This is a genomic window from Isoptericola sp. GX10416, from assembly GCF_056590155.1.
In genome coordinates, this window is sequence record NZ_JBWPVO010000005.1 from 1 (window position 1) to 113,531 (window position 113,531).

At 73.3% G+C, this 113,531-nt stretch carries 106 protein-coding genes and 1 pseudogene (1 of these 107 running past the window's edge); 74 read left to right on the forward strand and 33 right to left on the reverse strand.

The genetic code is table 11. The features are described from left to right. Positions 1 to 95: 95 nt before the first annotated feature. Together ACWAT2_RS09310 and ACWAT2_RS09315 are read right to left on the reverse strand one after the other, a co-directional pair. Positions 96 to 1,148 carry a zinc-binding dehydrogenase gene (locus ACWAT2_RS09310; protein WP_402375539.1) on the reverse strand — a complete coding sequence of 351 codons (1,053 nt, stop codon included), beginning with the start codon at positions 1,146 to 1,148 and terminating at the stop codon, positions 96 to 98. A 2-nt stretch (positions 1,149 to 1,150) separates the two neighbouring features. Beyond that, the gene (locus ACWAT2_RS09315; protein ID WP_402375537.1) at positions 1,151 to 1,642 is read right to left on the reverse strand and encodes an SRPBCC family protein; all 492 of its coding nucleotides are present in this window, start codon (positions 1,640 to 1,642) and stop codon (positions 1,151 to 1,153) included. 121 nt (positions 1,643 to 1,763) lie between these two features. Between ACWAT2_RS09315 and ACWAT2_RS09320 the strand changes: the two genes are divergently transcribed. Next, positions 1,764 to 2,978, forward strand: a complete 1,215-nt coding sequence (locus tag ACWAT2_RS09320; protein ID WP_402375535.1) for an FAD-dependent oxidoreductase — start codon at positions 1,764 to 1,766, stop codon at positions 2,976 to 2,978. Here the strand turns inward: ACWAT2_RS09320 and ACWAT2_RS09325 are convergent. Beyond that, complete coding sequence (locus ACWAT2_RS09325; protein ID WP_402375533.1) at positions 2,965 to 5,364, reverse strand: LamG-like jellyroll fold domain-containing protein; 2,400 nt, start codon at positions 5,362 to 5,364, stop codon at positions 2,965 to 2,967. The genes ACWAT2_RS09320 and ACWAT2_RS09325 overlap by 14 nt on opposite strands. Positions 5,365 to 5,632: 268 nt before the next feature. Here ACWAT2_RS09325 and ACWAT2_RS09330 point away from each other — a divergent pair, with 268 nt between their 5' ends. Then, entirely contained in the window at positions 5,633 to 7,399 is a 1,767-nt protein-coding gene (locus tag ACWAT2_RS09330) for a calcineurin-like phosphoesterase C-terminal domain-containing protein (protein ID WP_402375532.1), read from the forward strand. On the opposite strand, the gene ACWAT2_RS09335 is transcribed toward ACWAT2_RS09330, so the two are convergent. Beyond that, positions 7,365 to 8,066, reverse strand: coding sequence for a DedA family protein (locus ACWAT2_RS09335; RefSeq protein ID WP_402375530.1), 702 nt, complete (start codon positions 8,064 to 8,066; stop codon positions 7,365 to 7,367). The genes ACWAT2_RS09330 and ACWAT2_RS09335 overlap by 35 nt on opposite strands. 175 nt (positions 8,067 to 8,241) lie before the next feature. Between ACWAT2_RS09335 and ACWAT2_RS09340 the strand changes: the two genes are divergently transcribed. From ACWAT2_RS09340 to cutA, 3 genes are all read left to right on the forward strand, one after another. Then, positions 8,242 to 9,936, forward strand: a complete 1,695-nt coding sequence (locus ACWAT2_RS09340; RefSeq protein WP_402375528.1) for an alpha/beta fold hydrolase — start codon at positions 8,242 to 8,244, stop codon at positions 9,934 to 9,936. A 193-nt stretch (positions 9,937 to 10,129) separates the two neighbouring features. Continuing rightward, positions 10,130 to 11,413: an MFS transporter gene (locus ACWAT2_RS09345; RefSeq protein ID WP_402375526.1), complete on the forward strand. Its 1,284-nt coding sequence runs from the start codon at positions 10,130 to 10,132 to the stop codon at positions 11,411 to 11,413. A 39-nt stretch (positions 11,414 to 11,452) separates the two neighbouring features. After that, a complete protein-coding gene (cutA, locus tag ACWAT2_RS09350; RefSeq protein ID WP_402375524.1) occupies positions 11,453 to 11,770 on the forward strand; it encodes a divalent-cation tolerance protein CutA in 318 nt (105 codons plus the stop codon). On the opposite strand, the gene ACWAT2_RS09355 is transcribed toward cutA, so the two are convergent. Continuing rightward, complete coding sequence (locus tag ACWAT2_RS09355; RefSeq protein ID WP_402375522.1) at positions 11,737 to 12,708, reverse strand: AraC family transcriptional regulator; 972 nt, start codon at positions 12,706 to 12,708, stop codon at positions 11,737 to 11,739. The genes cutA and ACWAT2_RS09355 overlap by 34 nt on opposite strands. A 109-nt stretch (positions 12,709 to 12,817) precedes the next feature. Between ACWAT2_RS09355 and ACWAT2_RS09360 the strand changes: the two genes are divergently transcribed. Next, positions 12,818 to 13,708, forward strand: coding sequence for an SDR family oxidoreductase (locus ACWAT2_RS09360; protein WP_402375521.1), 891 nt, complete (start codon positions 12,818 to 12,820; stop codon positions 13,706 to 13,708). After that, a complete protein-coding gene (locus ACWAT2_RS09365; protein ID WP_402375519.1) occupies positions 13,705 to 14,160 on the forward strand; it encodes an anthrone oxygenase family protein in 456 nt (151 codons plus the stop codon). The genes ACWAT2_RS09360 and ACWAT2_RS09365 overlap by 4 nt, the downstream gene beginning before the upstream one ends. A gap of 3 nt (positions 14,161 to 14,163) precedes the next feature. Here the strand turns inward: ACWAT2_RS09365 and ACWAT2_RS09370 are convergent, their stop codons facing one another. Together ACWAT2_RS09370 and ACWAT2_RS09375 are read right to left on the reverse strand one after the other, a co-directional pair. Continuing rightward, positions 14,164 to 14,832, reverse strand: coding sequence for a PKD domain-containing protein (locus ACWAT2_RS09370; protein ID WP_402375517.1), 669 nt, complete (start codon positions 14,830 to 14,832; stop codon positions 14,164 to 14,166). 182 nt (positions 14,833 to 15,014) lie between these two features. Next, positions 15,015 to 15,602 (reverse strand): DUF6318 family protein, encoded by a 588-nt coding sequence (locus tag ACWAT2_RS09375; protein ID WP_402375515.1) that lies wholly within the window; start codon positions 15,600 to 15,602, stop codon positions 15,015 to 15,017. Positions 15,603 to 15,905: 303 nt separating this feature from the next. On the opposite strand from ACWAT2_RS09375, the gene ACWAT2_RS09380 reads away from it, so the two are divergent. The 7 genes from ACWAT2_RS09380 to ACWAT2_RS09410 all read left to right on the forward strand — a co-directional run bounded on the left by ACWAT2_RS09380 (position 15,906) and on the right by ACWAT2_RS09410 (position 23,890). After that, the gene (locus tag ACWAT2_RS09380) at positions 15,906 to 17,453 is read left to right on the forward strand and encodes a phage tail sheath subtilisin-like domain-containing protein (protein WP_402375513.1); all 1,548 of its coding nucleotides are present in this window, start codon (positions 15,906 to 15,908) and stop codon (positions 17,451 to 17,453) included. 10 nt (positions 17,454 to 17,463) lie between these two features. Continuing rightward, complete coding sequence (locus ACWAT2_RS09385) at positions 17,464 to 17,982, forward strand: phage tail protein (RefSeq protein WP_402375511.1); 519 nt, start codon at positions 17,464 to 17,466, stop codon at positions 17,980 to 17,982. After that, entirely contained in the window at positions 17,979 to 18,710 is a 732-nt protein-coding gene (locus ACWAT2_RS09390; RefSeq protein ID WP_402375509.1) for a hypothetical protein, read from the forward strand. Before ACWAT2_RS09385 ends, ACWAT2_RS09390 begins: the two co-directional genes overlap by 4 nt. A 413-nt stretch (positions 18,711 to 19,123) precedes the next feature. Further along, positions 19,124 to 19,702 (forward strand): hypothetical protein, encoded by a 579-nt coding sequence (locus ACWAT2_RS09395; RefSeq protein ID WP_402375508.1) that lies wholly within the window; start codon positions 19,124 to 19,126, stop codon positions 19,700 to 19,702. Continuing rightward, positions 19,699 to 20,943 carry a Pvc16 family protein gene (locus tag ACWAT2_RS09400; RefSeq protein ID WP_402375506.1) on the forward strand — a complete coding sequence of 415 codons (1,245 nt, stop codon included), beginning with the start codon at positions 19,699 to 19,701 and terminating at the stop codon, positions 20,941 to 20,943. Before ACWAT2_RS09395 ends, ACWAT2_RS09400 begins: the two co-directional genes overlap by 4 nt. Then, positions 20,940 to 22,844, forward strand: a complete 1,905-nt coding sequence (locus ACWAT2_RS09405) for an ATP-binding protein (protein WP_402375504.1) — start codon at positions 20,940 to 20,942, stop codon at positions 22,842 to 22,844. Before ACWAT2_RS09400 ends, ACWAT2_RS09405 begins: the two co-directional genes overlap by 4 nt. Beyond that, complete coding sequence (locus ACWAT2_RS09410; protein ID WP_402375502.1) at positions 22,841 to 23,890, forward strand: eCIS core domain-containing protein; 1,050 nt, start codon at positions 22,841 to 22,843, stop codon at positions 23,888 to 23,890. Before ACWAT2_RS09405 ends, ACWAT2_RS09410 begins: the two co-directional genes overlap by 4 nt. A 51-nt stretch (positions 23,891 to 23,941) precedes the next feature. On the opposite strand, the gene ACWAT2_RS09415 is transcribed toward ACWAT2_RS09410, so the two are convergent. From ACWAT2_RS09415 to ACWAT2_RS09465, 11 genes are read right to left on the reverse strand one after another with little or no spacing between them, the layout of a single operon-like run. Further along, a complete protein-coding gene (locus ACWAT2_RS09415) occupies positions 23,942 to 25,858 on the reverse strand; it encodes an SH3 domain-containing protein (RefSeq protein ID WP_402375500.1) in 1,917 nt (638 codons plus the stop codon). A 10-nt stretch (positions 25,859 to 25,868) separates the two neighbouring features. Continuing rightward, entirely contained in the window at positions 25,869 to 28,793 is a 2,925-nt protein-coding gene (locus ACWAT2_RS09420; RefSeq protein WP_402375498.1) for a DUF6519 domain-containing protein, read from the reverse strand. A 2-nt stretch (positions 28,794 to 28,795) separates the two neighbouring features. Beyond that, positions 28,796 to 31,003, reverse strand: coding sequence for a phage tail protein (locus ACWAT2_RS09425; RefSeq protein ID WP_402375496.1), 2,208 nt, complete (start codon positions 31,001 to 31,003; stop codon positions 28,796 to 28,798). Further along, a complete protein-coding gene (locus ACWAT2_RS09430; protein WP_402375495.1) occupies positions 31,000 to 33,462 on the reverse strand; it encodes a baseplate J/gp47 family protein in 2,463 nt (820 codons plus the stop codon). Before ACWAT2_RS09430 ends, ACWAT2_RS09425 begins: the two co-directional genes overlap by 4 nt. Further along, positions 33,459 to 36,014 (reverse strand): baseplate J/gp47 family protein, encoded by a 2,556-nt coding sequence (locus ACWAT2_RS09435; RefSeq protein WP_402375493.1) that lies wholly within the window; start codon positions 36,012 to 36,014, stop codon positions 33,459 to 33,461. Before ACWAT2_RS09435 ends, ACWAT2_RS09430 begins: the two co-directional genes overlap by 4 nt. Positions 36,015 to 36,019: 5 nt before the next feature. After that, the gene (locus ACWAT2_RS09440; protein ID WP_402375492.1) at positions 36,020 to 36,442 is read right to left on the reverse strand and encodes a GPW/gp25 family protein; all 423 of its coding nucleotides are present in this window, start codon (positions 36,440 to 36,442) and stop codon (positions 36,020 to 36,022) included. Continuing rightward, entirely contained in the window at positions 36,439 to 36,756 is a 318-nt protein-coding gene (locus ACWAT2_RS09445) for a hypothetical protein (RefSeq protein WP_402375490.1), read from the reverse strand. The genes ACWAT2_RS09440 and ACWAT2_RS09445 overlap by 4 nt, the downstream gene beginning before the upstream one ends. Beyond that, a complete protein-coding gene (locus ACWAT2_RS09450; protein ID WP_402375488.1) occupies positions 36,756 to 37,250 on the reverse strand; it encodes a phage baseplate assembly protein V in 495 nt (164 codons plus the stop codon). Before ACWAT2_RS09450 ends, ACWAT2_RS09445 begins: the two co-directional genes overlap by 1 nt. 10 nt (positions 37,251 to 37,260) lie before the next feature. Next, positions 37,261 to 38,403 (reverse strand): hypothetical protein, encoded by a 1,143-nt coding sequence (locus tag ACWAT2_RS09455; RefSeq protein WP_402375486.1) that lies wholly within the window; start codon positions 38,401 to 38,403, stop codon positions 37,261 to 37,263. Next, complete coding sequence (locus tag ACWAT2_RS09460; RefSeq protein WP_402375484.1) at positions 38,400 to 38,717, reverse strand: LysM peptidoglycan-binding domain-containing protein; 318 nt, start codon at positions 38,715 to 38,717, stop codon at positions 38,400 to 38,402. The genes ACWAT2_RS09455 and ACWAT2_RS09460 overlap by 4 nt, the downstream gene beginning before the upstream one ends. A 1-nt stretch (position 38,718) precedes the next feature. Then, the gene (locus ACWAT2_RS09465) at positions 38,719 to 39,375 is read right to left on the reverse strand and encodes a hypothetical protein (protein WP_402375482.1); all 657 of its coding nucleotides are present in this window, start codon (positions 39,373 to 39,375) and stop codon (positions 38,719 to 38,721) included. A 210-nt stretch (positions 39,376 to 39,585) separates the two neighbouring features. Here ACWAT2_RS09465 and ACWAT2_RS09470 point away from each other — a divergent pair, with 210 nt between their 5' ends. Next, positions 39,586 to 40,257 (forward strand): AfsR/SARP family transcriptional regulator, encoded by a 672-nt coding sequence (locus tag ACWAT2_RS09470; RefSeq protein ID WP_402375480.1) that lies wholly within the window; start codon positions 39,586 to 39,588, stop codon positions 40,255 to 40,257. A 9-nt stretch (positions 40,258 to 40,266) separates the two neighbouring features. Here the strand turns inward: ACWAT2_RS09470 and ACWAT2_RS09475 are convergent, their stop codons facing one another. From ACWAT2_RS09475 to ACWAT2_RS09485, 3 genes are all read right to left on the reverse strand, one after another. Next, positions 40,267 to 41,115 carry a hypothetical protein gene (locus ACWAT2_RS09475; protein ID WP_402375478.1) on the reverse strand — a complete coding sequence of 283 codons (849 nt, stop codon included), beginning with the start codon at positions 41,113 to 41,115 and terminating at the stop codon, positions 40,267 to 40,269. Between the two features lie 73 nt (positions 41,116 to 41,188). Continuing rightward, complete coding sequence (locus tag ACWAT2_RS09480; RefSeq protein ID WP_402375476.1) at positions 41,189 to 42,253, reverse strand: glutathione S-transferase family protein; 1,065 nt, start codon at positions 42,251 to 42,253, stop codon at positions 41,189 to 41,191. Beyond that, on the reverse strand, positions 42,250 to 42,843 hold the full coding sequence (locus ACWAT2_RS09485; protein ID WP_402375474.1) for an HhH-GPD-type base excision DNA repair protein: 594 nt from the start codon (positions 42,841 to 42,843) through the stop codon (positions 42,250 to 42,252). Before ACWAT2_RS09485 ends, ACWAT2_RS09480 begins: the two co-directional genes overlap by 4 nt. A gap of 119 nt (positions 42,844 to 42,962) precedes the next feature. Between ACWAT2_RS09485 and ACWAT2_RS09490 the strand changes: the two genes are divergently transcribed. Beyond that, positions 42,963 to 43,589, forward strand: coding sequence for a hypothetical protein (locus ACWAT2_RS09490; RefSeq protein ID WP_402375472.1), 627 nt, complete (start codon positions 42,963 to 42,965; stop codon positions 43,587 to 43,589). A 5-nt stretch (positions 43,590 to 43,594) separates the two neighbouring features. On the opposite strand, the gene ACWAT2_RS09495 is transcribed toward ACWAT2_RS09490, so the two are convergent. The 3 genes from ACWAT2_RS09495 to ACWAT2_RS09505 are packed head-to-tail and all read right to left on the reverse strand — an operon-like array spanning position 43,595 to position 46,537. Further along, complete coding sequence (locus ACWAT2_RS09495; protein ID WP_402375470.1) at positions 43,595 to 44,440, reverse strand: ATP-binding cassette domain-containing protein; 846 nt, start codon at positions 44,438 to 44,440, stop codon at positions 43,595 to 43,597. Then, positions 44,437 to 45,522 carry a putative F420-0 ABC transporter permease subunit gene (locus ACWAT2_RS09500; RefSeq protein WP_402375468.1) on the reverse strand — a complete coding sequence of 362 codons (1,086 nt, stop codon included), beginning with the start codon at positions 45,520 to 45,522 and terminating at the stop codon, positions 44,437 to 44,439. Before ACWAT2_RS09500 ends, ACWAT2_RS09495 begins: the two co-directional genes overlap by 4 nt. After that, entirely contained in the window at positions 45,515 to 46,537 is a 1,023-nt protein-coding gene (locus ACWAT2_RS09505; RefSeq protein WP_402375466.1) for a putative F420-0 ABC transporter substrate-binding protein, read from the reverse strand. Before ACWAT2_RS09505 ends, ACWAT2_RS09500 begins: the two co-directional genes overlap by 8 nt. 229 nt (positions 46,538 to 46,766) lie before the next feature. Here ACWAT2_RS09505 and ACWAT2_RS09510 point away from each other — a divergent pair, with 229 nt between their 5' ends. From ACWAT2_RS09510 to ACWAT2_RS09525, 4 genes are read left to right on the forward strand one after another with little or no spacing between them, the layout of a single operon-like run. Beyond that, positions 46,767 to 47,192, forward strand: a complete 426-nt coding sequence (locus tag ACWAT2_RS09510) for a CoA-binding protein (RefSeq protein WP_402375465.1) — start codon at positions 46,767 to 46,769, stop codon at positions 47,190 to 47,192. 43 nt (positions 47,193 to 47,235) lie between these two features. Further along, on the forward strand, positions 47,236 to 48,777 hold the full coding sequence (locus ACWAT2_RS09515; RefSeq protein ID WP_402375463.1) for a molybdopterin-dependent oxidoreductase: 1,542 nt from the start codon (positions 47,236 to 47,238) through the stop codon (positions 48,775 to 48,777). 19 nt (positions 48,778 to 48,796) lie between these two features. After that, positions 48,797 to 49,576 (forward strand): SDR family oxidoreductase, encoded by a 780-nt coding sequence (locus ACWAT2_RS09520; protein WP_402375461.1) that lies wholly within the window; start codon positions 48,797 to 48,799, stop codon positions 49,574 to 49,576. 50 nt (positions 49,577 to 49,626) lie between these two features. Next, a complete protein-coding gene (locus ACWAT2_RS09525; protein ID WP_402375460.1) occupies positions 49,627 to 50,298 on the forward strand; it encodes a universal stress protein in 672 nt (223 codons plus the stop codon). Here the strand turns inward: ACWAT2_RS09525 and ACWAT2_RS09530 are convergent. Further along, the gene (locus ACWAT2_RS09530; RefSeq protein WP_402375458.1) at positions 50,267 to 51,592 is read right to left on the reverse strand and encodes an MFS transporter; all 1,326 of its coding nucleotides are present in this window, start codon (positions 51,590 to 51,592) and stop codon (positions 50,267 to 50,269) included. The two genes, ACWAT2_RS09525 and ACWAT2_RS09530, sit on opposite strands and share 32 nt — an antisense overlap. After that, positions 51,592 to 52,356 (reverse strand): alpha/beta fold hydrolase, encoded by a 765-nt coding sequence (locus ACWAT2_RS09535; RefSeq protein ID WP_402375456.1) that lies wholly within the window; start codon positions 52,354 to 52,356, stop codon positions 51,592 to 51,594. Before ACWAT2_RS09535 ends, ACWAT2_RS09530 begins: the two co-directional genes overlap by 1 nt. Before the next feature lie 226 nt (positions 52,357 to 52,582). On the opposite strand from ACWAT2_RS09535, the gene ACWAT2_RS09540 reads away from it, so the two are divergent. Beyond that, entirely contained in the window at positions 52,583 to 52,834 is a 252-nt protein-coding gene (locus tag ACWAT2_RS09540; protein WP_402375454.1) for a maleylpyruvate isomerase family mycothiol-dependent enzyme, read from the forward strand. 68 nt (positions 52,835 to 52,902) lie between these two features. Further along, entirely contained in the window at positions 52,903 to 53,766 is an 864-nt protein-coding gene (locus ACWAT2_RS09545; RefSeq protein WP_480048906.1) for a PHP domain-containing protein, read from the forward strand. A 151-nt stretch (positions 53,767 to 53,917) separates the two neighbouring features. Here ACWAT2_RS09545 and ACWAT2_RS09550 read toward each other — a convergent pair whose 3' ends face one another. From ACWAT2_RS09550 to ACWAT2_RS09560, 3 genes and pseudogenes are all read right to left on the reverse strand, one after another. After that, positions 53,918 to 54,460: a GNAT family N-acetyltransferase gene (locus ACWAT2_RS09550; protein ID WP_416477657.1), complete on the reverse strand. Its 543-nt coding sequence runs from the start codon at positions 54,458 to 54,460 to the stop codon at positions 53,918 to 53,920. Between the two features lie 107 nt (positions 54,461 to 54,567). Continuing rightward, on the reverse strand, positions 54,568 to 54,699 hold the full coding sequence (locus ACWAT2_RS09555) for a hypothetical protein (protein WP_402375558.1): 132 nt from the start codon (positions 54,697 to 54,699) through the stop codon (positions 54,568 to 54,570). A gap of 94 nt (positions 54,700 to 54,793) precedes the next feature. Next, positions 54,794 to 55,330: pseudogene (locus tag ACWAT2_RS09560) on the reverse strand (histidine phosphatase family protein); the annotation flags it as partial. A gap of 105 nt (positions 55,331 to 55,435) precedes the next feature. Here ACWAT2_RS09560 and ACWAT2_RS09565 point away from each other — a divergent pair. From ACWAT2_RS09565 to ACWAT2_RS09710, 30 genes are all read left to right on the forward strand, one after another. Beyond that, positions 55,436 to 56,173: a phosphotransferase gene (locus ACWAT2_RS09565; RefSeq protein WP_480048861.1), complete on the forward strand. Its 738-nt coding sequence runs from the start codon at positions 55,436 to 55,438 to the stop codon at positions 56,171 to 56,173. Between the two features lie 432 nt (positions 56,174 to 56,605). Next, positions 56,606 to 59,986: an isoleucine--tRNA ligase gene (gene ileS, locus ACWAT2_RS09570; protein ID WP_402375446.1), complete on the forward strand. Its 3,381-nt coding sequence runs from the start codon at positions 56,606 to 56,608 to the stop codon at positions 59,984 to 59,986. Next, positions 59,983 to 61,410, forward strand: a complete 1,428-nt coding sequence (locus tag ACWAT2_RS09575; RefSeq protein ID WP_402375444.1) for a bifunctional folylpolyglutamate synthase/dihydrofolate synthase — start codon at positions 59,983 to 59,985, stop codon at positions 61,408 to 61,410. Before ileS ends, ACWAT2_RS09575 begins: the two co-directional genes overlap by 4 nt. Before the next feature lie 97 nt (positions 61,411 to 61,507). Then, positions 61,508 to 62,503, forward strand: coding sequence for a dihydroxyacetone kinase subunit DhaK (dhaK, locus tag ACWAT2_RS09580; RefSeq protein WP_402375442.1), 996 nt, complete (start codon positions 61,508 to 61,510; stop codon positions 62,501 to 62,503). 32 nt (positions 62,504 to 62,535) lie between these two features. Further along, positions 62,536 to 63,147 carry a dihydroxyacetone kinase subunit DhaL gene (gene dhaL / locus ACWAT2_RS09585; RefSeq protein ID WP_402375556.1) on the forward strand — a complete coding sequence of 204 codons (612 nt, stop codon included), beginning with the start codon at positions 62,536 to 62,538 and terminating at the stop codon, positions 63,145 to 63,147. Continuing rightward, positions 63,144 to 63,914: a dihydroxyacetone kinase phosphoryl donor subunit DhaM gene (dhaM, locus tag ACWAT2_RS09590; RefSeq protein ID WP_402375440.1), complete on the forward strand. Its 771-nt coding sequence runs from the start codon at positions 63,144 to 63,146 to the stop codon at positions 63,912 to 63,914. The genes dhaL and dhaM overlap by 4 nt, the downstream gene beginning before the upstream one ends. 57 nt (positions 63,915 to 63,971) lie before the next feature. After that, on the forward strand, positions 63,972 to 64,583 hold the full coding sequence (locus ACWAT2_RS09595; protein WP_402375438.1) for a TetR/AcrR family transcriptional regulator: 612 nt from the start codon (positions 63,972 to 63,974) through the stop codon (positions 64,581 to 64,583). 71 nt (positions 64,584 to 64,654) lie between these two features. Beyond that, positions 64,655 to 66,370 carry an MDR family MFS transporter gene (locus ACWAT2_RS09600; RefSeq protein WP_402375436.1) on the forward strand — a complete coding sequence of 572 codons (1,716 nt, stop codon included), beginning with the start codon at positions 64,655 to 64,657 and terminating at the stop codon, positions 66,368 to 66,370. After that, the gene (locus ACWAT2_RS09605; RefSeq protein WP_402375434.1) at positions 66,367 to 66,810 is read left to right on the forward strand and encodes a DUF4233 domain-containing protein; all 444 of its coding nucleotides are present in this window, start codon (positions 66,367 to 66,369) and stop codon (positions 66,808 to 66,810) included. The genes ACWAT2_RS09600 and ACWAT2_RS09605 overlap by 4 nt, the downstream gene beginning before the upstream one ends. 101 nt (positions 66,811 to 66,911) lie before the next feature. Next, a complete protein-coding gene (gene ndk, locus ACWAT2_RS09610) occupies positions 66,912 to 67,352 on the forward strand; it encodes a nucleoside-diphosphate kinase (RefSeq protein ID WP_402375432.1) in 441 nt (146 codons plus the stop codon). Between the two features lie 136 nt (positions 67,353 to 67,488). Further along, entirely contained in the window at positions 67,489 to 71,058 is a 3,570-nt protein-coding gene (gene smc, locus ACWAT2_RS09615) for a chromosome segregation protein SMC (protein WP_480048865.1), read from the forward strand. 11 nt (positions 71,059 to 71,069) lie between these two features. Beyond that, on the forward strand, positions 71,070 to 71,405 hold the full coding sequence (locus tag ACWAT2_RS09620; RefSeq protein ID WP_402375428.1) for a hypothetical protein: 336 nt from the start codon (positions 71,070 to 71,072) through the stop codon (positions 71,403 to 71,405). Positions 71,406 to 71,444: 39 nt separating this feature from the next. Then, on the forward strand, positions 71,445 to 72,593 hold the full coding sequence (gene ftsY, locus ACWAT2_RS09625) for a signal recognition particle-docking protein FtsY (RefSeq protein ID WP_402375426.1): 1,149 nt from the start codon (positions 71,445 to 71,447) through the stop codon (positions 72,591 to 72,593). A 200-nt stretch (positions 72,594 to 72,793) separates the two neighbouring features. Then, positions 72,794 to 74,080 carry an ammonium transporter gene (locus tag ACWAT2_RS09630; protein WP_402375424.1) on the forward strand — a complete coding sequence of 429 codons (1,287 nt, stop codon included), beginning with the start codon at positions 72,794 to 72,796 and terminating at the stop codon, positions 74,078 to 74,080. Then, complete coding sequence (locus ACWAT2_RS09635) at positions 74,077 to 74,415, forward strand: P-II family nitrogen regulator (protein WP_106268146.1); 339 nt, start codon at positions 74,077 to 74,079, stop codon at positions 74,413 to 74,415. Before ACWAT2_RS09630 ends, ACWAT2_RS09635 begins: the two co-directional genes overlap by 4 nt. A gap of 5 nt (positions 74,416 to 74,420) precedes the next feature. Further along, positions 74,421 to 76,271 (forward strand): [protein-PII] uridylyltransferase family protein, encoded by a 1,851-nt coding sequence (locus ACWAT2_RS09640; protein ID WP_402375422.1) that lies wholly within the window; start codon positions 74,421 to 74,423, stop codon positions 76,269 to 76,271. 44 nt (positions 76,272 to 76,315) lie between these two features. Then, complete coding sequence (gene ffh, locus ACWAT2_RS09645; RefSeq protein WP_402375420.1) at positions 76,316 to 77,950, forward strand: signal recognition particle protein; 1,635 nt, start codon at positions 76,316 to 76,318, stop codon at positions 77,948 to 77,950. A gap of 20 nt (positions 77,951 to 77,970) precedes the next feature. After that, on the forward strand, positions 77,971 to 79,083 hold the full coding sequence (locus ACWAT2_RS09650; RefSeq protein WP_402375418.1) for an amidohydrolase family protein: 1,113 nt from the start codon (positions 77,971 to 77,973) through the stop codon (positions 79,081 to 79,083). 246 nt (positions 79,084 to 79,329) lie between these two features. Then, positions 79,330 to 79,749: a 30S ribosomal protein S16 gene (rpsP, locus tag ACWAT2_RS09655; RefSeq protein WP_402375416.1), complete on the forward strand. Its 420-nt coding sequence runs from the start codon at positions 79,330 to 79,332 to the stop codon at positions 79,747 to 79,749. Next, positions 79,749 to 79,988: an RNA-binding protein gene (locus ACWAT2_RS09660; protein WP_402375415.1), complete on the forward strand. Its 240-nt coding sequence runs from the start codon at positions 79,749 to 79,751 to the stop codon at positions 79,986 to 79,988. The genes rpsP and ACWAT2_RS09660 overlap by 1 nt, the downstream gene beginning before the upstream one ends. A gap of 105 nt (positions 79,989 to 80,093) precedes the next feature. Further along, the gene (gene rimM, locus ACWAT2_RS09665; protein WP_402375413.1) at positions 80,094 to 80,657 is read left to right on the forward strand and encodes a ribosome maturation factor RimM; all 564 of its coding nucleotides are present in this window, start codon (positions 80,094 to 80,096) and stop codon (positions 80,655 to 80,657) included. Between the two features lies 1 nt (position 80,658). Further along, complete coding sequence (trmD, locus tag ACWAT2_RS09670; RefSeq protein ID WP_402375411.1) at positions 80,659 to 81,540, forward strand: tRNA (guanosine(37)-N1)-methyltransferase TrmD; 882 nt, start codon at positions 80,659 to 80,661, stop codon at positions 81,538 to 81,540. Between the two features lie 140 nt (positions 81,541 to 81,680). Then, positions 81,681 to 82,037 carry a 50S ribosomal protein L19 gene (rplS, locus tag ACWAT2_RS09675; RefSeq protein WP_402375409.1) on the forward strand — a complete coding sequence of 119 codons (357 nt, stop codon included), beginning with the start codon at positions 81,681 to 81,683 and terminating at the stop codon, positions 82,035 to 82,037. Between the two features lie 108 nt (positions 82,038 to 82,145). Then, complete coding sequence (gene lepB, locus ACWAT2_RS09680; protein WP_402375407.1) at positions 82,146 to 82,958, forward strand: signal peptidase I; 813 nt, start codon at positions 82,146 to 82,148, stop codon at positions 82,956 to 82,958. Next, positions 82,955 to 83,791, forward strand: a complete 837-nt coding sequence (locus ACWAT2_RS09685) for a ribonuclease HII (protein ID WP_402375405.1) — start codon at positions 82,955 to 82,957, stop codon at positions 83,789 to 83,791. Before lepB ends, ACWAT2_RS09685 begins: the two co-directional genes overlap by 4 nt. Positions 83,792 to 83,798: 7 nt before the next feature. After that, a complete protein-coding gene (locus ACWAT2_RS09690) occupies positions 83,799 to 84,098 on the forward strand; it encodes a DUF2469 domain-containing protein (RefSeq protein ID WP_106268126.1) in 300 nt (99 codons plus the stop codon). Positions 84,099 to 84,229: 131 nt separating this feature from the next. Continuing rightward, positions 84,230 to 84,586 carry a YraN family protein gene (locus ACWAT2_RS09695; RefSeq protein ID WP_402375402.1) on the forward strand — a complete coding sequence of 119 codons (357 nt, stop codon included), beginning with the start codon at positions 84,230 to 84,232 and terminating at the stop codon, positions 84,584 to 84,586. Further along, positions 84,583 to 86,124 carry a YifB family Mg chelatase-like AAA ATPase gene (locus ACWAT2_RS09700; protein WP_402375400.1) on the forward strand — a complete coding sequence of 514 codons (1,542 nt, stop codon included), beginning with the start codon at positions 84,583 to 84,585 and terminating at the stop codon, positions 86,122 to 86,124. Before ACWAT2_RS09695 ends, ACWAT2_RS09700 begins: the two co-directional genes overlap by 4 nt. After that, the gene (dprA, locus tag ACWAT2_RS09705; RefSeq protein WP_402375398.1) at positions 86,108 to 87,367 is read left to right on the forward strand and encodes a DNA-processing protein DprA; all 1,260 of its coding nucleotides are present in this window, start codon (positions 86,108 to 86,110) and stop codon (positions 87,365 to 87,367) included. Before ACWAT2_RS09700 ends, dprA begins: the two co-directional genes overlap by 17 nt. 87 nt (positions 87,368 to 87,454) lie before the next feature. Continuing rightward, positions 87,455 to 88,399, forward strand: a complete 945-nt coding sequence (locus ACWAT2_RS09710) for a tyrosine recombinase XerC (protein ID WP_402375396.1) — start codon at positions 87,455 to 87,457, stop codon at positions 88,397 to 88,399. 66 nt (positions 88,400 to 88,465) lie between these two features. Here the strand turns inward: ACWAT2_RS09710 and ACWAT2_RS09715 are convergent, their stop codons facing one another. Beyond that, the gene (locus ACWAT2_RS09715) at positions 88,466 to 89,011 is read right to left on the reverse strand and encodes a murein hydrolase activator EnvC family protein (protein WP_402375395.1); all 546 of its coding nucleotides are present in this window, start codon (positions 89,009 to 89,011) and stop codon (positions 88,466 to 88,468) included. 459 nt (positions 89,012 to 89,470) lie between these two features. On the opposite strand from ACWAT2_RS09715, the gene rpsB reads away from it, so the two are divergent. From rpsB to ACWAT2_RS09750, 7 genes are all read left to right on the forward strand, one after another. After that, positions 89,471 to 90,460, forward strand: a complete 990-nt coding sequence (rpsB, locus tag ACWAT2_RS09720) for a 30S ribosomal protein S2 (protein ID WP_402375393.1) — start codon at positions 89,471 to 89,473, stop codon at positions 90,458 to 90,460. 78 nt (positions 90,461 to 90,538) lie between these two features. Further along, positions 90,539 to 91,378 (forward strand): translation elongation factor Ts, encoded by an 840-nt coding sequence (gene tsf, locus ACWAT2_RS09725; RefSeq protein ID WP_402375391.1) that lies wholly within the window; start codon positions 90,539 to 90,541, stop codon positions 91,376 to 91,378. A gap of 164 nt (positions 91,379 to 91,542) precedes the next feature. Continuing rightward, a complete protein-coding gene (gene pyrH / locus ACWAT2_RS09730) occupies positions 91,543 to 92,307 on the forward strand; it encodes a UMP kinase (protein WP_402375389.1) in 765 nt (254 codons plus the stop codon). A gap of 42 nt (positions 92,308 to 92,349) precedes the next feature. Continuing rightward, positions 92,350 to 92,907 (forward strand): ribosome recycling factor, encoded by a 558-nt coding sequence (gene frr, locus ACWAT2_RS09735; protein WP_402375387.1) that lies wholly within the window; start codon positions 92,350 to 92,352, stop codon positions 92,905 to 92,907. Continuing rightward, on the forward strand, positions 92,907 to 93,740 hold the full coding sequence (locus ACWAT2_RS09740; RefSeq protein ID WP_402375385.1) for a phosphatidate cytidylyltransferase: 834 nt from the start codon (positions 92,907 to 92,909) through the stop codon (positions 93,738 to 93,740). Before frr ends, ACWAT2_RS09740 begins: the two co-directional genes overlap by 1 nt. Positions 93,741 to 93,757: 17 nt before the next feature. Further along, the gene (gene rlmN, locus ACWAT2_RS09745) at positions 93,758 to 94,939 is read left to right on the forward strand and encodes a dual-specificity RNA methyltransferase RlmN (RefSeq protein ID WP_480048874.1); all 1,182 of its coding nucleotides are present in this window, start codon (positions 93,758 to 93,760) and stop codon (positions 94,937 to 94,939) included. Next, on the forward strand, positions 94,936 to 95,490 hold the full coding sequence (locus tag ACWAT2_RS09750; protein ID WP_402375383.1) for a DivIVA domain-containing protein: 555 nt from the start codon (positions 94,936 to 94,938) through the stop codon (positions 95,488 to 95,490). The genes rlmN and ACWAT2_RS09750 overlap by 4 nt, the downstream gene beginning before the upstream one ends. A 57-nt stretch (positions 95,491 to 95,547) precedes the next feature. Here the strand turns inward: ACWAT2_RS09750 and ACWAT2_RS09755 are convergent, their stop codons facing one another. Beyond that, complete coding sequence (locus tag ACWAT2_RS09755) at positions 95,548 to 95,751, reverse strand: MerR family transcriptional regulator (protein ID WP_402375381.1); 204 nt, start codon at positions 95,749 to 95,751, stop codon at positions 95,548 to 95,550. Between the two features lie 152 nt (positions 95,752 to 95,903). Here ACWAT2_RS09755 and ACWAT2_RS09760 point away from each other — a divergent pair, with 152 nt between their 5' ends. From ACWAT2_RS09760 to ACWAT2_RS09780, 5 genes are all read left to right on the forward strand, one after another. Then, entirely contained in the window at positions 95,904 to 96,173 is a 270-nt protein-coding gene (locus ACWAT2_RS09760; protein ID WP_402375379.1) for a hypothetical protein, read from the forward strand. Positions 96,174 to 96,180: 7 nt separating this feature from the next. Next, on the forward strand, positions 96,181 to 97,371 hold the full coding sequence (dxr, locus tag ACWAT2_RS09765) for a 1-deoxy-D-xylulose-5-phosphate reductoisomerase (protein WP_402375377.1): 1,191 nt from the start codon (positions 96,181 to 96,183) through the stop codon (positions 97,369 to 97,371). 52 nt (positions 97,372 to 97,423) lie between these two features. After that, a complete protein-coding gene (locus ACWAT2_RS09770) occupies positions 97,424 to 98,689 on the forward strand; it encodes a M50 family metallopeptidase (RefSeq protein ID WP_402375375.1) in 1,266 nt (421 codons plus the stop codon). An 85-nt stretch (positions 98,690 to 98,774) separates the two neighbouring features. Further along, positions 98,775 to 99,938 carry a flavodoxin-dependent (E)-4-hydroxy-3-methylbut-2-enyl-diphosphate synthase gene (ispG, locus tag ACWAT2_RS09775; protein ID WP_402375373.1) on the forward strand — a complete coding sequence of 388 codons (1,164 nt, stop codon included), beginning with the start codon at positions 98,775 to 98,777 and terminating at the stop codon, positions 99,936 to 99,938. Positions 99,939 to 99,959: 21 nt separating this feature from the next. Then, positions 99,960 to 100,892, forward strand: a complete 933-nt coding sequence (locus ACWAT2_RS09780; RefSeq protein WP_402375371.1) for a GNAT family N-acetyltransferase — start codon at positions 99,960 to 99,962, stop codon at positions 100,890 to 100,892. 38 nt (positions 100,893 to 100,930) lie between these two features. Here the strand turns inward: ACWAT2_RS09780 and ACWAT2_RS09785 are convergent, their stop codons facing one another. Next, positions 100,931 to 101,839, reverse strand: a complete 909-nt coding sequence (locus ACWAT2_RS09785) for an Fpg/Nei family DNA glycosylase (RefSeq protein WP_402375369.1) — start codon at positions 101,837 to 101,839, stop codon at positions 100,931 to 100,933. A gap of 49 nt (positions 101,840 to 101,888) precedes the next feature. Between ACWAT2_RS09785 and ACWAT2_RS09790 the strand changes: the two genes are divergently transcribed. Further along, a complete protein-coding gene (locus ACWAT2_RS09790; protein ID WP_402375367.1) occupies positions 101,889 to 103,736 on the forward strand; it encodes a proline--tRNA ligase in 1,848 nt (615 codons plus the stop codon). Positions 103,737 to 103,760: 24 nt separating this feature from the next. Here the strand turns inward: ACWAT2_RS09790 and ACWAT2_RS09795 are convergent, their stop codons facing one another. Beyond that, positions 103,761 to 104,936, reverse strand: a complete 1,176-nt coding sequence (locus ACWAT2_RS09795) for a DUF4439 domain-containing protein (RefSeq protein ID WP_402375365.1) — start codon at positions 104,934 to 104,936, stop codon at positions 103,761 to 103,763. A 164-nt stretch (positions 104,937 to 105,100) separates the two neighbouring features. Between ACWAT2_RS09795 and rimP the strand changes: the two genes are divergently transcribed. The 9 genes from rimP to ACWAT2_RS09840 form a co-directional block, all read left to right on the forward strand. Beyond that, on the forward strand, positions 105,101 to 105,625 hold the full coding sequence (gene rimP, locus ACWAT2_RS09800; RefSeq protein WP_402375363.1) for a ribosome maturation factor RimP: 525 nt from the start codon (positions 105,101 to 105,103) through the stop codon (positions 105,623 to 105,625). Positions 105,626 to 105,627: 2 nt separating this feature from the next. Continuing rightward, on the forward strand, positions 105,628 to 106,668 hold the full coding sequence (nusA, locus tag ACWAT2_RS09805; protein WP_402375361.1) for a transcription termination factor NusA: 1,041 nt from the start codon (positions 105,628 to 105,630) through the stop codon (positions 106,666 to 106,668). Between the two features lie 14 nt (positions 106,669 to 106,682). Continuing rightward, positions 106,683 to 107,042 carry a YlxR family protein gene (locus ACWAT2_RS09810; protein ID WP_402375359.1) on the forward strand — a complete coding sequence of 120 codons (360 nt, stop codon included), beginning with the start codon at positions 106,683 to 106,685 and terminating at the stop codon, positions 107,040 to 107,042. A 183-nt stretch (positions 107,043 to 107,225) separates the two neighbouring features. Continuing rightward, entirely contained in the window at positions 107,226 to 110,111 is a 2,886-nt protein-coding gene (gene infB, locus ACWAT2_RS09815) for a translation initiation factor IF-2 (protein ID WP_402375357.1), read from the forward strand. A gap of 87 nt (positions 110,112 to 110,198) precedes the next feature. After that, positions 110,199 to 110,624, forward strand: coding sequence for a 30S ribosome-binding factor RbfA (rbfA, locus tag ACWAT2_RS09820; protein ID WP_402375355.1), 426 nt, complete (start codon positions 110,199 to 110,201; stop codon positions 110,622 to 110,624). Position 110,625: 1 nt separating this feature from the next. Continuing rightward, the gene (gene truB / locus ACWAT2_RS09825; protein WP_402375353.1) at positions 110,626 to 111,585 is read left to right on the forward strand and encodes a tRNA pseudouridine(55) synthase TruB; all 960 of its coding nucleotides are present in this window, start codon (positions 110,626 to 110,628) and stop codon (positions 111,583 to 111,585) included. Positions 111,586 to 111,677: 92 nt separating this feature from the next. Next, positions 111,678 to 112,655 (forward strand): bifunctional riboflavin kinase/FAD synthetase, encoded by a 978-nt coding sequence (locus tag ACWAT2_RS09830; RefSeq protein WP_402375351.1) that lies wholly within the window; start codon positions 111,678 to 111,680, stop codon positions 112,653 to 112,655. A gap of 138 nt (positions 112,656 to 112,793) precedes the next feature. Then, positions 112,794 to 113,063 carry a 30S ribosomal protein S15 gene (gene rpsO, locus ACWAT2_RS09835; RefSeq protein ID WP_402375349.1) on the forward strand — a complete coding sequence of 90 codons (270 nt, stop codon included), beginning with the start codon at positions 112,794 to 112,796 and terminating at the stop codon, positions 113,061 to 113,063. A 210-nt stretch (positions 113,064 to 113,273) separates the two neighbouring features. Next, positions 113,274 to 113,531 carry the 5' portion of a polyribonucleotide nucleotidyltransferase gene (locus tag ACWAT2_RS09840; RefSeq protein WP_402375347.1) on the forward strand. Its footprint extends 2,013 nt past the window's final position, so 258 of the gene's 2,271 nt are visible here — the first part of the coding sequence; it begins with the start codon at positions 113,274 to 113,276; the stop codon falls past the right edge of the window.

The window sequence follows — 113,531 nt, forward strand, 5'->3', positions numbered from 1 at the left end:
TTACCGATGTCGGTAGTTCGTGCCGAGATCGGTAGTGCGCACTACCGATCTCGGCACGAACTACCGACATCGGTAAAACGTGATGCGGTGGGGAGTCAGCGGCGCAGGTCGAGCACCGTCACGCCGGCGCGCGGGACGTCTCGCATCCCCGGCAGCAGCCGTGCGGCCGTCTCCAGGTCCACGACGTCGGTCACCAGGTCCTGCGGCCGCAGCGTGCCGTCGGCGACGAGCGCGAGCATCTCGGGGTAGTCGGAGGCGGCCATCCCGTGCGAGCCGAGCACGTCCAGCTCGAAGCCGATCACACGGTCCATCGGCACCCGCGGGTGACCGTCGACGGCGGGCAGCAGGCCCACCTGCACGTGCCGGCCACGGCGGCGCAGCGCCAGCACCGCCGTGGCGCAGGTGGTCTCCGAGCCGACGGCGTCGAGCGCGACGTGGGTGCCGCCGTCGGACAGCGCGTGCAGCCGCGCCACGACGTCGGAGGGGTCCGGGTCCTCGGACAGGATGGTGTGCTCGGCTCCCGCACGGCGGGCAGCCTCCAGAGCGTCGGGGTTCCGGTCGACGGCGATGACCCGGCCTCCGCGGGCGGCGGCCACCATGACGGCGCTCAGGCCCACGCCGCCCGCGCCGACGACGGCGACCCACTCCCCGGGCTGCACGCGGGCACGGTGGGCCACGGCGCGGTACGCGGTGGCGAAGCGGCAGCCGAGGCTCGCCGCCGCGACCGGGGTGACGCCGTCGGGCACCGCGACGAGGTTGGCGTCCGCCGCATGCAGGACGACGAGCTCCGCCCAGGAGCCGTGGTGCGTGAATCCGGGCTGGGTCTGGTCCGGGCACACCTGCGCGTCGCCGGACCGGCACCACTGGCAGGTACCGCACCCGCAGACGAAGGGCGAGGTGACGAGGTCGCCGGCCTGCCAGCGCTCGACGCCGGCGCCCACCTGCTCGACCACGCCCGCCAGCTCGTGGCCGGGCACGTGCGGGAACTCCGAGATGTCCGGGTCGTGGCCGGCCCATCCGTGCCAGTCGGACAGGCAGAGGCCCGTGGCGCGCACGCGGACCACCACACCGCCGTCGGGCGCCGTCGGGGCGGGCAGGTCGCGCACCGTGACCGGCCCGCCGGAGCGGTCGTAGGCGATCGCGCGCACCGTCAGCCTCCCTCGGCGATCCGCTTGACGGCCGCGAGGGTCGCGGGGATGCCCTCGCGCGCCATCTGCGTGCGGATCTCGACCTCGCGGTCGGTCTGGTCGCCGTATCGCTGGGCGAACGCCGCGATACCTGCGGGGGTGAACTCCCACGTCTCGGTGAGCTCGGTCGCGGCACCGTCGTCGAGCGCGCCCAGCATGTAGCTCCAGCGCACGAAGCCCTGGCCGACGATCCACGCGAACTCGCGGCCCGGGTCGGCGACGACCACCTGCGAGCGCGTCTCCCACGTGCGCTCCGGCGTCCCGTTGCGGCCGGTGAAGTGGGCGCCGACCCGCGGGGAGCCGCCCGGCTCCGGCGCGTCGGCCTCGTCCCACCAGCAGGCCTTGCACACGGGCGACCACTCCCCGGTGCGGGTCACGTCCGAGACGAGGGCGTAGACCTCGGCGGGTGGGGCGGCGATCGTGATCGAGTCGGCGTGGGTGAGCGCGTCAGCCATGTCGCGATGATGGCACGGCGAGGCGGGCGGGTGCCGGACGACGGTCACGATTCGGCCCCGTGGTGGGCTCTTGCGCGGTCCGTGCTGGAAGAGCGGCTGCCGCGACGGCGTTGGGCCCGGTGTGAACCTGACCGACGCTCCGCGGAGCGCACCCGACGTGCCCGAGACGGCGGACGTCGTCGTGATCGGCGCTGGCCAGGCCGGGTTGTCGGCCGCGTACCACCTGCGACGCCGGGGCCTCGTGCCCGCTGGTGCCGCGCCGTCGGGCATCGACGAGGCACCACGCACCTACGTGGTGCTCGACGCCGAGGACGGGCCGGGGGGAGCATGGCGGCACCGCTGGCGCTCGTTGCGGATGGCCACGGTGAACGGCATCTACGACCTGCCCGGGCTGGAGCAGCCGGGGGTCGACCCGGAGGCGGCGAGCGTCGACGTGCTGCCCGCGTACTTCGGCGACTACGAGAGCGACCTCGGGCTCGCGGTCGTGCGGCCTGTGCGGGTCCGCCGGGTCGAGCGGGCGGCCGACGACGCCGGGCTCCTGGTCCGCTGGGAGGTCGCCGGGCGGTCCGGCGTGATCGCGGCGCGAGCGCTCATCAGCGCGACGGGGACGTGGACCAAGCCGTTCTGGCCGTACTACCCGGGCCAGGAGTCGTTCCGCGGCCGGCAGCTGCACACCGCCGACTACGTCCGCGCGGAGGATCTCGCCGGCGCGCGGGTCGCCGTGGTGGGCGGCGGGATCTCCGCCGTGCAGCTGCTCGACGAGATCTCGCACGTGGCCGAGACGTTCTGGTTCACGCGCCGCGAACCGGTGTGGCGCAAGGAGTTCGGGCCCGACGAGGGATCGCGTGCGGTCGCCATGGTCGACCAGCGCGTCCGCGAAGGGCTGCCACCGCAGAGCGTCGTGTCCGTCACGGGCCTGATCCGCACGCCGTCGCTGCGTGCGGCTGCCGAGCGCGGGGTCCTCAAGCGGCGGCCGATGTTCTCGCGGATCGTGCCCGAGGGTGTCGTCACGGCGGACGGCGACGCGCTGCCCGTCGACGCCATCTTCTGGAACACGGGGTTCCGCGCGGCCCTGGACCACCTGCGGCCACTGCGCCTGCGGGCCCCGGGCGGGGGCATCCGCATGGACGCCACGCAGGTGGCCGGCGAGCCGCGGGTGCACCTGGTGGGGTACGGGCCGTCGGCGTCGACCGTCGGGGCGAACCGTGCCGGGCGCGAGGCCGTGGCGCGGATCCTGCGGTTCCTCTCCGCCGAGGACGAACGGCTGCCCGCGCCCCACGGGGCACGGGGAGCCGGGAGCCGTCGAGGCTCCAGCGGTGACGTCAGGGCGAGGTGAGGTCCGCGACCTGTCCGTCCGCGACGGTGGCGACCTGGTCGGCCGTGAGGGCACCCTGGTAGACCTGCAGGTCGTCCACGTCACCCTGGAACGGCGTGTCCCACCAGTTGACGCCGAGGGCGAAGACGCCGTCGTCGGTGGTGAACACGTCCGGGAACCCGGTCCCGGTGTGCACCGCCACGCCGTCCAGGTAGACCGTCACCGCACCGCCGGTCTCGACGGTGAAGGCCAGGTGCGACCAGGTGTCGGTCGGGATCTGCGTCCCGGTCAGGCCGTCGTAGTAGGTGGTCGAGCCCGCCCAGAGCATCGTGCGGTGCTCGTCCCAGCCGGACGGCACGAGGCTCAGCCAGTTGACGTCGTCGCGGGCGCCGAAGAACGCCGTCGTGAAGTCGGTCAGCCGTTCCGGGCGCAGCCACAGGCTCACCGAGTAGTCCTGCCCGGAGAGCAGCCCGTCCGGCAGACGCACCCCGCTGGAACCGTCCAGGTGGACCGCGTCGCCGTGCACGCCCTCGGTGAAGGAGACCTGGCCGCCGACGGAGTCGACGCGGTCGCCCGTGACGGTGCCTGCCGAGGCGCCGCCCGTAGCCGTCAGGTCGCCGTCGAAGGCGTAGCGGGCGACCAGACCGGGTGCCGGCAGCACCGGCACGGTGAGGTCGAAGGTCGACGCCGCGGTCGCGTCGCCGCTGGTGATCGTGGCGGTCAGGGTGACGATGGCGTCCTGCTCGGACGGCCGGGTGACCGTGCCGTCGGCGGTGACGACCGACTCGTCGCTGGACGTCCAGGCGATCGACGCACCATGGGTGCCGACGGTCGGCAGGTCGAGGTCCGCGACCACCGAGCCGGTGCCCGGCAGAGTGAGGTCCGTGGCGACCGCGTCGACGATCTCCTGGTCGCTGAGGGGTGCCAGGGCGCTTCCCCACAACGGCACGCCCTCGGTCCCGACCACGCTGAACGTCGTGACCCACCGCTCGCCGGTGGGGTCCCACTCGCGGGTGACGGCGCCGTCGTAGGCCTCGCCGTCGATGGTCAGGTGCAGGCGGTTCTTCTGGTACTGGCGCCAGCGGCCGTCGACGGCGCCGGTGACGGTGCCGTTCTGGTTCAGCGTGACGGTGGTCGCCCGGCGGATCTCGGGGCTGATGGTCTTGTCGTGCTCGATGAACCGGTAGTCGCCGACGAGCTGCTTGCGCACGAACTTCGAGGTGTCGTTGCCGCCGGCGTACCGGTAGGGAGCGACGACGGGCCACCCCTCGGCGTTCATCGACATCTCGTGCACGCGGATCTGGTGCCGCTCGCCCTGCTCGGGGAAGCGGCTGTGGAAGATCAGCAGCATCTCGCCGGTCTCGGGGTCGACGTACGTGGTGTTGTGACCGGGGGAGACCTTGCCGTCGCCGATGCCGGTGCCCGGCGCGCCGACCTCTCGCTGGAACTGGTAGCTGCCCATCAGCTTGACGCCGTACGGCTCGATGGTGGCGTCGTCGAAGATCGGCAGGTCGGGGTTCGAGCGGACCTCGCGCATGTCGTGGCCCACGGCGTCGACGAAGGGTCCGTCGGGATTCGGCGAGCGCATCACGCGCATGTTGTAGCCCTCGGTGGCGCCCAGCCCGCCGAACGAGGTGAACAGGTAGTAGTCCTCCGTCTCGGGGCTGTACATCATGGACGGGCCTTCGATGCGGCTGTGGTTGCCGCCGGTCAGGTGCGTGCCGTAGCCCTGGTCGGGCAGCGGGAGGCCGGTGCCCGGGTCCAGCTCCAGGATGAAGATGCCGCCCGAGAACGACCCGTAGACCATCCAGAGGTTGCCGTCGGCGTCGTAGAAGACGTCGGGGTCGACGGCGTTCGGGTGCACCAGAGCGTCGTAGGGGGTGCCGTCCTCGCTGGGCCCCTCGCCGTCGCGGTGCCCGGACCGCAGCAGGATGCCGAGGTCCTCGTAGGGGCCGTCGACGCTGTCCGCCACCGCGACGCCGAGCGCGCTGCGCGGCGAGCTGCCCTCGCAGGCGTTGTAGTACATGTAGAACTTGCCGTCGGCCTCGAGCTGGATGACATCGGCGGCCCACAGGGTGTCGGACTCCGCCCACTCGAACGTCTCCGCGAGCTCGGTGGTGACGTCGTCGAACAGCGGGTTCTGCGGCGTGACGAGGTTGGCCGCCTGCTCCCACTGCACGAAGTCCTCGGTCGTGGCGGCGGCCAGGTGCGAGCCGAAGACCCAGTGCTCGTCGCCCACGCTGACCAGGGACGGGTCGTGGGTCTCGGCGTCGACGAAGACGGGCGGTGGCGGGTCGGCCGGGGTGGGTGGGGCCGCGCCGGCCGATCCGGCGGTGGCGGCGGCCAGCGGCAGGGTCAGGCAGGCGGCGGCGAGTGTGGCGATGCGGCGTGACCGGCGGCTGGTCATGGTGGCTCCTCGGTGTTCGTCGTCGAACGGTCCGTCGTCGGTCCGGGTGTTACATCGATGTAGAAGTGGAGTGTACATCTGCTCCTCGCGGACACAGATGGTTGCCCCGGCGACGCATGAAGTTCGTCGAGCCGTCGTGGCCAGGTCAGCCGGTCTTCACGCTCGGTTGTCAACGTGATCGCGGGTCGGCAGGAGGCCGGCCCACGATCACGACAGGAGAACCTCAGTGAGATCTACTGCCAGCCGATCGACCACCCTCTCGACCCGGATGCTCGCACTGACCGGCGGCGGGCTCGCGCTCGTCCTCACCGGCACGCTGCTCCCGTCCGCCACCGCCGCACCCGGAGCGCACGACCGCCCCTGGGCCGAGTCTGCCTACCGGGGCTCCGTCGACGTCGTCGCCGGACCCGCCGAGGACCAGCAGACCATCGACGGTGTCGTCTTCGTCGACAAGGACCAGGACTCCGTGCAGGACCGCAAGGAGCGCGGGCTGCGCGGCGTCACCGTCACCAACGGTCGCGACGTCACGACGACGGACCGCCGGGGCCGCTACGAGCTCCCGGCGTTCGACAACATGACGGTCTCCGTCACCCAGCCGCGCGGCTACCAGGTGCCGGTGGACGACGACAACGTCGCCCAGTTCTTCTACCACCACCTGCCCGAGGGCTCGCCGGAGCTGCGTTACGGCGGCCTGGAACCGACCGGTCCGCTGCCGGAGGCCGTGAACTTTCCGCTCGCCAAGAGCAAGGCCACCAGGACCGCCGACCAGCACTGCCTCATCGGTGGCGACATCCAGACCTACAACCAGGACGAGGTGGAGTACGCCCGGAACGGTGCCTTCACCGACCTCGCCGCGCGGACCGACTACACCGGGTGCGGCGCGCTGTTCATCGGCGACGTCGTCGGGGACGACCTCTCGCTGTACCCGCAGACGCGCGAGCTCGTGGGCATGCTCAACGGCCCGGCGAGGTTCCTGCCCGGCAACCACGACCTGGACTACGACGCCACGAGCAGCGAGCACACCTTCGACACGTACCGGGCCGAGATCGGGCCCGAGTACTACTCCTACGACGTGGGCCGGGCGCACGTCGTCGCGCTGAACACCGTCGAGTACCCCGTGGGCAGCTCGTACACCGGCGCCCTCGACGAGCGTCAGCTCGAGTGGCTGCGCAACGACCTCGCGCAGGTGCCGCGGCACAAGCTCGTCGTCATCGCCGCGCACATCCCGCTCCTGGACTACGCCGACCAGGGCAGCAGCAAGCACCAGGTCGCCCAGGTCGAGGAGATCTACGAGCTGCTGGAAGGGCGCAGGGCCATCGCCCTGGGTGGCCACACCCACAGCCTCGAGAACCTCCGCGAGGGCGACAGCCTGGAGGGCTGGTCCGAGGTCATGGGCGTCGACGAGCTGCCGTTCCCGCACATCACCGCGGGAGCGATCTCCGGCGACTGGTACTCCGGCGACCTGCTGCCGCAGGGCTACCCGACGGCGCTCCAGCGCGACGGCGGCCAGCCCGGCGTGCTCACCCTGGACATCAAGGGCCACCGGGTCCAGGAGCGCTTCACCGTCCGCGGCGCGGACGAGTCGCACCAGATGGCGCTCGGCGTGAACACGCCCCGCTACCGCGAATGGTTCGCCGCCCACCGCTCCGCCGTCGGCTCGGCGCCGGAGTACACCGACCCGCTCGTCGTGTCGCCGGCGGACCTGGCGGGGACCACGTGGCTGACCACCAACTTCTGGATGGGCGGCACCGGCTCGACCGTCACCGCGACGATCGACGGCGGGGAGCCCGTGGAGGCGGTGCGCACCCAGCCCATGCAGGGCGAGGGGCAGAAGATCGGCGCCGAGTGGTCCGACCCGGTGGCCGTCCAGCAGCAGCTGGTGCACGGCGGCAGCGTCGCGGAGCGTTCCATGCACCTGTGGCGCCTCGAGCTGCCCGCGGACCTGGCGGCCGGGGAGCACACCGCCGAGGTGACCGCCACCGACGTCCACGGACGCCAGTTCACGGACACGCTGACGTTCGAGGTGACCGAGTGACGGGAGCGTGACGACGGGCCGGTGGCGCCGCGGCGGAGTGCCCGTCGCGGTCGCCGCCGGCGTCACGGGCCGCTCGCCTGCTCTCCATGCGCCGCATCGCTGCCTCGAGGGCGAGGCCGAGCAGCAGCGCGCTGAGCATGCCCACCGCGATGGCGAGCAGCGGGCTGCTGCCCAGCAGCCAGTGGGCGCCGACGGCGATGGTGGCGTTGTAGGCCGACCAGAGGACGGCCGCCACACCGGCCGCCAGCGTGAACCTGGCGGGTGAGTACCCCAGGACGCCCGCGCTCACGTTCACCCCGACGCGGCCCACGGGGACGAACCGGCCGACGATGACGAGTGTGGCTCCTCGCCGGTCGAGCGCCGCACCCGCGCGGGCGAGCATGCGCTGCCCGCGCGCGCCGCGCAGCCCGGGGATCCTGCGCAGCGGGACGCGGCGGCCGAGCGTGAAGGCGAGCAGGTCTCCGAGCAGTGCGCCGCCGGCCGCGGCCAGCACGAGCAGCAGCAGGTGCGGGCCGGTCCCCGCGGCGGAGAGCACCGCGGCGGTGATGAGCACCGTCTCGCTGGGGATCGGAGGGAACACACCATCGATCACCGCTAGCACGAGCACGACGGCGAGCAGCCAGGGGGAGTCGCCCAGCTGCACGGCGAAGGCCTCGATGTGGTTCAACAGCTCCACGATGCGTACGTCCCCTCGGTATGACTGCTCACCAGTCAAGGTGGCGGCGCGCGCCAGTGGCTATGGGGTGTCACCCCGAGAGGCCCCTGGTCTTGGCCCCGAGAGGCCGAGCAGGGGTGGCGCCCGGAGCAACCGTCCTGCATGGTGGTGTGCGATGAATCGGTCGATGACGCCCCACCGCCTCCGTTCTTTCACCACCACGGTCACCGCCCTGGCTGCCGGTGCGCTGCTCGCCGCCGGTCTCCCGGCCCCGGCCACAGCCACGGCAACTGCCGGCGCCGCCCCGGCCGCCGCCCCGACCGACACCACGCAGGTCGACGCGCCCGTGCCGAAGATCGACTGGCAGCCCTGCGACGACGCCGCAGGCTTCGACTGCGCCGAGGTCGAGGTCCCGAGCGACTACGACCGACCTCACGGCCGCACCACCACGATCGCGCTCACCCGGCTGCCGGCCACGGACACCGAGAACCGGATCGGCAGCGCCCTGGTCAACTTCGGCGGCCCCGGCGGCCCCGGCGTGGAGAACCTGCACGCCGTGGGCGAGGTCATGGCCGACCCGGAGGTCCGCGCCCGGTTCGACCTGATCGGCTTCGACCCGCGTGGCGTCGGCGGCTCCGACCCGGTGACGTGCTTCCGCGACGCGGAGCAGGAGCAGGAGTTCCTCGCCCGGCTGCCGGAGATGCCGATCACCCGCGCGGAGGAGCGCCGCACCGTCGCGGGGTTCGCCCGGATCGCCACCGGCTGCCAGGTCGTGTCCGGCGAGCGCCTGGCGACGGCGTCGACGGCGAACGTGGCGCGTGACATGGACGTGCTGCGGCAGGCGCTGGGCGACGAGCAGCTCACGTACATCGGCTACTCGTACGGCACGATCCTCGGCGCCACCTACTCGGCGCTGTTCCCGGAGCGGGTGCGCGCCCTGGTGCTCGACGGCACGATCGACCCCGTGGCCTGGTCCGGGAAGGGCTCGGACGACCCGATCGCCACGCGCCTGGGGCAGGCGGAAGCCACCACCGAGACGTTCGCCGAGTTCAACCGGTTGTGCGCCGAGGCGGGACCGGGTGCGTGCCCGCTGGCCGCGCTCGGTGATCCAGCCACGATCACCGAAGAGGTCTTCACCACGCTGCGCGAGGGGCCCGTCGAGGTACCGGCCGGTGACGGCACCACGATCCCGGTCACCTACGGGCAGATGGTCTCGGCCTCGTTCCAGGTGATGTACGGCACCTCGGCGTGGCCGCAGCTGTCGCTCGCGTTCACCCAGGTCGCGGTCGCCGCCGGCATCGGTGAACAGCCGCCGTCCGCCAGGATGCACGGCCCGTCGCTGGATGACCTGCTGCGCGAGATCGGCATCGTGGAGGACTATCCGTCCCTCGGCAGCTCGCTCGCTGCGCAGTGCATGGACACCGCGGAGCCGCTGTCGCTGTGGCAGTACCCGGCCTATGTCGACGACCTGGACGAGGCGCACCCGCACTTCGGGCGCCTGCGCGGGTGGACCGGCGCGGTGTGCGCACCGATGGTCCTGCGCGACGAGGACGCCTACACCGGTCCGTGGGAGCAGACCACGCAGGCGCCGGTCATGGTGATCGGCACCCGCCACGACCCCGCCACGCCGTACCACTTCACGGCGCCGTACGCGGCCCACTACGACGACGCGCGGGTGATGACCGTCGAGGGCTGGGGGCACACCACCCTCGGCGCGAGCACCTGCGCGGACGCGGCGATCGCCCGGTACCTCGTGGACGGCGAGGCGGACGACGGCGCGACGTGCGAGCAGGACGTCGAGCCCTTCGCCCCGGTGCCGCAGCGTTCCGACCGTGCGGACCTGCGTACCGAGGTCGGCCGGTCCGCCTGGTGGGGCCTCTGAGCGGCCGGTAGCACGCGGACCGGTCGGTGACCGACGGCGACGCAGGTCACTGCGCACTCGCGTGACCCGGTGTACCGTCGTGGCGGGTCGGCAGACCGATCTGGACAGGCTTGTGTATCTACCGGGTGCTCCTCGCGCCAACGGCGGCACGACGCATCGTGCGGCTGTGCCGCGCTGGAGGAGACCGACGAACATGACCTTGACGCACCATCGGGGTGAGCCCCGTGCCACCGCCGAGCAGCCCCTCGACGACGCGGAGCCCACGCTGGTCCAGGTGATGGGCCGCACCTACTTCCCGCTCGCGTTCGTCGCGCGGCTGCCCTTCGCCATGATGGTCGTGGGCGTGCTGACCCTCGTCGTGGCGGGTCGGGACTCCCTGACCCTCGGCGGCGCGACGTCGGGCATGGTCGGCCTCGGTGGCGCCGCGATCGGGCCGCTCGTCGGAGCATGGGCCGACCGTGCCGGCCAACGCCGAGTCCTCCTGGCGACGGCCGCGGTCAACAGCGTGCTGCTGCTCGCCCTGACCGCCGCCGTCTACGCGACGGTGCCCGACGCCGCCGTGCTTGCCATCGCCTTCGCCATCGGGGCCACCTCGCCGCAGGTCCCGCCGATGTCGCGCAGCCGGCTCGTCGGAGTCATCCGCTCCCGCCTGTCGGCGCCCCGACGACCTGCCGCCCTCAGCCGGACGATGTCGTACGAGTCCGCGGTCGACGAGATCGTGTTCGTCGTCGGCCCCTTCGTGGTCGGGCTGCTCGCCGCGACGCTGGGGCCAGCCGCGCCGATGATCGCCGCCGCCGCGCTCACCGCGCTCGCGGTCGGGGCGTTCGCTCTGCACGCCAGCGCCCGCCCGACGGCGGTGCCCACCTCGCGCACGGCGCCCGCCTCGGGTCCGGGCCGGGTGGCGCAGGCGCCGGCCCGCGAGCTGTGGCGCCCACGTGTGCTGGTTCTCGTCGCCGGGTTCGTCGGCGTCGGCCTGTTCTTCGGCTCCGTGCTCACGGCCATGTCGGCCTACACCGGGGACGCCGGTCACTCGGAGCGGGCCGGGCTGCTCTACGGGTTCATGGGGATCGGGTCCGTCGTCTCGGCGCTCGCGGTCTCCGCCTTCCCGGTGCGGTTCAGCCTGCGCTCGCGCTGGCTGGTCTTCGCCGTCGTGCTGCTGGTCGGGGCCGCCGTCGTGGCCGTCGCGCCGTCGACCGGCATGCTGGTCGTGGGCCTGCTGGTGGCCGGGCTCGGCATCGGGCCCAGCCTCGTGACGGTCTACTCGCTCGGCTCGGAGCGCAGCCCGGCCGGCCGGGGAACCACGCTCATGACGATGCTCGGGTCGGCGGTCATCCTCGGCCAGTCGATCGCGGCGGCCGCCACCGGAGCGCTCGCCGACACGCTCGGCACCTCGGCGGCGATGGCCGTGCCCTTCGTCGCCGCCGGGGTCGTCCTGGCCTCGGCCGCGGCGAACTGGCGGCTCACCGGCCGGGGATGACCAGGGTCGTCCCGGGTGGCTCGGGGCTACCGTCGGACCATGGACGACATCGTGCAGGTGACCACCACGATCGACACCGAGGACGGCGCGAGCCGCCTGGCACGGGAGGCCGTGGCCGCGCGGCTGGCGGCCTGCGGTCAGGTCGACGGACCGGTGTCGAGCAGCTTCCGGTGGGACGGCAGCGTGACCACGGAGGCTGAGTGGCGGCTGACGCTCAAGACGACGGCTGCGAGGGCCCCGGAGCTCGAACAGTGGCTCGCCGGTCACCATCCTTACGACGTGCCCGAGGTGCTGCGGGTCCCGGTGATCGGGGGCAACCCCGACTATTTCGTCTGGGTGGCCGCCGAGGTGAGCTGACCTGTCGTCCGACGGCGGTGCTCGGCCGGGCTCACACCACGGACCCGCTTGAACGCGGCGCTCAGCGCAAAGGGTGAGGCGTAACCGACCGCGCGGGCCACGGAGGTCAGCGTGGCGCCGTCGTCGGCGAGCATCATGTCCGCGGCGAGGTCGAGCCGCCAACCGGTCAGGTAGGCCATGGGCGGTTCACCGACCAGCTCCGTGAACCGCCGGGCGAACGCCGCACGGGACAGCCCCACCTCCCGCGCCAGTGTCTCGACGGTCCACGGCCGGGCCGGGTCGTGGTGGATCAGTCGCATCGCGACGCCGACGGCGGGGTCGGCGTCTGCGCGGTACCAGCCCGGTCCCTGCGGGTGGTCCAGCCAGGCGCGCAGACAGGTGATGAGCAGCAGGTCGAGCAGGCGGTCGAGCACGGCCTCCTGACCGGGCAGGTCCTGCACCACCTCGCGGGCGAGCAGGTCCACCAGGGTGGGGTCCACGTCGCCACGCCGCAGGACGACGCGGTGCGGCAGCACGCGCAGGAGACGGCGACCGACCGCTCCGTCCAACGGGTAGGTGCCGGTGATGATGACGGTCTCGCCGTCGAGGTTGTTGCCCCAGGACCGCACGCCGAACACCGTCATCGGAGACGGTCCGCCGTCGATCGCGCGGCAGACGTCGCTCGGTCCGACGACCACGGTCGGGTCGGTCGCAGGGGAGTCGGCGACCACGTAGTGCTCAGGCCCGCGAAGAAGGACGACGTCGCCCGCCTGGACCGTGGTGCCGCCGTCGTCGCCGGAACCGCTGGGTCCCACCCAGGCCGAGCCGTGCAGCACGGGGACGATGGTCAGCGGCGCCTCGTCCTCGATCCGCATGCCCCAGGGCGCCCGCAGGTGGCTGCGCAGCAGGAACGCACCCCGCGCGCGAGGGCCGTCGAGCAGCCCGGAGACGACGTCCATGCGTGCAGCGTAGTCCTCGGCACCCGCGGAGATAAGACGACCGCGCATGTACCAGAGTGTTTGAGCGATGGATCGTCTCGTGCCGTGCGCGTTGACTCGAGGTGTCAGCTTGCCCGTTCCCACGGAGGTCGCCATGTCCCAGCAGTCCACTCTCATCCCGTCCACCGCCGCGGCCGCGGACCGTGGCACCGTCACCGTGCTCGGTGCGACCGGGAAGACCGGCCGCCGCGTCGCGGACCGGCTCGAGGTGCTCGGCGTACAGGTTCGCCGCGCGTCGCGGAGTGCAGAGCTCCGGTTCGACTGGGCGGACGAGTCCACCTGGCCGGCGGTGCTCGACGGCGCCACCGCCGTCTACGTCGCTTACGCGCCCGACCTCGCGATCGCTGGAGCACCGGAGACCGTGACCCGGCTCGCCGTCGCCGCCCGCGACGCGGGGGTGCGGCGACTGGTGCTCCTGTCCGGGCGCGGGGAGGCCGAGGCGCAGCGCGCCGAACGGATGGTCGCCGAGGTGTTCCCCGCGCCCACCATCCTGCGGTGCGCGTTCTTCGCCCAGAACTTCGACGAGAGCTTCCTGCTCGAGCCGTTGCTCGAGGGTGGGCTCGCTCTGCCCGTCGGCGACGTGACCGAGCCGTTCGTCGACCTCGAGGACGTCGCCGAGGTCGCGGTGGCCGCCCTGACCGACGACGCGCACGCCGGAGAGGTCTACGAGCTCACCGGACCGCGATCGCTGACGTTCGCCGGCGCCGTCGCCGAGATCGGTGCCGCGGCAGGTCGCGACCTGCGGTTCGTGCGCACCACCATGGCGGAGTTCGTCGAGGGCCTCGCGTCGGCGGGCGTGCCCGCCGAGGACGTCGGTCTCCTGGAGTACCTGTTCACCGAGGTGCTGGACGGCCGCGGGTCGCCCGTCGTCGACGGAGTCCAGCGGGTACTGGGCCGGGCGCCGCGCGACTTCGCGGAGTATGCCGTCCGCGAGGCCGCCGACTGGGCGCCGCGCGCATGACTGCGTACGACGTGCTCGTCGTGGGTGCCGCCGTCGCGACCGGCCTCGCCGGTGGGGTGCTCTACGCGTTCTCGGCCTTCGTCATGGCGGGGTTGCGGCGCCTGCCGCCCGACGACGGCGCAGCCGCCATGCGCGCGATCAACCGGGACGCTCTGCGTCCGCCCCTCATGGTGCTGCTGCTCGCGGCCGTCGGGCTGCCCGTGGCGGGCGCCGTCGTCGGGCTCGCGACCTCGGCGCCGGGGGCGACGTGGGCTGTCGCGGGAGCCGTGGTGGCGGTGGTCGGGATCCTCGGGGTCACCGGGTTCGGCAACGTCCCGCTCAACGACCGGCTGGAAGCCGCCGAGGATCCCGGCGGCGAGTGGCAGCGTTTCGTCGGGCCGTGGTTACGGTGGAACCACCTGCGGACCGTGGCGGGGGCGGTCGCCGCGCTCCTCTTCATCGTTGCCGCCTGACGGTCAGGGTTGGACGAGGCGGACCTCGGCGTCGTGGACCTCGATGGGGTAGGTGGTGTCGGTCGTGGTGGCTTGGCCGGGCACGTCGGTCCAGGTGGGGGTGCCGGTGATGCGGAACTGGCCGTGCCAGGTGGTGGTCAGGGTGACCGAGTAGGTGCCGGGGGCGGGGTAGGGCAGGTGGATCGCGGTGGGGGTGTCCCACGGTCCGCCGGGGTGGTCGGTGACCACGGCCTCGGTGCCGTCACCGGGATCCCAGGTGTACTCGGCCGGCACGGCACGGATCTGCACGGGCACCCCGAGCAGGGTGGTGTCCAGCATCTGGGGGGTGTCGTCCGTGCGGGGGTGGACCCCGAAGTTGACGATGGCCCAGTCACGTTCGGCGTGCAGGGCGATCTGGGCGGGCTCGATAGGCATGGCCTTGAACTCGCGGGTGGCGGCGTCCAGCAGGTCGGCCGGGGTGACGCAGACACCCTCGTCGACCAGCTCGGCGGGCCTCTGGGCGTCGCCGGGCTGGTCGGTGACGGCCCACAGCCCGGCGAGCTCGTAGGAGTCCTCGTCACAGTCCAGCCCGTCGTAGGCGACCTCGGTGCCCTCTTCGCACGCCTCGGCCAGCAGGGTCGCGTCCAGGTCCCGCAGCCAGCACTGATGCACCGTGGCACGGAAGTAGGTCACGTCCGAGTCCCCACCACCAGACCCATCGATCGCCGCCTGCTGCTCCTCCAACGACTCGACAGTGACATGCTGATTAGTTGCCTTGCCATCGAATCCACTTGGGCCGTCGTCAGAGTCTGAGGCCGACGCTGGAGCCGCGATACCGACGGCCAGAGTCACGACGGAGATGGCGAGCGCCCACTTCACTGAGGCCTGCCCGCGATCTCGACCACGACCCATTCACCGTCTCGTAGCCCCATCTCAATGCGCGCCTCGGTGATGACACGATCCTGGCGCCAGGTGACCGTCCCATCACTCTCCGTGATCTTCGCGGGAGCTTGTGTCACGTCCATGTCCAATGGATAGATGCCCGTGACAGCATCTCGCTTGTACGCTCGCACCAGTACGCCGGCGAGCTCGCCCCCCTCGTAGGTCTGCTTCTCATCGGCGATGGTTGATGCCTCCTGGAGCGTGTCGTCGCAGAACCCGCACGCCCGGTGAGACATCTTCTTAAGAGCGTCGGTCTTCCCGGTTTTGAGCGCGTGGTCGTAGAGCGCCAGGAAGTACTCCGCTGCCGCGGCCGCCCCGTCCGCGTCCTTCTTGTCCATGGCCGCCGGGCGCTCCGGCTCCCCGGCATCAGCCGCCCCTGACGCCTCCGGAGACGCCTCGGCCGACGGCTCGACCGACGCCGACGCGGACGGCGACGCCGTCACCGAGGCCGGCAGGGGCAGCTCCGACTCCTCGACCTCGGGCTCCCCACCGGTACACCCGCCCACCAGCAGCGCCCCCACCAGCACCACCGCAGCAGGCCAGCACCAACGAGGGACAGAGGAATCGTGCCGGGTCGTGCGCGTCATCGCGTCTCCAGGGCATAGACAGGCCAGCGGCCAGGACCAGCCACCGACCCTAGCGACCCCCGCACACCCGCGGAACCGCACATCCCAGCCTGTGGACAACCCCGCCGGCGGCCCACCACGGCGGCCCACCACGACGACCGCGACAAGGGCCGTGACGCCCGGGTGACGCCTCTGTGACGCGCCGCGCGCAGGCTCGGCGTACGGACGGTCCACCCGTCGGCGTCGAAGGAGCCACCCATGACCATCACCCCCAGCCACCCCGGCGTGTACATCACCGAGGTGCCGAGCGGAAACCGTGCGATCACGGGCGTCGCGACGTCGATCACGGCGTTCGTCGGCCTGGCGCAGCGCGGCCCCGCGGACGTACCGGTATCCATCAGCAGCTACGCGGACTTCGAACGGCGGTTCGGTGGCCTGACCAGGGCCAGCGGCCTCGGGTATGCCGTCCGTGACTTCTACCTCAACGGCGGCGGCCGCGCCGTCGTGGTCCGCATCGCCCCGTCCGACGCCGACTCCGCGACGCTGGACGTCGGCGACCTCTCCCTGGAGGCGGACGGACCCGGCAGCTGGGCCGACACCCTGGAGGTCGAGGTGCAGCACCTGTCGACGACCGAGGGCGAAGACGTCGCCGCCGGCCAGGGCGGTGGCGTCACGGCCGGTGACCTGTTCACCCTCCTCGTCCGGGAGGCTGCCGACGAGGACCCGGCCGAGATCTTCCGCAACGTCACGATGGTGGACGGACCGCGGCGGGTGGACCGGGTCCTGGAGGGCTCACAGTTGCTGCACGCCACCGCCGCTCCGGCCGACGGGGACGTGCGACCGACGACCGGGACCTTCACGGTGGCCGCGGCGGACCAGGGGTCCGACGGCGGCACGATCGCCGGCACGGACTACGCCAGCGCCGCGCTGGCCTCCTCCCGCGGCGGCATCTACGCGCTCGAGGACACCGACCTGGTCAACATCCTCGTCATCCCGCCGCCCACCCCGGCCGGCGAGCTCCCGGCGGGTGTCTGGTCCGACGCGCTCGCCTACGCCGTGACACGACGTGCCTTCCTCGTGGTCGACCCGCCACCGGATGCCACTCCCGCCGCCGCCGGTACGTTCGCCGCGGACCACGGCATCACCGGACTCGCAGCCCGCAACGCCGCGCTGTACTACCCGCGCGTCCGCCACGCCGACCCCTTGCGCGGCGGAAGCATCGGCACGTTCGCCCCCAGCGGCGTCGTCGCCGGCGTCATGGCCCGCACGGACGCGTCGCGGGGCGTGTGGAAGGCGCCGGCCGGGCTCGAGGCCGCGATGACCGGCGTCGTCGACCTGGAACGCAACCTGTCCGACGGCGAGACCGGTGACCTGAACTCCGGCGGGGTGAACGCTCTGCGGACCTTCCGCGACGCCGGGTCGGTCGTCTGGGGCGCGCGCACCCTGCGGGGCGCGAACGTCCTCGCCGACGAGTACGGATACGTGCCCGTGCGACGCTTCGCGCTCTTCCTCGAGGAGAGCCTGTTCCGCGGCACCCAGTGGGTGGTGTTCGAACCGAACGACGAACCGCTCTGGGGACAGATCCGCCTCACGCTGGGTGGATTCATGCAGGACCTCTTCCGCAAGGGCGCCTTCCAGGGCAGCACCCCGCGCGAGGCCTACTTCGTCAAGTGCGACGCCGAGACCACCACCCAGTACGACATCGACCGCGGGATCGTGAACATCCAGGTCGGGTTCGCCCCGCTGAAGCCGGCGGAGTTCGTCATCATCTCGGTCCAGCAGAAGACTGCTGCGGCCAGCGACTAGGAGGTACGCCGTGGCTGAGTTCACCGTCAACGCCAGCCGGTTCGACCCGTACAAGAACTTCAAGTTCCGCGTGAAGTGGGACGGGAGATACGTGGCCGGGGTCAGCAAGGTCAGCGCGCTGAAGAAGACCACCGAGGTCGTCACCCACCGCGACGGTGGCGACCCGTCGAGCAGCCGCAAGTCGCCCGGCCGGACCGAGTACGAGGCGGTCACCCTCGAGCGGGGCGTCACGCACGACCCCGAGTTCGAGAAGTGGTCCGACAAGGTCTGGGGCTTCGGCGCGGGTCTCGGCGCCGAGTCGTCCCTGGCGGACTTCCGCAAGGACATCATCATCGAGGTCTACAACGAGGCCGGGCAGCTGGCGCTCGCCTACAAGGTCTACCGCTGCTGGGTCTCGGAGTACCAGCCGGTCCCGGAGCTGGACGCCAACGCCAACGGCGTCGCCATCGCGATGCTCAAGCTCGAGAACGAGGGCTGGGAGCGCGACGCCGCCATCCACGAACCCACCGAGCCCAAGCTCGAGGCGTGATGTCCGACGACGGCGCCACTCTGGCACTCGACGAGGCGCTGTCGGGCGTGGCGACGGCGTCCCGCGGGGCGGCGCTGCTCCACGCCCGGGGTGAGGCGCCGGACCTGGACACCGCGGCCGAGTTGCCGCTCGCACGAGCGGCCGCGGTGGCGCTGGACGAGCTGCGGACCCGCGCCGGTCCCGTGCTGGGCACGGTCGTGGACTGCCCTGGCTGCCGGACGTCCCTCGACGTGCCCCTGATGCTTGGCGACCTCGCGGCCACCACCGACCCGGCACCGTCGACCGAGGTCCGGGTGCCCGGTGCGGTCGTCCGTGCGCCGACGACGGCGGACGTGCTGGCCGCGCTGTCGGCACCCGACCCCGGGGAGGCGTTGAGTCGGCGGTGCGTGCGCTGGGACTCCGAGGCCACCGTGGGCGCCACGATGCAGGAGCCGGTCCGCGACCCGGACGTGCTCGCGGCGGTGGAGCAGACCGCCGAACGTCTCGCCGGGGCCGCGGACACCAGCGTGCACCTCGACTGCCCGGCGTGCGGCGCCGAGGTGACGGCCGCGGTCGACCTCGTCGAGCTGCTCACGGACCGCGTCGCCGACGACGCCACCCGGGTGATCGCCGTGGTCGCCGAGCTCGCCTCCGTCTACGGGTGGTCCGAGCGCGAGGTGCTCGCCCTGCCCGACGCCCGCCGCGCCGCCTACCTGGAGCAGGCCCGCCACGGGGCGCGGTTCCGATGAGCGTCTTCGACCGGCTCGTCGGCCGAGCCTCTGCCGGGCCGGCGCTCACCGTGCGACGCAGCGGCCGCTTCGAGGCACCGGCGGGACCACGGGCCGTCGACGCTCCCGATGCCACACCCGCCGCAGAGCGTGGCGACGTGCAGCACCTGGACCCGACCCAGGACTCCCGGTCCACCGACACCGTGCGCCACCGCCCTGCCGCCGGTACCGACGCACCTCGCGCCGCAGTGTCCCAGTCTTCCGGCGCTGGTGCTGGTGCTGGTGCCGACCCGGCGCCGCCCGCCGTGCCGGGCGATCCGGGCCGTGACGAGCCGCGCCCTGCCACGGCACCGGGCACCTCCGGTCCGACGGAGCCGAGGCGCCCCGCCCTCGCGACTCCGCCTGCTGCGCACCAGCCTCCGCCGTCGCGCCGCGTGCCGGCACCCCGGCAGGATGCCGCGCCGTCGGTCCCGGTCACCGTCCCGGCCGCGGCGGCGCCGAGCCGACGACCGCCCGACGGCGCGCGCGGTCCGCTGCCCGACCGGACCGACCCGGGGCGCCCTGGCCCGGCGCCCGCCCACGGCACGGGACCGACCACCGAGCCCACCACCCGCCCCACCACCGGAGTCGGTACGGAGCCCATCGCGGAGGTCCGCACCGAGTCCAGCGCCGAGCGCTCCACCGGGGTCCGCACCGTGAGCCGCGACGAGCTCTTCGCCCACCTCGCGCCTGCCCTCGCCGCCGACGGCGCCCTGTCCCGCCACGAGGCCGGCCGTCTCGTCGCGGTGCCCTCGCGGAGCACGCGGGGAGACGTCCAGCGGCGATCCGACAGGCCGACCGTCGGGCTCGACCCCGTCGACGTGCCCGCCCAGGGCGAGGTCCACCTGCACATCGACCGCGTCGACGTGCACCGGCCAGACCCGCAGCCCGCCCCTGCCCCGCGCTCGCCGGCTCCTGCACGCGACGACCACACCGCCTACCTCGCCCGGCAGGAGAGCAGGTGGCGTCGATGAGCAACACGCTGGCCGTCGCGGCCGTCACCTCGGCCGTCCGCTACGTGCTGCACCAGTCGCTCGGCGACGAACCCGCACCGGTCGGCGGCGCCGACGTCACCACGCTGCGACCCGCCCAGGTCGCCGAGCTCGGCAACGTCGGCGAGGTCGCCGCCGGGCTGAACGTGTACCTCTACCAGGTCACGCCCAACCACGCCTGGAACCTCGACGGCCTGCCCACGCGGCACCCGGACGGCAGCCTCGCCCGGCGACCCGCCGCCGCACTCGACCTGCACTACCTCGTCACCGCCTACGGAGACGAGGAGGCCCTCGAACCGCAGCGGCTGCTCGCCAGGAGCACGTTGGCGCTCGCGGCCACCCCGGTGCTGACCAAGTCGGTGATCCAGGACGCGGTGGCGACGTTCGACACCGGGGCGACCGACTTCCTCGACGCTGCGGACCTCGCCGACCAGGACGAGGCGGTCAAGATCACCCCGACCCCGCTGCCGCTCGAGGAGCTGTCCAAGCTGTGGGGCGTCCTGGGCACCCCCTATCTCCTGTCCCAGACGTACACCGCCACCGTGGTGCTCCTCCAGGCCGGGCTGCCGGTCCGCACGCCGATGCCCGTCGCGAGCCGCGCACTCGCGGTCCGGCCGTTCAGCCGCGTGCTGCTCGACGACGTCGCCGTCGCCGGCGGCGGTCCGGCGGTCACCGGGGCCATGCTCGTGCTCACCGGTCGCGGCCTGCTCGGCGCCCGGACCGCCGTCCGGGTGGCCGGTGAACGCCTCGCGCCGGACCCCTCGTCGCGCACGGATCGCCTCGCCGTGACCCTCACCGACGCCGTGCGCGCGGGGGTCCATGGGGTCCAGGTCGTCCACGAGGCGGCGCCCGGCGCGCCCGGGGAGCCCGTCCGCGTGCTCGGTCGCTCCGACACCCTGCCGCTCGTGGTGCGGCCGGACGTCGGCACGCCCACCACCACCGCTACGCACGTCGAGGTGCCGGTGACGCCGCCCGTGGCAGCCGGGCAGCGCGCCACCGTCAGCCTCGCCCGCGTCGCCGGCGGGGACGACGCCGACCCGGCGCTCGTGGAGGAGCACACCGGACCGGTGCCCGAGGCGGGACCTCCCCTCGACCGCCTCGACGTGCCGCTCGCCGCGCTCACGCCGGGCACGTGGATGGTCCGGGTCACGGTCGACGGAGTGGCGAGCCTGCCCACCATGTCCGGCGACACCTACGACGGACCCTCGGTGACGCTGCCGTGAGCGAGGCGTCGACGGTGGCAGCGCCGGAGCAGGTCCGCGACCTCGTGGTCGGCGAGCTCGACGTGGTGCGTGCGATCCTGACCGGCGCCGACGTCGGCCCGGCCCAGGCACGCCTCGACCGGTTGCGCGCGGGGCAGACGGCACCCGGCCCGCTGGACGAGATCGAGACCGGGTTCGGGCTCAGCACCTTCGAACGACAGACCTTGCTGCTGGCCTGCGGCCCGGACCTCGTCGGTGCGGTCGGCCGCGAGCTCAGCGACCGCACCGGCAGCCCACGACTGAGCTTCGCGGCCGCGTTGGAGCACCTGCCGGGTGCGCACTGGGACGCGCTCGTCCCCGAGGCGCCGCTGCGCCGCTGGGAGCTGCTGCGCCCGGCGGACCCGACCGCCGTCGTCGCCGGACCCCTCCTCCCGGACGAGCAGGTGGTGCACCGGCTCGCCGGGGTCGACGCCCTCGACGAGCGGCTGGAGGTGCTCAGCCATCCCGTCACCGTGCCCGCCCGGCTCTCGCCGACGCAGTCCGCGGTCGCCGCAGAGGTGGCAGCACGCTGGACCGCGTCCGGACCCGTCGTGCTGCGCGGCCCGCAACCCCGCACCACGCGGGCGGTCGCTGCCGCGGCGTGCGCGGCCGTGGGGCTCGCCCCGCGCCTGCTCGGCGCCGGTGACCTGCCGCCGGCTGCGGGCGACCTGGAGCGCTTCGTGCGGCGGCTGGTGCGCGAGACCGTGCTGGGCGGGGTCGCCTGGCTGGTCGACCTCGACACGTCCGCACCACCCGGTGCTCTCGGCCGCACGCTCGTCGCCAGCGACGCACCGGTGGTGCTCCTCGGCGACGGCGGGTCTGCCACGTCCGCGCTCGAACGGCTCGGGCTGTCCGTCGTCGACGTGCCCCGGCTGGGGGCGGGGGAGCGGCGCGCCACGCTGGCCGGCGCGCTCGACGAAGCGGGCGCCGTCGTGCCCGACGACGAGGTGGCGGCCGCCGCCGGTGCGTTCGACCTGGCGGTGGGTGACGTCGACGCCGTGGCGCTCGAGGTCGCGGCCGGGCGTCCGTTGTGGTCCGCGTGCCGTCGTCGGCCGCGAGGCGACGTGGGCGGGCTCGCCCAGGTGCGCGTCGCGCGAGCGGGCTGGGACCGGCTGGTGCTGCCCGAGGCGCAGCTCGACCAGCTGCACGCCCTGGCCGCAGCCGTGCGGCACCGCCCGAAGGTCCTCGACGAGTGGGGGTTCGGTGCCCTGTCCTCGCGTGGGCGAGGAACGGCCGCGCTCTTCGCGGGCGACAGCGGTACCGGCAAGACGTTCGCCGCCGAGGTGATCGCCCACGACCTGCAGCTCGACCTCGTGCACGTCGACCTGTCCCAGGTGGTCGACAAGTACATCGGCGAGACCGAGAAGCGGCTCGCCCGGCTGTTCGACGCGGCAGAGGACGGCGGCATGGTGCTGCTCTTCGACGAGGCCGACGCCCTGTTCGGCAAGCGCTCCGAGGTCAAGGACAGCCATGACCGCTACGCCAACGTGGAGGTCGGGTACCTGCTGCAGCGCATGGAGGCGTTCGGCGGGCTCGCAGTGCTGACCACCAACGCCCGCAGCGCCCTCGACCCGGCGTTCACACGCAGGCTCTCCGCCGTCGTGACGTTCCCCTACCCGGACCGCACGGCGCGTCGCCGGATGTGGGAGCAGGCGCTGCCCGACGCCGTCCCACGACGCGACCTCGACCTCGACCGTCTCGCCGAGGCCGACCTGTCCGGCGGCGGGATCACCTCCGCCGCGCTGCAGGCCGCGTACCTCGCCGCCGACGACGGCGGGCCGTTGCAGACGGAGCACCTCGCCCGGGCGGTGCGCTGGGAGCTCGGCAAGTCCGGGCGCGTGGCCTGGTCGGCGGCGCGGCCGCGGGCGGGTGCGGCGCGATGAGGGGGCGTGGTCGGCGCGAGACGGTCGAGGACGTCGCCGCGAGGACCTCGGCAGGCAGCGCAGGTCTGCCGCACCTCGATCGGCTGCAACCGTTGTTCGCGGGCCACGACCTCCGCCGGATCCGGGTCAGCGACACGTCCTCGGACGCCGAGACGCGACGGCGGGTGCGGGCGCACGCCTTCACGCAGGGTGACCGGGTGTCGATGCCGCGCGACGCGTCCGTCGAGCTGGCGGCCCACGAGGCGGCGCACGTGGTCCAGCAGCGCAGCGGCTCGACCTCGGACGGTCCCGCTGCCGAGGCCCAGGCGAACCGGGTCGCGTCACGAGCTTCCGTCGGGCTGCCGGTGGGCGCCCACCTGCCGGCCGTCAGGGACGGCGTGGCGGGCCGTGCGCCGTCGGGCACACCCGTGCTGCACCGAGCCCCGAACCAGGCCGGGACGACGGACGCTGACGACGTCGTGCAATGGGTCCGCGACCACTCGGCCGGCCGGACGGTGGGCCAGGTCCTCGACGAGCTGAGCGACGCCCACGGCGGCAACGTCGGCCGGTACTTCTACTGCGACACCTACGGCTGGGTGGACGTGCGGCACTTCGGGGCGGCGGCGAGCTATGCCGCGTCGACGGGCAGCGTGGTGGCGGAGGGCCTCGGGCTCGCCAACGAGATGTTCCAGTGGGCCACGGAGTGGGGCGACGACTACCGCAGCGGCTTCTCCCCGGAGGACATCCCCAGCAACGCCGCCGGGGCGGAGTTCGGCGACGACTACGCGGGCGAGGTCGAGGGGGAGTCCCTCGCGGCGGCGCTCCAGCGCTGGATGCGGGACAACGGTGCCCGTCCGGCCGACGACCCGGTCGCGGACCGCGCGGCGCTGCCCGCGACCGACCCGTCCGTGCGAGGTGGGGGCGGCCGTGGGTCGTCGAACGCGTCGCGGACGCAGAGCACCGTCTCCGGCGAGGCGTCCCGGCAGGCGGGCAGCGCGGAGCATGCGGCCCACCAGGCGCTCGACTGGAAGAACTGGGCACGGCTCTACGGCGTGCCGCTGCCGTGAGCGCGGGTCTCGACCGAGAACCGCGGGGCGGGTGCCGGCTCGGGGCCGATCTCACCTGGCCGACCCGGTCGCGATGCGCAGCTCGGGAATGGAGCGCCGGAGCTCTCGGAGGATGCCGCCGCAGTGGAGGCATGCGGCGAAGTGACCGCCGGTCCGGCGCACCGTGGCGACGACGACCCGCGCCGATCCACCGCTGGCGAGGACGTCGTTGACCGCGAGGACTTCGGCGTGCGTCCCCGGCAGCGACCCCGCACGGCTCGATCCGCGGGCCGCCGGGTTCACGCCGACCGTGGGGAGCCGGTCGTCGCTCTGGACGTAGCGCCGGACGGCCGCCTCCACCCGCGGGTCGAGGTGGGCGCCACCGTGCCGTCGGTAGGCACGACGCAGCCAACGCAGGTATCTGTCGGGGTCGAGCACCCGCAGGGTGTCCTCGGTGACCTCGAGGACACCGTGCCGGACGAGGTTTCGGGTGACCCGCGTCTGGGTCGTTCCGGTGTAGAGGTTCTCGCGGATGTGGGCCCCTCCCGTTCCGCTCTCGCGTGCCGCGGAGGACGCTGGGCTGCGCCTGCTCCCCGGGCCGGTGGGTCGCATGGCGTCGGCGTAGTCCTCCAGCGTCTCGGCCTCGGAGCGGCTGGGCCCCCGCCTGGTCTGCACCGGGATGTCGTCCGCCACCTCCGGCAGAGGGCCGTGCGTGAAGTCGTCTCCGACACCCTCGGCGGTGTGGCCCCGGGAGCGTCGGGGCGCACCGCCCCCGGTACCGCCGGGTGTCCCGTCGCTGCGCCGGAGCCTCCGGGCGAGCTGCGCCGCGCGCCGGCTCCGACGCAACGCTGCCGCGGCCCTCGCCACGCGCGGGATCGCGGCCAGGACCCCGGCCAGCTTCGCCGCCTTGCCCACCCACTTGATGCCGCTGATGATCCCCCCGGAGAGGACCAGCATGAGGACTTCCATGACGGCGTAGCCCGTGACCCATCCACGGAAGTGCCACCTGCTGGCGACGGACGACGCGTTCCAGCGCCGGTCGAACTGATCGATCCACCCTTCGACGAGCTCGCCCCAGTCGAGGTTCTTGATGTCGTTCCAGAGTCCTCGGGCATCGGACAGGAGACTTCCGGTCAGGACGCTCCGCAGCACGTCCCACACCATGGTGACCAGTCCGACGACGCCGGCGAGCACATCCCACAGCGACTCGAGCGCCCCGTGCAGGAGCCCGACGATGAAGGCCCCCGTCCCGATGACGAAGTCGGCGACGGCAGCAGCCGCCGTCTTGACCGCGTCCCACGCTTCGTAGCTGATCGATCCCGAGGAGACGCGGTCTCGCAGGCTGCGCAGGAAGGGCAGGCTCGGGATCCATATCCAGTATCCGGCCCGGACCTGCGTCTCGGCCCAGCTCGCATCGGCACGAGGCTTGTCGATCCCCCGAAGTCCTGGCCCGGCATTGACGTGGACGAGCGCGTTGATGAAGAAGCGGTGATCACTTCCCCAGACGGCGGCACCCGGGTAGTGACGCAGGGAGATCCCCAACGCCGTGTCCCCGGACCGGACCTGGTACAGGTTGGCGTTCGGTTCCGGAAGGTCTGTCTTGATGTACTCGGCCGCGCAGTACCCGATGCGCCCGTCGTTCAGAGCGACGAAGAACCAGCCCCGCCTCTCGGAGTCGACGAAGAGGTGCGTGTTGAGCGGCAGGTGACCGAGCACGTCCGCAGAGGTCGACGGCTGCTCGCGCAGCCGGACACCGCCCGAGCTGCTGACGATGCCGATCTCACGAACTGACCGGCCGGACGAGAGCTCGCGGACGCCGGGCCCGGCCGGAGCGCCTGCCCGGGTGGGCCGGACGCCGGCGACATCATGGTCCGCGACGGCGCTGCCGGCGGGGTCGCGGGCCGGTGCCGGCGCAGGTGCCGGACCGGGCGTCGAGGTGTCGACGGCGCGCTCGGTCCCGCCGGGGTGCATCGCGAGGGCGCCGCCCATGACGACGACCTCAGCCGTTCACACCGCGGGCCACGCGGATCGTGAGCAGCTCGCCGGGCGGCAGCTCGGCACCTTGTGCCGGTTCGGTCGACACGACCGTGCCGCCACGCACGCCCGGCGCATCGATCTCCTCGACCCGCAGCTCGAGCCCGGCCTCGATCGCCCTCCGCTCGACGAACCCGCGCGTGCGGCCTTCGAAGTCGTCGACGATGACCGGTGGGACGACGAGGCGCTGCCGGCCGAACCAGAACCACGTCTCGAAGCGGCCACCGGTGACCTCGTCGGTGGTCGGCAGCACCAGGGCGCTGCGACCGTCGTCCATGGCCACCGTGGCCTGGCCGTTGACGTGCAGGGCCGGGTCGTCGGCAGCCACCACCGCCCAGCCGTCGAGCTGGAATCGCATCCGCAGCGGCAGCGTCCCGTCCGGCACCTGACCCGACTCCTGCCACTTCAGGACCTGGTCGCGGACCCGCGCCAGCACGTCGCCCAGCCCGTCGTTCGGCTGCCAGACGATCTGGCGGGCGTCAGCGCTCGTCTCGCCGTCGAGCGTGATCGTCTGGGTGGCGAAGGTCGTGCCGAGGTCGAAGTCGTTGCCGAGGGCTGGTGTCGGCCACGGCAGGTCCAGCAGCAGCCGCGCCACGGGCTTGCCCTGCACGCTGGCCGGCAGGGGTTCGCCGTCGAGGTCGATGACGACTCCGGAGGAGATGGCACTCGTCTGGACGAGCGTGTCGTTCCGCAACGCGCCGCCGTCCAGGAACGACACGCCTGTCACGTGCAGGCCGGGTGTGCGCGCGTCGGCCGTGTCGAGCCGGGCCGAGACCTGCACGGCGGCAGCCTCCGGCGTCTCGGCGAGGGTGATCGTCAGGACGTCGCTCGGGCCTCGCTCGCGCGTGCCGTCGCCGAGCCGCGGCTGCCAGACGAACGCGGCGACCCCTGCGCGGTCCGTCTCTGACACCGCCACCTCCGTGACGTCGTCGGGCAGGGACGGCGGGACCGCCGAGCCGTCCTCGACCCCCGCCACGCGCGCGCCGTCCGACCCGCGCGCCACGACCTTCGCGGTGACCGGCCCGCACGGGCTGTCCACGACCACGCGGACCAGCTGCGGCACGGTCTGCCCGGTCCTGTGGACCTCCTGGCCATCACCGCCGAGGAGGCGCAGCATGGGCGTGGTCACCACCTGCGACAGCGCCTCCTGCACCGTGCGGGTGCTCGCGAAGCCCTCGCACGCCGGATCCCACGCGACCTGCCGGGCCACGCTGAGCCGCCCGGTGACGACGACGGCGGTCCCGGTCTCCGTGTCGGTGTCGTCGAGACGCACGGCGGTGAGCGTCTGCGTGGTCCCGGCGCCCTCGTCGAGCGTCCAGCGGACGGCGGCCACGCCGTCGGGACCGGTCTGCGTGACCCCGGACCCACCCAGCGGGTCGCCGGAGCTCGCGTCGCGCAGCGTCCCACCGGCGGCGGTGAAGCGCACCGGTGCGCCGACGACCGGCACCCCGCCCTGCCGCACGACGACGCGGACGGGCTCGTCCAGCTCGTCGCCGGGCATGGCCTCCTGGCCGTCACCGCCGACGAGGTCGATCGCCGCCATGCGGGTCAGCGGCGGGAACAGGTGTCGGCAGTCCGAGTCCAGCGTCCAGGTGCCGCCGGAGCGTTCCAGGATGCCGATCGGCGTGCGGTGGCGTGCAGGACCGTTCGGCGGCTGCGGGTCCGGCGCGTCCCACGGCCACTCGAGCGTGCCCTGCCGGGCCGTGACGCCGAACGCGAGCCGCGCCGTGCGGGCCGGGACCAGCCAGAAGTCTCCGACCTGCGGCGTGCCGCCGGACGGGAACCGCACCGTGATGCCGCCCTCGAGGTCGGTCGAGGTGGTGCGCAGCGGGCTCGGCCCGCCGTCCCACCGCCGCACCACGGGCGCCCGGCCGAGTGCTGCGACCGACGTCGGGGCGGCGTCGGCCCACGCGACGTGCAGCACCAGGTCTGCCACCGCGACCACGCTGGCGAGGAGACCCGGAAGCCCTCGCAGCCTGCGGTCGGCGCTCGTCACCTCGACCAGGTCGCCCTGGCGGATCGACAGCTCGTCGTCGCGGCCGGGGCGATCGATGCTCAGCGCGGAGTCTGCCCCGGTCGCCGTGGACACGTCGAGGTCGAGCAGCCCGGCCACCACCGAACCGTTCTCGCGCGACCACACGAAGCGTGGCGTCGGCTCCACGTCGAACACCTCGATCCGGTACAGCTGGTTCTCGAGGCGCTGGTACCCGCCGCCGCCCACGATCCGGCACGGGTCGACGTCGTCGTCCGCCTCGCGCAGCGCCGCCACCATCCGCCGTGGTGCGGCCGGTGCCGCGGCCGCCAGCTCGGAGCACACCTCGCCGTCGAGCGGGTCGAGGCGCACCTGCCAGGCCGTCTGCGCGCGTACGGCGGTGTCGGGGCCGCCGAGTGCGGACTCCAGGAGCTGCGGGCGCTCGTCCGCGGTGACGAGGTGGTCGAACACCTCCAGGTAGGCCGCGTACCGGCCGTCGTCCTCGGGCTCGGCCAGGCCGGGGTCGGCGACCACGCCGGCGCCGATGGTGCGCAGGTGCGGCTGGTTCGCCAGGGGCCAGGCGCCGGGAGCGGCGGTGTCCGGGTTCGGGGAGGCGGCCGCGAGCACCCCGTCGACGTAGTACCGCCCGGGCGTCACCGCGAGGTCCGACCAGGCCGCTCCCGCCGGCGGGGCCCCGTCCGCGAGCGAGACCAGCGCGAACGGTCCCGGTCCGCCGTCGTCGGGCTCCGGACCGCCTGCCGGGCCGACGACGTCGGTGGTGCGCACCTGGTCGTGGTGCGCCGTGATCGCGGCCTGCTCGTTCCACTCCGCGTCGAGGAGCACCCGGCCCTGCTGCATGAGCACCGAGCGGTAGCCGAGCGCCGGGTCGAAGGTCCATCGTGTGAGGTCTGCGTGCATGGTCAGCTCCCGAACATCGCGATCTGCAGCCCGGCCGGGACGTACGGCGCGACGAGACGTCGCGCCGCGTCGATCCGCCCCGGCCGGTGGAGGTGGTGGTGCACGCCCATCTCGGCACCGTCCTCGCCGCCGCGGCGGATCGAGGCCGGTGCGCTCGGCGCGAGCGCGGCGTAGGAGGGCGATCCCGGCACCGTCGAGACGTACGACGGCGCGTCGGTCGTCGTGGTGTCCGACGGCGGCACGCACCGGTAGCGTCGCGGAGTGCGCGAGCCGGGGCCCAGGTAGGAGTAGCGGGTGCAGCCGCGTTGGGCGTCCACGACGCTCGCGACGCCGTCGCACACGCTGGAGGTCAGCTCGAGCACGCGACACCGCAGGTCACCGAGCAGCGTCGTCCCGGCGACGGCCGCGTGGGCGCCCGCCGCGTCGACCGCCTCGACGGGGCCGGTGGGCGCGAGGGCCGGGTCGACGACGCCGTCGGTGATCCGCAGCCGCGGGACGGTCGGCGCGAGGTCGACGCCGCCGACCTCGCTGCGTCGCAGGGTCACGGTCAGGCCACGGTTCGCCGCCTCCGGCCCCACCGCCTCGTCGGCCTCGACCCGGACCCGGCCGGCCACGGTGCACTGGCCGAGGGTGAGCGATCCCAGGTCGCCGGGTCTCACCACGACGTCGCCGGAGACCACCAGGCCGTCCAGCAGCACCGAGCTGCCCGCGGCGCCCGTGACGACGACGTCGCCCACCACCCGGGGGCGCAGGCCCTCGGGGGAGTACACGCCGGGCACGGGCGCCTCGACGTCTCCCGAGAGCAGCCTGCGACCGCGCCAGGAGGCGGCGACGACCACCAGCCGCGTCTCGGCGGGGACGTCGATGCCGACCCCGGCGTACTCCTCGGAGTCACCCACGGACACGACGTGGGTGCCGCCCGTGCTCCCGGGGTCCGCCCAGGTGTCCGCGACGGTCGTGACGGCGTCCGCCACGGACACCTCCAGGTCCGGCTCGCCGGCCTGCGGCGGTGGTACGGACCGCACCGCCACCTGGCTCTGGACGCCCAGGACGGCCGCGCCGCCGCGGTCGGTGTCACCGATGAACGCGTCCGCGGCGAGCGTGTCCTCGTGCGCGCCGCTGCGGTCCTGCGTGCCGGCGCCCACGTCCGCCACCGCGCCGTACGCGTGGTCGACGTGCAGCGCGCCCGGGGTGCCGGCGGCGCCGTCGAGGTACGGGTGCAGGCGTCCGGTCACGACGTCGACCATCACCTGCCAGCCGTCCGTCGGCGCCAGGTCCTCGAGCCCGCACACCCGGATCCGGTCCGGGGCGAGCGGGGCACCGTCCTCGACGCGCACCGCCACCGGGACGGGCTCGCCCGGCTGCCCGGCGCGGGCGGCCCGCAGGGCGGCGAGGAACCGGCGGGGGCGCAGCGGCACGGGCAGGTCGGCCTCGCCGGCGAGGTGCTCTACCGACTCCTCGACGGCCGGCGGGGCGAACAGTGGCTGGTCGAGCCCCAGCGGGTGGGTGTGCCAGGTCGTCACCACGCCGTCGTCGTCGCGATGGGCCGGCTGGGCGACGGCGTCGTAGACCTGGAGGCCGAACACGAAGACGCCGACGTTCGGGATGCCGTAGCGGCCCCGGCCACCTGTCGGGCCCGGGGCGACGGCGCGCACCTCCCCGGTGCGGGCCGTCCTCGTCAGCGCCCCGGACGCGAGCCGCGGGGAGGCGAGCTCGACGTCGGCCGCGCTGCGCAGCGACGCCCACGCCGGGCGGTCCGTGCGCACGTGGTTGACGTGGGTCGTGGTGGCCAGCAGCCGGTAGAGCTCCACGGCCATCGCCGGCCACCCGGTGACGTCACGGACCACCTGCTCGAGCACGGCGACCGTGCCCTTGCGCTGCCGGTACGCGATCGTGTTGGCCACGACCGCCCGGCGCCCAGGTCCGGCGTCGCCCAGGTCCGGGGGCAGGCCCGTGACACCGACGAGCTCGCCGAGGTACGGCACCACCCACTCCGGTGAGGTCTCCACGAACCAGGCGTCGTACAGGCGCTGCAGGTCGTCCTCGACGACGGCCAGCTCACCCGCGACCGCCTCCAGCAGCGCGTGCAGCAGACCGCCGGCGGCCTCATCACGCTCGCGGACGTGGGCGGGCAGCAGCGAGGCGAGGTAGGCGGTGCGCTCCGCACGACGCTCCGGCGTGACGGCGGCCTCGCGCGCGGACCTGGTCATGCGGTCACCTCCACGTCGAGCGCCGTCAGCCGCAGGGCCTGAGCGGCCAGCAGGGCGTCCCGGGCCCATCGGGCGGCGGCGGCGACCAGCAGGTCGTCACCGACGGCGGTGGCACCGAGCGCGACCAGCTGCGGCACGGTGGCGGCGACGACCCCGTCGACGGCCGCGGCGGTCACGAGCACCTGCGACGCCGCCACGGGCGTGGCGAGCGGGAGATCACCGAACTCTGTCAGCAGGGCCGACCGGACGGCGTCGCGCACCGTCTCGGGCTCGTGACGCGGGTGGGCCTGGACGCTCAGCCGTGCCCCGACGTCGAGCACCTCGCCGGGGAGCACCACGTGCGGGGCGCGCACGTCACGGGCGGCACCGATCGTCGCCGCCAGGTCGGCCAGCAGGGAGCCGGACGCCGGTCCGCCGTCGGCGGCGAGCACCGAGACCACGACCGTCTCGCGGCGGCCGTCCCACACCAGGTCCGCCCGGGCCCGGCCGACGCCGGAGTAGGTGCGGGCGAAGTCCGCGTAGTCGTCCACCGACACCACCCGGTCGAGCGTGCGCACCCGTTGCGGCGCGTTCACCCTGGCCGACTCGAGGTCCTCGGGCGGTGCCCAGTCGCGGGAGGGCGCCAGGTTGCGCACCCGCGCGATCCCTCGTGGCTTGCGCACCGGTAGCGACACCTGCCCGGGCTCCGCCGCGCCGTCGGCGCCGATCCCGACCCGGTAGACGGCGCGCACGTTCTCGGTGCCGGTGGGCAGCCGTGCGCCGTGGGTCCCGTCGCCGAAGGTCACCGTGGACAGGCCGTCGTCGTCCTGGCGCACCACGTACACCTGGTCGGTGGGTCCGGCGTCGTGCAAGGACCCGACCTCGGTCCACGCGACACCCTCGACCCGGACCTCGAGCGCGGCCGCCGCCCCGGTCGCGTTCGTCGTCGTGCGGACGTACGTCAGGTGGGGGCGGCGCAGCAGGAACGAGGCGAACTCGGCGCGCCCGTCGCCCGAGCCCAGCACCTGGTCCACGGTCTCGCCGTGCGTCGCGTGCGCCACGTTGCCGTGCACGCGCACCGTGCCCGGGAGGTAGTCGTGGCGCAGCGGCGGCTCGAGCGTGACGCGCTGGACCACCTGCCCCGGGGCTCCACCGCCGCCGGGCGGCGTGCTCACCTGGTCGACCGCGACGACGGTGGTCGCCTCGACCTGCTCGTCGCCCGCCGTGGTGGTGCCCGCCACCAGCACGAGCCGCTCGGGGTCCAGCGGAGGGTCGGTGGCCGTCAGCTCCAGCGTGTGCCCGGTGCCGGGGTCGCCGGCCCCCACCGCGTCGGGACGCGGCATCCATGCTGCGGGCAGCTCCGTGCTGACCGCGTGCACCAGCACGCTGTTCCGTCGGAAGGCGGCCAGGCCCTCCGGCGTGTCCACCGTGACGCGCGTGAGCCGGCCCGACAGCGCGAACTTCGTCGCGCCGTCGGGCACGACGTCGGTGACCCGGTACGACTCCGTGCGGCCGGGTTGCTCCAGCACCATCCACGAGCCGGGGGAGATGGCGGCCGCGTCCCCGTCGATCTCGAGCTCCCGGCCGCCCGCGGGCAGGTCGTAGTCGTCCCAGCCGTCCTGCCGGCCCTGGAGGAGCCCGGGGTCCGGGGCGTTCCACCCGAACAGCGACGACCGGGTCGCCAGGCGGTAGACCCGCACGTCCTCCCGGGCGACGAGCGGACGCGCCCTGCGGTAGCCGATCGGACGGTCCAGCTGCAACCGGGTCCAGCCCGGTGCCTCCGGCGGGGCGACGTCCACCGCGGTGACCTTCCGGAAGTCCCACCGCTCGTGGTCGGCGGAGTGCGGGTCGCCCGGGGAGACCGCACGCCGTTCCGCTCCCACCACCAGCAGGCGGTCACCGAGGGCCACGCCCGACGTCGTCGTGGTCAGCCACACGTCGACGGTGCCGAAGCCCAGCGTCTGGGGGACGCGGTCGTGCACCGCCAGCGTGTTCCACACCCCCCGCGCGACGACCTCACCCGTGGTCTCGAAGACCTGGGGGAGCGACTCGGGGGCGGGCACCGTCTGCACGGGCGTACCCGCGGGGACCACGACGGACGCCGGCGCGCCCGGGGCCGTCTCGGCCTCCAGCGCGAGCTCGACCTGCGCCGCGACGCCCGGGCGCAGCTCGTATCCCAGGGTGCGGGCCAGAGCGCGCACCGAGAGCTGCTCCGTCGCGGTGCGCAGGAGGCCCTCCGTCGCGACGCGCTCGGTGTAGAACGAGACGACGTCGGTCACCACCGCCCACGCGTCGAGCAGCGCGACCGCGGGATCGCGGGCGCTGCGGGTCGCGAGCGAACGCACCGGCGGCAGGTGGTCGCCGTCCGCCAGGGCGGCGCGCAGCCGCTCCAGCGTCGCGCCGTGCGGGGACACCCGCCAGGCGAGCTCGCTCTGACCGGGCGGGTTGTACGGCTCGTAGGGCACGTCGTCGGCGCTCACGGCCTGCCTCCCAGCGCGAACTCGATGTGGCCCGCCTCCGGCCGGTTCGCGTCCGAGTCGCAGCGCAGCAGCTCGCGCGGCGCCATGACGATCTCCGCCGTCCGCAGGCTCTGCGCCGCTTCTGCTCGCGACGCCGCGGCACGCGCGAACCGACGCAGCTCGACCCAGGCCACGCCGTCGACCGCCATCGCGGCCGCCACCACGTCCGACGCCGGCAGCGACTGCCCGAACGTGAATCGGTCCGGGTGGAAGAACCCGTGGCCGCCGTCCGGGCGCCGGCTCGCCGAGAAGACCTCGCGCAGCCGTGCCACGACGTCACCGGGCAGGTAGCCGGGCTCGACGCAGCCACCCACGACGATCTCCAGCGGCACGTGCAGGCGCCGCTCGAGCGTCACGTCCACCCCGGCCATGCGCCGCACCTCGAGCGCGGCCAGCACCTCGGCGCGCAGCACCGGGTCGTCGTCGCGCGCCGCAACCGGGTCGAGCGTGACCGCGTGCGCGTACCACGACCCCGTCCACCGCCGTCGGGCCACCGCCCGCTGGGTCCCGGGATGCTGTTCCGCGACCCGAGCGTAGTCCTGCGAGGTGACCGCCCGGTGCTGGGTGCGCAGCGCCGCCGGGGCGAGCTGACGCACCTGCTCCAGAGGCTCGGGCTCCCGGCCCCCGGATGCCGCGACCGGGTTCCAGACCTGCACGCCGGCCCCGCCGACGGGATCGGAACCGTCGGGGCGCACCAGCAGCCGCACCAACCGGTCAGGGCCGACGTCGCCGGTGGTCCCCGTACCGACCCGGTACGTGGCCAGGGGACTCGTCCCGACCGCGGGGCGGCGCCCCTGCCTGCCGGTGCCGAACCGCAGCCGGGTCACCCCGCCCGGCTCGGGCTCGGCCACCAGGTGGGTGGCCAACCGGTCGCTGCCGAGCAGGTCGGGCCGCGGCAGCCAGGTGCGCAGCCCGTCGTCGAGCAGGAGCGAGGCGGCCGCGCGCCGTGGGTCGGGAGCGAGGAGGGAGGCCGCCGGTGCCGACGGGTCGATCGCGGGATCGACGCGGGACAGCGTGGGACGTTGCAGACGCGGCCGGTAGTCGATGCCGGGGGGCACGCTCGGCGGCACGAGGGCCTCGTCCCGCACCGTCGCCCCGTGGTCGGCGACCACGACGTTCGCCAGAGCCACCGCGCGGGCCTCCGACGTCCCGGGCTCGGACACCGGCAGCGGCGCCGGCAGGGCGTCGGCAGGGTGCCAGCGGACCTCCCACACGGTGCCGGCCGGGTCCAGCGGGTCGGTGTGCTGACGGGCGTCGGCCACGAGGCGCACGGGGAACCGGAGGGCCGGGTCACCGAGGCGCGCCGCGCCGCCGACGGGGACCGCGGCGAGGACCAGCAGGTCACCGGCACGCAGCACCGGGTCGATCCCCGCGGGGGTGCGCACGAACGCCGCCGTGGTCCCCGCCGGCAGGTCGTGGTCGTCGTCACCCCAGGCGTACAGGTCGAGGGCGTTGCGAGCCGGGGAGATCCGCAGGGCGGTGGACGTCTCGAACACGAGCCGGCCCGCGTCCGACGCCTCGACCGGTGTGGTGGGCTCGACGCTGCCGGGTGGGGCGGCCGGTCCGGCAGCCCCGGAGGGAACGTCGGCCACCGGGGTGCCGGCAGGCAGGTCGAGGGCGGTATCGGTGGTCAGGGCCAGCAGGGTGCGGGCCGAGCAGCCCTCGTGCACCGCATAGGCCAGGAGCCGGGCGTGCCGGCGGACCGAGGCCCGCCGGCGGGCCGTGCCGAGGTAGGCCTCGGCCGCGATCGCGTCCTGCCAGTAGGCCAGCCGGTCGCCCACCGCGGCGTAGAGCTCGGCGACCATGACGGCCGGGTCGGCCGGGCTGCGATCGCTCCATCCGGGCATCAGCGCGGCGAGTCGGTCGAGCAGGCGCGTGCGGAGCGCCTCGTAGTCCCGCGCGAGGTAGTCGCCGGGCGCCAGGGCCTCGACCGGGGGGAGCGGCACGGCGGGCACCTGGCAGTCGAGGTCCGAGGGACAGTCGACGCCGAACCGGAACGACGCGGTGGCCAGGGCCGGGTCGACGCCGTCGGGCACCCCTGCGCCGCCGGCGCCCAGCAGCCGCAGCGTGTACGTGGACAGGTCGCCGGAGGAGTCGGTCCGCACCACGAGGGCACGCTCGCGGACGTCGTCGTCGGCGAGGGCCTGCTCCACGAGGCTCCTGTCGGCGTCGGTCACACCGTCGAGTGGCTCCGTGGGCGGCGTCGTCGCGGTCCCGGCGACGGCCACGGCTCCGTACGCCCAGACGACGCCGACCGGGTTGAGGTCCGGGTCCTCGCGCACGCCCCCCGCCACGCCCACCGTCGCCGCGTCCCACCCGTCCGGGACGGGGCCGTTGAGCAGGTGGACCAGCAGCGTGCGCTGGGCGGGTGCGCCCGCGACGTGGCCCGGGCTGCCGTCATGGTTCGAGAGCACCTGGACGAAGTCGACGCCGTCCAGGTCGGCGCGCCCGCGGACGAGGGCACGCCGCGCCTCCCGGTCGATGGCGGCCGAGAACGTGGGTGCGAACGTCACGGCGCTCACGGCGTACCCGCCGGGCCGCCGACCGACAGCGTGCGGGACTGCTCGGGACCGGTGGCGTACAACGGCAGGTAGGTCACGAGCACCTCGAGTCGAGCATCGACGGACGTGACGTGGACCTCCTCGACGCGGATCAGGTCGCCGAGCCACCGCTGCAGAGCACCTTGCACGAGAGCCTGCGTGGACGACGCCAGAGCGTCGTCGGACGGGGCGAAGACGAGCCGCCCGACGCCGCTGCCGAAGTCCGGCCGGTTGACGCGCTCGCCGGGCGCGGTGAACAGGACCTGCTCGACGAGCCCGCTGAGGTACGCCTCGTCGTCGACGACGTCGGTACGGCCCCCGGCGTCCATGCGGAGCGGGAACGCGACGTGCCGTGCCGCCCGGACCCGGCGCGGCGACGGAGGTGGTGCGGACGGGCTCATGTCGCACGCACCCGGGTCTGGGTCGACTGCGCCTGCATCGGCACCCCGGTGGGTGCGCAGGTGCCGGTGGAGGTGAGGACGGCGAGCGGCACGCCGTTCGCCGTCACCCGGGTGGTGCCCGTGGTCCACGTCCCGGTGGCGTCGGGACCGCCGGTCTGCGGCGGTGCGGCGCAGCCCGCCACCGTGTACGGAGCGGTCTGGAGCACCGCCGGCACTCCGCCGAGGCTGACGCGCGGCGCCCCGGCCGACGGGCTGGCCGCGCCCTGGTGGGTGCACGCCACCTTGGCCGTCGTGGTGAGCAGCAGGCCCGGCATCACGTCACCTCCAGGGCGCCCTGGTTCAGCGACACCGACGTCTTCGTGACGCTCACCGAGGCCGCACCCGTGCTGATCTCCACGCCGGAGCTCGTCGCCGTGATCTCGACAGGGAGGGTGACCGCCGGAGGTTCGGCCGCCAGTGTCAGGCCGCCACCGCCCGGCAGGTCGCTGGCCTCGATCGTCACGTGCTCCGTCTTGAGCACCTTGGTCTCGGCCACGGCCGGCGCGGCAGGCACCTGCCCGGTGCCCCAGAAGCAGCCGCCGAGGATGGGCAGCGCCGCGTCGCCGCCCTCGAACTCCACCCACACGTTCGCGCCCACCGGTGGTACCAGGAACAGCCCGACGCCGTCGCCCGCGTACGGGGTGCACGGCATGGCCCAGCTCAGGCTGCCGGTGCCGAGCACCGCCGGGCACGCCACCTGGACGCGGCCCAGCTGCAGCGGGTCGAGGTTGTTCTCGACCGTTCCCCGGTACTTGCCGTAGAACTTCACCGCTGCCTCCTCAGACCCGCACCACGGGGACGGTCGATCCGTAGCCCTCGCGGACCAGCGTGAAGTCGGCCGTGTAGCTGCCGCGCGCCACACGGTGCTGCACCTTGCGCACGTACCACAGGCCGTCGTGCGACCAGCCGGCGCCGCGCATCCCCACCAGCCCGCGGGGCCGCAGGACCGAGCCGTACGCACCGCCGTCGAGCGTGCCGGTCGCCTCGACGCAGTCGATGCTGGAGTCCGTGATCCCCTGGGCCCTGGCGAGCGCCGTCGTCGCGGGCACGCCCGAGTCGCGGTACTGCCGCGTGCGCACGTCGGGCTGCTGCACGGCCCACACCGGCAGGGCGGCCAGTGGCGGGCGCAGCGAACCCACGGTGCGCACCGGCACCACGGTGCCGAGCCGCGGGTCCTGGACCTGCCCCTCGACCAGCTCGGGGCCCAGCGCGTCCTCGCGGAACCGCGGCGAGCCGGTGACGTTCGTGTCCGGCCCGAGGTCGACCGACAGGGCGGGCTGAGGCGCCCCGGCGCGGACGGGCGGGCCCCAGTACAGGGTGCTCGTGCCGGGTGCGGGGCCGGGGACCATGGCGACCACGTACCCGTGGTAGTGCGCGAGCATCTCCAGGTGCTCCCAGTCCGTGCCCTGTTGGGTGGGGATCCGCTCGATGGGCAGCGGCGGGTCGAGGGCGGGCGGCGGGACGACCTGCGGCACCACGCCCTGCGGCAGGTACGGTGCCGCGATCTTGAGCACCTGCAGCATGTCGTCGAGGCCCACGTGCTCGGTGGGGGCCTCGTGCCGGTCGAGCAGCAGGGACAGGTCGTGGCCCGTGACCTGCAGCTCGGCAGCGGTGTCGGCGTTGCCGGGCGTCAGCGCCGTCTCGGTGACGATCCCGTCCGCGAGCACCACCGGGACGGCGCCCACGGTGAGCATCACCACGACCCGCGCGTTGGCCCGCAGCGGCGAGGACGTGAGCAGCGACGTGTCGAGGGCCGCCGTCGGGCCGCTGCGTCCCGCGTCGAGCGTGACCGTGAACGCCGAGCGGCCGGCGTCCGACTCCGTGACCGTCACGCCACGCACGCGGGACGTGACGTCGGGCGGCAGCGGTACCGGTACGGTCCGCCCCGCCAGCACGGTCAGGTGCACACCCAGCAGCGTCATGGTCCCCCCACCCCCGGCTGCGGTACGACGATCTCGGTGCCGACGGCCTCGGCGTCGACGAGCTCGTCGGGGTCCAGCGCCGCGTTGGCGTCGCACAGGCGCCAGAACCCCAGCGGGTCACCGGTGAACCGGTAGCTCAGGAGGTCGAGCCGGTCGCCGGGCACGACGGTGTGGCGTGGCGCGGGCGCGCCGTCGCCGGCGTCTCCGGCCGGGGGCGGCAGGCTCCGACGGCGGTGGTAGCGCACGCTGCGACGGGTGCCGTCCGCGGCGACCACCTCGAGGGTGGCGGTCTCGACGTCGTCGTAGCGGGACATCTCAGCCTCCCACCGACAGCTCGACGCCCGCACCGACCGCGCCCGTGACTCCCGCGACCGAGGCGAGGGCCTCGGCGGCGACGTGGTGCGCCACGTACAGGGCGAACCCGGGGTTCGTGGGGGACAGGTCGTCGTACGTCAGGGTGCTCAGCGCGACGTCGACGCTCGCGCGGATCGGCGCGAGGACCTGGTTGAATGCCTGCTCCCGCACCGACAGGCTCTCGACGGTCACCGGTACCACCCGGCCCGGGCCCCAGACGAGCACCGTCAGCGGTCCCTGCGGGGGCAGCACCTCGATGGTGCCGGCCGCCAGCAGCCCCGTGTTGATCGCCACCGACGCGGCGCTGGGGTGCAGCAGCATCTCGAGGGCGGCGAGCTGCGGTGCGACCCCGGCGGTGGTCGCGACGGGGTCGGAGGCCTCCATGCCGTCCGTCGCGTCGAGCTCGAGGGTCATCGAGATGGACTCCGTCGGTGCGCCCCAGATGCGTTGGGCGTCCGATCCGCCGCCCGCGCCGGACGGCGGGGTCCGCGGCCGGATCTGGCGTGTCACCTCGTCAGGGTTGTACTGGAAGACCACGATGCGGGCGAGCGGGCTCACAGGGTCGACGGCGACGACGGCGCCCGGCAGGACCCGCGGATTGCCCGGAAAGCTGCTCATGCCCGCCATGCTGGGCCGACGGCGTCACGCAGGTGTCACGCCGTCGTCACCCGGCGCGTATCAAGGGCGAGGGTGGACGCCTCTTGTCAAGAGGAGGGAGCGTGCGCAGGGGCGCGCGTCGTACCGCGCGGGTTGGCCGCCGCCGTGAGGGGGGATCCGATGGGGACCGAGGGACATCGCAGACTGCCGCCGCCCCGGCCGGCACCGCAGGTGTCGTTGCGGCTCCTGGGCGGGTTCGTGCTCGAGGTCGACGGTCGGGCGGTCACGCTGCCCGTGGGCGCCCAGCGGCTCGTGGCGCTGCTGGCGCTGCGGGGTCGTACCGGTCGGAGCCAGCTCGCCGGTCGTCTCTGGCCGGCGACCGTCGAGCAGCGGGCGCTGGCCTGCCTGCGGACGAGCCTCTGGCGCATCAACAACGTGGCGCGCGGCCTCGTCGTCTCCGCGCACGGCACGGTCGAGCTCGACTGCACCGACGTCGACGTCGCACGGCTCGTCGAGCGTTCGCAGGCCCTGCTCGGGGCGGACGACGTCGACACGGACCTCTTCGACGCCACCGCGGGCGAGCTGCTGCAGGACTGGGACGAGGAGTGGCTGGCCGCCGAGCGTGAACGTCTCCACCAGCTGCGCCTGCACGTGCTGGAGGAGGGCGCGCGACACCTGGCCGACCAACGGCGCTTCGGACTGGCGCTGGACGCCGCGCTCGCCGCGGTGCGGGCCGACGAGCTGCGCGAGAGCGCGCACCGCACGGTCATCGCGATCCACCTCGCCGAGGGGAACCTGTGCGAGGCCCGTCGCGCCTACCAGGTCCTCGCACGGACCCTGCGCAGCGAGCTCGGCGTCGAGCCCTCGCCGTCCACCCGGGAGCTGGTCGACGCCCCGCGGTGATCGGCCGGCTCAGCCCAGCTGCGCCGTCAGCACGATCTCGTCGCCGACGTCGAGCCGCACGTCGCTCAGGCGCACGCCCGGAGGCAGCGCGCCCGCGAGGTCGATCCGCCGGCCGGCGACCTCTTCGACGCGCCCCTTCATCGTCCCGAGGAGCGCCCCGACGATCGGGTTGCCGCTGGAGAGCTGGACGTCGCCCACGGTGAGCACCATGGCGTCGTCCACCGCGGCCGACGCGGTCGCGGTGATCTTCGCGGAGAGGAACATGCCCTTCTTGATCGACGCGCCGATCGCGATGGCGGCGTCCCGTGGGCCGGTCTGGTCGATCCGCAGGTCGAAGTCCGTGAGCTGGATGCCGTTGCCGGCCAGGGCGACGGTGAGCAGCCCGCGCACGGTGCCGGCCAGCCCCTCGCGGGAGACCGCGACCCGCGCGTTCCCCGTCACGGGCGCGTCCTCGGACGGTTCGACCAGCTCGGCCCCGACGGAACCGTCCGCACCGGCCACCCAGGAGAACCGCGCACCCTGCAGCTCGGCGGACAGGTCCACCGGCAGGTCGACCGCGGTCAGCGGGTGCGCGCCGAGGTGCAGGGTGCGCAGCACCGCGTCGTCGCGCGAGACCACGTCCGGTGTCCACGACGGGGCCTGCGGGGCCTCGCCCTGGCCGGGCACGAACGTCACGCCCGTGAGGTCGATCTCGAGGGAGTGCACGTCCGCGCCGTCGAGAGAAGCCTCGATCCGCGCCTGGTCGAGTCCGTGCACCTGACCGCCGGCCGCGTCGCCGAGGGCGTCGCGCAGCCGTGCGGAGAGGTCGTCACCCGTCGCAGGGCGCGGGGCTGTACCGAGAGGGAGCAGGGAGGTCATGACGCCCGAGCCTATCCGGCCCCCGGCCCGACGGCGGCACTGCCGCTCGGGCGCGGCACGTCGGCGCCGCCGGTCATCCTGGCGCGAGCGGGCTGTGCCCGGCCGCCACCTGTTCGCCGTCGCGCACCGGACCTGGCTGGGTGCCGCCGCCCCACGGGTCGTCGCCGAGCGACTCGCGCCCGTGCGGGTCGAGCCAGCCGCGCAGGTCGGGTCCGGCGGGCACGATCTGCGTCGGGTTGATGTCGGTGTGCACCACGTAGTAGTGCTCCTTGATCTGCGCGAAGTCGACGGTGTCGCCGAACCCGGGCAGCTGGAAGAGGTCGCGCGCGTAGGCCCACAGCACCGGCATCTCGGTGAGCTTGTTCCGGTTGCACTTGAAGTGCCCGTGGTAGACGGCGTCGAACCGCACCAGCGTGGTGAACAGGCGTACGTCGGCCTCGGTGATGGATCCACCCATGAGGAACCGGCGGTCCGCGAGGCGTTCTGCGAGCCAGTCCAGCGCGGTGAAGAGCCGGGCGTAGGCCTCGTCGTAAGCCTCCTGGGAACCGGCGAACCCACAGCGGTACACGCCGTTGTTGACCTCGGTGTAGACGCGGCGCATCACCGCGTCCATCTCGGCGCGTTCGGCCGGGTCCTCCGGCAGCAGCCGCGGCGCACCCTCGCGGTGGTGCTCGGCCCACTCGGTCGACAGGTCCAGGGTGATCTGCGGGTAGTCGTTGGTGACCACGGCACCGTCGCGGGTGTCCACGATCGCGGGGACGGTGATGCCGCGCGGGTAGTCGGGGTCGCGCGCGAAGAATGCCTCCTGCAGGCGTTCGATGCCCAGCACCGGGTCCTTGCCGCCGGGGTCGAGGTCGAACGTCCAGCTGCGTTCGCCGTGCGTCGGGCCCGGCAGGCCCAGGCTGATCGCGTCCTCGAGACCGAGCAGCCGGCGCACGATGATCGAACGGTTCGCCCAGGGGCAGGCCCGCGCGGCGACGAGCCGGTAGCGGCCGGCCTCGACGGGATAGCCGTCGGCGCCGTCGCGCGTGACGCGTGTGCTGATGTAGTTCGAGTCGCGCACGAACTCCTGACCCTCGACCGTGTACGTGCCGCCCTGGGAGTGCTCCGGGCGTTCCGTCGTCGTGCCGTCGTTCACCTGGTCTCCTTCGCGGCGGCCTTGGCCGCCTTCTTGAACGCGCGGACCTCTTGCAGGGTCTCGGCGCTGGTCACGTCGGCGATCGACCGGCGCGACCCCTCGTCGCCGTAGTGGCCCGCCGCCTCGCGCCAGCCCGTGGGCTCGACGCCCCGCTGCTTGCCGAGCAGCGCCAGGAAGATCTGCGCCTTCTGCGTGCCGAAGCCGGGCAGGGCGTTGAGCCGCTTGACGACCTCGGCGCCCGTCGGCGCCTCGCCGGAGGTTCCGGGCTCCGTCCAGATCCGCGTCACGTCGCCGTCGTAGTCGTCGACGACGGCGCGGGCCACCGCCTGCACGCGGCCCGCCATCGAGCGCCCGTACCGGTGGATCGCCGGGGGAGTGGTCGCCATCGTGACGAACTCGTCCGGGTCGGCGTCGGCGATCGCGCGGGGCTCGAGCGTCCCGAACCTGTCGAGGATCTTGCGGGGTCCGGCGAACGCGTGCTCCATCGGGTACTGCTGGTCGAGCAGCATCCCGATCAGCAGCGCGAACGGATCGTCGCCGAGGAGCGTGTCCGTGGCCGTGTCGCCGGTGATCCAGAGGTCGGTAGCCATGCGTCCATCCTGCCGGATGTCGCCGCCGGCTGCGGCCCGGCGGGCACCCGCCGGCACTTGTCCACAGGCTGTGGACGACGGCGGCGCGGGGCTGCCCCGTCGTCGTAGCGTCGCCCGGCATGAGAGCACACGAAGCACCGCGCACCCGCTCGGCCGGTCGCCCGCGCCGGGCGATCATCGGCGTGGCGACTGCGGTCGCGACGGCCCTGCTGGCGGCCTCCTGCGCCGGTCCGGCGCAGGACGTCCCGCCGGCCGACCCGGACCCCATCGAGGGCACCGCCGGGAGCACCGTCGAGAGCACCCCGGCCCCCGACACCCCGGAGGCGGACGTCGACGGCGCCGTGGCGGCGCTGGAGCAGTATCTCGCCCTGGAGCAGCGCGTCTACCGCACCGGGGACGCCGGCGAGCTGGAGAGGATGTCGGCACCCGAGTGTGCGGCCTGCGCGACGAAACGCGACATCGCCCTGGAGGCGGTCGCTGCGGGCATCGAGATCGAGGCGGGGCCCTCGCGCGTCGAGCTCGTGCGGCGGGTGCCCGCCGAGGAGGTCGTGGCACCCGAGGATCTCGACCCGGAGATGGACAAGGACGTCTACCTGCTGGAGACGCGGGTGCACACGACCGGAACGACGCTGCGCACCCCCGAGGGCGAGGACCACATCCCCGCCGGGCAGTACGGCCTCCGGGCGACGCTCCTGGCCGGGCCGGACGGGAGCTGGTACGTCGTCGACCTCACCGAGAGCGCGTGATCCCGTCAGACCTCCTCGAAGGTCAGGACGGGCCGGCCGGTGCGGGGATGGCGCAGCACGGTGGTCCGCACCCCGTACACCGGGTCGATCACCTCGGGCACCAGCACCTCGTCGACAGGCCCGGCAGCGACCACGTGCCCGGCATCGCCCGGAGCGAGGACGACGGCGTGGTCGCAGGTCGCCGCGGCCAGCGAGAGGTCGTGCAGCGCGGCCAGCACGGTGACGCCCTCGACGGTGAGCTCGCGCACGAGCCGCATCGTCGCCAGCTGGGCCGCCACGTCCAGGTGGTTGGTCGGCTCGTCGAGCAGCAGGACGCGGGGCGCCTGGGCGAGCGCGCGGGCCATGTGGACGCGTTGGCGCTCGCCGCCGGAGAGCGTGGTGACGTCGCGTGCGCTCAGCGCCAGGGCGCCGACGCGGTCGAGCGCGGCGCGGGCGAGCGCCTGGTCGTCGTCCGTGGGACCGGCGAGCAGCGACCGGTGCGGGGTGCGCCCGAGCAGCACGGCGTCGAGCACCGTGACCGGGAGCTCGGTGGCGGCGTCCTGCTCCACGAACGCCAGCATCCTGGCCCGCCGACGGCGTGGCATCGCCAGCAGGTCCTCCGCGCCGGCAGCCCCGGCCAGCGAGACCCGTCCGCCGTCAGGTCGCTGCACCCCGGCGACCAGTCGCAGGAGCGTGGACTTGCCCGTCCCGTTGGGGCCGAGCAGCCCGGTCACGGCGGCCGGCGGAGCGGTCACGTCGACGTCGTCGAGGATCAGGCGTCCGCCGACGGACCACCGCACCCGCTCGGCCGCGAGGCCGGCGTCCGGCGCGGCATCCGCGACGTGAGCCGAGCGTTCGGAGGTCTGCGTCATGAGCGGGCCCGTCCTTTCCAGAGCAGCACGGCGAACACCGGGGCACCGATGGCGGCGGTGACGATCCCCACGGGCAGCTCGCGCGGGGCGAAGACGGTGCGGGCCACGGTGTCCGCCCAGACCAGGAACGTCGCCCCGCACAGCATGGACAGCGGCAGCAGCGCGCGGTGCCGCGCCCCGACGAGCTGCCGGACGGCGTGCGGCAGGATCAGCCCGACGAACCCGATCGCACCCGACTGGGACACCAGCGCACCGGTCAGCAGAGCCACCGCGAGCAGCAGCCCCCACCGGACGCGGGCCACGGGCACGCCGAGCGCGGCAGCCGAGGTGTCCCCGAAGGTGAAGGCGTCCAGCAGCGACCCGGTCGAGGCCAGCACGGCACCGATGACGAGCGCGGCGCCGCCGGCCACGGCCACCGACGTCCACGTCGCACCCGCGACGGAGCCCAGCAACCACGACAGGATCTCGCGGTACTGGTCGCCCTTCGCGGACCAGAAGATGACGAAGCTCGTCGCGGCGGCGGCGAGCTGGGACACCGCGAGCCCGGCCAGCACCGTCCGCGCGGGGGAGAGTCCGCCGGCGCCGCGGCCCGACGCCGACGCGAGCGCCAGGGTGGCGACGAGTGCCGCCGTCGACCCCACGAACGCCGCGACCGGCAGCACCGCCGTCAGGCCGAGGACCAGCACGCACGCCGCGCCGAAGGACGCCCCCGAGCTCAGGCCGAGCAGGTACGGGTCGGCGAGCGGGTTGCGGGTGAGGGACTGCATCACGACGCCGCACACCGCCAGCCCGGCCCCCACGGCGGCGGCGGTCAGCACCCGGGGCATCCGCAGCTGCCACACGATGCCGTCGGTGAGCGTGTCGGGGGCGGCGAGCCCGAGCATGTCGCCGAGGCCGACGCGCGTGGCCACCACCTGTGCCACGTCCGACGGCGTCAGCCCGGCCGGGCCGATCGCCACTGCCACGACGACGGTCCCCACGAGCGCCGTCGTCGTCCCGGCGAGCCACGCGAGCAACCGCCGTCGCGACAGCGTCCCCGCACGGGGGGTCGCGGCGGTGGCGCGCGCGGCCGTCTCAGTCATCGACGTCGATCCCGGCGAGCTGCTCGGACAGGTCCCGCGCGGCCTCCGCGTTGCGGACACCCGCCTCGGAGGCAGGGAACGGCACCACGAGGTAGCGCTCGGCCTGCACCGCGCTCAGGCTCGCGGTGGCCGGGTTCTCCTCGAGCCGCGCGATCTTGTCCTCGGCGCTGTTCCAGGCGGCGTCCACGAGCACGACGACGTCCGGGTCGGCGTCGACGATCTCCTCCCAGGCCATGGGGGTCCACGTGTCCTCGACGTCGCCCGCGACGTTGGTGAGCCCCACGGCGTCGAGGATCATCTGCGGGGCGCCGATCCCGGCGCCGACGTACGGGATGTCGCTGCCCGAGGAGTACCAGAGCGCGTCCAGGCGGCGCTCGTCGGGCGTGATCGCGTCGAGCGTCGCGCGCTGCTCCGCGACGAGCTCCTCCGCCTTGCCGGTGACGTCGAAGATCTTCCCCGCCTCGCGGATCTCCGCCCACACGTCCTCGAACGTGAGCGGGTTCGGCATGTACTCCGGGTCCTTGCAGGCCGCGGGGGCCACGTAGGAGTGCACCCCGAGCGACGCGAGCGTCTCGCGGTCGCCGACGCCCTCCGCCGACACGTTCGACTCCCAGCCGGCGTACACCAGGTCGGGTTCGAGCTCGAGCACGGCCTCGGTGCCGGGGACCTCGTCGCTGAAGGGCTCGGCGACGGCGGTGCCCTCGGCGTCCGCGGCGAGCCACTCGGGCACCTGGCCGTCGAGGAACGCCGCGCCGACGATCCGGTCGCCGAGCCCGAGCGCCAGCATCGTCTCGGCGGTCGAGGACTTGATCGTCACGACGCGTTGGGGGGCGGCGTCGATGGTGACCTCGGTGCCGCAGTTGTCGAGCGTGAGCGGGTATCCGGCGTCGGCCGTCGAACCGGGCGCGCCCGGATCGTCCGGGGCGGCCTCGGCCGGGTCGCCGCCGGGCGAGCAGGCGGTGAGTGCCAGGACGGCGGCGGCAGCGGGCAGGACGAGCAGGTGCGAACGAGGCACGCGGAGGGCTCCCTCTCGAGCGGTCAGCGCTGCGCCGCACAGCAGCGGGCGCAGCAGAAGCAGGGCGGGCGCGTCATCTCGCACCGAGGGGGACCTACGACCCAGAGGGAGGGGCCGCGCCGACGAGCGATTCACCGGTGCCCGTGGTCCGCCTCACCAGCCTATGACACCGTCCAGGCTGTTCGGCGGTCTGGGGAACACGGCACCGCACCGCCCGGTTGGCACCGACATGACGACTTCACGGGCCCCGCAGGGCGACGACACGATCCGGCGAGTCCTGGAGGACACCACCACGTGGGCGGTCGTGGGGCTGTCCACCAACACCGCGCGTGCCGCCTACGGGGTCGCCCGGGTGCTGCAGGAGCACGGCAAGCGGGTCGTGCCGGTCCACCCGACCGCCCCCACCGTGCACGGCGAGCAGGGCTACGCGAGCCTGGCGGACATCCCGTTCGACGTCGACGTGGTGGACGTGTTCGTGCGCTCCGAGCTGGCGGGCGACGTCGCCGACCAGGCCGTCGAGATCGGCGCCCGGGCGGTCTGGTTCCAACTCGGCGTCATCGACGAGAGCGCCGCCGAGCGGGTGCGCGGTGCAGGCCTCGACATGGTGATGGACCGCTGCCCGGCCATCGAGCTGCCTCGCCTCGCCACCTCCTGACGGCACCGCCCGCCGCGCGCCGGGCGGTGGGAGAGTGGACCCCATGAGCAGCAGGAGCACCGGTGGCTGGTGGGCGGCCCTCGCCGGGGTCGTGGCGGCCGCTGCCGGCTTGGCACTGGCCGAGCTCGTCGCTGCGTTCGTCGACCCCGTCGCCTCTCCGGTGCTCGCGCTCGGTGGCGCCTTCGTCGACGTCGTCCCGCCGTGGTTGAAGGACGTCGCCGTCGAGTGGTTCGGCACCGCTGACAAGGCGGTCCTGCTCGCCACGATGGGCGTGGTCCTCGCCGGGGGCGCGGCGCTGGCGGGCTGGCTGGAACGGCGGGTGCCGCCGTCGGGCGCCCTCCTGCTGGGCGCCGTGGGCGTGGCCCTCGCGCTCGTCGCGATGAACCGCCCCGGCGCCACGACCGCCTGGATGTTGCCCAGCCTGATCGGCGTCGGGGTGTCGGTCGCGCTGCTGCGCGTGCTCGTCGCCCGGCTCCCCGCCCCGGCTCCGGCCGGCACCCCCGTGCCCGACGGCGGAGCCTCCCGCCGGACGTTCCTCGCCTGGTCGGGGATCGCCGCGGCCGGGGCGGTCGTGTCCCTGGTGGCGGCCAGGGCGGTCTCCGCGGGCAGCCGTGCGGTCGAGGCCGTCCGCGAGGCGATCAGGCTGCCGGTACCGGCGAGCCCCGCGGGGGCGGTCCCGGCGGGCGCGGACCTGAAGGTGCCCGGCGCCGAGCCGTACCTCACCCCGAACCACGACTTCTACCGCATCGACACGGCGCTGCGGGTCCCCGCCGTCGACCCGGCCGAGTGGTCGCTGCGGGTCACGGGGCTGGTGGACGAACCGTTCGAGATCACCTGGGACGAGCTGCTCGCGCTGCCCATGACGGAGCACCACGTGACCCTGGCCTGCGTCTCGAACCCGGTGGGCGGTGACCTGGTCGGCAACGCGCTGTGGCTCGGCTACCCGGTCCGCGACCTGCTGGCCCGCGCGCGGCCGCAGGCGGACGCCGACATGGTGCTGTCCTCCAGCGTCGACGGGTGGTCCGCCGGCACACCGCTCGAGATCCTCACCGACCCGGAGCGTGAGTCGCTGCTGGCGATCGGCATGAACGGTGAGCCGCTGCCCGAGCAGCACGGCTTTCCGGCGAGGCTCGTGGTGCCCGGACTGTACGGCTACGTGTCCGCCACCAAGTGGGTCACCGAGCTGAAGGTGACCCGGTTCGCCGACGACGAGGGGTACTGGACGCCGCGCGGCTGGTCCGCCCTCGGCCCCGTCAAGCTGCAGTCGCGGATCGACGTGCCGCGGTCGGGGTCGGTCGACGCCGGCGAGGTGGTCGTCGCCGGGGTGGCCTGGGCGCAGCACACCGGGGTCGACGCGGTCGAGGTCAGCATCGACGACGGACCCTGGCAGGCGGCCGAGGTCGCCGAGACGGTAGGACCTGACACGTGGCGGCAGTGGCGCTACGTCTGGGACGCCACCGCGGGGGACCACACGGTCGCGGTGCGTGCCACCGACACCGCCGGTCAGGTCCAGACCAGCGACGAGGCCCCGCCGGCACCCGACGGAGCGTCCGGCTGGCACACCGTGCAGGTCAGCGTCGGCTGATCGCGGATAGTGTCGAGCCATGAACGCACCTCGTCGCATCCTGGTCACCGGCGCCTCGTCCGGGATCGGTGCCGCTACCGTCCGCCGGCTCCGGACCGAAGGGTTCGACGTCGTCGCCGCTGCCCGCCGTGCCGACCGGCTGGAGGCGCTCGCGGCCGAGACCGGCGCCGAGGCCTTCCCGCTCGACGTGACCGACGACGGTGCTGTCGCGAGCCTGGCCGAGCACCTGACCGCGACGGGCGGGCTCGACGGCGTGGTGAACAACGCCGGTGGCGCGTTCGGCCTCGACCGGGTCGAGGACGCCGACGTCGACCAGTGGCGGCAGATGTACGAGCTCAACGTCCTGGGCACGCTGCGGGTCACGAAGGCCGTGCTGCCGCTGCTGCGCACCTCGGCCGAGCGGGGCGCAGGCGCCGACGGCCCGGGCGTGGACGTCGTCGTCGTGACCTCGACCGCCGCGCACGGCGCCTACGAGGGCGGCGCCGGGTACACCGCGGCCAAGCACGGCGAGCGGATGCTCTCGACGACGCTGCGGTGGGAGCTCGCCGGCGAGCCGGTCCGCGTCGTGGAGATCGCCCCCGGCGCGGTCGCCACGGAGGAGTTCTCGCTGGTGCGGTTCGCCGGCGACGCCGAGAAGGCCGCCGCGGTGTACGAAGGCTTCCAGCCGCTCGTGGCCGACGACGTCGCCGACGCCATCGGGTACGCCCTGACCCGGCCGCCGCACGTCAACCTGGACCTCATGGTGATCCGCCCCCGCGCCCAGGTGCACAACTCCAAGATCGCCCGCACCGGGGTGTGACATCGTGCTGCCGCCTGGCAGACGCCTGCCGCCTCCACGACAATGGGTGCATGTCAGCCGGCCAGTACGTCCTCCTCGTCTGCGGCCTCTGGGTCGGCGCAGGATTGGCCACCATGCTGTGGATGGCCCGTCGCGGTCACCGCTCCCCGTGGTGGCTGATCAGTGCCGTCGTGCTGGGGCCGGTCCTCGCCGCCATGGCGCCCGACCGGGTCGAGCGCATCCCCCAGGTCCTGTCCTCCCAACGGCACGGTGACGCCGTCGACGGCGCGCGGGTCCTGGTCGGTGTCGACGGGTCGCCGGAGTCGGAGGCGGCACTGAGCGCGGCACTGGACCTCGTCCAGGACGGCCGGCGTTCTCTCCTGCTCGCGACGGTGGTGGACTACGACGCCGCGGCGGCTGACGAGCACGGGCGGCACGGAGTCGCCACCGACCGGCTCGAGGCGGCTCGGGCGCTCGCCGCCGGGCACGACGTGATGTGCGAGGTGCTCAGCGGGCCGCCGGCTCAGGCGCTCATCCACCGTGCCGGTCAGGACGACGTGGACGTGCTGATCGTGGGGCGCAGGGGGCGCGGACTGTCCGTGCGGCTGCTCGGCAGCGTGGCAGAGGAGGTGGTGCGCAAGGCGCCGGTGCCCGTGCTGGTGGCCGGCCCCACCGAGCCCCGAGGTCGTCGTGCCGATGCGCACGTCCAGGTCACGGACCCCGGCGGGACGAGTCCCCGGTAGCAGCACGCCGAGGTCGCGCGGACAGCGCGATGACCGGGAGCACGAGCAGGGCGAGCAGGCCCCCGCCCAGGGCGAGGACTGCGAAGCTGGACCCGGCCACGACGAACCCAGACCCTAGCCCGCCGGCGGCAGCCGCCAGCGCGACGGCGAGGTCCACGGCTCCCTGGGTCCGCGCCCGGACGTCCAGCGGCACCGACGTCGTGAGCAGGGCGGTGCCCGATACCAGGCCGAGGCTCCAGCCCAGCCCGAGCAGCCCGAGCCCCACGGCGATCCCCGCGACGGACGACGGCGGGACGAGCGCCGAGACCAGCCCGGCCGCGAGCAGCGTGAGCGCGGCCGCGGCGGCGACGCGCACGGGGCCGAACCGGTCGGTGAGCCAGCCGGACAGCGGCGACGGCAGGTACATCATCCCGACGTGCACGGCGATGACGAACCCGGCGGTGGCCACGGCATGACCGTGCTGCTCCATGTGGACCGGCGTCATCGTCATGATGGCGACCATGACGCCCTGGGTCAGCACCATGATCGTGCCGGCGAGCAGCACGTTGCGGCTGACCTGGCGGCCGGTCGACCCTCCCACCGCCTGCGCGGCGGACGCGACCTCGGACGCCCCTGGCTCGGGCACGGCCTGCGCTGCACGTTCGCGGGCGAGCAGCAACGGGTCGGGTCGCAGCAGCACCCAGAGCACCACGCCGGCCGCCGCATAGGCGACCCCGCCGAGGAGGAAGGGCCCGGCGAGCGGCGGGATGCCCCAGCCGGCCGCGAGGTCACCCATGACACCGACGAGGTTGGGGCCGGCCACGGCACCGACGGTCGTGGCCACGAGCACGGTGCTCACGGCCCGGCCACGGTGCCGGGGCGAGGCCAGGTCGGCGCCCGCGTACCGGGCCTGGAGGTTCGTCGCGGTGCCCGCACCGTAGACGGCGAAGGCGACGAAGAGGAGCACGACGGCGTCTGCCACCGCGGCGAGGACCACCCCGGCGGCACCGACCGCCCCGGTGAGATAGCCGAAGGTCAGGCCGGCGCGGCGACCCCACCGCTGGGACAGGCGACCGACGACGAGCGCCGCGGCGGCGGACCCCGCGGTGAACAGGGCGGCGGGCAGACCGGCGTAGGCGGTGGTCGCGAGCATGTCGGCAGCGAGGAGAGCGCCGACGGTGATGCCGGCAGCGAGGCCGGCGCCGGAGAGGACCTGGGCGAGGACGAGGACGACCACCGTCCGGCGCTGCTGGAGGTCCGGGACGGCAGCGCCGTCGGAGGAGAGGCCGGGCGCAGCCTCGGTGTCGTCGTGCATCAGTGCTCCTTGCCGAAGAATGCGCGCAGCACGCCGATCCAGTCGTCGAAGGCGTCGAGGTGGGCATCGTGCCCGGCGCCCGCCAGATCGGCGCGCCATGTCCCGGGACGACGGCGGACCAGCTCGTGCTTCGCCTCGGCGGTGAACATGCCTTCGTCGGCGAAGACGGCGAGCGTCGGCGTGGTCAGGGCCTCCCACTCGTCCCACCGAGGCGCATGGACCGCCTCGATGACGGCCCGCACGACGTCGGCGTCGAATCGTGGGCGCAGGCCGTCGAGCGTGCGCTCGAGGTCGTCGATCCAGGCATCGGCGAGGGGGGAGTCACCGAGCACCCTTCGTGCGGCGGTCTCGTCGGCGAACGAGGGTGGCCATGTCGCGAAGAACTCTCCGAGCCCGCGTGCAGCGCCGGGATCGTCGTCTCCGGCGACGTGCCCTTCGAGCATGACGAGGCAGTCGACCAGGTCGGGCCGCGCAGACGCCGTGAGGAACGCCGTGTGGGCTCCCATCGACTGCCCGACGAGACGCACCGGGTGGTCGGCTAGCTTCTCGATCACGGCGACGATGTCGTCGACGAAGGCTTCACGCGACAGGTCGTCGGGTCGGCGCGTACTGCGGCCGTGCCCCCGTTGGTCGACCAGGAGCACGCGGAACCGGTCGGTGAGCGTGTCCGCGGTGGGCAGCAGCTCCCGCGAGCTTCCCGCAAGCCCGTGCAGCAGGATCACCGGCGGGCCGTCACCACCGCGGTCGGTGACCGCGAGGCTCACGCCGTCTCGCCGGACGATCAGATCAGACGCCGTCATCGGTCGTCGCCCTTTCGGTCTTGTCGGGTGTCGAGCCGAGGATACGGGTCTGGGCTTCGCGACCGCCTGCGGCCGGCGTGTGGTCCTGCTGGCAGCCGCCACCGCGATGAGTACAGCGGCGGTCACCAGCCTGCCCTGGCGCAACCGCCGCCCGATCCTCGGCGCGGGACCCGACCGAAGGAGTACGACCATGGACCAGAGCACCATGTGGGATGCCGTGCATGCGGAGCGTCGCAGCCTCGCCCGTGACCTCGACGGCCTCTCGGCGGACCAGTGGGAGGCGCCGTCGCTCTGCCCCGGGTGGTCCGTGCACGACGTCCTGGCGCACCTGATCGGTTCCGCGACGACAACACGGTGGGGGTTCGTCCGGCAGATGGCCGCCGCGCAGCTCGACTTCGACCGTACGAACGACCAGGGGGTTGGCGCGGCACCGAGCGGCTGATCCGCGGCGCACGCTGGACGCGTTCCGCGCGGTGGTCGACCGCACCGACGACCGGGCAGCATGGGTCCATGACGTTGCCAGCCGACAGTCACGTGCACAGCGAGTGGTCATGGGACACCGGTGGCCCCGCTTCCCATGCGGTGGGGCGCATGCGATCCACGTGCGCACAGGCGGTGAGGATCGGGCTCGAGGCCATCTACTTCACCGAACACCTCGACATCCCCGACACCTGGCGCGCGGGGCCCGAGGACCTGATGCCCCACCAGCAGGGCTTCCTCAACAGCGCCGGCAGAGTTGACTTTGCACCGTTCGACGCTGCCGGCTACCTGGGTGCCATCGACCGCATGCGCCACGAGTTCCCCGACCTCCGTATCCACACCGGGGTCGAGCTCGGGCAGCCGCACCTCGTCGGCCGGCGGGCCGCAGAGATCGTCGACCTGGATCTCATCGATCGGGTTCTCGGCTCGCTGCACACGCTCGACCTCGGCGACGGGCACGCCGAGCCCCACACCCTGTTCCGTGAGCACGACCCGGCCGAGGTCATGGACGCCTACCTCGCACACGTCCCCGTCATGGTGAAAGGCTCCGACGCGTTCGAGGTCTTCACGCACATCGACTACGCGGTGCGGATGTGGCCCACTCGAACCGCAGGGCCGTTCGACCCACGCCCTTTCGAGGAGGGCTTCCGGATGGCTCTGCGGTCGATCGCCGAAGGCGGTCGCGCGCTCGAGATGAACACTCGGCGGCTCTGGTCGTGGATTCCGGAATGGTGGGCCGACGCAGGCGGGAAGGCGGTGAGCTTCGGCAGCGACGCTCACACACCCGACGCCGTCGCTTCCAACTTTCCCGAAGCGACCGCGATGCTCGAGCACTTCGGCTTCCGACCGGGAAGTGCAGCGGAGGAGCTTTGGGTTCGTTCTCGTTTTGTCTAGGCACATGTCGACGTGCAGCGCAGATTGTGCGGACCCGCCTGCCTACCTTGCGCGATCTCGGGCATGTCGTGCCGGACGCGCAGCGTAGATCGAACTAGGCCACGGCCGACGGTGAGGGCTGGAAACTACGCCCGCTTGCCTCATGCCGTCGTCATACAGACAGGGAGTGACCTGGGTGCTCACCGATCCACTGCTCGACTCCGAACGCTTCTTCCCGAGCCACCTCGACAAAGCCCAGCCACTCCGCCAGGCGGATTGCGCGCACGTTCCCTGCCTGCGTCGGCACCATCACCCGTTCCGAGGGCGCCTCAGCAGCGAACCACTCGAGCAATGCTGCACACGCTTCCCGGGCGTAGCCCTGACCCCACACCTCGGGAAGGAAGAGGTATCCCAGCTCGACCCTGCCAGCAGTTGAGCGCACGGCGAAGTCCTCGTCGCGCCGCACGATCTGCACAGTCCCGATCATCGTCCCCTTTCGATCAACGATGAACTGACCGACCCCGACGCGAGGCTCCTTGGAGATCCGTCGCTCCAACTCGTCCCGCGACTGCGCGCCACCGATGTACTCGCCGACGTCAGGTGACGAGTACAGATCGATGATCGTCGGCCGGTCGCGAGCCTCTGGCAGGCGAAGCACGAGACGCTCCGTGCTGATCGGTGCAGGCGGCCACGCGACCGACCCCAAGTTCGCCACCCCGGCAGACTATCGCCACCTATGCGCGTCGTCTTGGTCGCGCGATGCGGGTCGCATCGTCGCGCTTCGCTGATCGTCGGGGGGATCTACAGTCCGCCCGGCGTCCGTCAACGTTGCAGGTGCGACGTCTCTGCCACCGCCAGGACGGCGCGGTTGTGGAAGAAGTCGTCCTCGCGCAGCGTCGTGATGCTGCCCGAGTGCACGGGGAAGGCGGCGTGGCCGGCGGCCTCGATCGGCATCCCGATCCACGCCGCGACCACGAACGTACGCCGCGTACCCGTGGGGCACGATCACCAGGTCATCCACGTCGCGCGCCAGGGCGTCGGACGTCGCCTCGTAGACCCTCGACGCCACCTCCAGGCGCGTTTCGGCGCCATCGTTCCCCTCGTGGGGACGCAGCCGGTTGCCTACCGCCGGTGGCGGGACGAACCGTTCGCCCAACCAGGATTGCTCGCGTCCTTCCGCCACGCCGTACGACTTCTCCTGCAGTCGACTGCCGAGGTCGGGTGCGATGTCCAAGATGTCGCCGATCACTGTCGCCGTTTGCGCCGTCCGGCGAAGACCCGAGGAGACCAGGGACCGGCTGGGTCCGACGCCGATCCTCTCGGCCAGAGCTGCGGCGATCCGACCGGCGTCGTCGGGGCCTTTCGCCGTCAACTCGGAGTCGAACGGGCCACCGACCAGCCCGTCGACGTGGTGCGTCGCCAGGAAGATGCGGCACGCGGAGAATCGAGTCAGTAGCGCCCAACGCAGGAGCGTGGCACGCCCCACGCCACACGCCACACGCCCCACGGCCCGAAACGAGACCTGGAGCCGGCGAGCGGGCAGGTCGGCCAGCACATCAGCGGGGCGGTCTACCTGACCAAGCACCGGGCCGTAGCGTCACGAGTGTGAGCTTCAGGGCTTGCGGCACGGATCAGCTCCAGCGATATGACATGGGGCGGCAAGCGAAGGCTCCCGTGCGAGCATCTAGCGATGAGTTCAGGTGACGAGACCGGTAGCGACTTCACTGGCGGCAACGTCAATGAGGTCGTGAGAATCGGCGACACCGTCCGCCGAACTGCCGGGCCGTGGACACCGACCATCCAGGCTCTGCTCGCCTGGGTCCGCGCCCAGGGAGTCCGAGCCGTCCCGACGCCGCTGGGTGTGGACGATCAAGGCCGAGAGGTACTCAGCTACCTGGCCGGCGAGACGGCAGGATGGCCGGTGCCCGCCTGGGTATGGGAACCCGGGACCGCCAGGGACGCCGGGAGGCTGCTGCGGTGCTGGCACGACGCGACCCGGAACTTCTCCCTCACCAGTGCCGTGTGGCGGATGCCGGCCCACGAGCCGGCCGAGGTGATCTGCCTCAACGACGTCGCGCCCTACAACATGGTCCACAACGGCGAGCATCTGGTCGGCTTCATCGACATGGACATGGCTTCACCCGGGCCACGCGTGTGGGACCTCGCCTACCTCGCCTACCGGATCTGCGGCTGGTGCGAAGACATGCCCGCACCTCCCGACGGACCACCGCCCGAAGCGCGGCTGGCCCACCTGCTCGACAGCTACGGCCGCGACGCCGCACCGCCCGTCGCTGACCTGATGCGCACCATGGGCCACAGGCTTCACGACCTCGCCGACTGGACCGAGGAGCACGCCCACGCCACCGGCGCACACCACCTGCTCGAGCACGCGGCCATGTATCGGCGGGACGCCGCACGACTGAGTTAGCAGAACCATGACGCGAGGCCGCCGGCACGTGGCCAGACCAGCAGCCCATGGAGGCGATTTCAGTGCTGCTTACGGGGCCGCGTAGCAGGCCTTATTAATCATTTCTGCAGGATCGAGAAGAGTCGGCTGCACGCCGACGAAAAATACACGCACGTGAGCGCGGCGGGTTGCGCGGCTCGGTATCATCGAGGTACAGGCGTCGACCCGGCCATCACCGGCGAGCCTCCGGAAGAACGGCCCGTGCGGGCCCAGTAGAACCGGACGGGTAGGCCCGTCACAGCCGTGAACGAGTGGTGGACCCCGATCCTCGAGGTGAGGGGTCCGCAAGCGGGGTGGTACCGCGGCTCGGCGATCGCACCAGCGGAAGCCGACGTCGTCCTCGTGCAGCAGTGCCGTCGTCGTACCACCCGTCGCTCGTCCAGGAGCCCACCCATGGCCTATCCGTTGCACCGTTCGGTCCCCTCGTCGTCCAGCACGCCCGGCGAGGCGTTCGGCATCCCCGCCTCGCCCCGGCTGCCCGAGATCGAGCAGGAGATCCTGTCCTACTGGGCGTCCGACGACACGTTCCGCGCATCGGTGGCCAAGAACGACGCCGGCACCGACGGTGAGAACGAGTTCGTCTTCTACGACGGCCCGCCCTTCGCCAACGGCCTGCCGCACTACGGCCACCTGCTGACGGGGTACGCGAAGGACGTCGTCCCGCGCTACCAGACGATGCGCGGCAAGCGCGTCGAGCGCCGGTTCGGCTGGGACACGCACGGCCTGCCCGCCGAGCTTGAGGCGATGAGCCAGCTCGGCATCAAGACCAAGGACGAGATCCTCGAGCTGGGCATCTCGGCGTTCAACGACGCGTGCCGCTCCTCCGTGCTGAAGTACACCTCGGAGTGGCGCGACTACGTGACCCGCCAGGCGCGCTGGGTCGACTTCGACGGCGATTACAAGACCCTCGACCCGACCTACATGGAGTCGGTCATGTGGGCGTTCGCCGAGCTCTACCGCAAGGGCCTGGTCTACTCCGACTTCCGCGTGCTGCCGTACTGCTGGAACGACCAGACGCCGCTGTCCAACCACGAGCTGCGCATGGACGACGACGTCTACCAGAACCGCCAGGACCCGGCGGTCACGGTCGGCTTCGAGGTCACGTCGGTGCCCGACGGCGCCGCGGACGCCGTGCGCGCCGGCGACAAGCTGCTCGTGTGGACCACCACGCCGTGGACGCTGCCCTCCAACCTGCTGGTCATGGTCGGCGAGGACATCGACTACGTCGTGGTGGAGTCGGCGTTCAGCGGGACCGCCGAGCGCTACGTCCTCGCCGAGGCGCGGCTGGGCCACTACGCCCGCGAGCTGACCGACGAGGGCGCCGAGGAGCCGCGCGTGGTCGGGCGGCTGACGGGCGCCGACCTGCTCGAGGTCGCCTACCGCCCGCCGTTCACCTACTACGAGGGCCGGGAGCGCGCGCACCGCGTCGTGCCGGCGGACTTCGTCACCACCACCGACGGTACGGGCCTGGTGCACTCCGCCGGCGCGTTCGGTGAGGACGACAAGATCGTCTGCGACCGCGAGGGCGTCGCCTCCGTCATGCCCGTGGGTGCCGACGGCAAGTTCACGCACCCGGTCGACGAGTACGCGGGACTGCAGGTGTTCGACGCGAACCTGCCGATCATCGACCACCTCAAGGCACGCACCCGCGGCGAGGCCGACGCCGGTGCGGTGACCACCGGCACCGTGCTGCTGCGCCGCGAGTCCTACGACCACTCGTACCCGCACTGCTGGCGCTGCCGCCAGCCGCTGATGTACATGGGCGTGTCCTCGTGGTTCGTCGAGGTCACCAAGGTCAAGGACCGCATGCTCGAGCTGAACGAGCAGATCTCCTGGACGCCGGACCACATCCAGCACGGCCAGTTCGGCCGGTGGCTGGAGAACGCGCGCGACTGGTCGATCACCCGCAACCGCTTCTGGGGCTCCCCGGTGCCGGTGTGGCAGAGCGACGACCCGGCCTACCCGCGCACCGACGTCTACGGCTCGTTCGCGGAGATCGAGCGGGACTTCGGGCGCCTGCCGCGCAACGCCGCGGGCGAGCCTGATCTTCACCGACCGTTCGTCGACGAGCTCACCCGGCCGAACCCCGACGACCCGACGGGCCGGTCCACGATGCGCCGCGTCGAGGACGTGCTCGACGTCTGGTTCGACTCCGGCTCCATGCCGTACGCGCAGGTGCACTACCCGTTCGACAACCGCGAGTGGTTCGAGCACCACTACCCGGGCGACTTCATCGTCGAGTACATCGGCCAGACGCGCGGCTGGTTCTACACGTTGCACGTCCTGGCCACCGCGCTGTTCGACCGCCCGGCGTTCCGCACCGCCGTCTCGCACGGCATCGTGCTGGGCTCCGACGGACGCAAGATGAGCAAGTCGCTGCGCAACTACCCGGACGTCTCCGAGGTGTTCGATCGCGACGGCTCGGACGCCATGCGCTGGTTCCTCATGGCCAGCCCGATCCTGCGCGGCGGCAACCTCGTGGTCACGGAGGACGGCATCCGCGACGCCGTCCGCCAGGTGCTGCTGCCGCTGTGGAGCACGTACTACTTCTTCACCCTGTACGCGAACAGCGCGGCGGGCCCCGACGGCGGTGGCTACGCCGCGAGGCCCGTCGCGCCCGAGCGCGTGGCCGGGCTGCCGGCGCTCGACCGCTACCTGCTGGCGCGCACGCACGACCTCGTCGACACGGTGACGGGGCAGCTCGACGCCTACGACATCTCCGGGGCGTGCGAGTCCGTGCGCGAGCACCTGGACGTGCTGACCAACTGGTACGTGCGCACCCAGCGGGACCGCTTCTGGGCCGAAGACGCCGATGCTTTCGACACGCTGTACACGGCGCTCGAGGTGCTGTGCCGGGTCATGGCGCCGCTCGCCCCGCTGCTGACCGAGGAGATCTGGCGGGGCCTGACGGGGGAGCGGTCGGTGCACCTCGCCGACTGGCCGGCAACCACCCGGGAGGCCGGTGAGCGGTTCGAGGGCGCCGATGGAACATACTCCGTCGCCGTTCGCCACGTGCCCGAGTCCGCCCTGGTCGCCGACGACGCGCTCGTCGCCGCCATGGACGAGGTGCGCGCCGTCGTCTCGACGACTCTGGCGCTGCGCAAGGCCAACCAGCTGCGGGTGCGCCAGCCGCTGGCGCGACTCACGGTGGCCGTGCCGGACCCGGAGGCGCTCGCGGACTACGTGGGGCTGCTCACCTCCGAGCTCAACGTCAAGGCGGTGGACCTGGTGCGGGCGGACGCCGAGGCGTCCGAGCGGTTCGGCATCACCGAGCGTCTCGCCGTCAACGCCCGTGCGGCCGGTCCGCGCCTCGGCCGGGGCGTGCAGGCGGTGATCAAGGCCGCGAAGTCCGGCGCGTGGCACCTCGCCGACGGCACCGTGGTCGTGACCACCGCCGACGGCGACGTCCCGCTGCTGGAGCCCGAGTACGAGCTGACGACCGTCGTCGGCGAGGCGGCGGGCGAGAACGTGGCGGCCAGCGTGCTGCCGGGCGGCGGGTTCGTCGTCCTCGACCTCGCGCTCGACGACGCGCTGCGTGCCGAGGGGTACGCCCGCGACGTCGTCCGCGACGTCCAGGACGCCCGCAAGGCCGCCGGCCTCGAGGTGAGCGACCGGATCGACCTCGCTCTCGACGTGCCCGCCGAGCACCTGGCGGACGTCGAGGCGCACCGCGGGCTCGTCACGCGCGAGACGCTGGCCGAGAGCCTGACGGTGACCGGCGTCGAGGGCACCGCGCGCGCCGTCCACCTCACGAAGCACGAGGGAGACGCATGAGCGACCGCGCCCGTACGAACGATGCGAAGAAGGCCAAGGCGGCGGAGCGCAAGGCGGCCCGGGCCGCCGCCGAGGACGCCGCCGCGCGCGAGGACCTCGAGCGCGTCTACACGCACATCGTCTCCCGCGCCCCGGAGCACGACGTGTCGCCGACCATCGACCGCGTCGCCCGGCTGCTGGAGCTCCTGGGCGACCCGCAGCGCTCGTTCCGGGCGATCCACCTGACGGGCACCAACGGCAAGTCGTCGACGGCGCGGATGGCGGAGCGGCTGGTGCGCGAGCACGGGCTGCGCACGGGCCTGTTCACGTCGCCGCACCTGAGCAGCGTCACCGAGCGCATCCAGGTCGACGGCGAGCCGTTGAGCGCGGCGCGGTTCGTGGAGGTCTGGGAGGACGTCTTCCCCTACGTGCAGGTGGTGGACGCCGAGCTCGAGGAGTCCGGCCAGTCGCGGCTGAACTTCTTCGAGGTGCTCACCGGGCTGGCGTTCGCGGCGTTCGCCGACGCCCCGGTCGACGTCGCGGTGCTCGAGGTGGGCATGGGCGGCACGTGGGACACCACCAACACCGTCGACGCGGAGGTCGCGGTGATCACCCCGATCAGCATCGACCACGAGAAGTGGCTCGGGTCGACGCCCGCCGAGATCGCCGAGGTGAAGTCGGGGATCATCAAGCAGGGGGCTACGGCCGTCGCGGCCGAGCAGCGGCCCGAGGTCGACGAGGTGCTCGCCGAGCGAGCCGCCGACGTCCAGGCCCGCCTGCTGCGCGAGGGCGTCGACCTCGACGTGGCCGCGCGCCACATCGCCGTCGGCGGGCAGCTCGTCGCGCTGCGCACGCCGCTGGCGACCTACACGGACGTGTTCGTGCCGCTGCACGGCGCGCACCAGGCGCACAACGCCCTGCTCGCCCTGACCGCCGTCGAGCAGATGCTCGGTGGGCGGGCGCTGGACGGCGGCGTCGTGGAGACGGCGTTCGCCGACGTCTCGGTGCCCGGTCGCCTCGAGCTGCTGCGCTCGAGCCCCACGGTGCTGGTCGACGCCGCGCACAACCCGCACGGTGCCGAGGCCCTGGTCGCGGCGCTGGACGAGTCGTTCAGCCTGCGGGCGGTGGTCGGGGTGGTCGGGGTGATGGCCGACAAGGACGCCGAGAGCCTGCTGGCCACGTTGGAGCCCGCCCTGTCGCACGTGGTGCTGACCCGCAACTCGTCCGAGCGCTCGGCGGACCCGCACGACCTCGCCGAGCTGGCGCGGGAGATCTTCGGCGAGGACCGGGTGCACACCTCGGAACGCCTCGACGCCGCCCTGCAGGTCGCCACCGACCTCGCGGAGGCGGACGACGTCGTCGGCGTCGGCACGGGGACCGGGGTGATCGTGACGGGGTCCGTGATCACGGTGGCGGACGCGCGCACCCTGCTCGGCAAGGGCTGAGGCGCCGGGAGCCGGTACTACGCATAGCGTCCGATTCTGCGCGCGCCCGCCGGCGGGTGTTGTATGGGTCACAGGGACGATCCCCGGGAGGCCCGTGATGAAGAAGCTGCTGGACGATCCGGCGCAGGCCGTCGACGACTCGCTGCGAGGGTTCGCCCTGGCGCACGCCGACGACGTCGAGGTGCGGTTCGACCCCACGTTCGTGCTGCGTGCCGGGGGCACCCCGCCGGGCCAGGTCGCCGTCGTGAGCGGCGGCGGCTCCGGCCACGAGCCGTTGCACGCCGGGTTCGTCGGTCCGGGGATGCTCGACGCGGCCGTGCCGGGCGCCGTCTTCACGTCTCCCACCCCGGACCAGGTGTCCGCCGCGCTCCAGGCGGCCGACGGCGGTGCGGGCGTCCTCGCGATCGTCAAGAACTACACGGGTGACGTGCTCAACTTCGAGACCGGGGTGGAGCTCGTCGAGGCCGAGGGGATCGAGGTCGCCAGCGTCCTCGTCAACGACGACGTCGCCGTCGAGGACTCGCTGTTCACGGCCGGCCGACGAGGCGTCGCCGGGACGGTCGCGGTCGAGAAGATCGCCGGTGCGGCCGCCGCCCGCGGCGACGACCTGGCGACGGTGCGAGCCCTGGCCGAGCGGGTCGCTGCCGGCGTGCGGTCCATGGGTGTCGCGCTGACCGCCTGCACGGTGCCCCACGTGGGGCGCCCCGGCTTCGAGCTGGCCGACGACGAGGTCGAGATCGGCATCGGGATCCACGGCGAGCCGGGCCGGCACCGCGTCACCGCCTCGGGCGCGCACGACATCACGCAGCGGCTCCTGGAACCGGTCGTGGAGGACCTGGGTCTGACGGCGGGGGAGCAGGTCCTGCTGTTCGTCAACGGGATGGGGGGCACGCCGCTGAGCGAGCTCTACGTCGTGTACGGCCGGGCACGGGAGATGCTCGCCGAGCGCGGCGTCGAGGTGACGCGGTCCCTGGTCGGCAGCCTCGTGACGTCCTTGGAGATGCAGGGTGCCTCGGTCACGGTGCTGCGGCTCGACGCCGAGCTGACCGAGCTGTGGGACGCTCCGGTGCGCACACCGGCGCTACGGTGGTGACCGTGCTGGATGTCGCCTGGGCCGAACGTTGGATGCAGACCGCTGCCACGGATGTCCGTGCCGCGCGGGACGAGCTGACCGAGCTCGACCGCCGGGTGGGTGACGGGGACCACGGGGTCAACATGGATCGAGGGCTGAGCGCCGTCGTCGAGCGCCTGGACGATCCTGCTCTCCCTCCGCGGGAGACGGTCGGGCAGGTGCTGCGCCTCGCCGCCACCACCCTGATGTCCACGGTGGGTGGCGCCGCCGGGCCGCTGTACGGCACCGCCCTGCTGCGCGCCTCCAAGGTGACCGACCGCCCGGACCTGTCCGCGAGCGGTGTGGTGTCGATGATGGAGGCCGCTGTCGAGGGGATCGTGGCACGCGGCCACGCCTCTGTGGGGGAGAAGACGATGGTCGACGCCTGGCAGCCGGCGGCCGAGGCCGCCGAGCGGGTGGAGGACGCCGAGGACGTGGCCGACGTGCTGCGTGCGGCGGCCGAGGCCGCCGCCGCCGGAGCCGAGGCGACCGTCCCGCTCGTGGCGACCAAGGGGCGGGCCTCCTACCTGGCCGAGCGCAGCGCGGGCACGCAGGATCCTGGCGCCCGCTCGTCGGCGATCATCCTCGCGGCCGCCGTGACCGCCGCGGAGGGACGCGACGCGTGAGTGTCGGACTGGTTCTGGTGGCTCACTCGGTGATGCTCGCCGACGGCACGGCCGAGCTCGCCCGGCAGATGGCGCCGGACGTCGAGCTGCGGTGCGCGGCCGGGGATCCCGACGGCGGGCTGGGCACGTCGCTGACGCGGGTCCAGGACGCGCTGTCCGCGGCGCTGACGGTGGTGGACGACGTCGTCGTGCTGGCCGACCTCGGGTCCGCCGTCCTGACGGTCGAGTCCGCGCTGGAGCTGGACCCGGAGCTGCCGTCCCGGGTGCGGCTCGTCTCCGCGCCGTTCGTCGAGGGTGCTGTCGCGGCGGCCGTGACGGCCCAGCAGGGTGCCGGCCTGGACGCTGTCGCGGAGTCCGCCCGGGCGGCGGTGCTGTCCATCGGTCCGGAGCCTGTGCTGCAGCTGGTCGAGGCTCCCGGCGCGGGCACCGCGGACAGCCCGGCCGTGGTGCGGACGCGCGCCTCGGGCGAGGCGATCCCGCTACCGGGCCCGTCGTCGTCGGGCGGTGCCGACGAGGTGACCGCCACCGTGCCGGTGCGCAACCCGCTCGGTCTGCACGCCCGCCCGGCCGCGGTCGTCGCCCGGGCCGTCGCCGACCTGGGCGTGCCCGTCACCATCGACGGCGCCGACGCGACCAGCGTGCTGCAGCTCATGTCCCTGGGGACGTCGGCGGGCGACGTGGTGACGATCACCGCGCGGGGCCCTGAGGCGGAGGCGGCGGTCGCCGTCGTCGTCGGCCTGGTGCAGGGCGGGTTCGGCGAGCTGTGAGGCGGAACACTCAATATTGCACTTGATGCAAAGTTGCAGTGGATGCATTATTGAGCGGTGAGCGACAGACCTGCCGACGACACCGGCCTGCGAGCGCGCAAGAAGCGCGCACGGGCCGACGCCATCGTCGACGCCGCCCAACGCCTCGTCCTGGCCCACGGGTTCGACGCCGTCACCGTCGAGGCGATCGCCGACGCGGCAGGGATCTCGCCGCGCACGTTCTTCAACTACTTCGAGTCGAAGGACGACGCGGTGCTCGGCCAGGCGTCGTTCGACCTCGACGCCGGGTTCCGGGGGGAGTTCGTCGCTGGCGGGCCGACCGGACGGCTCACCGCTGACCTCGAGGTCCTCGCGGCAGCACTGCTCGGGGCCGTGGCCGGCTCCGGCCCGCACGCACCCGCGCGCGTCCTCGAGCTCATGCAGGCCGAGCCGAGGCTGCTCGCGTGCCACTTCGCCTGGTTCGAACGACACAAGAACCAGATCGAGGACCTGTTCGCCGAGCGGCACTCCCGGCAGCCGCTGCCGACCGATCCCGCCACCTGCACGATGGTCGTCTTCGTCCTGGTCCGTGCCGCGCTCGACGACTGGGACGCCGGTGGCCGCCGCGGCGACGTCACCGAGCACCTCCCGGCGGTGCTCGCCAAGATCGCCGCCGTCGTCAACGCCTGACCGGACCGCCCCGGCGCGCCCGCCCCTGCTCCCGCACAGCCCTCCGCACAGCCCCTGAACGAGGTACTCCCATGGCCCATGCTCCCGCCCCCGCGCCGGACAAGCCGCTCGTCGTCCTGACGCAGCGCACCATCTGGCTGATCTTCGGCGCCCTCATGGCGTCGATGTTCCTGTCGTCGCTCGACCAGACGATCGTCTCGACGGCGATGCCGACCATCGTCGGCGAGCTCGACGGCGTCGCGCACCAGGGCTGGGTCGTCACCGCCTACATCCTGGCGGTCGCCATCGGCATGCCGTTGTACGGCAAGTTCGGCGACCTGTACGGCCGCCGTTGGCCGTTCCTCGTCGCGATCGGGCTGTTCACGCTGGCCTCGGCCGGCGCCGGGATGGCCGACTCCATGCTCACGCTGGTGCTGTGGCGGGCCGTGCAGGGGCTGGGCGGTGGCGGCCTGATGATCCTGTCGCAGTCGATCATCGCCGACATCGTCCCCGCGTCCGAGCGTGGCAAGTACATGGGCCCCCTCGGTGCGCTGTTCGGCATCTCGGCCGTCCTCGGGCCGCTGCTCGGCGGCTGGCTCACCGAGGGGCCGGGGTGGCGGTGGGCGTTCTGGATCAACATCCCCGTGGGGTTCGCGGCCTTCGCCATCGCGTGGTTCGCCCTGCGCCTGCCGTCGCACCGCTCGTCGCGCCCGGTGGACTGGGCCGGGATCGTCTCGATGGCCGTGGCCACCACGGGCATCGTGCTCATCACCAGCTGGGAGTCCCTCGCACAGGGCGGCTACGACTGGACCGACGGCCGCCTGCTCGGGCTCGTGGCGCTGACCGTGGGGGCGGTCGGGGCGTTCGTGCTCGCCGAGAACCGCGCCGCGGAGCCGCTCATCCCGCTGCGCCTGTTCAAGAACCGCACGTTCACGATCACCACCCTCATCGGTCTCGTGCTCGGCATGGGGCTGTTCTCCGCGATGGCGATGCTGCCGACCTTCCTGCAGATGTCCACGGGCGCCGGCGTCACCGAGTCCGGCTGGCTCATGCTGCCGATGATGGTCGGCGTCATGCTGACCTCGATCGTCTCGGGCTTCGCGGTCGCGAAGTCGGGTCGCTACAAGGCTTACCCGGTCGCGGGCCTGGCGGTCGTCGCGGCCGGCATGGTGTGGCTGACGACGCTCTCGGGCGACACCTCCATGTGGGTGTTCGGGGCGATGATCTTCACGCTCGGCGCCGGCATGGGTCTGGTGATGCAGGTCGTGGTGCTGGCCGTGCAGAACGCCGTCGACCCGAGCGAGCTCGGCACCGCGACCAGCGCGAACAACTTCTTCCGCGAGGTCGGCGCCTCCGTGGGCGTCGCGCTGTTCACCACGATCTTCACCTCCCGGCTGACCGACAACCTCGGCCAGGTCTTCGCCGGGGTCCCGGGCGCCGCCGAGACGGGCGCCGAGGCGAGCCTCACCCCCGCGATGGTCGCCGAGCTGCCCGAGCCGCTGCACTCCGGCGTCATCGACGCCTACGCCGACGCCCTGGCGCCGTCGTTCTGGTACCTCGTGCCGCTGGTGCTCGTCGGCTTCGTGCTGGCGCTGTTCCTGCCGGTCATCAAGCTGTCCGACGTCGCCGGCATGGTGGCGCGCGGTGAGGCGATCGAGGACCCGGCCCGGGTCGCGGCTCGCGAGCAGGCGGCTGCCGAGCAGGCGGAGGCGGACGCGGCGGCGGAGCGTGCCGGCGCGCCGGGCGAGACGGTGGGGGCCGCCGTCGGGCACGACGGCGACGCCCCGACCGATATCGTGGACCGGTGAGCAAGAAGGACGACCGCCCCCGCCCGGGCGACACGATCAAGCCCCGCAAGCCCGCCAAGGTGCAGTTCGCCGCCACGGTGCTGCAGCTGGAGGCGTTCGCGGTGCTGTTCGCGGCCCTCGCCCTGTACGGGTTGCGGGACTCGGCCTACGAGCGCGGACCCTTGGTCTTCGGCACCACGGCCGCGCTCTGGACCGTCACCGGGGTGCTCTTCCTGGTCCTCGTCGTGCTCTCGCGGATGGTCGCCCGTCCGGGGGGCTACCTGGCGGGATCGGTCGCCCAGGTCCCCGTCCTGGCGATGGGCCTGCTGCTGCCGATGATGTTCCTCGTCGGGGCCGTCTTCGTCGCGATGTGGGTGGTCTCGTTGCGGCTCGGCGGGCGCATCGACAGGGAGCGTGCCGAGTACGACGCGGCCCACCCGGAGACGGCGCCCAACCACTGACGAGCCGCGTCGCGAGCACGTGATGTCGGACGGCTCCGGCGCCGTCCTGTCCGGTACTGCGTGCTGGAGCGGCGCAGGACGCGGCCGATAGGGTGACGGCCATGACCGAAGCAACCACGCCCGCGCCCGAGCGCACCCTCGTCCTCGTCAAGCCCGACGGCGTCCGCCGCGGCCTGTCCGGTGAGATCCTGCGGCGCATCGAGGCCAAGGGCTACACGCTCACGGCCGTCGAGCTGAAGAACGCCAGCCCCGAGCTCCTCGCCCAGCACTACGCCGAGCACGAGGGCAAGCCGTTCTACGCCCCGCTCGTCGAGTTCATGCTCTCCGGCCCCGTCCTCGCGGTGGTGGCCGAGGGACAGGGCGTCATCGCCGGGTTCCGTTCGCTGGCCGGTGCCACCGACCCGACGGCCGCCGCCCCCGGCACCATCCGGGGCGACCTCGGCCGGGACTGGGGTCTGAAGGTCCAGCAGAACCTGGTGCACGGCTCGGACTCGCCGGAGTCCGCCGAGCGCGAGATCGCGCTCTGGTTCCCCCGGGCCTGATCAGGAGCATCATGAGGGTCGACGTGCCGTCCTGGATCCGTCCAGGGCGGCACGTCTCGTCTCCGCGGCGCCCGGAACAGGGCGACGCCGGGCCAGATGCGGCCGATCGCGGGGTGCGACGGATACTCTCGGCCACGTGCACCTCAAGACGCTGACGCTCCGAGGCTTCAAGTCGTTCGCCTCGGCGACGACACTGAGCCTCGAGCCCGGCATCACGTGCGTCGTCGGCCCCAACGGCTCCGGGAAGTCGAACGTCGTCGACGCCTTGTCCTGGGTGATGGGTGAGCAGGGCGCCAAGTCGCTGCGCGGCGGCAAGATGGAGGACGTCATCTTCGCCGGCACCGCGGGCCGCCCGCCGCTGGGCCGGGCAGAGGTGTCGCTCACCATCGACAACACCGACGGTGCGCTGCCCATCGACTACACCGAGGTGACGATCTCCCGCACGCTCTTCCGCAGCGGCGGCTCCGAGTACGCGATCAACGGCAGCTCGTGCCGCCTGCTGGACATCCAGGAGCTGCTCAGCGACTCGGGGATCGGCCGCGAGATGCACGTGGTGGTCGGCCAGGGACAGCTCGACCAGGTGCTGCGCGCGAGCCCTGAGGAGCGGCGCGGATTCATCGAGGAGGCCGCGGGAGTCCTCAAGCACCGCAAGCGCAAGGAGAAGGCGCTGCGCAAGCTCGAGGCGATGGCCGGCAACCTGGCCCGCCTCACCGACCTCACCACGGAGCTGCGCCGACAGCTCGGCCCGCTGGGCCGCCAGGCGGAGGCGGCCCGCAAGGCGCGAACGGTGCAGGCCGACCTGCGGGACGCCCGCGCCCGGCTGCTCGCCGACGACCTCGCCCAGCTCGGTGCCCAGCTCGAGCAGGAGCGTGCCGACGAGGCGGCCCTGGCGCAGCGCCGTCAGACGGCGGAGGACGCGCTGGGAGTCGCCCGCCAGCGGCTGGCCCGGCTGGAGGTCGCGGCGGCCGCCTCGGCGCAGGCCGCCCACCGCGCCACCGACACGTTCCACGGGCTCGGTGCCGTGCGGGAGCGGCTGCGAGGACTGGCGTCACTGGCCGACGAACGGGTCCGGCTGCTCGGCACCGCCGAGCCGGAGCACCGCGGGCAGGACCCCGACGAGCTCGAGGCCCAGGCGGAGCGAGCCCGCGCCTCGGAGGCCGAGCTGGCGCGCGAGGTGGAGATCACCCGGACGGCGCTCGAGGGCACCGTCACCGCTCGGGCGGACACCGAGAAAGCTGCGGCGACGGCCGAGAAGGAGCTCGCCACCCTGCTGCGCGGGGCCGCCGACCGGCGCGAAGGACTGGCCCGGCTGTCCGGGCAGGTCGCCGCACGGCGCAGCCGGGTGGAGGCCGCCGACGCCGAGATCGAGCGCGTGCAGGCCGGGCTTGCGGAGGCGGAGCGCCGGGCGGAGGAGGCGGCGGACCGTTTCGCCGAGCTGGAGCGGGACGTGCTGGGCGCCGAGGCCGGGGAGGAGGGCCTCGACGCCGACCACGAGCAGGCCGTCGCCGCGCTGACCCGGGCGCGCTCCGCCGTCGAACGCCTCGAGGAGCAGGCCGCCGCCGCCGAGACCGACCGCGCGACGTGGTCCGCGCGCGTCGAGACGCTGAGCCTCAGCCTCGACCGGAAGGACGGCGCGGGCGCGCTGCTCGCCGCGGACCCGGCCGGCGTCCTCGGTTCGGTGGCCTCGCTCCTCGGTGTCGAGACCGGCTACGAGGAGGCGGTCGCGGCCGCCCTGGGGCCCTTGGCCGACGCCGTGGCGGTGGAGAGCCTGGAGGCGGCTGTCGACGCGCTGCGCCTGCTGCGCGACGACGACGCCGGACGCGCCGGCCTGGTGGTGGGCGGGCCCGACGGCGGTACCTCGGCGCCGCTGGACGTCCCACTCCCGGACGGCGCGCGTCGAGGCGTCGACGTCGTGACGGCCACGGGACCGGCGGCGGCTGCGCTGCGCCATCTGCTCGCGGCCGTCGTGGTGGTGGAGGATCTCGCGCAGGCGCGCGCCGTGGTGGCGGCGCACCCGGAGGCCGTGGCCGTGACCCGGGCCGGCGACCTGCTCGCCGCGACCCGCGCGTCGGGCGGCTCGGCGGCGGCGCCGAGCGTGCTGCACCTGACCAGCGCGCTGGAGGAGGCGCGGGCAGGTCTGGAGGACGCCGTGGCGCGGGGCGACCGGGCGCGCGACGAGCAGGTCGACGCCCGGGCGACGCTCGAGGCGGCACAGGCCCGCCACGACGAGACGCTGGAGCGGTTGCACGAGTCGGACGCGGCGATGGCGGCCGTGGCGGAGCAGCTCGGCACGCTGGGTTCCGCACGCACCGGTGCGCAGGCGGAGGCAGAGCGTCACCGGGCGGCGCTGGCGGAGGCGACGGAGCGTCGCGACAAGGATGCCACCGAGCTCGACGACCTGGTCCACCGTCTGGAGGTGGCCGAGGCGGAGCCGACCCGGTCCGAGGAGGACATCGCCGCGGCGACCGAGGCCCGGGACACGGCGCAGCGGGACGCGGCCGCCGCACGGCAGGCGGAGACGGAGGCGCGGCTGACCCTGCGCACCGCCGAGGAGCGTGCGCGGGCGGTCTCGGGCCGCGCGCAGGGGTTGGCGCGCGCCGCCGCGCAGGAACGCCGCGCGCGGGAGCAGGCGGCGGCACGTGCCCGGCGTCGGGCGGCCGAGGCCGACCGCCCCGCCGGGGTCCGGGCCGACGTCACGACGGCGCTCGACGTCCTCGCGCGTTCGGCGGAACGCGCCGCGGCCGAGCGAGCCGCCGCGGAGGCGGAGCGGGAGGAGCAGCGGGCCGAGGTCGACGCCGTGCGCGCGGACGTGGACCGGCTGTCCGGCGAGCTGCGCGACCTGACCGACGTGGCGCACCGCGACGAGGTCGCTCGCGCGCAGCAGGTGGCCCGGCTCGAACAGCTCCACGCCCGGGCGGTCGAGGAGCTCGGGACCGACCCGGAGGCGCTGGTCGAGGAGTTCGGCCCGCACCGCGACGTCCCGGTGCCGCGGCCGGCGGACGCGGCCGAGGACGACCCGGACCCGGAGCCCGTGCCGTACGTGCGCGCCGAGCAGGAGAAGCGTCTCGCGACGGCCGAGCGCGCGCTCAAGCGGATCGGCACGGTGAACCCGCTGGCCCTCGAGGAGTTCGCCGCGCTGGAGGAACGTCACCGGTTCCTGACCGAGCAGCTCGCGGACCTCAAGGGGTCCCGCGAGGACCTGCTGCAGATCGTGGCCGAGATCGACGAGCGGGTCCAACAGGTCTTCGCAGAGGCGTACCAGGACACCGCGGCCCAGTTCGAGCGAGTCTTCTCGCGGCTGTTCCCCGGCGGCGAGGGCAGGCTGGTCCTCACCGAGCCCGGGGACCTGCTCACCACGGGCATCGAGGTGGAGGCACGGCCGGCCGGCAAGAAGGTCAAGCGGCTGTCGCTGCTCTCCGGCGGGGAGCGGTCGCTGACGGCGGTGGCGTTCCTCGTGTCGATCTTCAAGGCCCGCCCGAGCCCTTTCTACGTGATGGACGAGGTCGAGGCGGCGCTCGACGACGTCAACCTGGGGCGGCTGCTCGAGATCTTCCGCGAGCTGCAGGAGGACTCCCAGCTCGTGGTGATCACACACCAGAAGCGCACGATGGAGGTCGCGGACGCGCTCTACGGCGTCACGATGCGTGGCGACGGTGTGACGACCGTCATCTCCCAGAGGCTGCGCGAAGCGGTGGAGGCCGGGTGACAATGGGTGTCATGGCTCTCGTCGTGTGGATTCTCGTCTCGCTCCTGGTGGCCGGGGCGGTCTTCCTCGTCGCCAACGTCATGGAGAAGCGGGACGACGACGACATCCGCGGCGTGGGCGCCTTCGTGCGGGACTTCCGTGCCGGTCTGAGCCGCCGCCGTCGAACCGCCGCTCCTGATCCCGTCGACACCGACATGGACGCCTTCTTCGCCGCGGCCGTCGAGGACGCGCCCGCCTACGTCGACGCCGACGAGCTCTCCGGGGTGCTGCAACGTGCCCAGGAGCGGGTCAGCACACCGTTCCACGCGACCCCGCGGACCGGTGACCCGGGCGTGCGCGGCGTCTGACGCGCCACGGCGGCGCACGGTCTGGGAGACTGGGGCACCGTGACTGAAGATCTTCTCTGGCTCTGGATCGTTCTCGGCGTCGTCCTCCTCGCGGGCGTCGGCTCCGCTCTCCTCGCACCTCGGCTCCGCCGCCGTCGTCGGGACGACGGCGGCGTCCCGTCGGCCGTCGACGAGGCCACGCAGGACACGCTCGCGCCGCCGGACGCCGCGCCGGTGGAGACGGCTCCCGCCGCCCCGGTGCTCGAGACGCCCGCGCCTGTCGCGGGCCGGATGGTGCGGCTGCGCGACCGGCTCGCGCGCTCCGGGTCGCCGCTGGGCGCTCGACTGCTGAGCGTCCTGTCGCGTGCGGACCTCACCGACGACGACTGGGACGAGCTGGAGGAGACGCTCCTGCTCGCGGACATCGGCGCGGGTCCGGCCGGTGAACTGCTCGAGGGGTTGCGCACCCGGGTGCAGGTCGAGGGCGTGCGCGACGCCGGCGCGGTGCGTGAGCTGCTGCGGTCCGAGCTGCTGAAGGTCGTCGACCCCACCATGGACCGGACGATCGCCACCACCCGTCCGGTGGTCGACGGCGTGCCGAAGCCCGCAGTCGTCCTCGTCGTCGGGGTCAACGGCACCGGCAAGACGACCACGGTGGGCAAGCTCGCCCGGGTGCTCGTCGCCGAGGGCCGCTCGGTGGTGCTGGGTGCTGCCGACACGTTCCGCGCGGCGGCGGCGGACCAGCTCGCCACCTGGGGCGCGCGGGTGGGCGTGGAGACGGTGCGCTCGGACCGTGAGGGCGCCGACCCGGCCGCCGTCGCGTTCGACGCGGTGGCCAAGGGGTCGCGGGACGACGTCGACGTCGTGCTCGTGGACACGGCCGGCCGCCTGCAGAACAAGGCAGGCCTGATGGACGAGCTCGGCAAGATCAGCCGCGTCATCACCCGGGAGGCCCCGCTCGGCGAGGTCCTGCTGGTGCTGGACGCCACCACGGGGCAGAACGGGATGCAGCAGGCGAAGGTCTTCGGCGAGGTCGCCGGCGTGACCGGCATCGTGCTCACCAAGCTGGACGGGACCGCCAGGGGCGGGATCGTCGTGGCGGTGCAGCGTGAGCTGGGCGTGCCGGTCAAGCTGGTCGGGCTGGGCGAAGGGCCGGACGACCTGGCGCCGTTCGACCCGGAGCAGTTCGTCGACGGGCTGCTCGGCTGACCGGTCGCGGCGAGGTCTCGGGCGGGTCACAGGAAGATCACGGCGAGGCGCCGAACGTCTCGCACTCTGGACAGAAACCCGATGTTTACGCGGATGCCTCGTCTGTGACACGGCCGTAACACGACCTCCGTCCAGTGGAAACGCCGCGCCGACACGGTTGTCCCCGACCGGCCACACGGGCTGGCGAGGGGAGTGACACGATGGAGCTGGATACCGGAGTGACCGCGTGGATGCTGACCGCAGCATCGCTCGTGCTCCTGATGACGCCAGGCCTGGCGTTGTTCTACGGAGGCATGGTTCGTGGCAAGTCCGTCCTGAACATGATGATGATGTCGTTCGGCGCCATGGCCGTCGTCGGCGTCATCTACGTCCTGTGGGGCTGGTCGATGTCCTACGGCACGGGCGTGGGGGCTGAGGGCTACTCGCTCTTCGGCAACCCGTTCGAGCAGTTCGGGCTCGGTGGGGGCGCCGTCCTCGACGACGCCGGTGAGTGGGTCGTCGACGGCATCCCGACGATCGTCGACGTCGGCTTCCAGGCGACGTTCGCCATCATCACCGTCGCGCTCATCTCGGGCGCCATCGCCGACCGCGTGAAGTTCGGGACGTGGATGGTCTTCGCGGGCGTGTGGGCGACGCTGTCCTACTTCCCGATGGCCCACATGGTCTGGGGCGGCGGCCTGCTGTCCGACGCGGGTCCGTTCGTCTTCGGTGACGCCGCACCGATCGACTTCGCGGGCGGCACGGTGGTGCACATCAACGCCGGTGTCGCCGCGCTCGTGCTGGCACTGATCGTCGGCAAGCGCAAGGGCTTCGGCACCGACGCCATGCGACCGCACAACCTGCCTCTGGTGATGCTGGGCGCGGCGCTGCTGTGGTTCGGCTGGTTCGGCTTCAACGCCGGCTCGGCCTACGGCGCCGACGGCGCTGCCGGCCTCGCCTGGGTCAACACGACCACCGCCACGGCCGCCGCGATCCTCGGCTGGCTGATCACGGAGAAGCTGCGTGACGGCTCGGCCACCTCGCTGGGCGCCGCGTCGGGCGTCGTGGCCGGTCTGGTCGCCATCACCCCGGCCGCCGGTGACGTGTCCCCGGTCGGTGCGATCGCCATCGGCGTGGTCGCCGGGGCGCTGTCGGCCGTCGCGGTCGGCCTGAAGTTCAAGCTGGGCTTCGACGACTCCCTCGACGTCGTCGGGATCCACCTGGTCGCGGGTCTCTGGGGCACCGTCTCCCTCGGCTTCCTCGCGACCGAGACCGGCCTGCTCTACGGCGGCGGCATCGAGCAGCTCGGCGTCCAGGTCGTCATCGCGCTCGTCGCGGTGGTCTTCGCCGGTGTCGTCACGCTGGTCGTGGGCCTGGCGCTCAAGGCCACGATGGGCTGGCGCATCTCCGAGGAGGAGGAGGTCAGCGGCATCGACCTCGCCGTCCACAGCGAGACGGCGTACGAGACGATCCAGCAGGGTTCCGTCATCAAGGAGGTCCGAGCATGAAGCTCGTCACAGGCGTCATCCAGCCCCACCGTCTCGACGACGTGAAGTCGGCCCTCGAGGCCGCCGGCGTCCGTGGCATGACGGTCAGCGAGGCCAGCGGCTACGGCCGGCAGAAGGGCCACACCGAGGTCTACCGCGGTGCCGAGTACACCGTGGACCTCGTCCCGAAGGTCCGCATCGAGGTCCTCATCGCCGACGAGGACGCCGCCGCGATCGTCGACGTGGTCGTGGGCGCGGCCCAGACGGGCAAGATCGGCGACGGCAAGGTCTGGACGGTCCCGGTCGACGACGTCGCGCGGGTCCGCACCGGCGAGCACGGCGACGCCGCGCTCTGACGCCGATGCCCGACCTCCCTCCCACGGGCGGCCCCGCACGGCCCCACGACAGGGCCCCGCACCCCGGCACCGGGGTGCGGGGCCCTGTCGTGGGGCTGCGCCAGGCGCTGCTCGCCGCCGCCGCCGACCTCAGCGGCCCCGGGCGCTCCGGCGTCGCCCGCCGAGCCACGCTCCAGCAGATCGTCACCGAACGCCTCTGCGAGCTGTACGCGGAGGCGACGGCGGGCGTCGAGCCGGCGGGCATCGCGCTGGCGGCGGTCGGCTCCCTGGGGCGCGGTGAGCTGGGACCGCTGTCCGACCTCGATCTCGTGCTGGTGCACGACGGCCGCTCGCACAAGCCGGCCGAGCTGGCCGAGGTCGCCGAGCGGCTCTGGTACCCGCTGTGGGACTCCGGGGTCGACATCGACCACGCCGTGCGGTCCCTCAACCAGACCCGGCAGCTCGCCACGCGCGACCTTCCTGCCGCCGTTGGCTGGCTCGACGTGCGGCCCGTGGCGGGGGACGCCGTCGTCGTCCACCGCGCCGCGTCGGGGATCCTCACGGACTGGCGCTCGGCGTCCCGCCGGCGGCTGCCCGAGCTGCTGTCCGGGGTGCGAGAACGCGCCGAGCGCTCCGGCGAGCTGGCGTACCTCGTCGAACCGGACCTCAAGGAGGCGCGGGGCGGCATCCGCGACGCGGTCGTGCTGTCCGCGCTCGCCGCGACGTGGCTCACCGACCGGCCGCACGGACGCGTGGACACCGCGTACGCCCACCTGCTCGACGTGCGGGACGCCCTGCAGGTCGTGACACGGCGGCGGTCGACCCGCCTGCTGCTCGCCGACCTCGACGAGGTGGCCGCGCTGACGGGGCACGACGACCCCGACGAGCTGCTGGCGAGCCTGGCCGCGGCCGGTCGCGAGATCTCCTTCGCGCTCGACTCGACCGTGCGCCGCGCCCGCCAGGCGCTCCAGCGCCCCGCCACGCGCAAGCCCGTGCTGGTCCGGGGACGGCGGCAGCCGCCACGGCTGCGGTCCGTGGGAGAGGGCCTCGTGGAGCACGACGGCGAGCTCGTGCTGGCGGTCACCGCGCAGCCGGCCGAGGACCCGCTGCTGTCGTTGCGTGCCGCGGCCACGGCGGCCCGGACGGGTCTCGCGCTGTCGCCCGTGACCGTGCACTCCCTGGCCGAGTGCCCACCGCTGCCCGAACCGTGGCCCCGCGCCGCCCGTGGGCACCTGCTCACCCTGCTCGGTTCCGGTCCCGCGCAGATCCACGTCTGGGAGGCTCTCGACCTCGCCGGAGCGGTGACGACGTGGATCCCGGAGTGGGCGGACGTGCGCAACAAGCCGCAGCGCGCCGCCGTCCACCGGCACACCGTCGACCGCCACCTCGTCGAGACGGCCGCGCTCGCGACGGCGGTGCGCAAGCAACAGCTCGCCCGCGGCGTCGCCGCGCCGGACCTGCCCGCGGACCTGCTGCTCGTCGCCGCGATCCTGCACGACATCGGCAAGCGACGGCGTCCTGAGGCGTCGGACCACTCCGCGGAAGGGGCGCGCATCGTCCCGGCCGTCGTGCGGCGCATGGGCTTCGACGAGCCGTTCGTCGCCGACGTGGCGACGCTGGTGCGCCAGCACCTGCTGCTCGCGGAGCTCGGCACGAGCGCCGACCCCGAGGACCCGGCGACGGTGCGCAGGCTGCTCGAGGGCATCGACCACCGGCTCGACCTGCTCGAGGTGCTGCGCGCGCTGACCGAGAGCGACGCCTCGTCGCTCGGTCCCGCCGGGTGGACCGGCTGGCGGGCGAGCCTGGTCGACCAGCTGACCCGGGCCGCGCGCACCGCGCTCACGGTGGCGTCCGGGACGACCGGAGGGGGCCGGTAGGCTAGGGGACCGCACTTCATCCACCCCGCGAAGAGGACCACCTGGTGTTCAACTCCCTGTCGGACCGGCTCACCGCGACCTTCAAGAACCTGCGCGGTCGGGGACGGCTCTCCGAGGCCGACATCGACGCGACCGTGCGAGAGATCCGCCGCGCACTGCTCGACGCGGACGTCGCCGTGCCCGTCGTGCGGCACTTCACGGCGGCCGTGCGCGAGCGTGCGCTCGGCGCGGAGGTCTCGGGCGCGCTGAACCCGGCGCAGCAGGTCGTCAAGATCGTCAACGACGAGCTGGTGACGATCCTCGGTGGCAGCACCCGGCCGCTGCAGCTCGCGAAGAACCCGCCGACGGTCATCATGCTCGCGGGTCTGCAGGGTGCCGGCAAGACCACCCTGGCGGGCAAGCTCGCCCTCGCCCTGAAGGAGCAGGGGCACACGCCGATCCTCGTCGCGGCCGACCTGCAGCGTCCGAACGCCGTGACCCAGCTCTCCGTGGTGGCCGACCGCGCGGGTGTCCCCGTCTTCGCGCCGCACCCGGGCAACACCTCGGACCACGACGTGGCCGACGCCGCTCTCGTGGGAGACCCCGTGGGCGTGGCGCGCGACGGCGTCGCCGAGGCGCGGTCGAAGCAGCACGACGTCGTGATCGTCGACACGGCGGGCCGGCTGGGTGTGGACCAGGTCCTCATGCAGCAGGCTGCCGACATCCGGTCGGCGATCACGCCGGACGAGGTCCTGTTCGTGATCGACGCGATGATCGGTCAGGACGCGGTGACGACCGCCCGGTCCTTCGCCGAGGGCGTCGACTTCACGGGTGTGGTGCTGTCCAAGCTCGACGGTGACGCCCGCGGTGGTGCGGCGCTGTCGGTCGCCCAGGTCACCGGCCGGCCGATCATGTTCGCCTCGACCGGTGAGAAGCTCACGGACTTCGAGGTCTTCCACCCGGACCGCATGGCGTCCCGCATCCTCGACATGGGCGACGTGCTGACGCTCATCGAGCAGGCCGAGAAGGCGTTCGACGCCGACGAGGCCGAGAAGATGGCGGCGAAGGTCGCCCAGGGCGAGGACTTCACGCTGAGCGACTTCCTGTCGCAGATGCAGCAGATGAAGAAGCTCGGCTCGATGAAGAAGATGCTCGGGATGATGCCGGGCATGGCCCAGATGCGCGACCAGATCGAGAACTTTGACGAGCGGGAGGTCGACCGGGTCCAGGCGCTCATCCAGTCGATGACGCCGGCCGAGCGGGAGAACCCCAAGATCATCAACGGCTCGCGGCGCGCACGGATCGCGCGCGGCGCCGGCCAGACCACGGCCGCGGTCAACGGGCTCCTCGACCGGTTCACGCAGGCGCAGAAGATGATGCGCCAGATGTCCCAGGGCGGCGGGATGCCGGGGATGCCGGGCGGCGTGCCGGGGATGCCCGGGATGCCGGGCGGTGGCAAGAAGTCGCGCGGCAAGCAGCAGCCCAAGAAGAAGGTCAAGGGCAAGTCGGGCAACCCCGCCAAGCGGGCGCAGCAGGAGCGTGAGGCCATGCAGCGTGCGCTGGGTGGCGGTGCGAAGAAGTCCGCACCGGCCGGCTCCGCCTTCGGCGTGTCGGGCGGGGACGACCAGCAGTCCGGCAAGGACCTCGAGAACCTGCAGCTGCCGGGCGACCTCGGCAAGCTGCTCGGTGGCGGGCGCTGACGCCCCGGTAGGCTGCCGTCATGTCGGTGCCGCACGTTCCCCTGCACGTCACGGGTCGCATCCTGCTCGACGGCAACCGCGAGGTCGGCGAGATGTGGGTCCGCGAGGGCCGGCTCAGCCTGCTGCGGCCCACGCCGCAGGGCAGCCCTGCCACGCAGATCGAGGGCTGGGTGCTCCCGGGCCTGGTCGACGTGCACTGCCACGTGGGGCTCGACGCCGGCGGGGCCGTCGACGAGGACGCCGCCGTCAAGCAGGCCCTGGCCGACCGTGACTCCGGCGTGCTCCTGGCCCGCGACGCCGGTTCTCCGCTCGACACCTCCTGGGTGGCGCAGCGGGCGGACCTGCCGAGGCTCGTGCGGGCCGGCTCGCATCTGGCCCGTCCCAAGCGCTACCTCCGCCACTACGGCCTGGAGCTCGACGACGTCGCCGACCTCCCGCGCGTCGTGCGTGAGCAGGCCCGTGCCGGGGACGGCTGGGTCAAGCTCGTCGGTGACTGGATCGACCGTGACCTGGGGGCGGAGGGCGACCTGCGCCCGCTGTGGCCGGTCGACGTGCTCACCGAGGCGGTGGCCGCCGCGCACGCCGAGGCCGCGCGGGTCACGGTGCACGCCTTCTCCACCGAGGTGATCGAGGATCTGCTCGCGGCGGGCGTCGACGGCATCGAGCACGGCACGGGCATCACGCCCGACGTGATGCCCGAGATCGCCCAACGAGGCATCCACGTCACGCCGACGCTGCTCCAGGTGGCGCAGTTCGACGCGATCGCCCAGCAGGCCGCCGGCAAGTACCCGGTCTACGCCGCCCGCATGCGGCACATGCACCAACGCCGGTACGACCAGGTCCGGGCGATGTACGACGCCGGGATCCCGCTCCTCGTCGGGACCGACGCGGGCGGCACCATCGACCACGGGCGGATCGCGGACGAGTGCTCCGAGCTGGTCGCCGCCGGGATCCCGGCCGCCGAGGTCGTCGCGATGGCGACCTGGCGGGCCCGCGCCTACCTCGGCCACGGGGCGATGGTGGAGGGCTCCAGCGCGGACTTCGTCGTCTACCCTGCGGACCCGCGCGAGGACGTCGAGGTCCTGCGCCACCCCACAGCCGTCGTCCTGCGCGGACGGGTCGTCGCACCCTGACCGGCGTGCCTTGGTCGTCCCCGTGGCGGTGCCGTGGTCGCGGGGGAGGGTGCCCCCCGGCGCGCTCGGCACGGGTGTGACCGAGCCGAGGTTGGGGAGGTCGCCGGCGTCTGGCACAATAGCGGGGTACTCGGCGTGCCCAGGCCCCTCTCACCTGCGCAGGCCTAGTCCTGACCCGCCCACCCGCAGGACCCCACCCGCGTGGTGTCACGGGTCGCACCCACAGAACCAGGAGAGTCCACACCAGTGGCCGTCAAGATTCGTCTGAAGCGCCTCGGCAAGATCCGGGCACCGTACTACCGCGTCGTCGTCGCCGACTCGCGCACCAAGCGTGATGGTCGGGTGATCGAGGAGATCGGCAAGTACCACCCGACCGAGGAGCCGTCGCTCATCGAGATCAGCTCGGAGCGCGCCCAGTACTGGCTCGGTGTCGGCGCCCAGCCGACCGAGCAGGTCGCCGCCCTGCTGCGTGTCACGGGCGACTGGCAGAAGTTCAAGGGCCTGCCGGGTGCCGAGGGCACCCTGCGGACCAAGCAGGCCGCGGGCGACAGCTCCGCCGCCATCGAGGCCGTCCACGCCGAGGCCGAGAAGGCCAAGGCGAAGGCTGCCGAGAAGAAGTCCGCCGCCAAGGCCGAGGAGTCCGACGAGGCTGAGGCCGAGGCCTGATGCTCGCGGACGCTCTCGAGCACCTGGTGCGCGGCATCGTGGACAACCCGGACGACGTCCGGGTCACGGCGCGCACGCAGCGCCGCGGCGACCTGCTCGAGGTCCGGGTCCACCCCGACGACCTCGGCCGGGTGATCGGCCGCGGTGGCCGCACGGCGAAGGCGCTCCGTACCGTCGTCGGCGCGCTGGCGACCGACGGCGCGGTGCGTGTCGACGTCGTGGACGTCGACCGCCGCTGAGCACCGAGAGCGACGAGCAGCACCGACGAGGCCCGGTCCCGCCACGGGACCGGGCCTCGTCGTGTTCACTGGGCCCTGAGGCCCGACCGACCACGAGGAGTAGACATGGAGCTGGTGGTGGCTCGCATCGGCAAGGCGCACGGCCTGCGGGGCGAGGTGGCGCTCGACGTCCGGACCGACGTCCCGGAGGAGCGGTTCGCGACGGGTGCGGTGCTCCAGACGGTCCCGCCCGAGGCCGGACCGCTCACGATCGCCGCGACGCGCGTGCACCAGGGCCGCTGGCTCGTCCAGTTCGCCGAGTCGTCCGACCGCAGCACGGCGGAGGGCCTGCGCGGCGTCGAGCTCGTGGTCGAGTCCGCGGAGTCGGACGAGGAGGACGCCTGGTACCCGCACGAGCTGACCGGTCTGCGGGCCGAGCTGGCCGACGGCACCGTCGTGGGCGAGGTCGTCGGTCTCGAGCATCTGCCCGCGCACGACGCCCTGGTGCTGCGTGAGACCGGCGGCGAGCGCACCCTCGTGCCGTTCGTGCACGCGATCGTGCCGGTGGTCGACGTGCCCGGTGGCCGTGTCGGGCTGACCCCTCCGGGCGGGCTGCTGGCCCGCGACGCGGGCGCCGTCGTCGTCGACCGTGCGGACGCGGCCGAGGCGCCCGACGAGGACGAGGCCTGACGTGCGGATCGACGTCGTCACGATCTTCCCCGACTACCTCGCCGCGCTCGACCTGTCGCTCGTCGGCAAGGCCCGCCGGGCGGGACTGCTCGACCTGCGTGTCCACGACCTGCGGGACTGGACCACCGACCGACACCGCACCGTGGACGACACGCCCTTCGGTGGGGGAGCGGGGATGGTCATGCGGCCTGACGTGTGGGGTCGTGCGCTGGACGACCTCCTGCCCGACCCGTCCGCGGGCGCCAGGACGGACACCGGCGCCGACGCCGCGGCGCGCGGCGCGCACCTGGTCGTGCCGACGCCGTCGGGGGACGTGTTCACGCAGCGGCGCGCCGAGGAGCTGGCGACGGAGGACCAGCTGGTGGTGGCGTGCGGGCGCTACGAGGGCATCGACGCCCGGGTGGCGGAGCGCTACCGGGCCGCTGGGCACCGGGTCAGCGAGCTGTCGATCGGCGACTACGTGCTCAACGGGGGAGAGGTCGCGGCCCTCGTCATGGTCGAGGCAGTGGGCAGGCTGCTGCCCGGTGTCGTCGGGAACCCGCACTCGCTGGTCGAGGAGTCCCACGGCGCGGCAGGCCTCCTGGAGTACCCCGTCTACACGAAGCCGCCGACGTGGGACGGTCGCGAGGTGCCGGAGGTGCTGCTCTCCGGCCACCACGCCCGCATCGACCGGTGGCGCCGTGACCGAGCCCTCGAGCGGACCGCCGCGCGTCGACCGGACATGGTGGCCGCGCTCGACCCCGCCCTGCTCGACGCGCACGACCGCACGGTCCTCGCCGGTCTCGGGTGGCGTGTCGTGCCGGCCGGGGAACCACGTGGCGCGTCTCACGAGACTCCGGACGCTCCTCGACCGGGTCCACGGCTGGAGCGTGTGGCAGAATAGGTCGCTGGTGTGCCGCAGCCCGAACTCTGCCACAGGGGAGACCATCGGGCCGAGGACGGTGCACCACCTCGGACAAGACTTCGCCCGCCGTGTGCGGGCCCAGAGCTTGCTCTGACCTGTGGCAGGGTGGGGAGACAACCATGAAGACGCTCGACAACGTCGACGCGGCAGCGATGCGCGACGACATCCCGGACTTCCGTGCCGGAGACACCGTCAAGGTCAACGTGAAGGTCGTCGAGGGCAGCCGCTCTCGTGTCCAGGCCTTCCAGGGCGTGGTCATCGCCCGCCGCAACAGCGGCGTGGGCTCGACCTTCACCGTCCGCAAGATCAGCTTCGGCGTCGGTGTGGAGCGCACCTTCCCGGTGCACGCCCCGACCGTCGACTCGGTCGAGGTCGTCACCCGCGGTGACGTCCGCCGCGCGAAGCTCTACTACCTGCGCTCGCTGCGCGGCAAGAAGGCCAAGATCCGCGAGAAGCGCGCTACCCCGGCCAAGTGAGCCGTGGCGGGAGGTCTCCCGCCGAGCGTCCCGACGGGCGGTCCCTCCAGCGGAGGGGCCGCCCGTCGGCGTTTCGCGCTGCGATGTTGCTTCTGGCAAGGTGTGGACGTGGCAGACTCCGACCCTGTGACCTCCGCAGAGCGCCGACCCGAGCCCGAAGGCATGCCGGACCCCGATGCCGTCGACGGGAACGACGCCACGCGATACGGGACGGTTCCCGCCCACGCGGCCGCCCGCCCGGCCCGGTCGGGCGGAGGGATGAGCCTGCTGCGCGAGACGGCGATCATCATCGTCAGCGCCCTGGTCCTGTCCTGGTTGATCAAGACGTTCCTGGTCCAGGCCTTCTACATCCCGAGCTCCTCGATGGAGGAGACCCTGCAGGTCGGCGACCGCGTGATGGTCTCCCGGCTCGTGCCCGACGCTCTGGACGTCAACCGTGGAGACATCGTGGTCTTCAAGGACCCGGGCGGCTGGCTCCCGCCGTACGAGGCACCGGACCGCGGCCCGGTGGGCAACGCGGTGCGGGACGCGGCGACGTTCGTCGGGCTGCTGCCGCAGGACACGGGTGAGCACCTCATCAAGCGGGTCGTCGGCACGCCCGGCGACACGGTGGTGTGCTGCGACGCGGAGGGTCGCGTCAGCGTCAACGGGGTGGCGATCGACGAGACCGAGTACATCGCCCCCGGGGTGGAACCGAGCAGCACCGAGTTCGAGACGGTGGTCCCGGACGACATGGTCTTCGTCATGGGCGACAACCGGCCGAACTCGCAGGACTCGCGGTTCAACACCGGCAAGCCCGGTGGCGGGTTCGTGCCGATGGACAACGTGGTGGGTTCCGCGTTCGTGGTCGTCTGGCCGTTCAACGACGCCCGCATGCTGCGCAACCCCGGCGACGTCTTCTCCGAGGTGCCAGAGCCGTGAGCGTACGCAGCACCCGTCGTAGTCCCACCCTGCGGTCCGAGCGGGCGCTGATCGGCGAGGGTGCGCTGCTGGTGGGCGGCATGGACGAGGTCGGCCGTGGTGCCCTGGCGGGCCCGGTCAGCGTCGGCCTGGTGGTCGTCGACGCCGGTACGAGGACGGCACCGCGAGGACTGACCGACTCCAAGCTGCTCTCGCCCTCGGCACGCGAGGACATGGTGGACCCGCTGCGTCGGTGGGCCGTGGCCTGGGCCGTCGGGCACGCCGGACCGGCGGAGATCGACGCGCACGGCATCGTCGCCGCGTTGCGGCTGGCCGGGCGGCGCGCGCTCGCGCAGGTGCGCCGGACGGCGGGTGACGTCGACGTCGTGCTGCTCGACGGTTCGCACGACTGGCTCAGCCGGCCGCACGCCGACCTGTTCGAGGCGGCGGAGATGGACCCGAGCCGCACGCTCGACGCCCCGGAACCGGGGGTGCGGACCCTCGTCAAGGCCGATCTGCAGTGCTCCTCGGTCGCCGCGGCCAGCGTGCTCGCCAAGGTCGAGCGCGACGGGCTGCTGCGCAGGCTCGCAGCGCAGTACCCCGCGTTCGCCTGGGAGCAGAACAAGGGCTACTCCGCTCCGGCGCACCTGGAGGCGCTCCGTCGGCACGGGGCGACTCCGCAGCACCGGCGGTCCTGGAACCTGCGGGTCCTGGACGACACGACCGTGGCAGCACCAGCACCAGCGCCGGCGGCCGACGCTCCGCCCGCGGCCGCCGTGGCGGAGCCGGCGGTGGTCACGCTGGACGAGGTGAGCGTCGGGTCGGGCGTGCCCCTGCGCTCCCGGGTGGGATGATGACCGCGTGAGTGCCGAGGACCTCGAGAACTACGAGAACGACATGGAGCTCGCGCTCTACCGCGAGTACCGCGACGTCGTCGGGCTGTTCTCCTACGTGGTGGAGACCGAACGCCGCTTCTACCTGGCGAACCAGGTCGACCTGCAGGTGCGCTCGGCGGCCGGCGAGGTGTACTTCGAGCTCCGGCTCGCCGACGCGTGGGTCTGGGACGTCTACCGCTCCGCGCGCTTCGTGAAGTCGGTGCGGGTCGTGACGTTCAAGGACGTCAACGTCGAGGAGCTCGCGAAGGCGGACATCGCCCTGTAGCGCGGGTTCGGTCGTGCCCGCGGGATCGCGCGGCGGCGAGGCCACCCACAGGGTCCGGCGGTCCACGAACCGTCTCGAGGCGCCCGCAGCGGGCCCGGAGCCACCGCATCGTGGTGCGCGGAGGTGGTTCCGTGCTGGCCAAGGACGCCGTGGGGCGATACGGAGAGCAGGTGGCTGCGCGCTACCTGACAGAGCGCGGGTACGAGGTGATCGAGCGCAACTGGCGCGGTACCCGCGGTGAGCTGGACCTGGTGACGCGCCGAGACGCCACGATCGTGGTCGTCGAGGTCAAGACGCGTCGCGGGACGGCGTTCGGGCACCCGGCCGAGGCGGTCACGCAGGCGAAGCTCGACCGGATCAGGCGCCTGACGGGGGAGTGGCTGCACAGCCGCTCGGCCCCGCGGTGCGAGGTCCGCATCGATGTGGTGGCCGTCGTGCTGCCGCGCTCCGGTGCGGCACAGGTCGAGCACCTGCAGGGGGTCCTGTGAGCGGGCTGGGCACCACGGCGTCGGTCGCCCTGAGCGGCATGGAGGGCCACGTCGTCGAGGTGCAGGCGCAGCTCGCGGCCTCCGTGCCGGGGTTCACGCTGGTGGGTCTGCCGGACGCTGCGCTCGCCGAGTCCCGGGACCGGGTCCGCGCCGCGGTGCTCTCCAGCGGGATCACGTGGCCGCAGCGCAAGATCACGGTGAACCTGTCGCCGGCCTCGTTGCGCAAGTCCGGCACGGGGTTCGACCTCGCCGTCGCCGTGGCCGTGCTGGCCGGCGCCGGCGTGGTGCCGCACCACGGTCTCGAGCGGGTCGTGCATCTCGCTGAGCTGGGCCTGGACGGGCGCCTGCAACCGGTCCGTGGGGTCCTGCCCGCCGTGGCGGCGTCCGTCGCGGCGGGCTGCGGGGACGTGGTGGTCTCGTCCGCCGACGCGCCCGAGGCGCGTCTGGTCCCCGGTGCGACGGTCCACGAGGCCGCCCATCTGGCAGACGTCGTCCGGCTGCACGGCGGCACGCTGGACCGCGGCCATGGCGTCGTCGCGGTCCCGCGGGTGGGGCCGGCGGTGGTGCGCCGGCCCGAGGGCGACCTGCGGGACGTGGTGGGTCAGAGCGAGGCCCGCATGGCCCTCGAGGTGGCGGCCGCGGGCGGGCACCATCTGCTCATGATCGGGCCGCCCGGGGCGGGCAAGACGATGCTGGCCGCGCGGCTGCCCGGGATCCTCCCGGACCTGACGGAGGCCGAGGCCGTGGAGGTGACCGGCGTGCACTCGGTCGCGGGCACCTTCGACCCTGGTGGCGGGCTCCTGCAACGTCCGCCCTTCGAGGACCCGCACCACACCGCCACGCCCAGCTCGATCGTCGGAGGCGGCACCGGACTGGCACGGCCCGGTGCCGTGTCCCGGGCGCATCGCGGCGTGCTCTTCCTCGACGAGGCGCCCGAGTTCGCGCCCCGCGTGCTGCAGACCTTGCGACAGCCGCTCGAGGCGGGAGAGCTCGTCCTGCACCGTAGTGGTGGCGCGACCCGCTACCCGGCCCGCTTCCAGCTCGTGCTCGCGGCCAACCCCTGCCCGTGCGGGATGGCGAGCACCAACGCCGGGCTCGAGTGCACGTGCACGCCGACGGCGAGGCGTCGCTACGTGGGCCGGCTGTCGGGTCCGCTGCTCGACCGCGTCGACCTCCAGGTGCACCTCGCGGGGCTCACCCGGGCGGAACGCGTGCTGGGTGGGCGCGGCGAGGCATCCGCCGTCGTCGCCGCGCGGGTGGGCCAGGCCCGTGCCGTGGCTCGCGCGCGCTGGTCCGGCACGGGCTGGAGCACCAACGTGGAGCTTCCCGGACCGTGGCTGCGCGGCCGGCTCCGCGGGCAGCCCGGTGTCCTCGCCCAGGTGGAGAAGCAGATCGACGCCGGCGACCTCTCGATGCGCGGGGCGGACCGGCTGCTGCGGGTCGCCTGGACCGTCGCGGACCTGGACGGTCGCGAGGTCCCGACGACGGCCGATGTGGACGCCGCCATGATGTTCCGGACCGGTGAGCGCCGTGGGTGAGCCGTTGTTCGACCTGGAGCCACCGCGTCCGGGCGTCCGGGTCCGCTTCGACATCGACGACCCGCTGCTGGCGGCCGCCGCCTGGAGCCGGCTGGCCGAGCCGGGAGACGTCGTCGCCGGCGCCCTGGTCGCCCACCTCGGGGCTGTCGGTGCGCTCGGCTGGCTGCTCGACGCGGCGACGGATCCGGCCCGGGTGCTGCGAGGGGAGGAGCTGAGCCGGCTGGCGGCGGCGGTGCAGGAGGGCACCCTGCGGCGGCTCACCGACGCGGTCGGGCGCTGGTCGCAGCGTCTGGCGAGCCTCGACCCGCGGCGCGAGCTGCGCGTGCTGCACCAGTACGACGGTGCGCTCCTGACTCCTGCTGATCCCCGTTGGCCGACGTCGCTCGCCGACCTGGGCATCGCCGGACCCTTCGCGCTCTGGGTGCGGGGCGCCGCGGACCTGGCCACCTGGTCGTCCCGTTCCGTGGCCGTCGTCGGTGCTCGCGCGGCCACGTCGTACGGCGAACGGGTCGCGGAGGACCTCTCGGCAGGGCTCGTCGACCGAGGGTTCACCGTCGTGTCCGGTGGCGCCTACGGCATCGACGCCGCGGCGCACCGAGGCGCGGTCGCGGGCGGGGGTGCCACGTGCGCGGTGCTCGCCGGCGGCGTGGACCGCTTCTACCCGCAGGGGAACGACTCCCTGCTGCGCCGGGTGGTCGACTCCGGCGGCGCCGTCGTCAGCGAGGTGCCACCGGGGTCCGCGCCGTTCCGCCAGCGGTTCCTGTCCCGCAACCGCATCATCGCGGCCGTCACGGGCGCCACGGTGGTGGTCGAGGCGGCGCGTCGGTCGGGTGCGCTGTCGACGGCGCGACGCGCCGCCGAGCTCCACCGTCCGGTCGGAGCGGTGCCCGGACCGGTCACGTCGATGGCCTCGGCCGGGTGTCACGGCCTCCTGCGGGACGGCGCGGCGGTCTGCGTCACGGACGCGAGCGAGGCGGCGGAGCTCGCGGGAGCACTCGGGACGGACGCCGTCCCGGCCGGCGCCGGCGACGGACCACAGCAGGACCCGCGGGCGGGACTGGGGCCGGACGAGCTGCTCGTCCTGGACGCGCTGCCGGCGCGTGCCGCCGCGACGGTCGACGCGCTGGCGCGGACCGCCGGCCTGCCGCCGCGCCGGGTCGTGACGGTGCTCGGCGGGCTGGACCGTCGCGGCCTCGCACGGCGCGAGGGAGCCCGGTGGCGCGGGGCGGGAGCGGGACGCTGAGCCGGAGGGGCGCGGCGCTGAGCGAGAGCGGCGAAACGCCGCGCCACCTGCGCAGTTGCCACCCCTGGACCCGGCACACTGGCGCTGATGACCAGCCCGGACGTCCCGCCGCTGCCCGCCGCTCTCGCCGACGCGGTGGACAGGTTCACGCGGTACCTGGCGGCCCAACGAGGCCACTCGGCGCACACCCGACGCGCCTACCGGGCTGACGTCACGGGTCTGCTGCGGTACGCCGTGCGGCACGGGGCGTCGGGACTGGACGGGATCGATCTGGGTGCCCTGCGCGGCTGGCTCGGCACCCAGGCCGACCGAGGCCTGTCGCGGGCGACGCTCGCCCGGCGCAGTGCTGCGGCTCGGGCCTTCCTGCGTTGGGCACTCCGCGAAGGGCTGATCACCTCCGACCCGTCGGTGCGCCTCGCGAACCCCCGGATCTCCCGGACGCTGCCGACCGTGCTCTCGCCCGAGGCCGCGGCTCTGCTGCTCGACACGGCGCGTCAGGACGCCGACGAGGCAGAAGTCGGGCAGCGGCCGACGGCGCTGCGCGTCTGGGCGGCGGCCGAGCTCCTCTACGGCTCGGGAGTGCGTATCGGTGAGCTCGTCGCGTGCGATGTCCGCGACGTGAACCTCGACGAACGGCTCGTGCGGGTGCTCGGCAAGGGCGGCAAGGAGCGGGTGGTGCCGTTCGGTGTCCCCGCTGCTCGGGCGGTGACCGCGTGGCTGGGCCGGGGGCGGCCGGAGCTGGACCGGGCAGACTCGCCACCGGCGTTGTTCCTGGGCGACCGTGGCGGTCGGTGGGGGCAGCGCCAGGCACGCGAGCAGGTTCACCGGCTCGCCGCCGTCGCCGGGGTCGACGACATCGCTCCGCACGACCTGCGCCACTCCGCGGCGACGCACCTGCTGGCCGGCGGCTCGGACCTGCGGTCGGTGCAGGAGGTGCTGGGCCACGCGGACCTCGGGACCACCCAGCGGTACACGCACGTCGACGCCGCACGGCTCCAGCAGGTCTTCCGCCAGGCATTCCCCCGGGCCTGAGCGGCCGGCGTCCCGCCGTTCCCGTTCGAGGTAGGCCTGGAACGGTCCGGTCCGAGGGGGCGCCCGTCACGCGGCGGGCAGGGGCAGCAGCACGATCGGTGACGCCTGGCCGAGCAGTGCGAGCGGGTCGAGGTACGCCGCGCCGCGGCGCACGCCCCAGTGCAGGCATCCGGTCGGTGCGCAGTGCGACGAGCCCGCGTCCGCCGCCACCTGGCCCACGAGCTGGCCCGCCGAGACGCGAGCGCCCACCGCGGCCGTGGCCTCCACCGGTTCGAACGTCGATCGCAGGTCGCCGTGCGAGACGACCAGGACCGGTTTCCCGCCGACCTGGCCAGCGAACGTGACGACGCCCGCGGTGGGCGCGACGACGGTGGTCCCCGGGGGTGCCGCGAGGTCGATCCCCCGGTGCCCCGCGGACCAAGGGCTGGCAGGAGGGTCGAACCGCTCCAGCACGCTGCCCTCCGCAGGCGGCTGCCACGGCCCGGGCAGGCCGCTCGGGGCGGCCTGCACCGTCGCCGTGCCCCAGGTGCTCGCGAGCAGGGTCGCGGTCAGGACGACGACGGACAGGAGGGTGCGGACGGCGAGGCGCGGGGTCCGTGCGGTGTACGGCATGATCCCAGGCTCACCGACCGGCGCCGCCGCGGTGCGGCCCGGCGGGGAGCCTGTGGACACCGCCGGGTCGTGGGTACCGCCCGGGTGAGCCGTGCCACGCCCGTGACCGGTCCGGCCGGAGAACCCCGTCGGGTAGACTTCCTGCTGCGACCAGTGCTGCCCACGCGTCGTCCTGCCCTCGACATCCTCGTCGGGGGCCCGGACGGGGCAGGCAGCGGTCGACATCGCGCATCACGTACGTGCTCGTCCGTCCTCTCGTGGTCGGAGCGAGCGCGGCCGAGCCTGCAGCGGTCCGTCCGTCCCTCCGGGGCCGGCGGCGCAGACGCGGCGTGATGCCAGGGGTGCCGGGCCGGATGCCCGCCGCCGACAACCGAAGCACCGTGACCGCCCCGCGCGGCGGTCACCTGATGCGCGCGGTCACCGGGAGGATCCCGGGTCCGCGCGGCGAAAGGACCAGTCATGGCCGTCGTGACCATGCGCCAGCTCCTCGAGAGCGGTGTCCACTTCGGGCACCAGACCCGCCGTTGGAACCCGAAGATGAAGCGGTTCATCTTCACCGAGCGCAACGGCATCTACATCGTCGACCTCCAGCAGTCGCTGTCGTACATCGACCGCGCCTACGAGTTCGTCAAGGAGACCGTCGCCCACGGCGGCACCATCCTGTTCGTCGGCACGAAGAAGCAGGCGCAGGAGCCCGTCGCCGAGCAGGCCGCCCGCGTCGGCATGCCGTACGTCAACCACCGCTGGCTCGGTGGCATGCTCACCAACTTCACCACCGTGCACAAGCGTCTCCAGCGCCTCAAGGAGCTCGAGGAGATCGACTTCGACGACGTCGCCTCCTCGTCCCTGACGAAGAAGGAGCTGCTGGTCCTGCGCCGCGAGAAGGACAAGCTCGCGCGCACGCTCGGTGGCATCCGGGACATGGCCAAGACACCGTCCGCCGTGTGGATCGTGGACACCAACAAGGAGCACCTCGCCGTCGACGAGGCGCGCAAGCTGGGCATCCCGGTCGTCGCGATCCTCGACACGAACTGCGACCCCGACATGGTCGACTACGCGATCCCGGGCAACGACGACGCGATCCGCTCCGTCACGCTGCTCACCCGCGTCGTCGCCGACGCGGCCGCCGAGGGCCTGATGCAGCGCGCCTCCGGCAAGAAGGGCACGGCCGCCGAGACCGAGGCCGAGCCGCTGGCCGAGTGGGAGCGCGAGCTCCTCGCCGGTGCCGAGGCGGAGAAGTCCGAGGGCGCCGCGGACACCGTGGCCGCCGAGGGCACCGTGCCGGCCGAGAGCACGGAGGCTGCCGAGGCCGTCGAGGCTGCGGAGGCCGCTCCGGCCGTCGCCGCCTCGGAGGGTGTGCCGGGCGACGGCGAGGCCGTGGCCCCCGGCGCCGACGCCGCTCCGGCCGTCGAGGCCGCGGCGGAGGCCGAGACCGAGAAGTCCGAGTGATCTGCGGCGGGCCGGGCGTGAGCGCCCGGCCCGCCCGCCTCACCGCACACCGACCGACCTGCACGGAGGACACCCCCCATGGCGAACTACACCGCCGCTGACATCAAGGCCCTGCGCGAGCGCACCGGCGCGGGCATGCTCGACGTCAAGAAGGCCCTCGACGAGGCCGACGGCAACGCCGAGAAGGCGCTGGAGATCATCCGCGTCAAGGGCCTGAAGGGCGTGGCGAAGCGCGAAGACCGCACGACGTCCGAGGGTCTCGTCGCCGTCAAGATCGTCGACGCCGACGGCGGCCAGGCCGCGACCATGATCGAGCTCAACTCGGAGACCGACTTCGTGGCGAAGAACGAGATCTTCGTCTCGCTCGCCGAGTCGGTGCTCGAGGCCGTCGCCGCGTCCGGTGCCGCCGACCTCGACGCCGCCCTGGCCGCGCCGGCCGGTGACGGTACCGTCACCGAGCTCATCGACGGCCAGGCCGCGACGCTGGGCGAGAAGATCGTGCTGCGCCGCGTCGCACGCGTCGAGGGCCCGAAGGTCACGGCGTACCTGCACAAGACCGCGAAGGACCTGCCGCCGTCGATCGGCGTCCTGGTCGTCACCGACGCCGCCGCCGAGGCGGTGGCGAAGGACGTCGCCCAGCACGTCGCCGCGATCGCGCCGACGTACCTGACGCGCGACGACGTCCCGGCCGACACGGTCGCCAAGGAGCGCGAGATCGCGCTCGAGACCTCGAAGAACGAGGGCAAGCCCGAGGCAGCTCTGCCCAAGATCGTCGAGGGCCGGCTGAACGGCTTCTTCAAGGAGGTCGTCCTGCTGGACCAGCCTCTCGCGAAGGACCCGAAGACGACGGTCGCCAAGCACGTCGCCGCTACCGGTGGCGAGCTGCAGGGCTTCGTCCGCTTCCGCGTCGGCAACTGACGCACTCTCGGCCCGGTCGTGCCCGACGGCGCGGCCGGGCCGTCGCATGCTCGCTCGCATCCGCCACGGAGCGCCGGAGAGCGGGTGCGTGCATCCGGTGCCAGGATGCGCGAGGAGACCGACCCGGGCAGATCACCCGGGCGTGCACAGAGACGGACGGTGGCATGACCCAGATCGACCAGGACCAGCTCGTCGCCACAGCGGCCCCGCACCAGGAATCCGGCGCGCGGCGAGTGCTGCTCAAGCTTTCCGGCGAGACGTTCGGCGGGGGTAACGTCGGGCTGGAGACGGGCGTGGTACGCCGTGTCGCCCAGGAGATCGGTGACGCCGTCCGCCAGGGCGTGCAGGTCGCGATCGTCGTCGGCGGGGGGAACTTCTTCCGCGGTGCCGAGCTCTCCCGCGCCGGCCTGGACCGTGCCCGCGCGGACTACATGGGCATGCTCGGCACGGTCATGAACTGCCTGGCGCTGCAGGACTTCCTCGAGCAGGACGGCGTCAAGACGCGCGTGCAGACGGCCATCACCATGGGGCAGGTGGCCGAGCCGTACATCCCGCTGCGCGCCATCCGGCACCTGGAGAAGGGCCGCGTGGTCATCTTCGGCGCCGGCGCGGGCATGCCGTACTTCTCGACGGACACGGTCTCCGTGCAGCGCGCCCTCGAGACGCACTGCGACGAGGTGCTGATGGGCAAGAACGGTGTCGACGGCGTGTACACCGCCGACCCCCGGACCGACCCCGCCGCGAAGAAGCTCGACCACCTCACGTACACCGACGCCCTGGTCCGTGGCCTGAACGTCATGGACGCCACCGCGCTGTCCCTGTGCCGCGACAACGACGTGCACATGCGCGTCTTCGGCCTGGAGGAGAGCGGTAACGTGACCCGTGCACTGCTCGGCGACCAGATCGGGACCTCGGTCACGACCCGCTGAGTCGTCCTGACGAAGCCACATCTCACGAACAAGGAGCACCGGGTGATCGACGACACCCTCCTCGAGGCCGAGGAGAAGATGGACACGGCGATCGAGTTCGCCAAGGAGCAGTTCGCCGGTATCCGCACGGGACGTGCGAACGCCGGCATGTTCTCCTCGATCGAGGTGGACTACTACGGCGCGCCCACACCGCTGCAGCAGCTCGCCTCGTTCAACATCCCGGACGCGCGCACGGTGCTGATCTCGCCGTTCGACAAGGGGTCGATGGCGGCGATCGAGAAGGCGCTGCGCGAGTCCGACCTGGGGGTCAACCCGTCGAACGACGGCAACTCGATCCGCATCATCATGCCGACGCTGACCGAGGAGCGCCGCCGGGACTACGTCAAGCTCGCCAAGACGAAGGCGGAGGACGCCCGGATCTCGGTGCGTGGCGTGCGTCGCAAGGCGAAGGAGCAGATCGACCGGTTCGTCAAGGACGGGGAGGTCGGCGAGGACGAGGGCTCGCGCGCCGAGAAGGAGCTGGAGTCGCTGACCAAGAAGCACGTCGACCTCGTGGACCAGATCCTCGCCAGCAAGGAGAGCGAGCTGCTCGAGGTCTGATGTCATCTGTCGACGCGCAGCGCGGACCCTCTCGCGCCGGGCGCAACCTCCCGGCGGCCGTCGCGGTCGGTATCGGCCTGCTCGTCGCTCTCGCCGCCTCGCTCTGGTTCCGGCCGGAGCCGTTCGTCGCGTTCGTGATCGTGGCGCAGAGCGCGGCGCTGTGGGAGCTGCGCACCGCCTTCGCGCGACGAGAGATCGCGATCCCGCTGACGCCGCTGCTCGTCGGCGGCGCCGGCATGGCGGTATCGGCCTACGCGGCCGGGGCCGAGGCGCTGCTGGTGGCCTTCGTGCTCACGGTCGGTGCGGTCGTGGTGTGGCGGGTGCTCGACGGCTCCGGACCGCGGGCGTTGCGGGACGCGTCGGCGGGTGTCTTCGCCGCGACGTACCTGCCGTTCCTGGCCGGTTTCGTGCTGCTCATCCTCGACGAGCCGGACGGCGAGCTGCGCGTGGTGCTCTTCGTGCTGCTCGCCGTGGCGAACGACGTCGGCGGCTACGTGGCGGGTGTGCTCTTCGGGAGGCATCCGCTCGCGCCGTCGGTGAGCCCCAAGAAGAGCTGGGAAGGGCTGGGCGGCTCGGTCCTGCTGACCGTCGCCGTCGGCGTCGCCGGGGCGTTGCTCGTCCTGGACGCCCCCTGGTGGCTCGGTGTCGGTCTCGGCGTGCTGACCGCCGTCACGGCGACCGCCGGGGACCTGGCCGAGTCCCTCATCAAGCGCGACCTAGACTTGAAGGACATGGGTTCGCTGCTCCCGGGTCACGGGGGCGTGCTGGACCGACTCGACTCGCTCGTGGTCACCGCGCCGTTCGTGTATCTCGTCCTGCAGGCGACCGTCTGAGCCCCGAAGGAGCCGTCATGGCAACACCCACCGCTCGCACCGCGACCGAGCTCGGCGTCCCCGCCGTCCGGCCGTCCGACGAGACGAAGCCCCTCCCGCTGCAGATGGCGCCCAAGCGCCGCGGCAAGCCGCCGCGGCACTTCGCCGACCTGACCCCGCAGGAGCGGGTGGCGTCCGTCGTCGAGATGGGGGAGAAGCCGTTCCGCGCCAAGCAGCTCGCGGCGCACTACTTCACCCACTTCACCTCCGACCCCGCCGAGATGACCGACCTGCCGAAGGCGACCAGGGACGCCCTCGCCACGACGATGTTCCCGCCGCTGATCCGGCCGACCCGGCGCATGGAGGCCGACGGCGGCACCACGGTCAAGACGCTCTGGCACCTCTTCGACGAGGCCAAGGTCGAGTCGGTGCTGATGCGCTACCCGAACCGGACCACCCTCTGCGTCTCCTCGCAGGCCGGGTGCGGCATGGCGTGCCCGTTCTGCGCGACGGGCCAGCTCGGGCTGACCCGCAACCTGTCCACCGCGGAGATCCTGGAGCAGGTGCGGGCGGCCTTCCGGTCGCTCGATCGGGGGGAGATCCCGGGTGGTCCCGCCCGGCTGAACAACCTGGTGTTCATGGGCATGGGCGAGCCCCTGGCCAACTACAAGGCGGTCATCGAGACGGTCCGTGCGCTCGTGGCGCCGGCGCCGCAGGGCCTCGGCATGTCGGCCCGGAACATCACCGTCTCGACGGTGGGCCTGGTCCCGGCGATGCGCAGGCTCACCGACGAGGGCATCCCGGTCACGCTGGCGCTGAGCCTGCACGCACCGGACGACGACCTGCGCTCGGAGCTCGTGCCCATCAACACACGGTGGAGCGTCGACGAGACGCTGGACACGGCTCGCCGGTACTTCGAGGTGACCGGCCGCCGCGTCTCGATCGAGTACGCGCTGATCAAGGACATGAACGACCACGCCTGGCGAGCCGACCTGCTCGGCGAGAAGCTCAACGCCCGTGGCAAGGGGTGGGTGCACGTCAACCCGATCCCGCTGAACCCGACCCCCGGGTCGATCTGGACGGCCAGCGAGCGTTCCGTCGAGGACGAGTTCGTGGCACGATTGCGCGGGCACGGGATCCCGACCACGATCCGTGACACCCGCGGGAGCGACATCGATGGCGCCTGCGGGCAGCTGGCCGCCGAGGAGGACGACGAGTGAGCAGCACCCTCTTTTCCACCGTGTCGAAGATGCGCTCCGGGTACGACCCGGACGAGGTCGACGACTTCTTCGACCACGCCCGCCAGGCGTACGAGGGCCGGACGCCGGAGCCGATGACGAACGCCGACATCGCGACGTCGACGTTCGAGCTCGTCCGCGGCGGGTACAACACCCACGAGGTCGACGCCGCCCTCGACCGCCTGGAGGGTGCGTTCATCGCCCGGCAGCGGGCCGACTTCGTCAACCAGCACGGGCAGGAGGCGTGGATGGGCGCTCTCGCGGAGCGCGCCCGCACCCTGTACGGCCGGCTGGGCCGCCCGGACGGCGCCAAGTTCGCGCCGGCGGAGCGTGGCCAGCAGGGGTACGACGTGGACGACGTCGACTCCCTGTGCGATCGGCTGGTGGGCTACTTCGACCGTCAGGAGCCGCTGACGGCTGCCGAGGTGCGCTCGGCCACCTTCGGTCGCGCCAAGGGCTCGGACGCCTACGCCGAGGCCTCGGTGGACAAGTTCCTGGCACGAGCCATCGAGGTGCTGCTCGGCGTCGAGTGACGCGGCCACCGTCGACGTCGGCCGGCCCGCGCTGCGTCACGGCTCGGCGGTCACGCGTCAGCGGGCAGCGGCCTTGACGAGGCGCGTCGGTATCCCCGCGCGCACCTTGCCCGCGACGCGCTCCACGCGTTCGACGTCCGCCTCGTCGTAGCGGCGGTAGCCGTTGGCCGCACGCTCGGCGGTGAGCAGGCCCTGCTGCTCGTAGTAGCGCACCAGCCGTGGCGCCACGCCCGTCCGGCGGGCCACCTCGCCGATCTTCATGCGTGCCGCCTCGGGTCAGGCTCCGTCGTGGCGCCCTTGACATCGACATCAATGTCAAGCTCTGACGTCGATCTCATGACGACGGCAGAACAGGTCCCTCCGCCCCCGGTGCTCAGCGCGACACGCTCCCGTGGCCCACCCTGGTGGTGCTCGTGGCCCGGCGCGACCGGCGCACGGTCATCGCGGTCGCGATGGTCGCCGTCGCGGCGTCGGCCGCCGCCACGGCGCTCGCACCGTCCTACGGCGTCGCGGTGGGGGCGCGGCTCGTCGTCGCGGCAGCCGTCGTCGCACGGTCGGGGACCGACGCGCTGCCCGTGCCCGCCGCCGTCGTCGTCGCGACCACGGCGGTGGCCCTCGCCATCGTGACCGGTGCCCGCGGGGCCACTCGTCGAGGCCGGGCGCGAGCCGACGTGCTGCGATGATGTGCCCATGTCTGCGACCCGCACCGTCACGCTCCTCGGTTCCACCGGCTCGATCGGCACGCAGGCCGTCGACGTCGTGCTCGCCCATCCCGACCGGTTCCGGGTGACGGCGCTCAGCGCCGGCGGCTCCGACGTCGGCCTGCTGGCCGAGCAGGCGGCGCGGCTGGGCGTGTCCGCGGTCGCGGTGGCCGAAGCGGGCCGGGCCGGCGCGCTCCGGGAAGCACTGGAGGCGCGGCTCGGGACGGCGGCGGGGGTCGAGGTGCTGTCCGGACCGGACGCCGCCACCGAGCTCGCGGGCCGCGGCGACGACGTCGTCCTCAACGGCATCACGGGCTCGGTGGGCCTGCGGCCGACGCTGGCGGCGCTGCAGTCCGGCTCGACGCTGGCGCTGGCGAACAAGGAGTCGCTGGTGGTCGGCGGACCGCTGGTCAAGGCGCTGGCGGCCCCGGAGCAGATCGTGCCGGTCGACTCCGAGCACTCGGCGATCGCCCAGGCGCTGCGCGGCGGAGCGCACACGCGCGACCACAGCGAGGTCCGTCGGCTGATCCTGACGGCCTCGGGCGGGCCGTTCCGCGGCCGGAGCCGTGACGAGATCAAGGCGGTCACCGCCGAGCAGGCGCTCGCGCACCCGACGTGGGCGATGGGTCCGGTCGTGACCGTCAACTCCGCGAGCCTGATGAACAAGGGCCTCGAGCTGATCGAGGCGCACCTGCTCTTCGACGTCCCCACCGACGACATCACCGTCGTGGTCCACCCGCAGTCGGTGGTGCACTCCATGGTCGAGTTCTGCGACGGGTCCACGATCGTGCAGGCCTCGCCGCCCGACATGCGCCTGCCCATCGCGCTCGGGCTGTCCTGGCCCGACCGGCTCGGCGCCGTCAGCCCACCGTGCGACTGGTCGCAGGCGACGAGCTGGACGTTCGAGCCGCTGGACGACGAGACCTTCCCGGCGGTCGGTCTCGCGCGGGCCGCCGCCGGGGCGTCTGGCACCCACCCGGCGGTCTACAACGCCGCGAACGAGCAGGGTGTGGCGGCGTTCCTCGACGGCCGGGTCGGGTTCTGCGACATCGTCGACACGGTCGAGCGCGTGCTGGGCGAGCACGACGGCGTCGCCCCGGACGACGTCACGCTCGAGTCCGTGGAGACGGCCGAGGCGTGGGCCCGCCATCGCGCCGACGAGCTGCTCGGACGGCGCTGAGGCGCCGTCGGGGCGACGCCGTCACCCAGGAACGTCGCCTACCCTGACTGACGTGGACATCCTTCCCGTCGTCGTCGGCATCGTCGTCATCGTGCTCGGCATCCTCGTCTCGATCGCGCTGCACGAGGTCGGCCACATGGTGCCGGCCAAGAAGTTCGGCGTGCGCGTCAGCGAGTACATGGTCGGGTTCGGCCCCACCCTCTGGTCGCGGAAGAAGGGCGAGACCGAGTACGGGCTCAAGGCGATCCCGCTCGGCGGCTACGTGCGCCTGGTCGGGATGATGCCGCCGGCACGTCCGGGCGCCCGGAGCCGGGGCGGCTTCTTCGGCCAGGCGATCGCCGACGCCCGCGACGCCAGCGTCAGCGAGATCCGTCCCGGCGAGGAGCACCGGGCGTTCTACCACCTCTCGACGCCGAAGAAGCTGGTGGTGATGCTCGGCGGGCCGGTGATGAACCTCGTCATCGCCGTCGTGCTGCTGGCCGTGGTGTTCCTCGGCATCGGGATGCCTGCGGCGACGACGACGGTCGCGGAGGTCGGCGACGACTCCGCGGCGGCCACCGCCGGGGTCCGGCCCGGCGACGAGGTCGTGTCGTTCGACGGCGTCCAGGTCGAGGACTGGTCCCAGCTCGTGGGGATGGTCAACGACGCCGCGGGCCAGGAGGCCCCGCTCACCGTGCTGCGCGACGGCGAGGAGCTCACGCTGCAGGTCACGCCGACCCCGGCGGAGCGGCCGCTCACGGACGACGAGGGCTACGCGGTGACGGGCGACGACGGCGAGCCCGTCATGGTCGACGGCGCGCTGCTGGGTGTGTCCTCCAGCGTGGAGCGGCAGCCCCTGCCCGTCTCCAGCGTGCCCGAGGCCGTGTGGCTGCAGGTCTCCGGCACGGCGCACGCGATCGCCACCCTGCCGGTGCGCATCTACGACGCGGCCTACCAGGCGTTCACCGACGAGCCGCGCGCCCAGGACTCGGTGATGTCCGTCGTCGGCGTCGGCCGCGTCGCCGTCGACTACGCCGGGGCGGAGGACTACACGGTGCTGGCCCGCGTGCAGCTCATGCTGATGCTCCTGGCGGCGCTGAACATCGCCCTGTTCATGTTCAACCTCATCCCGCTCCTGCCGCTGGACGGTGGTCACGTCGTCAACGCGCTGTACGAGGGCGCGCGGCGCACCGTCGCGCGCGTCCGGGGCGCCACGCTGCCCGGCCCCGCGGACGTCGCGAAGATGATGCCGGTCGCCTACGTGGTCTTCGTGGTGCTCATCGGCGTGGGGGCGGTCCTCATGGTCGCCGACCTCGTGGATCCCGTCCGCCTCCTGTGAATTTCGTGTGACCGCTCCGTCGGCACGCCGGTGAGGTCCGCCGCCCGCGTGCGTACCACACCCCAGTTCGCGCGATACTGGGAGGGTGACTGCTGTGAACCTCGGCATCCCTGCCGCTCCCGCCCCCGTGCTCGCCCCGCGCAAGAAGACCCGCAAGATCCGGGTCGGCGACGTGTACGTCGGCGGTGACGCGCCCGTCAGCGTCCAGTCGATGACGACGACGAAGACGACGGACATCAACGGCACGCTCCAGCAGATCGCCGAGCTCACCGCCTCGGGCTGCGACATCGTCCGGGTCGCCTGCCCGACGCAGGACGACGCCGACGCGCTGCCGATCATCGCCAAGAAGTCCCAGATCCCCGTGATCGCCGACATCCACTTCCAGCCGAAGTACGTGTTCGCCGCGATCGAGGCAGGGTGCGCGGCCGTCCGGGTGAACCCCGGCAACATCAAGCGATTCGACGACCAGGTCAAGGAGATCGCGCAGGCGGCCAAGGACCACGGCACGTCGCTGCGCATCGGGGTGAACGCGGGATCGCTCGACAAGCGGCTGCTCGAGAAGTACGGCAAGCCGACACCGGAGGCGCTCGTCGAGTCGGCCGTGTGGGAGGCGAGCCTGTTCGAGGAGCACGACTTCCACGACTTCAAGATCTCGGTCAAGCACAACGACCCGGTCGTGATGGTGCGCGCCTACGAGCTCCTGTCGCAGCGCGGCGACTGGCCGCTGCACCTGGGGGTGACCGAGGCGGGGCCGGCGTTCCAGGGCACCATCAAGTCGGCCACGGCGTTCGGCGCCCTGCTGAGCCAGGGGATCGGGGACACGATCCGGGTCTCGCTGTCCGCGCCGCCGGTCGAGGAGGTCAAGGTCGGCCTGCAGATCCTGCAGTCTCTCAACCTGCGCGAGCGCAAGCTCGAGATCGTCTCCTGCCCGTCGTGCGGACGCGCCCAGGTGGACGTGTACTCACTGGCGGAGAAGGTGACCGCCGGGCTCGAGGGCATGGAGGTACCGCTGCGCGTGGCGGTCATGGGCTGCGTCGTCAACGGGCCGGGCGAGGCCCGCGAGGCCGACCTCGGCGTCGCGTCCGGCAACGGCAAGGGGCAGATCTTCGTCAAGGGCGAGGTCATCAAGACCGTGCCCGAGGCGATGATCGTCGAGACGCTCATCGAGGAGGCCATGCGCATCGCGGAGTCGATGCCGGCACCGGAGAACGACACGCAGACCGGCGCGCCGGTCGTCTCGGTGTCCTGACACAGACCTGGAGGCGGAGCGATGGGCTGGCGACCGGCGGTGCGCGACCCGCGCTCCACGCTGTCCGGCGGGTTCCGCCGCGGCCCTGCCGCACGGGTCCTCGGACCGGCGGACCTCGCGGCGGCGCGGCGCGTCTGTGCCGCGGACCCCGTCTCGTCGGTGCTCGCCGCCGCCCGGATCGACGTCGCGGACCGTTCGGGCATCGCGGCGGCGGGCGGTGAGCTGTGGGGCTTCCCGGAGTCGGGCCCCCTGGTCGCCGTGTGCTGGGCCGGAGCGAACCTCGTGCCGGTCGTCCCGGCCTCGCTCGGCCCTCGGACCGTCGACGACGCCGTCGCCGCCTTCGCCGCCGCCGCACGCGTCCAGGGGCGACGCTCCAGCTCGATCGTGGGTGAGCGGGCGGTGGTGCAGCGGCTGTGGGAGCTCCTCTCGCGCGTGTGGCCCGCGCCCCGCGAGGTGCGGATCGACCAGCCCTCGCTGGTGATCGACCGCGATCCGGACGTCGACCCGGACCCGCAGGTCCGTCGTTCCCGCGCCACGGAGATCGACCTGGTGCTGCCCGCCTGCGTGCGGATGTTCACCGAGGAGGTCGGCTATTCGCCGGTCGCCACCGGCGGTGGAGCGTACGCCGCCCGGGTGCGGTCGCTGATCGCCGAGGGACGCTCCTACGTGCGCGTCGCCGAGGAGCCGGACGGTGGCGGGGCCGCCGTCCTCTTCAAGGCCGAGCTCGGGGCGGTCGCCGGGGGAGTGGCGCAGGTCCAGGGTGTCTGGGTGGACCCGGCACGGCGCGGTGAAGGGCTCTCGGTGCAGGGCATGGCCGCCGTCGTCGCCCTGACCCGGCGCGACGTCGCCCCGACGGTCTCGCTGTACGTCAACTCGTACAACGCCCCGGCGCTCGCGGCCTACCACCGGGTGGGGTTCGAACGGGTCGGCACGTTCTCCACGGTCCTGTTCTGAGCCGTGGCAGGCCGGCCCCCGGCCCGGCCGCTCGCCGGTCAGCGCAGGAACTTCGAGGTGCGTCGGTCCGCCAGCACCTGACCTCCGGTCTGGCAGGTCGCGCAGTACTGCAGCGAGCTGTCCGCGAAGCTGACCTCGCGCACGACGTCGCCGCAGACCTCGCACCTCTCGCCGGTCCGTCCGTGCACCCGCATCCGTGACCGCTTGGCGTCCTTGAGCTGGGCCGCCGGACGGCCCGCCGACGCCTCCACGGCCTCGCGGAGTGTCGTCACGGTGGCGTCGTGCAGCGCGGTGACGTCGTCGTCGGTGAACGTCCGCGTCAGCCGGAAGGGGGAGACGCGGGCCGCGTGCAGGATCTCGTCGGAGTAGGCGTTGCCGATGCCGGCGATCACGTGCTGGTCCCGCAGCAGCCCCTTGACCTGCTGGCTGCGCGCCCCCAGCAGGTTGCCGAGCACCGCCGGTGTGAACTCCGGCGACAGCGGCTCCACGCCGAGGGTGCGCACCTGCTCGACGTCCAGGGGGTCGTGGACGACGTGGACGGCGAGCCGCTTGCGGGTGCCCGCCTCGGTGAGGTCGACGCCGCTGCCGTCGTCGAACCGTAGACGCAGCGCCAACGCGGCACCCTTGGACGACCCTCCCAGGCGGGGTCGCACGGGTGTGGTCGGCGCGGAGTCGTGCCACCGCACCCACCCGCCGCGGGCGAGGTGGCAGACCAGGTGCAGCGCGCCGTCGTCCGCCGACGAACCGGCGGCGGGCACGACGGCGAGGTCGAGCCACTTGCCGTGCCGCGTGGCGCCGCTGACCGTCCCGCCGACGAGGGCGTCGACCGGCGGGTCGTGCGTCTTGAGCGCGGCGATCGCCGCGACGTCGGCGGCGGCGACCGTGCGGCCGGACGTCCGTTCGTCGAGGAACCGGGCCAGCGCCTCGACCTCGGGCAGCTCGGGCATGGTCCCAGTGTCGCCGAAGCACCCCGTGCGCGCCGCTAGGCTGGGCCGCATGTCGATCGTGTCCGCCCGCAGCGCCGCTCGCCCCCGCGACCTGCTGAGGCTCTCCTCCCTGTTCGTCCGCACCCTGCGCGAGGACCCGGCCGACGCCGAGGTCGCCAGCCACCGGCTGCTCGTCCGGGCGGGCTACATCCGCCGCGCCGCCCCCGGGATCTACTCCTGGCTGCCGCTGGGACTGCGCGTCCTGGCGAAGATCGAGGCCGTCGTGCGCGAGGAGATGGACGCGATCGGGGCCCAGGAGGTCCACTTCCCGGCCCTGCTGCCGCGCGAGCCGTACGAGACCACCGGGCGCTGGACCGAGTACGGGCCCAACCTGTTCCGCCTGCGGGACCGCAAGGAGGCCGACTACCTGCTGGCCCCCACGCACGAGGAGATGTTCACGCTCCTGGTCAAGGACCTCTACTCGTCCTACAAGGACCTGCCGCTGGCGCTCTACCAGGTCCAGACCAAGTACCGCGACGAGGCCCGCCCGCGGGCCGGGCTGATCCGCGGCCGCGAGTTCATCATGAAGGACGCCTACTCGTTCGACATCGACGACGAGGGCCTGGCGCAGTCGTACGAGCGGCAGCGCGGCGCGTACCGACGGATCTTCGACCGGCTCGGCCTCGAGTACGTCATCGTCTCGGCGACGTCGGGCGCCATGGGCGGTTCCCGCTCCGAGGAGTTCCTCTCGCCGTCGCCGATCGGCGAGGACACCTTCGTGCGCTCGGCGTCGGGCTACGCGGCGAACGTCGAGGCCGTCGTGACGCCGGTGCCGGCCGCGCTGCCGTACGACGACGCCCCGGCCGCGCACGTCGAGGACACCCCCGACACCCCGACCATCGCGACCCTGGTGGACTTCGCGAACGCCCACCACCCGCGTGAGGACCGGCCCTGGACGGCCGCCGACACGCTGAAGAACGTGGTGCTCGCCGTCACGCAGCCGGACGGCGTCCGGGAGCTGCTCGTGGTCGGCGTGCCCGGGGACCGTGAGGTCGACGTCAAGCGGCTCGAGGCCGGACTGGCTCCCGCCGAGGCGGAGCCCGCCACCGACGCCGACTTCGCGGCCCACCCCGAGCTCGTCAAGGGATACATCGGGCCGGGCGTGCTCGGTCCGCAGGGCCAGCAGGTTCCCGACGAGTCCACCGCCGGCGCCGTGACCACGCGGTCCGCGATCCGGTACCTGCTCGACCCGCGCGTGGTCGCCGGGACGCGGTGGATCACGGGCGCCGACGCGCCGGGTCGGCACGTCTTCGACCTGGTCGCCGAGCGCGACTTCACCGCGGACGGCACGATCGAGGCGGCCGAGGTGCGCGACGGCGACCTCGCGCCGGACGAGTCGGGACCGCTGGAGCTGGCCCGAGGCATCGAGATCGGCCACATCTTCCAGCTCGGCCGCAAGTACGCGGAGTCCCTGGGGCTGAACGTGCTGGACCCGAACGGCAAGCAGACCACGGTCACCATGGGGTCCTACGGCATCGGCGTGACCCGGGTGCTGGCCGCGCTCGCGGAGGCCCACCACGACGACAAGGGCCTCGCCTGGCCGGCCCACGTGGCGCCGGCCCACGTGCACGTGGTCGCGACGGGCAAGGGCAGCGAGGTGTTCGACCAGGCCGCCGAGATCGCCGAGGCGCTGGCGGGACGCGGCGTCGAGGTCATCTACGACGACCGTCCGAAGGTATCGCCCGGCGTGAAGTTCAAGGACGCCGAGCTGTTCGGCGTGCCCCTGGTCGTCGTCGTGGGCAAGGGCCTGGCCGACGGCGTCGTCGAGGTCCGGCCGCGGACCGGCGACGCGGACCAGGTGGCGGTCGCCGACGTCGTCGACGTCGTCGCCGCGCGGGTCGAGGAGCTGCTCGCCTGAGCCGTGGACGGCGGGGCGGCACGGTCAGTCGTCCTGCTGCTCCGGCAGTCCGGGGAAGGTGACGGGCTCGGCGCCCCAGGCGTCGAGCGTGACGGCCGACTCCACGAGCAGGTCCACGAGGACCGCCCGGGTGTCGGGCGCCGTCGTGCCGACGAGGCTGGCGTAGTCCGTGGCGAGGCTCTCCTCGACGGACCGCACCACCGCTGCGGACTTGCCCTCCCGCGGCACGGTGTACGCGACCTGACGAGGGTCCTGGTCGGTGCGGCTCGTCCCGGCGACCAGCGCCCACGCCTGGCCACGGGCCGTGTGGGCGGCGGCTCGCTCGGCCAGGCGCTCGCGGGTGTCGCCGGAGGCCCGCGCGGCACGGACCCGCAGCGCGTAGCCCGCCGAGTCCTCCGACTCGATCAGCCTGCGCAGGTCGGCGGCCGTGAGTCCACGTGGCACCACGGCAGGCTCGTCGGAGTCGGGCACCGTGCTGGAGACCCCCTCCTCGACGGACGGCGACGGCGTCGGGTCCTCCTCGCTCGGTGCGGCGAGCAGGGAGAGCGCGGAGGCGCCGCCGTCGTCGCTCGCGCCGTCGTCGCCCTCGGCGTCGTCATCCTCGGCACCGGCGTCTGCCGCGACCGGGTCGGGCTCCGGCACCACCGGCGCGACCGGCGAGGGGACCTGCCCGTCGGTGTAGTCCACGACCCGGCCGGCGGAGACGGCCTGCGCCGCGCCGACCGAGGCGAGCAGCCGTGCGAGCGGACCGTCGGTCGTCGTGCCGGCCGCGGTGCGGCTGCGGCCCGAGGCGTCCACGAGCGCGTCGACGACGTCCTGCGGCACGACCGGTGGCGCCTCGCTGGGAGACGCCACCGGCGTGCCGTCGCTGTTCTCCGGCTCGAGGCCGGAGTCGTACACGCCCCCGAGCTCTGCGGCCTGCTCGCGTGACTGGGTGGCGACGAGCTCGAGCTCGGTGGTGAGCCGGGCGCGTCTGCCGTCGAGCGCCTGCACCGCCGACTCGGCCTGCTCGGCGACGTAGAGGGCGTCCGAGACGGCAGTACGGCGCACGATCTCCACGGAGTCGGGCACGGGCTCGGCGGGCGGGGGAGTCTCGAGCCGCAGCCCGCAGCCCGACAGGAGCACGGCGACGAGCACGCCGGCGGCGGTGGCCCGGCGTCGTCGTCGGTGGACCGGAGCAGGTGCGGGAAGCGGTTCCATCGTGCCTGATCTTGCCACGTCGGGGTGTGACGTTCCTCCACCTGCCGGGGCGGGTCGTTCGGCACGCGAGCGGCACCGCGTTCGTTAGGCTGGACGACGCACGACGTACAACGACACACCGGCCGCGGGACGTCCCGGCGCGGGAGAACCCACGGGAGGCATCCATGGCACCAGAGCGGAGCCATACCTCGGACGAACGCATCGGGTCGGTGGTCTCGCCCGTCGTCGAGGCCGCCGGGCTGCACCTGGAGGACGCGCGCGTCGTGCGGGCCGGGAACCGGTCGATGGTGCGGGTCACGGTGGACCTGCCGGACGACGAGGTCGGGAGCCTGGACTCGGACCGGCTCGGTGACGTGTCGCGGGAGATCTCGTCGACCCTGGACGACACGGACGTGGTGCGCGGCCAGTACACGTTGGAGGTCTCGACGCCGGGCGCCTCCCGCCCGCTGACGGAGCCGCGGCACTACCGCCGCGCCCGGACGCGGACGGTGCGGCTCACGCTGGCCGACGGCGGTACGACGACGGGTCGCCTGCGCGACGTCGTCGAGGCCGGCGACGGCCTGGTGCTGGTGCTGGACGGCGGTGCTCGCGTCCCGTTGTCGGACGTGCGCAAGGGCAAGGTCGAGGTCGAGCTGAAACGGCTCGAGGACGAGGACGCGGGCACGGCCCGCGACGGTGAGGAAGGCTGACGATGGACATCGACATGAGCACGCTGAGGCTGCTGGAGCGCGAGAGGGAGATCAGCCTGGACGTCCTGGTCGAGGCCATCGAGCAGGCGCTGCTCTCGGCCTACCACCGCACGCCGGACGCCTACCAGCAGGCCCGGGTCGAGCTCGACCGCCGGTCGGGCCACGTCACCGTGTACGCGCAGGAGGCGATCCGCACCCCGGACCCCGAGGACCCGGAGGGTCGTGAGCTGGTGGAGCTGGGGCCCGAGTTCGACCACACGCCCGCGAACTTCGGACGCATCGCCACCGCGACGGCCCGGCAGGTGATCGTCCAGCGTCTGCGCGACGCCGAGGACGACCAGGTGCTCGGCATGTTCCGGGGCAAGGAGGGCGAGGTCCTCGCCGGCGTCATCCAGCAGGGGCGTGACCCCCGGGTCATCCTCGTGGACGTCGGCGGCACCGAGGCGGTGCTGCCGCCGCACGAGCAGGTACCGGGCGAGGAGTACACCCACGGCGAGCGCCTGCGGGGCTACGTGGTGGAGGTCTCGCGGGGCATGAAGGGCGCCCAGGTCACGCTCAGCCGAACCCACCCGGGGCTCGTCCGCAAGCTGTTCGAGCTGGAGGTCCCGGAGGTCGCCGACGGGTCCGTGGAGATCACGGCCGTGGCCCGGGAGGCAGGGCACCGCACCAAGGTCGCGGTCCGCTCCAAGGTGGCCGGCCTCAACGCGAAGGGCGCCTGCATCGGCCCGATGGGCTCGCGCGTCCGGGCGGTGATGGCTGAGCTCCACGGCGAGAAGATCGACCTCGTCGACCACAGCGACGACCCGGCACGGTTCGTGGCGAACGCGCTGTCACCGGCACGTGTGAGCTCGGTCACCGTCGTCGACCCCGATGCTCGGGCCGCCCGCGCCGTCGTGCCGGACTACCAGCTCTCGCTGGCGATCGGCAAGGAAGGGCAGAACGCGAGGCTCGCCGCGAAGCTCACGGGCTGGCGGATCGACATCCGCTCGGACGAGGGGGCTGACGAGGCCGCAGCGGCCGCCTCCCCGGGCGAGGACGCCTGAGCTGGTCGAGAGCAATGACCAGTCGCGTTAGACTGACGGGGACCGGGCCGCGCGCCCTGGGCTCGGCACGCCCGCACCATCCCTCGCCGTCGACGGCAGGGCCGGTGCGTACCTGTGTCGGGTGCCGGGCCCGTGACCTGCGGTCGGAACTCCTGCGGCTGGTGATCGCGGCGTCCGACGGCGCACCTCGGGAAGCGACCCGGGTGGTCGTCGACGTGCGTGGGAGCCTGCCGGGGCGTGGAGCCTGGATCCATCCGGACCTCGCCTGCCTGGAGAGCGCCGTGCGACGGCGGGCCGTGCCGCGTGCTCTGCACGCTGCCGCTCCGCTCGACCTCGCGGGCGTCCGGGCATTTCTGGAGCAGCAGGACCGTTGACACCCCTGCGTGGCACAAGCCGCCACGCACGACACGACCGGACGCCATCGTCCGGCCGCACCACGCGTACATCGACAAGGAAGCGGGTCAGAAGCCGATGGGCACCCGATGAGTCCCCAGCGATGAGTACTCGGTACTAACGACGGTCCTGCCTGTTCTCGGTGGGGCCGAGACAGGAGAGATGTGGCGAAGATCCGCGTCCACGAGCTGGCGAAGCAGCTCGGAGTGGAAAGCAAGACCCTGATGGCCGAGCTGAAGGCGTCAGGTGAGTTCGTCCGTTCGGCGTCCTCGACGCTCGAGGCACCGGTCGAGCGCACCATGCGCAGCAAGTTCCAGGGCGCCGGTGGCGAGCAGGGCACGAAGAGCGCCCAGCCCACCCCGAAGAAGCCGGGAGCGCCCAAGCCGGGCGCTCGGAACGCGCCGGCCAAGCCGGCACCGGCAGAGCCTGCCGCCCCGGCGGCCGAGGCGGCCCCGAAGCAGGAGGCCGCGCCGAAGCCCGACGCTGCCCCGCGGCCCGAAGCCGCCCCGAAGCCGGGTGCGACGCGGCCCGACGCCGCCCCGGAGCCGACGCCCGAGGCCGACGCCGCGCCGAAGCCCGGTGCTGCGCCCAAGCCGGGTGCGGCGCCGAAGCCTGGTGCCGCACCCAAGCCGGGTGCCGCGCCGAAGCCCGGCTCCAAGCCTGGCGGTCAGCAGCGTTCCGGCGGTCGCGGTGGTCAGCCGCGCCCCGGCAACAACCCCTACGCCTCGAAGCAAGGCATGCAGCGCTCCGGCTCGCCGCGACCGGGGAACAACCCCTACGCGTCGCAGCAGGGCATGCAGCGTCCGCAGCGTGGCGAGGCAGCCCCGGCCCAGGGTGAGCGCCCGGGTGGTCCGCGTCCGGGTGGTCCTCGCCCCGCGGCGCCGCGTCCGGGCGGGCCTCGTCCCAACCCGGGCATGATGCCCGGCAAGACCAGCATGCCGCGTCCGGGCGAGCGCCCGGCAGCCGGTGGCCGCGGTGGCGGCGGTGGCCGTGGCCGTGGTGGCCAGGGCGGCGGTCCCGGTGGCCCCGGTGGTGCACCCGGCGGCGGGCGCGGAGGCTTCCGCCCCGGTGGCGGTGGCGGGTTCCGCGGTCGTGGCGGTGCCGGTCGTGGCAGCACGCAGGGTGCGTTCGGTCGCGCCGGCGGTCGTCCCGTCCGGGGGCGCAAGTCGAAGCGGGCGAAGCGCCAGGAGTTCGAGCAGATGCAGGCGCCGTCGCTCGGCGGCGTCAGCGTCCCGCGCGGCAACGGCAGCACCACGGTGCGTCTGCGCCACGGTGCGTCGCTCAACGACTTCGCCGACAAGATCGACGCGAACCCGGCCTCGCTCGTCACGGTGCTGATGCACCTGGGCGAGATGGCCACGGCCACGCAGTCCCTCGACGAGGACACATTCGCGACGCTGGGCGTCGAGCTCGGCTACCGGATCGAGATGGTCTCCGCCGAGGAGGAGGACCGCGAGCTGCTCGGGTCCTTCGACATCGACCTCGAGGCCGAGGAGGCCGGCGAGGACGACGCGGACCTGATGGCTCGACCGCCGGTCGTGACCGTCATGGGTCACGTCGACCACGGTAAGACGAAGCTCCTCGACGCCATCCGGTCCACCGATGTGGTGGCCGGTGAAGCGGGCGGGATCACCCAGCACATCGGTGCGTACCAGGTGCACACCGAGCACGAGGGTGCCGACCGTGCCGTCACGTTCATCGACACCCCGGGTCACGAGGCGTTCACCGCCATGCGTGCCCGTGGTGCCAAGGTCACGGACATCGCGATCCTCGTGGTGGCCGCGGACGACGGCGTCATGCCGCAGACGATCGAGGCGCTGAACCACGCCCAGGCGGCCGACGTGCCGATCGTGGTCGCGGTCAACAAGGTGGACAAGGAGGGCGCGAACCCGGACAAGATCCGGCAGCAGCTCACCGAGTACAACCTGGTGGCCGAGGAGTACGGCGGCGAGACGATGTTCGTCGACGTCTCCGCGCTGCAGCGCCAGGGCATCGACAGCCTGCTCGAGGCCGTGCTGCTCACCGCGGACGCGGCGCTCGACCTCCGGGCCAACCCGGAGAAGGACGCCCGTGGTGTCGCGATCGAGGCGCACCTGGACAAGGGTCGCGGTTCCGTCGCGACCGTGCTCGTGCAGTCCGGCACGCTGAACGTCGGCGACGCGATCGTCGCCGGCACGGCGCACGGCCGGGTGCGCGCGATGTTCGACGAGCACGGCGAGTCCGTCCGGCAGGCGGGCCCGGCACGTCCGGTCCTGGTGCTGGGCCTGGCGTCCGTGCCGGGCGCCGGTGACACTTTCCTGGTGGCGCCGGACGAGCGCACGGCCCGTCAGATCGCCGAGAAGCGCGAGGCGGCCGAGCGTGCCGCCCTCCTGGCGAAGCGCCGCAAGCGCATCAGCCTCGAGGACTTCACCAAGGCGCTCGAGCAGGGCAAGGTCGAGACCCTCAACCTGGTCCTCAAGGGCGATGTCTCCGGTGCCGTCGAGGCCCTGGAGGACGCGCTGCTCAAGATCGACGTGGGCGACGAGGTGGACCTGCGCGTCATCCACCGCGGCGTCGGCGACGTCACGCAGAACGACGTGAACCTGGCCACGGTGGACAACGCCGTGATCATCGGCTTCAACGTCCGCTACGGCGAGCGTGTCGAGGACCTGGCGGAGCGCGAGGGCGTCGACGTCAAGTTCTACTCGGTCATCTACCAGGCGATCGACGAGATCGAGGCAGCGCTCAAGGGCATGCTCAAGCCCGAGTTCGAGGAGGCGAAGCTCGGCAGCGCCGAGATCCGCCAGGTGTTCCGTTCCTCGAAGTTCGGCAACATCGCCGGTTCGATCGTCCGGTCCGGCACGATCAGGCGAAACACGAAGGCGCGCGTCCTGCGCGACGGCAAGGTCGTCGGTGACGACCTGAACGTGGAGTCGCTGCGTCGCGAGAAGGATGACGTCACCGAGGTCCGCGAGGGCTTCGAGTGCGGTATCGGTCTCGGGTCGTTCAACGACGTCACCGAGGGCGACATCATCGAGACCTTCGAGATGCGCGAGATCCCGCGCGACTGAGGTCCGCACGTCCGACGGCGTCCCGCCCGTCCCGCTGATCCCGGCGGTGCGTGCGGGACGCCGTCGGCGTCACGAGAGGGAGTACGGATGAGCGAGAACCCACGGGCCCGCAAGCTGGCGGACCGCATCAAGGAGATCGTCGCGCAGCTGCTCGACACGCGGATCAAGGACCCGCGGCTCGGGTTCGTCACGGTCACGGACGTCCGTGTCACGGGCGACCTGCAGCAGGCCGCGGTGTTCTACACGGTCTACGGCGACGACGAGGACCGGCTCGGCACGGCGGCGGCGCTCGAGAGCGCCAAGGGCATGATCCGGTCCGAGGTCGGCAAGCAGACGCAGACGCGCCTGACGCCGAGCATCGAGTTCCACCTGGACTCGGTGCCGGAGACGGCCGCGCACCTCGACGCCGCCCTGCTCGAGGCACGGCGTCGCGACGCCGAGCTGGCGGCGTTGCGAGAGGGCAAGGAGCCGGCCGGGGAGGCCGACCCTTACCGCACGGCTGACGACGACTGACGTGGCCGAGCAGCGCCCCCGGCCGCCGCGCCGGCCCACCGCGGCTGACGGCTTCCTCGTCGTCGACAAGCCCGCCGGCCTGACGAGCCACGACGTCGTCGGCCGGTGCCGGCGGCTGGCCGGGACGCGCAAGGTCGGCCATGCCGGGACGCTCGACCCGATGGCCACCGGCGTGCTCGTCGTCGGCGTCGGCCGGGCGACCCGCCTCCTGACGTACGTGGTGGGGGCCGACAAGGCCTACGACGCGACGATCCGGCTGGGCGTCGGCACCACCACGGACGACGCCGAGGGTGAGGTGGTCTCGACGCCCGGGGTCGGTGCCGGGATCGACGGTGCCGACCTCGACCGGGAGGTCGCGGCCCTGACCGGGGACATCCAGCAGGTGCCGACCACCGTCAGCGCGATCAAGGTCGACGGTCGGCGCGCCTACGACCGCGCCCGTGCCGGCGAGGACGTCGAGCTCGCGGCCCGTCCGGTGACGGTGAGCGCGTTCGACGTCCGTGCCGTGCGTCCGGGCGTGACGGCGGACGGCACCTCGGTGGTGGACCTCGACGTGAGCGTCGTGGTCTCCTCGGGGACCTACGTGCGCGCCCTCGGCCGCGACCTGGGCACAGCCCTCGGCACGGCCGGGCACCTCACCGCGCTGCGCCGCACACGGGTGGGCGGCTACGGGCTGGCCGCCGCGTGCACCCTGGCCGAGATGGAGGCGCAGGCCGATGCCGACGGCGTCCTGGCCACCCTCACGCCGGCCGACGCCGCACGGGTCTCGTTCGAGGTCCGCGAGCTGACGGCGGCCGAGACGACGGCGCTGGGCTACGGCCAGTGGGTCGCCCCCTCGGGTGCGGAGGGGACGCAGGCCGGGATCGGTCCCGACGGCACCCTCGTGGCGCTCCTGGAGGACACCACGCGACGGGGCGAGCGCCTGGCGCGACCGGTCCTGGTGCTGGCGCCGGCCGGCTGACGGTCCATCTGCCCTGCGGCACGTGACTATCCTGGTCCGTCGGTGTCACCCGCGGCGCCCCCACGAGATCCCGAGCGAGGAGCACGATCGGCGTGCAAGTGTTCACGGACCTGGACCAGGTCCCCGACGGCTTCGGACCGTCGGCCGTCACGATCGGCAACTTCGACGGCGTCCACCGCGGCCACCAGGCGGTCCTCGGGCGGCTGGTGCGGCTCGCGCACGCCGACGGCCTCGCTGCCGTCGCCGTGACGTTCGACCCGCACCCCGCCGTCGTGCACCGTCCGCAGGCCGCTCCGGAGCTCCTCACCGGGCTCGCCGACCGGCTGGACCTCCTGGCGGCGACGGGGCTCGACGCCGTGCTGGTCATCCGGTATTCGCTCGGGTTCGCGGCGCAGGGCCCGCAGGAGTTCGTCACGCGGTACCTCACCGAAGGTCTCGGCGCCCGCAGCGTGGTCGTCGGCCACGACGTCCGGTTCGGTCGCGACAACGCCGGCACGCTGGCGACGATGGTCGAGCTCGGCGGTGAGCACGGGTTCGAGGTCGTGGCGGTCGACGACGTGGGCGAGTGCCTCCCGGAGTCGGCCGGCGCACGGCAGCGCTGGTCGAGCTCGGCGGCGCGTGCCCTGCTCGCCGAGGGTGACGCCGCCCAGGCCGCCGACGTGCTCGGCCGCCCGCACCGGGTGCGGGGGACCGTCGTCCACGGCGACGCGCGCGGACGCGAGCTCGGCTTCCCGACCGCGAACCTCGGCGGGATCGCCGGGATGGTGCCCGCGGACGGCGTGTACGCGGGCTGGCTGCGGCGCCCCTCGCTCGCCGCGGAGGAGCCCGGCCACCCCGACGTCCGGCTGCCGGCGGCGATCTCGATCGGGACCAACCCGACGTTCGACGGGGTCGAGCGACGCGTCGAGGCGTACGTGCTCGACCGCACGGACCTGGACCTGTACGACGAGGAGGTCGTCCTCGAGCTCGTCGAGCACCTGCGGCCCACCCTGCGGTTCGACGGGATCGAGCCGCTCGTGAAGCAGATGCACGACGACGTCGCGCGAGCCCGGTCGGTCCTCGTCGCCTGAGGCGGTGACGCCGGTCACCCGGCCCGGCGAGCGGGCCCCGCGCTGCTACGATGAGCGGTGCCGTAGTTCGGCCGCGGATCCAGAGCGCCCCGGTGAAGAAGTCCCGGAGCACCGCGCAACGACACCAGAGGGAGAGCCATGCCGCTCGACGCTGCCACCAAGCAGTCCATCATCACCGAGTACGCGACTCACGAGGGCGACACCGGCTCGCCCGAGGTGCAGATCGCGCTGCTGACGCAGCGCATCAACGACCTGAACGAGCACCTCAAGGAGCACAAGCACGACCACCACTCGCGTCGTGGCCTCCTGCTGCTCGTCGGCCAGCGCCGCCGCCTGCAGGGCTACCTGCAGAAGATCGACATCGTGCGCTACCGCGCGCTCATCGAGCGCCTCGGCCTGCGCCGCTGACATCACCTCGCCGGCCCGGCCCTCTCGCAGGGGCCGGGCTGGTCTGGTGTGATGTCCTGGTAAGACACCCACACCGCGCCGCCGGGCCGTCGTCCGGTCCTCGGTAGTGGCCCCCCGAACCGCCCGGTACGTCCGGTGTGCGGGTTCCGTGGGCCTCGATCGAAGACCGTCGCTCGGATGGCGGCGCCTTCGAGAATCAGGAGGGCACCCGTGGAGGGTCCCGAGATCACTTCCGCCGAGGCCGTCATCGACAACGGCCGCTTCGGCACCCGCACCATCCGTTTCGAGACGGGCCGGCTGGCCCGTCAGGCCGCCGGCGCCGTCGCGGCCTACCTCGACGGCGACACGATGCTGCTGTCGACCACCGCCGTCGGTAAGCACCCCAAGGACCACTTCGACTTCTTCCCGCTGACGGTGGACGTCGAGGAGCGGATGTACGCCGCCGGTCGCATCCCCGGGTCGTTCTTC

Coding starts and splice junctions, on each gene's coding strand:
- rimP (WP_402375363.1), top strand. CDS start 105,101: ATGGCACCAGAGCGGAGCCATACCTCGGACGAACGCATCGGGTCGGTG.
- ACWAT2_RS09650 (WP_402375418.1), top strand. CDS start 77,971: ATGTCGGTGCCGCACGTTCCCCTGCACGTCACGGGTCGCATCCTGCTC.
- ACWAT2_RS09640 (WP_402375422.1), top strand. CDS start 74,421: ATGCCCGACCTCCCTCCCACGGGCGGCCCCGCACGGCCCCACGACAGG.
- ACWAT2_RS09355 (WP_402375522.1), bottom strand. CDS start 12,708: ATGGACGTCGTCTCCGGGCTGCTCGACGGCCCTCGCGCGCGGGGTGCG.
- ACWAT2_RS09325 (WP_402375533.1), bottom strand. CDS start 5,364: ATGACCAGCCGCCGGTCACGCCGCATCGCCACACTCGCCGCCGCCTGC.
- ACWAT2_RS09500 (WP_402375468.1), bottom strand. CDS start 45,522: ATGACTGAGACGGCCGCGCGCGCCACCGCCGCGACCCCCCGTGCGGGG.
- ACWAT2_RS09525 (WP_402375460.1), top strand. CDS start 49,627: ATGTCAGCCGGCCAGTACGTCCTCCTCGTCTGCGGCCTCTGGGTCGGC.
- nusA (WP_402375361.1), top strand. CDS start 105,628: ATGGACATCGACATGAGCACGCTGAGGCTGCTGGAGCGCGAGAGGGAG.
- ACWAT2_RS09515 (WP_402375463.1), top strand. CDS start 47,236: ATGAGCAGCAGGAGCACCGGTGGCTGGTGGGCGGCCCTCGCCGGGGTC.
- rlmN (WP_480048874.1), top strand. CDS start 93,758: ATGGCAACACCCACCGCTCGCACCGCGACCGAGCTCGGCGTCCCCGCC.
- rpsO (WP_402375349.1), top strand. CDS start 112,794: ATGCCGCTCGACGCTGCCACCAAGCAGTCCATCATCACCGAGTACGCG.
- ACWAT2_RS09635 (WP_106268146.1), top strand. CDS start 74,077: ATGAAGCTCGTCACAGGCGTCATCCAGCCCCACCGTCTCGACGACGTG.
- ACWAT2_RS09780 (WP_402375371.1), top strand. CDS start 99,960: ATGGGCTGGCGACCGGCGGTGCGCGACCCGCGCTCCACGCTGTCCGGC.
- ACWAT2_RS09460 (WP_402375484.1), bottom strand. CDS start 38,717: ATGTCCCGCTACGACGACGTCGAGACCGCCACCCTCGAGGTGGTCGCC.
- ACWAT2_RS09445 (WP_402375490.1), bottom strand. CDS start 36,756: ATGCCGGGCCTGCTGCTCACCACGACGGCCAAGGTGGCGTGCACCCAC.
- ndk (WP_402375432.1), top strand. CDS start 66,912: ATGACCGAAGCAACCACGCCCGCGCCCGAGCGCACCCTCGTCCTCGTC.
- ACWAT2_RS09795 (WP_402375365.1), bottom strand. CDS start 104,936: ATGGAACCGCTTCCCGCACCTGCTCCGGTCCACCGACGACGACGCCGG.
- ACWAT2_RS09380 (WP_402375513.1), top strand. CDS start 15,906: ATGACCATCACCCCCAGCCACCCCGGCGTGTACATCACCGAGGTGCCG.
- rplS (WP_402375409.1), top strand. CDS start 81,681: ATGAAGACGCTCGACAACGTCGACGCGGCAGCGATGCGCGACGACATC.
- ACWAT2_RS09345 (WP_402375526.1), top strand. CDS start 10,130: ATGACCTTGACGCACCATCGGGGTGAGCCCCGTGCCACCGCCGAGCAG.
- ACWAT2_RS09365 (WP_402375519.1), top strand. CDS start 13,705: ATGACTGCGTACGACGTGCTCGTCGTGGGTGCCGCCGTCGCGACCGGC.
- ACWAT2_RS09715 (WP_402375395.1), bottom strand. CDS start 89,011: ATGCCGTACACCGCACGGACCCCGCGCCTCGCCGTCCGCACCCTCCTG.
- rpsB (WP_402375393.1), top strand. CDS start 89,471: ATGGCCGTCGTGACCATGCGCCAGCTCCTCGAGAGCGGTGTCCACTTC.
- rbfA (WP_402375355.1), top strand. CDS start 110,199: ATGAGCGAGAACCCACGGGCCCGCAAGCTGGCGGACCGCATCAAGGAG.
- ACWAT2_RS09315 (WP_402375537.1), bottom strand. CDS start 1,642: ATGGCTGACGCGCTCACCCACGCCGACTCGATCACGATCGCCGCCCCA.
- ACWAT2_RS09510 (WP_402375465.1), top strand. CDS start 46,767: ATGACGACTTCACGGGCCCCGCAGGGCGACGACACGATCCGGCGAGTC.
- ACWAT2_RS09565 (WP_480048861.1), top strand. CDS start 55,436: ATGAGTTCAGGTGACGAGACCGGTAGCGACTTCACTGGCGGCAACGTC.
- ACWAT2_RS09440 (WP_402375492.1), bottom strand. CDS start 36,442: ATGAGCCCGTCCGCACCACCTCCGTCGCCGCGCCGGGTCCGGGCGGCA.
- ACWAT2_RS09455 (WP_402375486.1), bottom strand. CDS start 38,403: ATGACGCTGCTGGGTGTGCACCTGACCGTGCTGGCGGGGCGGACCGTA.
- ACWAT2_RS09485 (WP_402375474.1), bottom strand. CDS start 42,843: ATGGCTACCGACCTCTGGATCACCGGCGACACGGCCACGGACACGCTC.
- ACWAT2_RS09340 (WP_402375528.1), top strand. CDS start 8,242: ATGACGCCCCACCGCCTCCGTTCTTTCACCACCACGGTCACCGCCCTG.
- ACWAT2_RS09330 (WP_402375532.1), top strand. CDS start 5,633: ATGCTCGCACTGACCGGCGGCGGGCTCGCGCTCGTCCTCACCGGCACG.
- ACWAT2_RS09600 (WP_402375436.1), top strand. CDS start 64,655: ATGGCCCATGCTCCCGCCCCCGCGCCGGACAAGCCGCTCGTCGTCCTG.
- ACWAT2_RS09400 (WP_402375506.1), top strand. CDS start 19,699: ATGAGCAACACGCTGGCCGTCGCGGCCGTCACCTCGGCCGTCCGCTAC.
- ACWAT2_RS09475 (WP_402375478.1), bottom strand. CDS start 41,115: ATGACCTCCCTGCTCCCTCTCGGTACAGCCCCGCGCCCTGCGACGGGT.
- ACWAT2_RS09740 (WP_402375385.1), top strand. CDS start 92,907: ATGTCATCTGTCGACGCGCAGCGCGGACCCTCTCGCGCCGGGCGCAAC.
- ACWAT2_RS09520 (WP_402375461.1), top strand. CDS start 48,797: ATGAACGCACCTCGTCGCATCCTGGTCACCGGCGCCTCGTCCGGGATC.
- dhaK (WP_402375442.1), top strand. CDS start 61,508: ATGAAGAAGCTGCTGGACGATCCGGCGCAGGCCGTCGACGACTCGCTG.
- ACWAT2_RS09630 (WP_402375424.1), top strand. CDS start 72,794: ATGGAGCTGGATACCGGAGTGACCGCGTGGATGCTGACCGCAGCATCG.
- ACWAT2_RS09545 (WP_480048906.1), top strand. CDS start 52,903: ATGACGTTGCCAGCCGACAGTCACGTGCACAGCGAGTGGTCATGGGAC.
- ACWAT2_RS09530 (WP_402375458.1), bottom strand. CDS start 51,592: ATGCACGACGACACCGAGGCTGCGCCCGGCCTCTCCTCCGACGGCGCT.
- ACWAT2_RS09620 (WP_402375428.1), top strand. CDS start 71,070: ATGGCTCTCGTCGTGTGGATTCTCGTCTCGCTCCTGGTGGCCGGGGCG.
- ileS (WP_402375446.1), top strand. CDS start 56,606: ATGGCCTATCCGTTGCACCGTTCGGTCCCCTCGTCGTCCAGCACGCCC.
- tsf (WP_402375391.1), top strand. CDS start 90,539: ATGGCGAACTACACCGCCGCTGACATCAAGGCCCTGCGCGAGCGCACC.
- ACWAT2_RS09420 (WP_402375498.1), bottom strand. CDS start 28,793: ATGCACGCAGACCTCACACGATGGACCTTCGACCCGGCGCTCGGCTAC.
- dhaL (WP_402375556.1), top strand. CDS start 62,536: ATGCAGACCGCTGCCACGGATGTCCGTGCCGCGCGGGACGAGCTGACC.
- pyrH (WP_402375389.1), top strand. CDS start 91,543: ATGACCCAGATCGACCAGGACCAGCTCGTCGCCACAGCGGCCCCGCAC.
- dxr (WP_402375377.1), top strand. CDS start 96,181: ATGTCTGCGACCCGCACCGTCACGCTCCTCGGTTCCACCGGCTCGATC.
- ACWAT2_RS09790 (WP_402375367.1), top strand. CDS start 101,889: ATGTCGATCGTGTCCGCCCGCAGCGCCGCTCGCCCCCGCGACCTGCTG.
- ACWAT2_RS09710 (WP_402375396.1), top strand. CDS start 87,455: ATGACCAGCCCGGACGTCCCGCCGCTGCCCGCCGCTCTCGCCGACGCG.
- ACWAT2_RS09425 (WP_402375496.1), bottom strand. CDS start 31,003: ATGACCAGGTCCGCGCGCGAGGCCGCCGTCACGCCGGAGCGTCGTGCG.
- rimM (WP_402375413.1), top strand. CDS start 80,094: ATGGAGCTGGTGGTGGCTCGCATCGGCAAGGCGCACGGCCTGCGGGGC.
- ACWAT2_RS09785 (WP_402375369.1), bottom strand. CDS start 101,839: ATGCCCGAGCTGCCCGAGGTCGAGGCGCTGGCCCGGTTCCTCGACGAA.
- ACWAT2_RS09495 (WP_402375470.1), bottom strand. CDS start 44,440: ATGACGCAGACCTCCGAACGCTCGGCTCACGTCGCGGATGCCGCGCCG.
- ACWAT2_RS09410 (WP_402375502.1), top strand. CDS start 22,841: ATGAGGGGGCGTGGTCGGCGCGAGACGGTCGAGGACGTCGCCGCGAGG.
- ACWAT2_RS09465 (WP_402375482.1), bottom strand. CDS start 39,375: ATGAGCAGCTTTCCGGGCAATCCGCGGGTCCTGCCGGGCGCCGTCGTC.
- cutA (WP_402375524.1), top strand. CDS start 11,453: ATGGACGACATCGTGCAGGTGACCACCACGATCGACACCGAGGACGGC.
- ACWAT2_RS09810 (WP_402375359.1), top strand. CDS start 106,683: ATGACCAGTCGCGTTAGACTGACGGGGACCGGGCCGCGCGCCCTGGGC.
- ACWAT2_RS09660 (WP_402375415.1), top strand. CDS start 79,749: ATGCTCGCGGACGCTCTCGAGCACCTGGTGCGCGGCATCGTGGACAAC.
- ACWAT2_RS09575 (WP_402375444.1), top strand. CDS start 59,983: ATGAGCGACCGCGCCCGTACGAACGATGCGAAGAAGGCCAAGGCGGCG.
- ACWAT2_RS09555 (WP_402375558.1), bottom strand. CDS start 54,699: ATGCCGATCGAGGCCGCCGGCCACGCCGCCTTCCCCGTGCACTCGGGC.
- ACWAT2_RS09540 (WP_402375454.1), top strand. CDS start 52,583: ATGGACCAGAGCACCATGTGGGATGCCGTGCATGCGGAGCGTCGCAGC.
- ACWAT2_RS09490 (WP_402375472.1), top strand. CDS start 42,963: ATGAGAGCACACGAAGCACCGCGCACCCGCTCGGCCGGTCGCCCGCGC.
- ACWAT2_RS09755 (WP_402375381.1), bottom strand. CDS start 95,751: ATGAAGATCGGCGAGGTGGCCCGCCGGACGGGCGTGGCGCCACGGCTG.
- ACWAT2_RS09415 (WP_402375500.1), bottom strand. CDS start 25,858: ATGGGCGGCGCCCTCGCGATGCACCCCGGCGGGACCGAGCGCGCCGTC.